Here is a 115,343-nt window from a genome sequence, read left to right as displayed (position 1 = left end):
CCCGGTACTGGCTCAGGCTGCGCAGATCGTCTTCGCGCTCGACCAGCCGCGGCAGACGCAGCACCACTCCACTGAGGCGGTGATACAGTTCCTGGCGGAAGTCGGTGTTGTCGCGCAGGTCCTGGTTGGTGGCGGCGATCACGCGAATGCTGGCGCGTTCTTCGTTGGCCGAACCCAGCGGGTAGAAGATGCCGTTGTCGAGGAAACGGAACAGGTTGGCCTGTGTTTCCGGCGGCAGCTCGCCGATCTCGTCCAGGAACAGCGTGCCGCCATTGGCCTTCTGCACGAATCCCGGTGTGTCCGCCGTGGCCCCCGAGAACGCGCCCTTGCGGTAGCCGAACAACTTGGCCTCGGCCAGGTTGCTGCCCAGATGGAAACAGTTGACCGCCACGAAGGGGCCGCTGGCCCGGTTGCTGGCCGCATGCAGGGCACGGGCCACCAACTCCTTGCCCGTCCCCGATTCCCCCAGTACCAGCACGTTCAGTTCGGTCGGCGCGTATTTGTCGATGGAGCGCCGCAGGCTGAAGATCGGCAGCGAGTCGCCCACGATGCCGTGACGGCGTGAGACGAGCATGGTCGGTGCCGTGCCCAGGGCCATCACGATGGAGTTGCAGAAGGCGGGAATCTGCTGCATGTACTCGGGGCAGCTGTCGCCCACAAGGTCCTGCAGTTCACGTGCCTGGTGCAGGATCTCGGGACCCCGGTCTCCACGGTTCCAGGCCATCTGCAGAGCGAAGTAATTGCGGGCGAGGGTGATTTCAGGACTGGAGCTGAGCTCCCCCAGACGGTCCAGGCAGGCCTGGGCTCGCTCGAGGTGCGAGGCCTGGAAATGGTAGAACAGGGCGATCAGCAGGTATTCGGAGCGACAGTCACTCACGCCCGGATCGTCGCCATAGAGTTCGGCCGCCATCGAGGCCCGGTTTGCTTTCAGACAGCACAGACCCGCGATCTGGCTGACGGCCAGTTCGCATTCCGCCATGGATCTGGCGGCCTGCAGGTCCTGCCAGCCACCCGGATCGCCGGTCATCACGCGCACCACACCCTGCCAGGCTCTTGCGATGGCCGCTTCGTGATCCGCTTCCAGCCGGTACTGGGCCAGGCAGTGATCGCTGAGTTCCGGGTCATCCAGCAGCAGCGAAATCAGGCCATAGTTGAGCAGGGCGTTCAGGCGATAGGGAGTGGCCAGCCCTTCAAGACCCAGCAGCGTGCGATAGACCTGGATCGCTTCGGCGTGCCGCGCCAGGTGATACAGGGCGTTGGCCTTGAAGAACAGCAGGGCCTGACGATCTTCCGCCTGGCTGCGCCGCAGGTCCTCGTCGATCGAGAGCAGGCAGCCGGAGAAATCCCCGTTCTTGTAGGCCCGCAGCGAGGCATAATGTGCCGTGAGGCCGGCCACGCTCGCGCCCTACTCCCAGCGACCCAGTTCGGCCACGACCCGCACGAACAACCGCGCCCCAGCCGTCTGGTTGGGGAAGGTGTACACCGGAGTGGTGGTGATGGCAGTGGGTTCCGAAGGGAAGACGTAAGGATGTTCCGAGAGGTAGATCAGGTAGCGGCTCTCCCGGCAGGGAATCATGTCCACCGAGGTCACGCCCACCGGCAGGATGGTCAGGGGCAGTTCACCCACGACCACGGTGCCCGGAATCAGCAGCGGCCCCTGGGCTTCGTAGACCGTGTGGCGCGGTGCCTGCGGCATGGAGCTGGAGAGCACCGCGCCCTGGACCTTGCTCAGGTCGCCCGTGCTGAGGTACACATCCTCCAGGTTGACGGGCTGGCCACTGATGTGATTGATCAGGTCCCAGTGCCGGCTGTCCACGATGTCCACGTTGATCAGCAGGGGGATCTGGTCGCCGTCGATTTCAATGGCCACATCGTTGGCCTGGAACAGGCAGTCACGAATGACCACCTGCGCCTCGGCGCTGGCCACCAGCGCGCGATCGTTGGTCAGGAAGACGCAGTTTTCCATGTCCAGCTCGCCGCAGCTGGTTTCCAGCGCGGTACCGCTGGCCCCGAAGCGCGTATCACTGAGGTTGAGTACGGTGGCCGGGCCGATGGTCTCGAACACCGTGCCCATGCTGCTCAGGGTGCTGTGTGTGCTTTCGACCTGGGCGCCATCCACCACGAACATGCTGCTGGTGCAATCGATGCGCGTATTGTCCAGCAGCAGTTCCTGATTCTCGCCGAGCACGATCGGGAAGGTGCTGGCACGCGAGCCACTGTCGCGGATGACCAGATCGCGCAGGACCAGGCGACCGCCGCGCGACCAGTCGATCATGTCCAGATCCACGTCGGTGATGCGATCATCCCCCTGCACGACAAGGGTATCGCCTGCGGGCAGCCGGAAGGTCGCGGTGCCCACGAAATCGCTGGCATCGCGTTGCCAGCTGTCGGCGAGAGCCGACCCCGCCAACAGCGCCCAGAGAGGTGCGCAAAGAACAAGCTTCAGTGTGTGTGTCATCTCGGATTCTCCCAGCGAAATGCTTTCGAGCCAGGGGGGCGGCTCGGCGTTGCCAGTTGGCGACGCGCCAGAGAAGGGCGGGCAGAAGGTGGATCATGGACTGATTCGATCCACCGCAAGTCCGCGATGGCACAACATAATGGAGGCGATGCGGGCAATCCAGCGCAAATCCACCCCCGCCAAAATTGCCTGCGGCTCCATCTCCCTGATTCCAAAGCAATTGCGAAGTGTCTGACCACAGACTCCCCAGCTTTGGCAAGTTGACCTTGTCGGACCTGATTGATATGTTGGCCGCTCGCTTCCCGGAGAGGTGACCGAGTGGCTGAAGGTGCACGCCTGGAACGCGTGTGTAGGGCAACCTACCGTGGGTTCGAATCCCACTCTCTCCGTTTCAATCGCGGAATCTCTTGAAAATCAAGGGGTTCCGCTTTTGCTCTCCTGAGGGGCACGTTCGGCGCCCCGTATGTGGTATCGCACCTGACCGGCTCTGCCTGTCCGACCGACATGCGGTACCCATGGACCGGGTACATGGAATCCTGCCTGTCCCGTTTTCCGCTGAGTCCACTGCGTGCACGCAGGCTGCCAGCCGGCAGTGGCCCTCGTGCAGATGGGGAGGGTCCTGGTGGCACATTCCGCCATTGGCGTCCTCTCCCGCCCGAGTCCGGAATGCCTTCTTTCGGGGCGGTCCTGAAATCGTTCTTGACAAGTCGGAACGGGAGTGGTTCCTTGGTTCGGCAATCGAACTAAGTCTCAATCCCGGTTCCCCCATGAGCGTCAAATCGATCCACCGCATGCGCTTTCCTGCATTTCTGATGGGACTGGGACTGTTCCTGGTCTGCAGCACTTCCAGCAAGGCTTTGACGACAGTGGAGACTCCCATGGCCACGGAGACGATCGCACAGCGCCTGGAGCAGGGGCCCATCTGGCCACGGGAAGAGCCGTTTATACGGCGGGGTTTTCCGCAGGAAGACCGCCAGCACTGGCATCAGCTGGCGATTGCCTACAGCCCCTTCCGTTCGGGACAGGCTCCCTGGGGACCTGTCCCTTCACGCTCCGAGCTGCTGGAAGACCTGCAGTTGCTTCAGGGGCATTTTCGTCTGCTGCGGGTCTACGGTGCGGATGCCCTCACCGAGACAATGCTGCAGGTGATCCGTGAGGAGAAGCTGCCGCTGCAGGTCTTTCTGGGCATCTGGCTGGAACACGAGCTGGGCGATCCGGAGACTCGTGCGGCCAATCGCAAGGCCACCCTCGAGGGAATCGAGCTGGCCAATCGCTACCCGGAGATCGTGGCCGCGATCAGCGTGGGCAACGAGACCCAGGTCTACTGGGCGGCACACCGGATGCAGGAGCAGGCTCTGCTGCCCTACCTGCGCTGCGTGCGTGCGAACTGCAGCCAACCCGTCACGACGGCCGACGACTACAATTATTGGAACAAACCTGAAAGCCAGGCAATCGCCGCGGAGATCGACTTCCTCTTCCTGCATGCCCACCCGCTGCTGAACGGTCAGAGCCTGGACCAGGCCTGGACATGGCTGGATGCCCAGCTGGCGGACATCGAAGCCCGGCATCCGGACCGTGAGGTCGTGCTGGGCGAGATCGGCTGGGCCACCCGTCACAATCCCCGTCTGATCGGCGACGGCCTGCAGGGTACCTTGATCAAGGGCGAGACCAGTCCCGAGGCCCAGGAGCGCTATCTGCGTGACATGGGTCTCTGGCTGCGGACCCATGAGCGATTGGTGTTTCTCTTCGAAGCGTTCGATGAAACCTGGAAAGGTGGCGGCGCGGTCACCGGACCGGAGGATGTGGAAAAGAACTGGGGTCTGTACGACGAACGTCGGCAGCCCAAGCCCGGTGTCACGGCTCTTCCCGGATACCCAGCGGGCACGACGACACACAACAGCAATCCTGAAGGGACCAAGCAATGAGACTCACGACTGTTCTATGGCTGGCGATCGCCCTGGTGGGGTTGACACAGCGGGGTGTGCTGGCACAGAGTGCGCCCATTGATTTCGAGAGCGGCGGACACGGGGCGGACTGGACCTGGGCCGTCTTCGAGAACAGCACCAACCCTCCGGTGACGATCCTGGACAATCCCGACCCCAGCGGTGCCAACACCTCGGCCACCGTGGCCGCCTTCACGGCCCTGCAGGCCGGACAGCCCTGGGCGGGCTGCGAGAGCCAGCATGGCAACGACATCGGCACCTTCAGCCTCAACTCGTCCAACTGCACCGTCAGCATCATGGTCTACAAGACCGAGATCAGCAATGTGGGCATCAAATTCGCCACCCCCGCGGGAGCCGCGGATGTGGAACTGCTGGTGGCCAACACCCTGGTCAACCAGTGGGAAGAACTGGTGTTCGACTTTTCCGGGCGACTGGACAGCCCCAACTCCGTCAACATCGACCAGATCATCGTCTTTCCGGACTACAATCTGAGCGGACGCCAGCAGGACAATGTGGTCTACTTCGACAACATCACCTTTTCGGCCCAGCTGATCGTGCCCGGCCCCCAGACACCCGCCCCGGCACCGACGTTTTCCGCCGCCGACGTGATCTCCCTCTTCAGTGATGAATACACGAATGGGACCGTGGACACCTGGTCGGCCGTCTGGGACCTGGCCGACGTGACCACGGTCCAGATCGATGGAGACAATGTCAAGAAGTATACCAGCATGGTCTATGCCGGCATCGAATTCACCTCCTCGACCATCGACGCCACCGAGATGACCCATTTCCACATGGACTTCTGGACGGCGGATCCGGTGGCGGGCGCGACCTTCAACATCAAGCTGGTGGACTTTGGCGCCAACGGTGTCTGGGATGGCGGCGGCGATGATGTGGAATACGAACTGTCCTTCACGTCCAGCACCACCCCGGCCCTGGTCAGCGGAGAGTGGATCAGCTTCGACCTGCCGCTCGATCTCTTCACCGGCCTGGTGACACGCGGACATCTGGCGCAGATCGTGATCGGTGGCGATCCCAACACCGTCTACATCGACAACGTGCTCTTCCATGCGGGAACGGTGGCCGTGGAGCCGCAGCCCGAGCGTCCCGCGGCCTTCACGCTGGCGCAGAACCATCCCAATCCCTTCAATCCGGGCACCTCGATCGCCTTCGAACTCAACCGTGCCGGGTCGGTCTCGCTGACGATCCATGACATCACGGGCCGCTTCGTGACCTCGCTGGCGGACGGAGCGCTCGCGGCGGGTACCCACCGGCGCGAGTGGAATGGTCTGGATGCCCGTGGCGAGGCCGTCGCCTCCGGCGTGTACATCTGCACCCTCTCCGTCGCGGGCCAGGGACAGCAGAGCCGCCGCATGCTGCTGCTGAAGTAGCCCGGACTCAAACCCGACAAGCCGGTGGTCCAGCGGACCACCGGCTTCTTCATCTCCGGCGCGGACCTCGCGCGTACGTCCTCTGTTCCGGGAGAACTTCCTTGACCACATCAGCCACCTACAGCCTGCAGGACAACGGGGATTTCGTCGTGGAGCGCTATCACGCGGCACGCCCTTTCTCCAGCTTTCTGCCGGGCATCGCCGGCCGGATGGGAATTCCCATGTGGGTCTTCTATGTCAACCGGGGGCAGGGCGTGGCCAGCATGGGCATCCGCAACAAGCAGCAGTCGATCCTCGAGTTTCTGCCCGCCAACCGGGCCTGGCAGCTGGTCGGCAGCCAGGGCTTCCGCACCTTCCTGAAACTGGAGCGAGGCGGCGTGTCACGCTACTTCGAACCTTTCCAGGATGCGCTGTCGGACCGGGAGCTGGACCGTGACCAGCGCATGCGGATCCGGCCCTGGGGACTGGGCATCGAGGAGGTGAACCGCAGCCTGGGGCTGGAGCTGGCGGTCGAGTACACCACGGTGGCCGATGAGCCCTTTGCCGGTCTGCTGCGCCGCCTGCGGATCCGCAACACGGGCGACACCCCGCTCCGGCTGGAAGCGCTGGATGGCCTGCCGCTGGTCGTGCCCTGCGGAGTCGACAACCATGTGATGCAGCACATGCGCCGCACCATCGAAGCCTTCGTCGAAGCGGGGCAGGTGCTCGAGCGAGTCCCGTTCTTCCGCGCCAAGGTCGAGCCGGCCGATCGGCCCGATGTAAGGCTGATCCAGGGAGGGCACTTCTACCTGAGCCGGCTGAACGCCACGCCCCATGCCGTGCAGGGCCCGGCGATCGTCGACCCTGAGCGGGTCTTCGGCAACCGGGAGGACTTCGCCTATCCGGAGCGCTTTCTGGAATTGCCCTGCATGGAGCTGAGCAGGGGCCAGATCTTCGGCAACCGGCTGCCCTGCGCGCTGACACCTCTCAGCGGCCACCTGGACCCGGGGGAGGAACTGGAACTCGATTCGCTGATCGGCCATGCCCACAGCATGCAGGAGCTCGCGGCTCTGTTGCCGCGTCTGGAGGCACCCGGCTATCTGGACGGACAGCTGGAACGCAACCGCGCGCTGATCGGAGAACTCTGCCAGTCCGGACTGCTGGTCAGCGGGCAGCCCCTGCTCGATCGTTACGCGGCGCAGAACTACCTGGACAATGTGATGCGGGGAGGGCATGTCCACAGCGTCGCGCCCGGACAGGCTGGCGGGACCCTGCACCTGTACTCGCGCAAGCACGGCGATCCGGAACGGGACTACAACGACTTCCAGCTGCTGCCCACACCCTATTCGCAGGGCAACGGAAACTACCGGGACGTGAACCAGAACCGGCGCAGCGATCTCTTCTTCAATCCCGATCTGGGCAGCGGCAACGTGGAACACTTCTACCAGCTGCTCCAGCTCGATGGCTTCAACCCGCTGGTGATCGGTGAGACACGCCTGCGCCTGCGGCCCGACCTTCCGCTGCCCGCCACCGTGCGTGAGCGCCTGCCCGAGGCTCTCTGGTCCAGGGCCACGGAGCTCTTGCGGGCGGGAGTCAGCCCGGGCGACTGGGTGCTGGCCCTGCAGCAGGCGGGCGCCGTGTCCGACGACTGGGATGCCCTGCTGGCGGCGCTGCTGCCCAGCTGTGATGCGCTGCATGTGTCCGAGCATGGCGAAGGCTACTGGATCGACCACTGGACCTACAATCTGGACCTGCTCGAGAACTTCCAGGCGGTCTTTCCCGAACAGCTCCCCGAGCTGCTCTTCGAACGCAGGACCTTCAGCTTTCACCAGAGTCGCCACCGGGTACTGCCACGCGCCCAGAAGGTCGTGCTGTACAATGGCCAGCCGCGGCAGCTGGATCCGGTGCTGTGTGACGACGCCTCGGCGGAAGGCGAGGCGCAGCACGGGGATCCGGCCGAGCGTGTGCTCACGGCCTCGGGCGAGGTCTACCTGACGACGCTCTTCGCCTCGATGCTTTGCCTGATCACGAACAAGCTGGCCTCGCTGGATCCCGCAGGCGTGGGCGTCGAGATGGAAGCCGGCAAGCCGGGCTGGTATGACGCGCTCAACGGACTGCCCGGGCTGTTCGGCTCCAGTCTGTCCGAGGCTCTGGAAATCCGCCGTCACATCCAGTTCCTGCAGCCGATGATCGCGCAGAAAGGCCGACGCACCGGCTCAGTGCGCCTCTTCGTGGAACTGGCCGATTTCCTCCAGGATCTGGCCGGCCTGCTGAAGGACTCACTGGCCCCGGAGGCCTTCTGGGACCGCGCCACCAGCCTGAAGGAGAGCTACCGCGACCGTGTGCGGAATGGCCTGAGCGGACACGAGCGCGAGCTTGGGATGAGCGAGCTGCAGGCCTTCTTCCAGTCCGCCCTGCACAAGCTCGAAACAGGACTTGAGAATGCGCTGGACGAGAACGGCATTCCCCGAACCTATTTCGTGCACGAGGCCCTGGGCCATGACCCACGGCTGGACGACGCGGGCCGGCCTTGCCTGAACCGGGCCGGGCTGCCCTGCGTGCGCGTGACACGGTTCAAGCCGCGGGCCCTGCCGCTGTTCCTGGAAGGCCCGGTCCACCTGCTGCGTTGCCGCCCTGGCCGGGAAACCGCCGCGCGCCTGCTGGCGGCCATCGAGCACAGCGATCTCTTCGACGGGGCGCTGGGCATGTTCAAGGTCAATGCCAGCCTTGAGGGCGAATCGATGGAGATCGGCCGCTGCCGGGTCTTCAGTCGTGGCTGGCTCGAGAACGAATCGATCTGGTTGCACATGGAGTACAAGTTCATGCTGGAACTCCTGCGCAACGAGCTTCATCAGGACTTCTACCGCCACTTTCCCAAGGTCTTCGTGCCATTCTTCGACCCCGCCGTCTACGGACGCAGCGTGCTCGAGAATTCATCCTTTCTGGTCAGCAGCGTCCATCCCGACACGTCCCTGCATGGCGCGGGCTTCGTCGCACGGTTGAGCGGAGCCACGGCCGAGTTCATCCAGATCTGCAGCTGGCTGACGATGGGGGCACAGCCCTTCCGGCTGGACCCAGAGGACGAGCTGCAGCTGGTGTTCGAACCGGTGCTGCAGGCGGGGCTGTTCACGCGCGAGGAACGAGTGATCACAGTAGCCGGGAGACGGGGCCCGGACGAATGGACGCTGCCGGTGGACAGCTGCAGCTTCATGTTTCTGGGGACCGTGCTGGTGACCTATCACAACCCGCGCCGCCGTGATACCTTCGGCGTGAACGCGGTTCGCCCGTGTCGCTGGACGCTGCATCATGCGGATGGCCGCGTGCAGGTGGTCGCTGCCGAGCGCCTGTCCGGCACCGAGGCGCGGGCCGTGCGCGCACGGGATGTGCGCCGGGTCGAGATCCTGCTGGACTGAGAAACGGGCCCTCCGCCGCGCCCTGCCGACCCATTGCCTGAGACCGGCCCCAGTCCCGCCTCTTGCGGCGATCTTCGCGGCGCTTTCCCGACATGGGCACACCTTTCACGACAGCGAAAGAGTTTCTTGACAAAATGGGCGCCCAGTGTTATCGTTGGCTTAGTTCGGCAGGCGTACAAAGTCTGCTTTCGACCCGGAGCCGCTGCTGTGGCCGGAAGCCATGGGCCGGACGAAGACATCCACAGCTGTCAGTTGACGAGTCAATCCACACATCGCTTCAAGGAGACATCATGAGACCCAGACTGCTTGCACTTGGACTGGCACTGTCGGTGGGCAGCGCTCTCGCGCTGGACGCCCCGGTCCTGCAGATCGACTACACTCCCGCGGGAGGCATTCTGACCCTGTCCTGGGATGCGATCGCCGGCGCGGAAGGCTATCAGGTCTTCGGCATGCACGATCCCTACGGGAGCGGATCCCTGCTGGCCACCCTGGGGCCTGAAGCCACCAGCATGACTGTGGCCGGCGTCAACTCCTTCTTCTATGTGGTGGCCCTTGGACAGGACCTGCCCGAACCCGCGCCGGTCCCGACGGGGCACCTGCCGGAGGACGTGACCTCGGTGTTCAGCAATTCATTTCCCAATCTGGCCGGCACGGATTTCAATCCCTGGTGGGGCCAGATGACGCTCGTCACGACCGTCAGCCTCTCGGGCAACGATGCCCTGCAGTACGCCAACTTCAACTATCAGGGCACCCAGCTGGCCGGTCCCCAGGACCTGAGCCTGATGGAATTCATGCACGTCGATGTCTACACGGCAGACGAGACCGCGGTCAACGTGTACCCGATCAGCATCAGCACGGGCGAGCGGCCCTTCAACATGGCGCTGACGGCCAACAGCTGGAACAGCTTCGACATTGACCTGGACCACTTCAGGGATCTGGGCATGACCATGGGTGACATCCATCAGCTCAAGTTCGATGGGGGCACCAACGGAACGATCTATCTGGACAACATCTACTTCTGGAAGAATCCGACGGCCGCCGGCACTGACGCCACCCTGAGCGATCTGACCGTGGACGGGACGACGATCGCGGGCTTCCTGCCCAGCACCTTCAGCTACAACGTCGTGCTGCCCTACGGAACGACCATCGTCCCCACGGTGGTGGGCACTCCCACCGACGCCGTCAATGGCGCCACTGCCCTCACCACGCCGGCGGGCGCATTGCCCGGGACCTCCTCCGTGCTGGTCACGGCGGCCGACATGAGCACCCAGCTGGTCTACAATGTCAACTTCAGCCTCGAGCTGCTCACGCCCAGCACGGGCCCCGACGCGCCGACGGTCTCGGCCGATTCGGTGTTCTCGATCTACAGCGATGTCTACGATGACCTGGCAGGCACCAACTTCAGCCCGTACTGGGGTCAGCCCAGCCCGGTGGTGGTGACCGTGGATCTGCCCGTGGGCGGTGAGAACGTGCTGCGCTACCAGAACCTGAGCTATCAGGGCACCAACCTTGGTTCCACGGACGGCGGAGTGGGCCACGACGTCAGCGCCTACGGTTACCTGCACATGGATGTCTGGTCGGCCAACGCCTCCTCGATCGACGTCTACATGATCAGTCTGTCCTCGGGCGAGCGGGTCGTCAACGTGCCTGTGGTCCTGGAAGAGTGGAACAGCGTGAACATTCCGCTGAGCCAGTACACATCGCAGGGGCTGCTGCTGGAAGACATCCACCAGTTCAAGATCGTATACCCCGCCGGCGGCGGCGTGGTCTACTTCGACAACTGGTACTTCGCCGGTGTGGCCGATGTGGTCGTCACGCCCGTCCCGGAGACCCCGGCACCCGCCCCCGGCTTCAGCTCGACCAACGTGATCTCACTGTTCAGCGATGATATCTACGATCCCCAGCACCCGGTGGACACCTGGTCCGCGGTCTGGGACCAGGCCAACCTGAGCGAGATCCAGATCGCCGGCAACGATACCAAGCTCTACGAGAACCTCGTCTTTGCCGGGATCGAATTCACCAGCAATCCGGTGGACGCCAGCGCGATGACTCACTTCCACCTGGACTTCTGGACGCCCGACGACGTCTCCCTGCCCGCGGTCTTCCGGATCAAGCTGGTCGACTTCGGTGCCAACGGCGTCTTCGGTGGCGGGGATGATACGGAGCACGAACTGACTTTCGACGCCAACTCGACTCCGGCGCTGGCCAGCCAGGGCTGGGTGAGCTTCGACATTGATCTGGACGACTTCGCCGGCATGATCAACCGCGGACACATTGCCCAGCTGATCATCTCCGGCAGCCCGGACACGATCTACATCGACAACGTCCTGTTCCACAACTAGCATCGACGATCAACACGGGAACCAGCGGAGGGCGACCTCCGCTGGTTCCGCTTTCACAGCCCCTCGGCAATCCAAAGGCAGGGAGTCCGGATGACCATCGCATGCACCACGCTTTCGGCACCTCGTTCGCTGCTGATGCTTGTCGGCACCCTGTGCGCGTGCCTGACCGCGTCCGCCCAGGTCGGTGAGCTGCTCTGGGAAGAGTCCTTTGACGACCTGGACAACTGGATCATCGAAACGGGCAACGGCAACTGGGGCTGGGGCAACGGAGAGCTGGAGTACTACAGTCCCGACAACGTGGAGATCGTGCCGATCCCCGGTGAGCCCGGCAACAACGGACTGCGGATCACGGCGCGCGCCGAGAGCGGCCCCGGCATCGTGGACCAGTGGGGCAATCCGCTGTCATTCACCTCGGGACGGATCAGCAGCAAGTCCTTCGTGTCCATTCAATACGGCATGGTGGAGGTCCGGGTCCGGGTTCCGGATCTGGACATGGGCGGCTGGCCGGCGATCTGGATGCTGGGCACCTCCAACCTGGGCTGGCCCGCCAATGGCGAGATCGATCTGATGGAGATGGGCTGGCGCGAGGAGTTCCGCGATCTGCATGACTCACACAACGGGGGCAATGGTCTGGGGAACTCGACCGTCAACCAGGTCACGGGCGGCAACGCGCTCTGGGAGGTCGATGGCCAGGCCGCCAATCTGGCCTGGGACCCCGATGACGAGTACTGCCGCCCCTACTACCGCTACGATCCGCCCCTGACCGGCGAGTTCATGCGCTACCGGCTGTACTGGGATGACAGCAGCCTGCGCTTCGTGGTGGTGGACGGCGAGAACGAGATCGATCTGTATACGGAACCCTTCCAGTTCGATGCCGATGCCGAGGAGTTCCTGCAGCCCTTCTACATGATCCTGAACATGGCCATCGGGGGCCAGTTCACCGATGCGGCGACCGCGCAGGAGGTCAGCATGCCGCTGCCCGCGGAACTGCTGGTGGACTACATCCATGTGTATTCATGGAATGGCATGGGCCGTGTCTCGCTGGGGCCGCCCACGCCCGAGAGCGGCCGGCTGGGGCTGTACACGGAAACGACTCCCGTGACGCGCACGCTGGTTCCCGGAGAAGACTCCGAGATCTACGTCTGGGAAGGCACCCTTGCCGATGGCAGCGACGAGCCCTGGGAAGGCGAGAATGTGCTCAGCTGGCAGACGACGGGTGCTGGCTGGTTCGGAGCGGGCATCATGTCCGTGCAGCCGCTGAATCTTTTTGATTTCGGCGACGGCTGGCTGAACTTCCGGATCCGCATTCCGGCCAATGTGAGCTTCCGGATCGGCATCATCGACGGCTGGGGCAACCAGAACTATGTGGATTTTCCCGGCAACCAGACCACCTGGGGACTGGTCCGCGATGGCAACTGGGGCCGGGCGCAGATTCCCACCTCGGCCTTGCGGGGCCAGCTGATCGATCTGCGCATGCTCAGTTATGGATTCGTGATCCTCGAGGTCAACGGGGCGGCGTGCAACTTTGCCCTGGACGACATCTACTGGGATGCCGGAGAAACGGCCGTGCAGGACCCCACACCCGGGCAGCCCATCGACTTCGGCCTGACCGGGATCCAGCCCAACCCCTTCAACCCCTCGACGCGCATCGATTTCCAGTTGCCGGCAGCGGGCCGGATCCAGCTGACGGTGCATGATCTGCAGGGACGCCGGCTCGCGGTGCTGGCCGACCGGGTGATGCCCGCGGGTGCGCATCGGGTGAAATGGACCCCATCCACCGAGGCCAGCGGGATGTACTTCATTCGGCTGGAATCGGAATCCGGTCGGGTGGACCTGCGCAAATGCCTGTACGTCAAGTGATGCACAGAGTTTCGAGCCACGCGGCCCTGCGTTCCGTCTGTGCCCTCTCGCTGGTCCTGTGTCTGGTCCATCCGCTGCGGGCGCTCGAGGCTCCGCATCTCTCCATCGGGCTCGCCGGAGAGGGGCTGAGGCAGGGAGTTCTGCTGAGCTGGAGCGCGGTGCCCGGGACGGACGAGTATCGTGTCTACCGCAAGTTCAGCCCGCAGGGAGCCTCGGAGCTGCTTGCCACGCTGCCCGATACCAGTCTGGTGCTGACTCCCGGCAGCCAGTCGATGACCTTCTACTGGGTTCTGGCCAGCGGTGCCACATCCTGGCCGGACACCCCGGCCCCCGTACCCGTTCATGATCCCCAGCGCGTGATCTCACTGTTCAGCGAGAGCTATTTCCCGTGGGTCGTGGATACCTGGTCCGCCCCCTGGGATCAGGCCGAGCTGACCCTGCTGGATCTGGAAGGCAATGCCACCCTGCTGTATACGCAGCTGAACTATGCCGGCATCGAGTTCATTTCCGCGCCCCTTGACGCGCGCCTGCTGACACATCTGCATCTGGATGTCTGGACACCCGGCCCCACGGCCGCTCCGGCGGAGTTCCGGATCAAGCTGGTGGACTTCGGGGCCAATGGCGTCTGGAACGGCGGCGGAGACGATGTCGAGGACGAGCTGACCTTCAACGAGCTCTCCTCACCGGCCCTGGGCAGCCATGGCTGGTATGGCCTGGACATTCCCCTGCAGGACTTCTCGGGCCTGGTGACACGCGAGCATCTGGCCCAGCTGCTGTTCTCCGGCGATCCGGACTCGGTCTTCGTGGACAATCTCTACTTCTGGAGCGAGAACGACCTCCAGCCTCCCGACCAACCGCCGCCTGCGCCGATTCCCCAGCTCGCGGTCCAGAATGTGCTCTCGCTCTTCAGCGACAGCTACCCGGCCTGGCCGGTGGACACCTGGTCCGCAGGCTGGGACCAGGCCGATCTGGAAACCGTCGTCCTGCAGGGCAATCCGGCCCTGCACTACACCAATCTGTCCTGGGCCGGCATCGAGTTCATCGGCCATCCCATCGACGCCTGGGGACTGAGCCATCTCCATCTGGACCTCTGGACCTCGCAGGAGGTCCAGCCCGACACCGAGTTCGTGGTGCGATTGGTGGACTTCGGCGGCAACGGGGTCTACGGCGGAGGAGACGACTCGGAACACGACGTGGCCTGGAACTCCTCGTCCCAGCCGCCCCTGCAGGCCTTCAGCTGGGTCGGCATCGACATTCCGCTGGCCCAGTTCAGCGGGCTGGCCGCAACGGAACACCTGGCCCAGCTGCTGCTGCTGGGAGACCTGTCGGACTGCTGGGTGGACAATCTGTACCTGTACGACGACGGCAGCTTCCAGCCGCCCGCCAGCCCGCTGGCACCGGCGCCGGTTCCGGGCCTGCCGGCGATGCACGTGATCAGTCTCTTCAGCGATTCCTATCCCGATGTTCCCGTGGATGCCTGGTCGTCCGATCTGTGGCCGGACATGGCGGATGTCAGCGAGGTGGTGCTGCAAGGCAACGCGATGAAGCTGTACACCAATCTGGAGTTCGCCGTCATCGACTTCGCCTCACAGCCCATCTCCGCATCCGGCATGACTCACATCCATCTGGATCTGTGGATCCCCGACGCGCTCGACTCGCAGTCGGTGGTCAGTCTGACCCTGATCGACTTCGGGGCCAACGGTGTCTGGGACGGCGGAGGAGACGATGTGGAGGGGCAGCTGAGTCTGACACCCCAGAGTGTACCGCCCCTGCGTCGTGGACGCTGGCTGAGTCTGGAGCTGCCGCTGGCCGACTTCGAGGGGCTGCAGACCACGGACCACCTGGCCCGGATCGTGATCACGTCCGGGCCGGATTCCCTGTATCTTGACAACCTCTACTTCTACGATGGCTGCGCCGCCCGCTCGGCGACGCCCCTGGTCTATTTCCGCTGAAAGGCCCCAGAGTGTATCTTGAGTCGCACATGAGTCATCAATCATCGACGGAGTCCACGCGTATGGACGAGCAGAAGCTCGGTCCGCTTGACAGGGCAGGAGCCGTGACCATCGAGATCAAGCGCAATCAGCCGCTCTCGGACGGAATCCTCAATCTGATCTGGCATGAACAGGTCATCTCACGGGCCGACATCGCCCGGCAGACCGGTCTGGCCAAGTCGACGGTGTCCGAGAACATCAGTTTTCTGCTGAAATCCGGGCTGGTGCAGGAAAGCGGCATCGGCGTCTCCGGCGGCGGTCGGCAACCGATCCTGCTCAGTTTCCAGGACGAGGCCTGCTGCGTGCTGGGTGTGGAAATCGGTGCGCGTCATGTGGCCGTCACCCTGACCGATCTGCGGGGCAAGGTGCTGGTCTGGTCCGAGCGCAGTTTTCCGGCGCGCACGGATCCCGATGGCACACGGCGTCTTGTGCTCGAGCTGTGTGCCGACTGTGTGCGCAACCGGCCTTCCGCGCGGACCCAGCTGGTGGGCATCGGCGTGGCCGTGCCCAGTCCCGTGAATCCCGAGAGTCCCCAGCGTCTCTCGGAGATCGTCATGCCGGCCTGGCAGGGCCGGCTGGGGCTGGAAGAGCTGACCCGCGAATACGATGTGCCGCTCTTCGTGGACAACGACGCCAATCTGGGTGCGCTGGCCGAGTTCTGGTGGGGCGCCGGCCGCGGGAATCGCGACTTCATCTACATCAAGTCGGCCACGGGCATCGGCGCAGGTTACATTCTGGATGGCCGGATCTACAAAGGGGGATCGGGCTTCGCGGGCGAGATCGGCCATCTCTCCATCGATCCGGAAGGACTGGACTGCATCTGTGGCCTGAAGGGCTGCCTTGTGACACGCGTCGGTCTGGATGCGGTCCTCGCCCGGGCGCGGGAACTTCTGGCCCACGATCGCGAGAGCACGCTCAACGGAAGCGAGGTGAGCGTGGACGCACTGGCCGCGGCCGCCCACAATGGTGACCGGCTGGCCCGGCAGGTGATCGAGGAGACCGCCGACTCCTTCTCGGTGGCCATCGCCGGCCTGCTGAACGCTCTCAATCCCCGGGCGGTGATCATCGGCGGCAGTCTGGCCAGTCTGGGAGTCCTGCTGCTCGAGCCCTTGGGTCAGGCGATCCGCAACCGGATGAACATCAGCACCAACCAGCTCACGGAAATCAAGGTCAGCGAACTGGGGACACGCTCGGTGGCCATCGGTGCCGCCACCCAGGTGATCAAGGAAGCCCTGGCCAACCCGCGACTCTTTCCCACCCTCAACAAGGCCGAGGCCTGATGTACAAGGCCCTCCTCAATGTGCTGGCGCTCGTGGTACTTGTGTCACGACTGAACGCCCAGCCCGGACCGGCGGAGCGGACCTGGGTGCTTGTCTGGCAGGATGAGTTCGACGGGCCGGCAGGTCAACTGCCCGATCCCTCTTCCTGGGGGTACGACATCGGAACCGACTGGGGCAATGGCCAGCTCGAGTGGACCACGGACCGCGCCGAGAATGTCTCGCTGGATGGCAACGGCAACCTGCGGCTCACGGCCAGGCAGGAGAATTGGCAGGGCTGCCAGTACACCTCGGCGCGCATCGTGACCCGAGGTCTCTTCGAACCCGTGCACGGACGCGTCGAAGCGCGCATGCAGCTTCCCGTGGGGCAGGGCCTCTGGCCCGCCTTCTGGTTGCTGGGTGCCGACATCACCGAGGTCGGCTGGCCCCAATGTGGCGAGATCGACATCATGGAGTACCGTGGACAGCAGCCCTCGATCAACTGGGGCACCGTGCACGGTCCGGGCTACTCGGGGGGCGGCGGGTTCAGCCAGATCTTCGATCTGGGCGACGCGGGCTTTCACCAGGGCTTTCACACCTTCCGCGTGGACTGGAGTCCCGGGGCCATCGAGTGGCGCGTGGATGACATCCTGTATCACACCGTCAGCCCGCAGGATGTCCCGGGGCAGTGGGTGTTCGACCATCCCTTCTACATCATCCTCAACATCGCGGTGGGCGGCACCTTCGTCGGTGCCCCCGACGAGTGCACACGCTTTCCCCAGACCCTGCTCGTCGACTGGGTCCGGGTCTACCAGGACGACGGGACCCGCTGAGGAATGGCCGGGTGCGCGGTCGTCCGGAACTTGACAAGCCTTGCTTGATGCTCTACTTTGTTCGGAAGTCGAACTAAGTCAGACCCCATGGTCCACCATCCGGGAGAACCCATGCTGTTCCCGTACTCCATCCGCACAGGCGGGTTGCTTGCACTGGCATGCCTGCTGCTGTCCGCTCACACGATCCTGGCCGGTTCCGATGTCCGGATGGTCAAGGATGCCGACGGCATGCGCCTTGTCGTCGATGGCGAAGACTTTCTGGTCAAGGGAGTGAACTGGTCCTATGTGCCCATCGGGCAGAACTACAGCTACAGTCTGTGGAACCAGCCGGAGCCGTTCATCCGCGAGGCCCTGGACGAGGAAATGCCTCTGCTGAAGGCGATGGGAGTCAACACGATCCGCCAGTATGTCGGAATCCCGCCCCGCTGGATCGAGTACATCTACCGCGAGTACGGCATCCACACGGTGCTGAATCACGCCCTGGGCCGCTATGGCATGACCATCGACGGGGTCTGGACCAGCCCCACCGACTACGGGGATCCTCGGACGCGCGAGGTGATCCTGGCCGAGATCCGTGAGATGATCGAAACCTATCAGGGCACACCCGGCCTGCTGATCTGGCTGCTGGGCAACGAGAACAACTATGGCCTCTACTGGAGTTCGGCGGAGACCGAGGACCTGCCCGAGGAGGAGCTGCATCACCAGCGCGCCGTGGAGATGTACTCCCTGTTCGAGGAGGCCATCGGCCTGATCAAGCAGCGGGACACCCGCACACCCGTGTCCATGGCCAACGGGGATCTGCAGTATCTGGACATCATCGTGCAGCAGGTACCCAGTCTGGACATCTACGGCACGAACATGTATCGCGGCATCTCCTTCGGGGATGCCTTCTCCCGGGTGATGGAGGAGGCGGGCTGGCCGATTCTGTTCACCGAGTTCGGCTGCGACGCCTTTCATGCGGTGGACGTGCGGGAGGACCAGTACCACCAGGCGGCCTATCTGCTGGGCCAGTGGCAGGAGATTTACCAGAACACACAGGGCAAGGGACTGGCCGGCAACTCTCTGGGCGGTCTGACCTTCCAGTGGAGCGATGGCTGGTGGAAGTACCTGCAGGAAGAGAACCTGGACGTCCACGACATCAATGCCTCCTGGGCCAACGGAGGCTACCCTTACGATCTGGCACCCGGCGAGAACAACATGAACGAGGAATGGTGGGGCGTGTGCGCCAAGGGGCCGACTCTGGCCAGTGGCCATTTCCAGCTCTATCCGCGGGCCGCCTACTATGCCCTGCAGGAGGTCAATCGGCTGGATCCCTATGCCGGAAGCAGTGATCGTGCCACCATCGACCGTCACTTCGCCGGCATCTCGCCGATGGCCATGCTCTCGCGCGCCCGCGGAGACAAGGCCGATCTGGCGGCGGAGGACACGCGACGCTTCCGGGTCAGCGGTCTGCGCATGAAGCTGGAAACCATCAGCACGGGGGGCAAGCGCATCCAGACCCCGTCCAGCCCCGACGAGGATTACACCAGCTATCCCCGCTTCCGGGGCTTCGACCGTCTGGAGTCCTTCTTTGTGGACTTCGAGGCCCAGCCCGCGGGCAACATGACCGGCCAGCTCTCGCTGAACATCCTGGGCAATGTGCCGGAGAACCCGATTGACGAGACCTTCTACGAGAACCGGGAACGCCCGGTGAAGGTGCTGGGCCAGAACGGCTGGGAGACGATCAGCGGCACCGAGCGTGTCAGCGTCTACCGGGCCAGTGTGTCCTGGAAGCACCGCGATTTCGATCTGGAAGGCTTCTACCGCGGGCAGCATTATCACTGGGGTTACGAGGGCGACTTCTTCGGGCTGTATCGCGAGGCCAACTATGGCCCCAACATCGACATGTACAACGGCAACGCTCCCATCGGCATGGAACTGACCGCGCGCAGGAGTCTCAAGGGTCTGGTGATCGCCATGGGGCCCGAACTGTGGTGGGGCGCCAACCCGACCATTCTGGCCAAGTACCGGCGCGAACTGGGATCCTTCGGGCCCTTCCGTGATCTGTCCGCGGCCGTGGTCGTGCAGAAGGACCTGGCCGATCAGAAGAATGTGGTCTCATCCAGTGCCCTGCCCACTCCCCAGACCCGCAAGGCCACCCTGCACCTGCAGTCATCGATCAGGGATTTCGGCCTCGAGCTGGGCGCGATCTGGGCGGGCCAGGAGAAGGTCGGCCGGACATTCACCTATGTGGACGACAGTGGCCAGCCCACCCTGGACGAGATCCGGCCGCTGGACACCTTCGGTGGCAAGTTCAAGCTCACCTGGGGCAAGGGGCGCGTCCTCTGGTACGCCCAGGGAGCGCTGATGGGACTGGTCGCCGATGGCGGTCCCACCGCGGTGCAGACCTATACCGGCTGGCTGCTCAAGGACAGCGGGATGGGCAACCAGGTCAATGCGCTGACGGGCCTGACCTGGTCGCTGGGCAATCTGCAGGTCGCCCCCAATGTGCTCTGGCAGAAGCCGATCGAGGGGCCCAACCCGTCCCCCTGGCTGCGCAATGTGGTGGTGGCCAACGATCCCTTCGCCGTGGGCGCCAACCGTGAGACAGTGGCCGCCGAGCTGCTGCTGAGCTGGGATCCGACACCCGCGACCTGGATGTACGCCTGGAACAATGACATGGTCGAGGACGCACGCCTGGCCTGGAATCTGGGTCTGGTGGTACGACGTCACGAGACGGGCACCGATGCCGGCCAGTATTTCGCCGAGGACGGTGAGACGATCTATGCCTACGATGCCTCGACTCCGGCCCGCGACCTCTGGGAGATCCATTCCCGCATCGTGGCCAAGCGGACGCCCGGACATGGTGTGATCGCCAATCTCTACGCGGGCCTCGGCGAGGCCAACGGCGACTTCGCCGGTGAGGCGAGCATCGACCGCGAGATCAGGCGCTGGGGTGGTGATGCGCGCCTGATCTGGAACAGCGTCAAGACGGTGTTGAGTGCCAGGGTCAATGATTGGGGCCCCTACGATTATCACCGGGATTTCAACTATACCTATCCCCTGCAGCTGGGCGCCGATCTCTCGACCAGTCTGGGCCAGCCGCAGTGGTGGGACGAGATGCAATCCCGGCTCGGGGTGCGCGTGCTCTGGCGCTCGCTGGACAGGCATTCCAACCGCTACTGCCCGGCCATGGTGCTGGAGAACAACGAGCTGGTCTGCGACCCGGACGCTCCGGGCCATCGCGACGGACGCGAGTGGGAGATTCGCACCTATCTGCACCTGGGCATCTAGCGGGGGACAGTCACGATGAGCACGCAGACCCAGGCAGCCGGCGCCCTCTCCGACCGTGTGACGGCCCTGCTGGCCCGGATGACGCGCGCGGAGAAGATCGGCCAGCTGGTGCTGGTCAACGGCTCCGAGGGCACGCTTCCCGACAGCCTGCGCGACGAGGTGCTGGCCGGCCGGGTCGGCGGAGTTCTCAACGAGGTGGATCCGGACACCGTCCAACGGCTGCAGCGACTGGCCCGCGAGCAGAGCCGTCTCGGCATTCCCCTGCTGATCGGGCGGGACGTGATCCACGGCTTCCATCACATCGCTCCGATTCCGCTGGGGCTGGCCGCGACCTGGAATCCGGCGCTCGTCGAAGCCTGCTCGCGGATCTCGGCCCTCGAGGCCAGTGCCTGCGGTGTCAACTGGGCGCTGGCGCCCATGCTGGACATCGGGCGTGATCCACGCTGGGGGCGCGTCGCCGAGTCCTTCGGCGAGGATCCGCTGCTGGTGGGCGCGATGGGTGCCGCCATGGTGCGCGGCCTGCAGGGTGCCGACCTGACCCGGGCCGACAGCCTGCTGGCCTGTCTGAAGCACTTCGCCGGCTACGGTGCCTCCGAGGGCGGGCGTGACTACAACTCGACCCAGATTCCCGAGATCACGCTGCGGCAGGTCCATCTGCCCCCCTTCAAGGCCTGCATCGATGCGGGCGCCCTCTCGCTGATGGCCTCGTTCAGCGAGCTCAACGGAGTTCCCGCGACGGCCAATGCCTTCCTGCTGAAGCAGATCCTGCGTGAGGAATGGGGCTTCCGGGGCTTCGTGGTCAGCGACTGGGAGGCGGTCGGCCAGCTGGTCGACCACGGGCTGTGTGCCGACACGCGCGAGGCCGCTCGCGAGGCCGCCCTGGCCGGCATCGAGATGGAGATGTACGGGCGCTGCTTCGCGGAGCATCTGGATGCCCTGGTGACGGCCGGCAGTGTCTCCGAGGCGCAGCTGGACACCATGGCCGGACACATGCTGGAGGTCAAGCTGCGGATGGGGCTGCTGGACGGCCGTCCGGAGCGTGCCAGCGTGTCACTGTCCGCCGCCGAGCTGGCCGGACCGCTGCACCGGGCCGCTCTGGAAAGTGCGGTCCTGCTGGTCAATCGCCAGCAGGCCCTGCCCCTGCGCAGCGAAGAACTCCACACCCTGGCCGTGATCGGTCCCCTGGCGGACGAGCCCGCCGAGCAACTGGGCACATGGGTCTTCGACGGTCGCCCAGAGCTGACGCGCACCCCGCTCCGTGACTTGCGCGACTACGCGGGCGATCGATTCCTTGTGCGCCATGAACCCGGACTGGCCTTCAGCCGGGACCGCGACGACGCGGGATTAGAGGCCGCCGTGACACTGGCGACCGAAGCCGATGCGGTGGTGCTCTTTCTGGGGGAAGAGGCGATCCTGAGTGGCGAAGCCCACTGTCGCGCCGACATCCGCCTGCCCGGCCGTCAGGAGGAACTTCTGCGGCGGGTCTGCGAGGCGGGGCGGCGGGTGATTCTGGTGCTGATGGCCGGCAGGCCGCTGGCGCTGGAAGCGGTGGTCGAGCTGCCCGACGCGATCCTCTTCGCCTGGCATCCCGGCACTCTGGGCGGACCCGCCCTGCGCGAGCTGCTCTTCGGTGAGGCCGTGCCCTCCGGCAAACTGCCGATGACCTTTCCGCGCGTCGCGGGGCAGATCCCGATCTACTGTGCCCACACCAACACGGGACGCCCGGCGCGCCCGGACCTGTATACGCCCATGGACCAGATTCCCCGCGGGGCCGTACAGCACTCCACGGGCAACACCTCGCACTATCTGGACGCGGGGTACACTCCACTGTTTCCCTTCGGGCACGGCCTGTCCTACACCCGCTTCGACTACAGCGATCTGCGGCTCGAGCAGTCGCGGCTGAGCATGGAGCAGACGCTGCGCTTCAGCGTGACCTTGCGGAACGTGGGGGACGTGGCCGCCGAGGAGGTGGTGCAGGTCTACGTCAGGGATCTGGTCGCCTCGGTGACCCGTCCGGTGCGCGAGCTGAAGGCCTTCCGGCGGGTGGCGCTGGAGCCTGGCCAGAGCACGTCGGTCCGCTTCGAGATTCCGATTGCCGAGCTGGCCTTCGTGGGGCGGGACCACTCCTGGTGCCTGGAGCCCGGAACTCATCGTCTCTGGGTCGGCGGCTCGTCCACGGCCGAGCTTGAGGCGAGCTTCGAGATCCTGCCCTGACACCCACCCGACACCTGAGAGCAAACCGGGGGGCATGTGCCCCCCGATGTGTTTCACAAGATGATTGCCGACCCCTCAGCTGGCCACTCCCTTGCCACGACGCCGTTCCAGTTCCATGCGCACCTCGTGCGCCCGCTCCTCCGTGATCGGAAAGCGCATGATGGCCCAGATGGCCAGCGCCGAGGCCACCATTGGAATCGCGGTATCGAAGACGCGCATCAGGAAGATCGCCCGTTCGCTCTGATTGCCACCCAGTCCCACATCGAAGCCCGTGGCGTTCAGCAGATAGCCGCTGCCGGCCAGCGCCGCCGCCAGACCCAGCTTGACCGTCCACCAGAAAATCGAGCCGTACATGCCTTCGCGGCGCTCGTGGGTCGCCAGCTCGTCCAGGTCGACCACATCGGCCACCATCGAGGGCACCAGGGTGAAGAGTCCGCCCAGCCCGAAGGCCATCAGGGGTGTGGGGACGAGCACCAGCCAGGGATGGGCCGGATTGTAGCACACCCATTTCAGACCGTAACCGATGATCGAGATGCCGATGGCGGCGAAGAAGGCCCGGCGCTTGCCGATCCGGGTGGCCAGCCAGGTGACCAGCACCACCACGGCGAAGGTGCACACGGCGCCCAGAGTCCCGGCCCAGCCGACGTAGCGCGCGCCCAGTTCCTGGTCTCCGCCGCTCACATAGTAGATGATCACGTAGGAGGCGAAAGCGGAAATCAGAATGAAGCCGTTGAACACCAGGAAGGTCGCGGCACAGAGCTTGAGAAAGGGGCCCGACTTCAGGGTGATCGCGAAGCCCTTGAAAAACTCGACCAGATTGGCCTTCAGACCCTTGACCAGACTGGCGTCACTGAGGTTCTGCAGGCGCTCGCGCAGGAAGATCGCCGGCAGCACTCCCAGGGCAATGGTCACCAGGGCGATCACGATGGCCAGCCCGGCCGCGCCGGCCACCTGGTCCGGTTCACCGGCCTCGTTGCGGAAGAAGGTGCCCGAGTTCATGATCCAGAGGAACCAGGGCGAGACCACGTAGGCCAGCTGGCCGATGAAATTCTGCGTGCCCATCAGCCGGGTGCGCTCATGGTAGTCGGGCGTCAGTTCGTAGCCCAGCGCGACCCATGGCGTGACCCACCAGGTGTAGCCGGCATAGAACAGGATCGAGCCGATCAGGAACCACCAGAAGTAGAAGAGCTCGCTGTGTCCAGCGGGCAGTTGCCAGAGCAGGGCGAAGAGGATCGCCGCGACGAAGACTCCGGTGAAGATGAAGGGGCGGCGACGGCCCCAGCGAGTCCGCGTGTTGTCGGAGATGTATCCCATCAGGGGATCGGTGAACGCGTCGGTGAGCCTTGGGATCGCGCCCAGCAGCCCGACCAGCGCCGGATTCATGCCCAGGCCCAGATTGAGCACGATCATCATGCCCCCGCTGGCGGCGGCCAGCAGGTTGTTGACGAATGCGCCCGCCCCGTAGGCGAGCCGTTGCCCCATGGGAATCCGGTCCTCGGGGGCGGTCTGGTAGTGTGTCACGCCCGTGTTGGCGTCCTGAACGTGCTCGGTGCTCATCAGCGCTCCTGGTAGACTCGTACCCAGTCGACCGTCATGGTCTGCGGGAACTCGGTGGTGGCGTTGGGGGGGCCGATGAAGTTGCCTCCCACGGCGACGTTCAGAATGATCTGGAAAGGTTGGTCGAAGACCCAGGGCCCGGGCACCTGGTCCCGGTTGACCCGGTGGTAGAGCTCACCGTCCAGGGTCCAGCGGATCCCGCCGCTGTCCCACTCGACGCCGAAGACATGGAAGTCTTCGTGGAATCCCGCCGGGCTGATGCTGCGATGCTGGCTGATTCCCTGGCCGCCCGAATACCCCGGCCCGTGCAGCGTGCCAAGGATCACGGAGGGTTGCTGTCCGCGGTACTCCATGATGTCGATCTCGCCGCACTGCGGCCATCCCACCGAGGAGATGTTGCTGCCCAGCATCCAGAAGGCGGGCCAGATGCCCTGGCCCACCGGCAGCAGGATCCGGGCTTCGATGCGGCCATGCATGGGTTCGTACAGGCCGCGCGTCAGGATGCGTGCCGAGGTGTAGTCGAAGCTCTGGAATGCCTGCTGGCGGGCGGTCAGGCGCAGGTTGCCCTCTCCGTCCAGTGAGACATTGGCCGGATCGTTGGTGTCGTACTCCAGCTGGTTGTTGCCCCAGCCCCAGCTGCCGTTGCCGATGTCATAGGTCCAGTTGGCCGGGTCCGGCAGCTGATCCGCGGGGCCGTCGAATTCATCCGCCCAGACCAGCTGGTACTCCCGCTCCCCATCGTCACCGACGGGGCTGTGTTCGCGGCTGCAGGAAAGAGCCAGCAGCAGCGTCAGGCCGGTGCAGATCAGGCGAACGGACATGGAGTCTCCAGGTTGACCACAGAGGCCGTCGTCATGCAGCGCTGGCTAGCGGTGCAGCAGCACATTGTCGATGAAGACCGTGTCGATGAAGGGGCTGCCCTCGATGCCCGACCCGATCAGCAGCTGCGCCAGATGCCCGCGCGCGGTCAGACCGCTGAACTGCGCGAGCGGCAGATCCAGCGAGACCCAGCTGCCGGTGGCCAGCGGCGTCGCGGACGAGGCGTCCACGTGCAGCTGATGTTCGCTGTCATCGCCGCCGCCCCAGACGCCGTTGGCGCCGAAATCCACCAGCTTGATCCAGAAATCGGCGGGAGCGGCCGTGGCATCGGGGGTCCAGAGATCCAGATGGAAGTGCGTCATCGTGGTGGCATCAATGGTCTGGCTCGTGAACTCGATGCCGGCGTAGACCAGACTGGTATACAGCTTGACCGCGTTGCCCTCGATCTCGATCTGGGCCACATCGGCCTCGTCGGGCCAGTTGGCCGACCAGCTGTCCACGGGCACATTGGTGTAGCTGTCGCTGAACAGCGAGATCACGTCGCCGGCGGCCCATGCGGGATCCGGTGCCGGAGTCGCGGGCACGTTCAAGCCCCCGCCGCCCGTGCCATGGAAGTAGACATTGTCGATGTAGACCGTGTGCAGTCCCCCGGAGAGGATCAGCTGGGCCGTGTGCTGGCGGGTGACCAGACCGGTGAAATCCGCCAGCGGCAGATCCAGGCTGACCCAGGATCCGGTCGCCAGCGGAGTCGTGTACGCGGCATTGATCGACAGCTCATGCTCCGTGTCGTCCAGCACCCCGGGGCCTTCCCAGACGCCGTTCGGGCCGAAGTCGACCAGCTTGACCTTGAACGCGGTCGGCATGGCGGTGGGGTCGGGCGTCCAGATGTCCATGTGGAAATGGCTCTTGTCGCTGATGTCCAGGGTCGAGGTGGTGAACTCGATCCCGGCAACGACAAAGTTGGTGTACAGCTTGAGGGAGTCGCCATCGATGTCGGTGTCCACAAGGTCGGCGTTGTCCCATCCGGCGGACCAGGTGTTCACGTGGACATTGCTGTACGCATCGCTGAACAGCGAGATCACTTCCGAGGGGTCCTGGGTTGGTGTCGGTGCGGGAGCCTGGGGACTGGTCTGGTCGTTGGCCTGGTCATGGAAGTAGATGTTGTCTACGAAGATCGTGTTCAACTGATCGCTGCTCAGGATCAGCTGCCCCAGATGGCCCCGCTCCGTGAGACCCGTGAAGTTCTGCAGCAGCAGATCCAGGCGAACCCAGGTGCCACTGACCAGGGCCGGGGTGGTGCTTTCACTGACGCTCAGTTCGTGTTCCGAGTCGTCCCCGGTGCCCACGAGGCCGTCCGCTCCCAGATCGACCAGCTTCACGCGGAAGGTCGCGCCCGCGACCGCATCTCCGGTCCAGAGATCCAGATGGAAGGCGTTCATCGCGGCGGCGTCCACGGGTTGCGAAAGGAACTCGATGCCCGCGACCGTCAGGTTGGTGTAGCGGCGCACAGCGTCCCCTTCGATCTGGAGCTCGTCGGTATCCGCCGAATCCCAGTCGGCGGACCAGCTGTCGACCGGGGTGTTCGTGTAGGCATTGCTGTACAGCGAGATCACGCCCGCCGGATCTTCCTGGGGCAATGGAGCGGCCACCGTGGGTGCGGTGGGCAGAGGATCCTGATGGAAGTAGAGGTTGTCCAGCCACAGGGTGGAGCTGCCTCCGGCGAGGATGATCTGGGACAGGTGGCTCACGGAGGTCAGGCCGCTGAACTGCGCCAGCGGAATGTCCAGCGTGCTCCAGTCACCCTCGACCATCGCGGGAAACGTCGCGGTGGTCAGAATCACTTCGTGCTCGCTGTCGTCACCGCCTTGATAGGCTCCGTCGGCACCGAAGTCCACCAGCTTGATGCGGAAATCGTTGGGCTCCAGGGTGAAGATGTCCAGATGCAGGTAGGTGGCGGCCGAGACATCCAGCAGCGAGGCGGAAAAATCGATGCCCGCGAAGGTCAGGTTGGTGAACAGCTTGATCGCGTTGCCCTGCAGCGTGATATCTTCCACGTCGGCCATGTTCCAGTCGGGGGTCCAGTCGATGGTGGCCGCATCGGGATAGGCGTCGCTGAACAGGGACTGCACTTCGGAGGCGGGCTGCATGGGGAAGGGGGGCGGAGCGGTGGGGCTGCTGTTCGAGGTGGCGACCACGGTGATCACGCCTTCGGCGTCCACCGTGCCCAGTCTGGCGCTGATGGTGGCGTTGCCGTTGGTCAGAATGGAAATGCTGCCATCGGTCTGGGGCAGCGCCACCGCCGGATCCGTGCTGGTGTACGTGAAATAGGCGGGCATGATGCCAATGGTCCGGTCCTGGCCGTCAATGGAAAATGTGACATGCGATCCGCTGGGCACCACGCTGCTGCCGGGAACGGCGTCGTAGGTCCCGCCGGCCAGCACGGGCCGTGGATTGCTGATGCTGTCCAGTGATTCGAACTGGATCTCGTCCAACCAGAGGTTGAATCCATTGCCGTCCTGGGGGGCCACGGCAAAGTGGAACAGCCCCTGTTCCTGGGTCAGCACCGAGGGCAGCGGCAGAGGAATCACGACACGCTGCCAGCCGGTGCCCACCGCGATGTCGGTCATCTCGGCCGTGTGGATGGAGGTGCCCTGATTGTTGTTGCCGATCCCGATCACGCCCATGGTGGTCTGGATGCTGGCCTTCACATAGAAGGTGAGGGCATTGTAGCCGCTGAGATCCCGGCCACTGTTGGTGGTCACGAAGGAGCCACCGGCGTAGCTGCCGTTGACGCCACCCACGGGCGGAACCGTGATCCGGATGGCGGCATCGCCCCGGTAGGTGTCCTGGTACTCGATGCTGAGCGCGTACACATCGGAGTCGCCGAAGGCGGCAAAGTCCAGATTGGGGCCGAACTCATCCAGAAAGACCTCATGGTCCGCGGGATTGGGCAGGGGGCCGTCGGTGGACTGATTGTCCCGTTCGCAGGCTGCACCGAGCAGCAGCAGGGCGGTGCTGACGACGACAAGGCGGGACGTGCGGGAAGTGTTCATGGTTCCGGTCTCCAGGGGGCCAGGCCGCGGTCGGCGGCGATTCAGACTTAGTTCGGAGTTCGAACAAACTATTCCGGCGGGTCTTGATTTGCAAGTAAAAGAAACGGCTTCGTGCATGGAACCAGCCGGATATCCGATCCTTCGAGCGAGATCAACAGCGTGATCGGTATCCATCACGGCAGCTACCGTCTGCCCACCCAAGCCGAATGGGAGCGCGCCGCCCGCTATGATGTTGGCAGAACCTTGCCCTGGGGTGAGGTCGAGGTGTCGTCCGAACGGGCGAACCATCTGGGCAGTGGGTGGTCCATGCCCGTGGGCAGCTACCCCGGCGGACGCAGCGAGCTGGGAATCGATGACATGGCCGGCAATGTCTGGGAGTGGAAGGGCGACCAATTCTGGTGGCTCATCTTCGCACGCTGATCCGTTTCGAGAAGACTCAAAGGAGACGCACAATGAGTAAGCACACCACATCCCATCATCTCGAGCCCACCCAGGACGCCGGGCGTGAGCTATTCAGCCGGGGGATCAGCGGTCCCGTGGTGATGCTGAATCTGCTCCGCTTCCGGGAAGTCGCCGATTACTCGGCATATCCCGACATGGCCCCGGAGCAGGCGATCAGTGGGGAAGAAGCCTATCGTCGTTACATGCGTGAAACATTGCCCTGTCTGGAGCAGTCCGGTGGCGAGGTGCTTTTCTTCGGCCGTGGTGGACCTTTTTTCATTGGCCCGGTGGAAGAACGCTGGGATGCGGTGCTTCTTGTGAAACAGGCCAGTCTGCAATCCTTCCTGGCCTTCGCCTCAAACCCTGACTATTTGCCCGTTCTTGCGCATCGGGTGGCCGCACTGGAGGATTCAAGGCTGCTTCCTCTGGAGCAGGAGAACGCCTGAACCAGGCACTCCTTCCCGTTGAACCATTCCAGGTTGTCTGATTCGGATCAGACATTGGGCCGGATTCTGAACACATTCTGGCTGCAAATTTCCAGAAATCATTGTTTTTCAAGCAATTTGCTATGGCACAATAGTTGCAAAAATTGGCATTTTCAGGGGTCTCCCGGATTCCTGGTCACCCTCGAATCCGCAACCAGCTTGACAAGGAGAACTCCAATGAAAGCCCAGATACTTTGCGCCTTGGCCCTGGCGGGCAGCTTGCAGGCCCTTCCGACCTCCGGGCTGCTGGCCCATTATGAGTTTGAGGGAAACACCCTGGATTCCTCGGGCAATGGCCACCACGGAACGCCGAGTGGCGGCCTTGTCTATGACAACGGCCTGATTGGCCAGGCGGCGGACTTCGACGGGATCGATGACTATGTAAGCGTCAGCATTCCCCTGAGCGGTGGCCCTTGGGCCGTCAGCGGCTGGGTCCGCTTTGATGGCCTGACCTACGGCTACACGGATTGGCATGAGATCATCAGCAATCCCCTGCAGAACTTCGCCTTGGGCTTCGCACCGCTGGACAACTCGATGCAGATCTGGGCGGGCGGAGTGGCCCTGAGCAGTGGGCCCAACGCTGTCGCTGAAGGGCAATCCTATCATTTTCTCTTCCAGCAGTCGGGCGGCGGCCTGCAGGTCTGGCTGGATGGTACTCTGCTGGCCAGCGGGGGCGCCGGTGTATCACCTTCCGAGTTGACGACCATTGGTCAATGGCTGGCCGGTCATCCCCATCCCTGGGAGCGCGAGCCCCTGAATGGACTGCTGGACGAGTTGCGCATCTACGATCGTGAGCTGGATGAGAGCGAGATCCTCGAGCTTGTCAATCAGGGCAACGGCTCCGCCGCGACCACGGATCGTCCCGTGGCCTTCCAGCTGGATGCGAATCATCCCAATCCTTTCAATCCCACGACCACGCTGTCCTTCACGCTGCACGAAACCCTGCAGGCCCGTCTGAGTGTCACGGACCTCCAGGGCCGTCGGGTCGCCGTGCTGCTGGATGGCCTGACCGAGCGCGGCAGCCACCAGCTGTCTTTCGATGCGGCTGGACTGTCCAGCGGTGTCTACTTCTACACTCTGGAAGCCGCCGGTTCTCGTGAGACAAAAAGAATGCTGTTGTTGAAGTAGGGCGACGCTCCTGAAGATGTTGGCTTGACAAATCCTGATAAAGCACAACGGCCGCTTTGCGGCCGTTGTGCTTTCCTGCAGGTAGCTGGAGTCCTGAAGCCCGAAGACCGACCTCTCGTAGAGCTCTTGCAGCCTTGGGCTCTTTGGCCAAGGAACTCAGCCTCTTCCGGTCGCAAGGACCCGCGGCGTCACGGCTGATTGCTCTGTGCGACAGAGTCAACTTCGCGTGAGCTGCCCACAGCCGTGACACTCCCGGAGGTTGGAGGCACTGAAGGAGCTGGACGGGCGAGAACGACCGGGAGGATCGGCCGACCGGAGGGTTGACTGAAGCCATCCGCAGTGACTTGCATCCCCCGCCCGAACGCGCTGACAGCACACACAGGCCAGTATTCCCAAGAGCATCATGGCCCTTGCCCGGCCGATTGGAGATCTCCGGAACAGATTGCCAGGGACCGCGTTCTTGACTCCGATCAATCATGAGCCGTTGCGGAAAGCCCTTCTTGCACTCCATTTGTTTCGTGAGGCCATTGTTGAAGCTGTTGAGTATGTACCGGACTCACCTTCTTCCTTCCGTGAGCGCCATGCTGTTGCAAGCCTGTGCTCCCGGCGACTCCGACTGGGTACCGTCCCCGGCCATGATTGCCGTGCCCGCGGGACAATTCGTCATGGGGCAGGAGGGAGTCACCCGGGCCGAACCCGAGCATCAGGTCAGCCTGAGCCGGTCCTTCCTGCTGGGGCGCTTCGAGGTGACGAACGCCGAGTACCGTGATGCCTTGCAGTGGGCCTGGGACAATGGGCTTTGTGCGGTGGAATTCCATCGGGTTGTTCTGCCCAGTTCCCACCTGACGATCAACCTGATGGACATGGGCGATCCCGCCTGCGAGATCGAATTCCTGAACGGGGTCTTCCTGCTCAGGCAAGCCCCTGATCTGCGTGCCGCGATTGCCTGGCCGGGAGGCTACGATCCTGCCGATCACCCGGTGACCATGGTGACCTGGCTGGGGGCCGCTGTATACTGCGACTGGCTGAGTCTGCGGCTGGGGCTGCCGCCGTATTACGATGGGAACTTCATTCAGGACCGGAATCACGATCCCTACCGGGCAAACGGATATCGCCTGCCCACCGAAGCCGAATGGGAACATGCCGCCCGTTACCCGGATGGTCGCAGCTGGCCCTGGGGCGACGCCGAGGCAACTCCCGAGCTGGCCAACCATCTGGTACGTGGCTGGACTACCCCAGTGGGGGCGTATCCCGAAGGGCGCAGCTCGCTGGGATTCAGCGACTTGTCCGGCAATGTCTGGGAATGGGTCGGAGACAGCTACGAAGCCTACGATTCCATTGAATGGACGGACCCCCTGGGCCCCGCAACCTCCGGCCCCCATGTGATCCGCGGTGGGTACTGGGGCAACGGACCCGAATTGCTGAAATGTGCGGCCAGGGTCAATTTTGGTTCGGATTCTCCCTATCCCGGCATTGGCTTCCGGATCTGTCGTACGGCACCATGAAGTTCTGGATGGTGGAGATCTCCGATTCCCACCGAACAGGAACAGGTGTCCGTGATGCGGGCACCCGCGCACATCGCCTGTGCCTTGCAAGGGTGTGGGCACTGTCCGCTGACCTGTCCGGACCATCCTGAACCCGAGGTGTCGTGGCTTGATGACACTCCAGTGCGGGATGAAATGCAGACAGTGCATGTGCCTGGAGTCGACGCCGGGCGCATCACACACGTCGATCTGCCGACCAGAAGCATGCCGTCACCTACATTCACGGAGGCCCGTCATGAGCAAGTTGAACCTGTGCCTTGGCCACCTTTTTCCTCTCGTGGGTGCCCTGCTGTTGCAGGCCTGTGCTCCCGACGACTCCGACTCGTCATCATCCCCATCCATGATTGCCGTGCCCGCGGGACAGTTCGTCATGGGGCAGGAGGGAGTCGGGCGGGCCGAACCAGAGCATGGGGTCCGCCTGAGCCGGTCCTTCCTGCTGGGGCGCTTCGAGGTGACCAACGCCGAGTATCGGGATGCTCTGCAGTGGGCCTGGGAGAATGGCCATTGCCAGCTGGACTTCAACAGGGTTGTGCTGCCGGGCTCCAACCTGACGATCAACCTGCTGGACATGGGCGATCCTGCCAGCGAGATCGGGTTTCAGGACGGGGTCTTCTTTCTCCGGCAGGCCGCCGACTTGCGTGCCACGACTGCCTGGCCGGGAGGGTATGATCCTGCCGACCATCCGGTGACCATGGTGACCTGGCGCGGGGCCGCCGCGTACTGCGACTGGCTCAGCCTGCAGCAGGGGTTGCCGCCGTACTACGACGGGAACTTCATCCAGGACCGGAACCACGATCCCTACCGGGCCAGTGGCTATCGCCTGCCCACCGAAGCCGAGTGGGAACATGCCGCCCGTTACCCGGATGGTCGCAGCTGGCCCTGGGGCGACGCCGAGGCGACTCCCGAGCTGGCCAATCACCTTGTGCGTGGATGGACCACGCCGGTGGGGGCGTATCCAGGTGGGCGCAGCTCGCTTGGCTTCTCCGACTTGTCCGGCAATGTCTGGGAATGGGTGGGCGACTGCTTCGAGAGCTACGATTCCATCGATCGAATCGACCCACTGGGTCCCGCGACCACCGGCCCCCATGTGATCCGCGGTGGGTACTGGGGCAACGGTGCAGACTTGCTCAGGTGCGCCGCGAGGGTGACCTACGGTGTGGATTATCCGAATCCGGGCATCGGTTTCCGGATCTGTCGCACGGCTCCCTGACGCACCGGCCCAGCACAGGACCCGACCTTCTGATCCGGACCTTCGCTGATTTCCGCCGATGACGATCCGCCTCGCATTCCCGCCATCTCATCCGCACATTGCGGGCTGCACAGACTCCGTTCCCCATGGCCTCAGTTCCAGCATCAAGTGGAGGCCTCATGTTTTTCCTGCCAGGTCTTTTCGTGGCGGCATGGCTTTGCCTTGCCACGGCACTGCACGTGCATGCCACCGAGATCTTCATCTGCGATGCGGGCAACCTCAGCACGCTGCCCGGACAGATCCTGCGGGTGGACGAGAACGGGGAGAATGCCCAGATCTACATCAACTCCAACCTGTCCTGGCCCCAGGACATCCTCTTCCTGGATGAGATGCAGGAAGTGCTGGTCTCCAATTTCAACTCCGGGCGCATCACGCGCTACGACCTTTCGACAGGCAGTTACCTGGGCAATTTCGCCACCGGTCTGGCCAACCCCACCCGCATGAAGATCGGCGCCGACGGTCTGCTGTATGTGCTGCAATGGGGCGGCAACGGCACCGTGCGCCGCTACGAGCTGGATGGCACGTCGCTGGGCGCGTTCACCACGGCGGGTGTGACGTCAGGCATCGGACTGGACTGGGACGCCCAGTTGAATCTGTATGTGTCCTCCTACTACGGTGCGACGGTGCGCCGCTTCGATCCCGAAGGCAATGATCTGGGATTGTTCATCCAGCAGACCCTGGTGGGCCCCACGAATCTGTGGTTCGCAGGCAGTGAACTGCGCGTCCTGGATTACAACAGCGGTGTCGTCAGTCGCTTTGACGAGGACGGTGTCTGGCTGGGCTCCTTCATCACGGGCCTGGGGCAGGCCGAAGGAGTGGATTTCTTCGCGAACGGGCAGATCCTGATCGGCAATGGGCTGACCCATTCGGTCAAGTTGTTCGATGGGACAGGTGCATATGTGCGCGAGTTCGTGGCCAATGGAACGGCCGGCCTGATCACGCCCAACGCGATCGTGATCCGTGAAGCGGATGTGTCCGTCCCGGATCGGGGGCCGACCGGGCTGCTTCCGACCAGTCTTGAACTGCTGGGAAACTGGCCGAACCCATTCAATCCGTCCACGACGATTGAGTACCGGCTGCGGCAGGGGGCGGTCGTGCAGTTGACCGTCCACGATCTCCAGGGCGGACTCGTGGCCCTGCTGGAGGAGGGCTACCAGGCAGCGGGCCTGCGCCGTGTTCCCTTCAATGGCAGTGCTCTTGCCAGTGGTGTCTACCTCATCACGCTGCGCAGCGGAAGCGATCTTCGATCGGAACGAATGCTGTTGCTCAAGTAACGGGTGCGCGGATCCCGAATCTCCCGGACCTGAGATCCCCGGTGCGACCATGTCACACCGGGGACTTTGTGTTCAGTGGAATTCGCCGAACTCCCTGAACAGTGTTGCTTGCTTCTGCAGGACCATCTTGCGGGTCCGGACCTGGCCCCGGGCCTCAGGACGGTAGAAGTGGAGGCCGCTGCCCGGATTGCTGGCGTCGATGCTGACGCTGCGGGCACCGCGCTCGCTCAGCCCATCGACGAGCGTTGTCACCAGCTGACTGGCCAGGTCTGATGTCCCTGGCTGAGCCCTGACCATCTCCCGGATGGGTTTCCAGCAGGCAGGATATGCTTTGATTCCTGTCCTGCTTGTCATAGACTTGCGGCCGACCCAACCGTCAAACACGACATCCAGAAGACTGCGCCCATGTCGAGGCATGGGAGAGCTCTTCCTTTGGACTGATTGAAAGGCCCTTTCATGCGTTCCCTCACCTTGTTCCTGCTCAGCGGACTGCTTGCATCGGGTGCGTCGGCCCTGGCGCCGGATTCCGGACTTCCCCAGCTGCCCGAATGGGCCATTGCCGACTCCGGACTGCCGCCCTGCGTGAGGGACCGACTGGTCGTGCGCGTGCGCGATTCCTTCCTGCCGGCACTGCGCAGCGGCCAGGCCCAGTTGCAGGATCTTCCCGAGTTGGCCCGCTTCGCCTCCGAGCGTGCTGTTCGCTCATCCCGGGCCCTGCTCTGGAATCAGTCCGTGGACGGACCGGCACGCGAAGGTGGACTGGACCGTGATCTGATCGTGGAACTGGCCGCCGGTTCCGATCTGGCCACCGAGATCGCCGCCTGGAGCGCGCGCCCCGAGGTGGAGTGGGCCGAACGCGACTGGATGGTCAGTGCCTGCCTCACCCCGAACGACACCTATTTCACCCAGCAGTGGGCACTGCGCAACACGGGTCAGTCGCCGGGCAACGGCACCGTGGATTGCGACATCGATGCGGACCAGGCCTGGGATCTGAGCACCGGATCCAGCACGGTCACCATCGCCATCGTGGATACGGGCATCGACCTGAATCACCCGGACCTGCAGAGCAAGATCGTGGCGGGGTACGACTTCGTGAACAACGATGCCACCGCCGACGACGACAACATGCATGGAACTGCCTGTGGCTCGCTGGCCGCGGCACTCTCCAACAACGGGACCGGTGTCACGGGCGTGGACTGGCTGGCCCGGCTGATGCCCGTGAAAGTGCTCAATGCATCGGGCAATGGCTCCACCACGGACGTGGTGGCAGGTGTGAACTGGGCCCGCAGCAACGGCGCCGATGTGATCAGCATGAGCCTGGGTGGCGGAGCCTACAGCAGCACCTTCAACTCGGCGATCAACACGGCCTTCAACGCGGGTGTGTTCGTCGTGGCCGCGGCGGGCAACGAGAATGTCAGCACGGTCTCCTATCCCGCGAAGTATGCCAACTGCTTCGCGGTGGGCGCGCTCTCGCCCTGCAACGAGCGCAAGTCGCCCAGCAGCTGCGATGGCGAGACCTGGTGGGGCAGCAACTACGGCACGGGCCTGGATGTGATGGCGCCCGGCGTGAAGCTGCGCAGCGCCACCATCAACGGCTACATCAACAACATGAATGGCACCTCGGGCGCCACGCCCCAGGTGGCGGGCATCGCCGGACTGCTGCGCGGTGCGGATCCCAATGTGACACCTGCCGAGATCCGCGACCTGCTGCGAGCATCGGCCGTGGACATGGGCACGGCCGGCTGGGATTCGCAGACCGGCTATGGCCGGGTGAACGCCTACGAAGCCCTGCTGCTGATGTCGCCGCCGGAGCCCTGTGAGATCGATGCGCTTCCACCCTCCCTGAGCCATGTGCCGCTGGCCGACACCTGGGAGACCGTTCAGGACTATCCTGTGCTGGCGACGGTCACCGACGAGTGCTCGCTGTTCTCCGTGACCCTGCGCCACCAGCTGGATCAGGGCAACTGGTTCGAGATCCCGATGCAGCCTCTGGGTGGCGATGTCTACTCGGCCAGCATTCCGGCGGCTCCCGGGGGCAGCCAGATCACCTACCAGGTGGTGGCCTTGGACAACAGCAGCAACTTCAATGACACGGTCGTCGAACACTCCTTCATGGTGCTGGACGCCTGCGCCTCCGATCTGACCGCGCCCGGGCTGCTTGTCACACTGCCCTTCCTGGATACGGAGGACAGTGTGGGTCCCTACCAGATGCTGCTCGAGATCACGGACCCCTGCGGCATCTCGGAGGTGGTCGCCGGCTATTCGGTCAATGGAGGAGCCGGCGTGTCCGTGCTGGCGACGCCCATGGGCGGCGACAGCTGGCAGATGCTGATCCCGGGGCAGGGCGCGGGCAGTCAGATTTCCTGGTACCTCTATGCCCGGGATGCCAGCCCATCGCTGAATCTGGCGGCCGACAACGGGCTCTTCAACGTGATTCCGCCGGCCGTGCTTGCGGCTCCTGTGATCCAGATCGATCGCGCGGTTCCGGGCTTCCTGCACCTCAGCTGGGCGGCCGTGGAGGGTGCCGGCAGCTACGCTGTGTACAGCGCGGGCCTCGATGGAGTCTTCACCCTGCACACCACCACGACGGACACATCGCTGGACTGGCCCGAGGTGGGAGACGAGCTGCGGCTCTTCCAGGTGCGCGCGACCGACTGACGGACCGCCGATGACAAGAAGAAGGGCCCGCGGAAGAGATTCCGCGGGCCCTTGTCGTTGCTGGAGGTGGGGCGTCTACAGGTCGAAGTGGATGCCCTGGGCCAGGGCCGTGGTCCCCGACCAGTTGAGCGTGTTGGACTGACGACGCATGTAGGTCTTCCAGGCATCGCTGCCCGATTCGCGCCCGCCGCCCGTATCCTTCTCGCCCCCGAAGGCCAGACCGATCTCGGCGCCCGAGGTGCCCAGATTCACGTTGGCGATGCCGCAATCGCTGCCTTCGTGTGACAGGAAGGCTTCGCTCTCGAGGAAGTTGTTGGTGAAGATCGCGCTCGAGAGGCCCTGGGGTACGCCATTCTGCAGTGCCAGCGCCTCGGCCAGATCCGTGTACTCAATGATGTACAGGATGGGCGCGAAGGTCTCTTCCTGCACGATGTCGAAGTCATTCTTCACCCTGGCGATGGCCGGTGTCACGAAACAGCCACTCTCATATCCCGGGCCGCTGAGCACCTCGCCACCACAGAGAATCTCACCTCCCTGGGCCTTCACCTTCTCGATGGCGTTCATCATGTCGCCCACGGCACCCTTGTCGATCAGCGGACCCATCAGGGTGCCGTCGGCCAGCGGATCGCCGATCCGGATCGTACGGTAGGCGGCCTGCAGCTTGTCGGTCAGCGTGCCGGCGATGCTGGAGTGCACGATGATGCGCCGGGTGCTCGTGCAGCGCTGGCCAGCCGTGCCCACCGCGCCGAAGGTGATGCTGGGAATGGCCAGATTCAGGTCCGCGTCCGGTGTCACGATGATCGCGTTGTTGCCGCCCAGCTCGAGGATCGTGCGGCCCAGACGCTGGGCCACGATGCCCGCCAGACGCTGACCCATGGGGGTGCTGCCTGTGGCACTGATCAGGGGGACGCGGGTGTCGTGAGACAGGCGGTCGCCCACGGTGGAACCCTTGCCGATCACCAGGTTGCAGATGCCTTCGGAGTATCCATTGCGCTCGAGCACACGACCGATGATGCGCTGGCAGGCCAGCGCGGTCAGCGGAGTCTTGCTGGAAGGCTTCCAGACCACCACATCGCCGCAGACCAGCGCGATCATGGTGTTCCAGGCCCAGACGGCCACCGGGAAGTTGAAGGCGCTGATCACGCCCACGATGCCCAGGGGATGCCACTGTTCGTACATCCGGTGGCGCGAGCGCTCACTGTGGGTGGTGAGTCCGTAGAGCTGGCGGGACATGCCCACGGCCAGGTCGCAGATGTCGATCATCTCCTGGACCTCGCCCAGACCTTCCTGAAGGATCTTGCCCATTTCCATGGACACCAGCCGACCCAGGTCTTCCTTGTGCAGGCGCAGTTCATGACCCACCTGACGAACCAGTTCGCCACGAACGGGGGCTGGTACCATGCGCCAATCGATGAAGGCCCTGGCGGCACACTCCATGACTTTTTCGTATTCCGGCAGTTCACACTGGGTTACCTTGGCCAGGTCTTTCCCGGTGGAAGGGCTCGTGGAGGTCAGTTCCGACCCCGTGCAGTCCAGCCAGCGGGATCCGGTGGAGGCGCCAGGATTGATGGACTGGATGCCCAGATTGCTCAAGACGGTATTCATGGATGCGTGCTCCCGGTTCTATGGTATGCGATTCAGCGTCGTGCTGAGGCCGGCAATATAGCCATCGGCGAATCGCAAACTCAAAATCGCCGACCAAGCCGCTTCTTCGAGGGCTTGTCGTGTTTTCCTGCCTGAGGCTCTATTGCATTCAAGATTGAGCTGTGTTAAACTTTGGGCTTGCAAATTTTGGAGGAGAAGAGAGTGCCGACGATCAGCCAGTTAGTACGACAGGGCCGCAAGAAGGCCGTCGTCAAGCAGAACAGCCCGGCTTTGAAGCGTTGCCCCCAGCGTCGCGGAGTCTGCACCCAGGTGAAGACCACCACTCCGAAGAAGCCGAATTCCGCCTTGCGCAAGATTGCGCGAGTCCGGTTGACCAGCGGCATCGAAGTGACTGCCTACATCCCGGGTGAAGGTCACAACCTTCAGGAGCACAGCATCGTTCTGGTGCGTGGTGGTCGTGTGAAGGATCTTCCGGGCGTGCGTTATCACATCGTCCGGGGTGCCCTGGATGCCAGTGGTGTGGACGGCCGCAAGCAGGGCCGCTCCAAGTACGGAACCAAACGCCCGAAGTAAGCGACCGGTCGCTGTCGGGTCAAGTCAGAACCAGAACAACAACGGAATCATCCCATGCGCAGACGCCGTCCCCAGAAACGAGAGATCCTGCCTGATCCCATGTACGGATCGGTCCTGGCCACGAAGTTCATGAACAGCATGATGTACTCTGGCAAGAAGTCAGTTGCTGAGCGTCAGTTCTACAAGGCGATCGACATCGCCAAGGAACGGACCGGGGAAGACGGACTGGAAGTGTTCACCACGGCCATCCGCAATGTCGAACCCGTGCTGGAAGTGAAAAGCCGCCGTGTGGGTGGTTCCACCTACCAGGTGCCTGTGGAAATCCGCCCGGCACGCAAGACGGCACTGGCGATTCGCTGGGTCATCAATTTCTCCCGTGCTCGCGGCGACAAGAACTTCTCGATGCGTCTGGCAAACGAGTTGATCGCTGCCTTCAAGAAGGAAGGCGGAGCCTTCCGCAAGCGCGAGGACGTGCATCGTATGGCCGAGGCCAACAAGGCGTTTGCCCATTTCCGCTGGTAGCACCGCGAGGCACCCCGTGCCTCGCGCCCACGAAAGGCTGTTGAACTGACATGAGTTTCCAGGAAGTTCTCAAGAACACGCGCAACATCGGCATCATGGCCCACATCGATGCCGGCAAGACCACGACCAGTGAGCGCATCCTCTATTACACGGGGCGTGTCCACAAGATGGGCGAGGTCCATGAAGGTGGCGCTGTGATGGACTGGATGGAGCAGGAGAAGGCCCGAGGCATCACCATCACCTCCGCCGCCATCAGCACGTCCTGGAAAGACTATCACATCAACATCATCGACACCCCGGGCCACGTGGACTTCACCGCTGAAGTGGAGCGCAGTCTGCGCATCCTCGACGGCGCGGTTGCCCTCTTCTGTGCCGTGGGCGGTGTCGAGCCCCAGTCCGAAACCGTCTGGCGTCAGGCCGACAAGTACAACGTGCCCCGCATCGCCTTCGTCAACAAGATGGACCGAACGGGTGCGGACTTCTACGCCGTGCTGGATGCCATGCGTACCCGCCTGGGTGCCAATCCCGTGGCCATCACCATCCCCATCGGGGCCGGTGACATCTTCACGGGCCTGATTGACCTGATTTCCATGAAGGCCGTGCTCTACAACGAGCAGTCCATGGGCTCCCTGTTCGAGGAAGTGGACATCCCCGGCGACATGCTGGACATCGCGGCCGAGTATCGCGAGAAGATGCTCGAAGCGGTAGCCGACTACGACGACCAGTTGATGGAAAAATTCCTTGCCGGCGAAGCCATTCCCGACGAGGAAGTGCGGGCCGCCCTGCGTGCCGCTACCGTGGACATGAGCATCGTGCCCACCATGTGCGGCAGTGCCTTCAAGAACAAGGGCGTGCAGCGTCTGCTTGATGCGGTGACGTATTACCTGCCCAGCCCTCTGGATGTCCCGCCCGTCAAGGGGCACCATCCCGACACCGATGCCATCGAAGAACGCTCCTGCGAAGAGAACGCACCCTTCGCGGCCCTGGCCTTCAAGATCCAGACCGATCCCTTCGTGGGCAAGCTGACCTACTTCCGGGTCTATTCGGGCAAGATCAAGACCGGTGATACCATTCTGAATGTGGCCACCGGCAAGAAGGAACGCATGGGGCGCCTGCTGCAGATGTCCGCCAACAAGCGTGAAGACATCGAAGAAGTGCACGCGGGTGACATCGCCGCCGCCATCGGGCTCAAGAAGATTCACACGGGCGACAGCCTCTGCGATATCCAGCATCCCATCGTTCTCGAGAAGATCACCTTCCCTGAGCCGGTGATTTCCATCGCCGTCGAGCCGAAATCGAAGGGCGATCAGGAAAAAATGGGCACTGCCCTCGAGAAACTCGCCGAAGAAGATCCTACATTCCAGGTTCGCACGGACGCGGATACGGGTCAGACGACCATTTCCGGAATGGGCGAGCTGCACCTTGAAATCCTGATCGATCGCATGAAGAAGGAGTTCAAGGTCGAGTGCAATGTGGGCACGCCCCAGGTTGCCTACAAGGAGTCGATCACTCGCTCCGTGGAGCAGGATCAGCGCTTCGTGCGCCAGACCGGTGGTCATGGCCAGTTCGCTCACATCAAGATTCGTGTCGAGCCGAACGAGCAGGGCAAGGGGTATGAGTTCGTCAACGAAATCGTTGGCGGCACCATTCCCAAGGAATACATCAATCCGACTTCCCAGGGTATCCAGGATGCCATGAAGAATGGCGTGCTGGCCGGTTACCCGATGGAAGACATCAAGGTCACCCTCTGGGACGGTGGTTTCCACGAAGTGGACTCCAGCGAAATGGCCTTCAAGATCGCCGGTTCCATGGCGCTCAAGGAAGCGGCCCGCAAGGCCAATCCGATCCTGCTGGAACCGATCATGCGCGTGGAAGTGGTCGTCCCCGACGACTACATGGGAGATGTGATGGGCAACCTCAACTCCCGTCGCGGACGCATCAGTGGCATGGAACCCCGCCGCGATGCCCAGGTGATCCGTGCCACCGTACCGCTTTCTGAAATGTTTGGCTATGCCACGACCTTGCGTTCGATCACCCAGGGCCGCGCAGTCTTCACGATGGAATTCTCCCATTACGAAGAAGCGCCCAAGTCGATCGCTGAAAAGGTCCTGAGCAAAGCCAACAGCTGAACAGGAAACACGGCTTCCTCAGGGACGCCGTGCGACCGGGCCCGGTGATCAATCGGGTTCCGACCTGAACACGCATTGTGCCATCAGCGGCACCACTGCGTGGTGTCCCATCACCCGGAAGGGGTTGGCGACGCACCCGTTGACGACAATTTTCGGTTCCCGGGAGCCTGCACTTCGCCAGATCTGGTGAAAGGGTGCGGAATGCTCTCCGGTTGGAGCCTGAGTGACAGGCAGATAACGGAGTATTCGATGGCGAAGCAGAAATTCGAACGCACCAAGCCGCACGTCAATGTGGGTACCATTGGTCACGTGGACCATGGCAAGACCACTCTGACCGCGGCCATCACCCAGGCCCTGTCCGCTTCCGGACTGGCGGAGAAGCGCAGCTTCGACTCCATTGACAACGCCCCGGAAGAGCGTGAACGCGGCATCACCATTGCCACGGCCCACGTGGAGTACCAGACCGCGAACCGGCACTATGCCCACGTGGACTGCCCGGGTCACGCGGACTATGTGAAGAACATGATCACCGGTGCCGCCCAGATGGACGGCGCGATTCTGGTGGTGGCGGCCACGGACGGCCCGATGCCCCAGACCCGTGAGCACATCCTGCTGGCCCGCCAGGTGGGTGTGCCCAGGATGGTCGTGTTCATGAACAAGGTCGACGCGGTGGACGATCCCGAGTTGCTGGACCTGGTCGAGATGGAGCTGCGCGAGCTGCTGACCGAGTACGAGTTCCCCGGCGACGAGATTCCCATCATCCGCGGCAGTGCGCTGCTGGCGCTTTCCAACCCGGACGACGCCAGCAAGCAGGAATGCATCATGGAGCTCATGCAGGCGGTGGATGATTACATCCCCACCCCCGAGCGCGACCGTGACAAGCCCTTCCTGATGCCCGTCGAGGACGTGTTCTCGATCACGGGTCGCGGCACCGTCGCCACCGGCCGTATCGAGCGTGGCGTGGTGAAGGTCGGCGAGGAACTCGAGCTGATCGGCATGAACAGCAAGGTCAAGACGGTCTGCACGGGCGTCGAGATGTTCCGCAAGCTGCTTGACAGCGGCGAAGCCGGTGACAACGTGGGCCTGCTGCTGCGCGGTGTGGACAAGAAGGCGATCATCCGCGGGATGTGCCTTGTCAAGCCGGGCAGCGTGACTCCGCACACCAACTTCAACGGCAAGGTGTACGTGCTGTCGAAGGACGAAGGTGGACGCCACAAGCCCTTCTTCACGGGCTACCGTCCCCAGTTCTACTTCCGCACGACGGACGTGACCGGTGTGGTGACCCTGCCTGCCGATGTGCAGATGGTCAAGCCGGGCGACACGGTCGAGATTTCCGTGGAGCTGATCAGCCCCATCGCCATGGAGCAGGATCTGCGATTCGCCATCCGCGAAGGCGGCCGCACCATCGGCGCCGGCGTGGTGACCTCGATTTCGAAATAGGAAGGAATTGGTTGTGGCCAACCAGAACATCCGTATCCGCCTCAAGGCCTACGATCACAATCTGATCGACATGTCCACGGAGAAGATCATCCGTACGGCCAGGGATTCGGGCGCATTCATCGCCGGTCCCATTCCCCTGCCTACCCGTCGCACCGTGGTGACGGTGAACCGCTCGCCCCACGTGGACAAGAAGTCCCGCGAGCAGTTCGAGACCCGCATTCACAAGCGTCTCATTGACATTCTGAATGCCACGAACAAGACGATCGACGCCCTGATGAAGCTCGAGCTTCCGGCGGGTGTGGACATCGAGATCAAGTCCTGACGAACGGGAGTCTTCGGATGAGTGCAATCCTGGGACGCAAACTGGGCATGACCCAGATCTTTGACGAGGCAGGCAACTGCGTGCCGGTTACAATGATCGAGGCTGGACCCTGTTTCGTAACACAGAAAAAGACGGCTGAAACCGACGGCTATGCTGCGGTGCAGCTTTCCTTCGGCGAGCTGCGAGCCAACCGGGCCAACCGCCCGATGGCCGGCCATTTCAAGAAGTCCGGCGTCAAGCCCGCCCGCCATCTGCGGGAGTTCGATGCCCCGGCCCTGCTGACCCTCGAGGTTGGTGCACAGGTCAACTGTGATTCGTTCCGCGAAGGCGACATGGTGACCGTGTCCGGTACTTCGAAGGGACGTGGGTACACCGGTGTGATGAAGGCTCACAATTTCGCCGGTTTCAAGGCGAGTCATGGTGTGCACGAGTCGTACCGCGGACCCGGTTCCGTGGGCGCGTCTTCGGACCCGTCCAGGACCTACCGTGGCATGAAGATGGCCGGCCGCCATGGCAACGACCGGGTTTCCGTGAAGAACCTCCGGATCGTGAAGATCATCCCCGATCAGAATCTGATTCTGGTCAAGGGGGCGGTCCCCGGAGCGCGCAATGGCCTGCTGGAAATCCGGAAGTAGGAGAGACCGATGGAACTACAGCTCCACAAGGTGGACGGAACGGCCAGCAAGGAAAAAGTGACCCTTCCTGACGGGCTGTTCAATATCGAAACCCCGAACGAGCACGCGATCTACCTGGCTGTCGTGGCCGAGGAGACCAACTGTCGTCAGGGAACCCGCGCCACGAAGAATCGCAGCCGGGTGCGTGGCGGAGGCAAGAAGCCCTTCCGCCAGAAGGGCACGGGCAATGCCCGTCAGGGTACGCGCCGCGCTCCCCAGATGAAGGGTGGCGGAACCGTGTTCGGTCCCATGCCCCAGACCTTCCACAAGGACATCAACCGCAAGGTCAAGCTGCTGGCCCGTCGCAGTGCCTTCACCCTCGCGGCTCGTGAGAACGGCGTCATCGTGGTTGAGGATTTCAGCTGGGATACCCCGCGTACCAGCGGAATGGCCGGGCTGCTGAAGGCTTTCAAGCTCGACGGCAAGCGTGTGCTGATCCTCACCGGTGCACAGGACAACAATCTGTACCTGTCTGCCCGCAACATCTACAAGCTCGAGCTGAAGCCCGCCGACCAGCCCAGCGTGCGTGACATCGTCAACTGCGATGTGGTCGTGCTGCTGAAAAGCGCGGTCGGCAAGCTGCAGGAGGTCTACGGTGACTAGCAACAAACCGGTTCTCGTGCATCCGCTGCTGACCGAGAAGATGATGGTGCTCCAGGATGAGCGCAATCAGTACGGCTTCGTGGTGGCCAAGGGCTGCAACAAGCTGGAAATCAAGAGCGCGGTCGAGAAGCAGTTCGGTGTCAGCGTCGAGGACGTGCGCACCATGAACGTGGCTGGCAAGCTCAAGCGCCAGGGCAAGTTCGTGGGACGACGCAGTTCCTGGAAGAAGGCCATCGTCACCCTCAAGCAGGGTGACCGCATCGAAATCGTCGAAGGCGTCTAGGAGATCCCGATGGCACTGAAGAAACACAAACCCTACACCCCCTCGACCCGTTTCAAGGTCATGGTCACCCGGGAAGAGCTGTCCAAGGACGGCCCGACCCGCAGCCTGATCGCGCCCAAGAAGCGTACGGGCGGCCGCAACAACACGGGGCGTGTCACCTGCCGCCATCAGGGCGGTGGACACAAGCAGAAGCTGCGCATCGTTGACTTCCGTCGGAACAAGGACGGTATTCCCGCCCGCGTCGCGGCCCTGGAATACGATCCCAATCGCAGCGCCAATCTGGCCCTGTTGTTCTACAAGGACGGTGAGAAACGTTACATCATCGCCCCGCAGGGACTGAAGGTCGACGACTGGATCACCAGCGGAGTCGGCTCGGAGATCAAGACCGGCAACTGCTTGCCGCTCAAGAACATTCCCACGGGTGAAACCGTGCACTGCGTGGAGCTGAAGATCGGCAAGGGCGCCCAGATGGGCCGCAGCGCCGGTACGCGCATCCAGGTGATGGCCAAGGACGGCAACTACATCCTGCTGAAGCTGCCTTCCGGGGAAGTGCGCAAGGTGCATGAGAATTGCCGTGCCACACTGGGCCAGGTGGGCAACAGTGATCACATGAACATTTCATCGGGCAAGGCCGGTCGCAGCCGCTGGAAGGGCATCCGCCCCACGGTGCGAGGCGTGGCCATGAACCCGGTGGATCACCCGATGGGTGGTGGCGAGGGACGCACGAGCGGAGGACGCCATCCGTGTTCACCGTGGGGCCAGCTTGCCAAGGGTTACAAGACCCGCAAGAAGAGCAATCCTTCTGACAAGTACATCGTCCGCCGCCGGAGCAAGTAGACCAGGAGCCTCAGAGAATGCCGAGATCCGTAAAGAAAGGCCCCTTCATCGAAGAGCACCTGGAGACCAAGGCGCTGGCGATGAAGGATCAGCTGAACAAGAAGGTGATACAGACCTGGAGCCGGCGCAGCGTGATTTCGCCAGACTTCATCGGACTGACCTTTGCCGTGCACAATGGGAAGAAGTTCATTCCCGTGTACGTCAGCGAAAACATGGTGGGACACAAGCTGGGTGAATTCTCCCCCACGCGCACCTACCATGGGCACAAGGAGAAGAAGGGTGACAAGAAGGGCAAGCGCTAAGGCGCTGGAAAGGATTCGCATGCACGCCAAAGCGATCAGCCGCAATCTGCGGATCTCGCCGCGCAAGATGCGCCTTGTCGCCAATCTTGTGCGGGGAATGAAAGTCAACGAGGCTTTGATTCAGCTTCAGCTGTCTCCCAAGCGCTCGGCAACCCCGGTTTTCAAGGCCGTCAAATCCGCGGTGGCCAATCTGATCAACAATCAGAGTGCCTCCAGCACCGTCGAAGATCTTGTGATCACCCGGATCTGGGTGGACGAAGGTCCTACACAGAAGCGTTTCCTGCCCCGTGCACACGGACGGGCCACGGTGCTGCGCAAGCGCTCCAGTCATCTCACCGTGGTGGTGGGTGACAACGGGTCCGAAAACAGCGACACGGAGGAGTAGATTGGGACAGAAAGTAAACCCGATCGGCTTTCGGCTGGGCATCAACAAGACCTGGAGTTCCAACTGGTTCGACGAGTCCCATTTCGCCGACAAGTTGATGGAAGATGTGGAGATCCGTCGCTACATCCTCAACCGCAAGGCCTACAAGCAGGCCGGCATCGCCAAGGTCGAGATCCAGCGCCATTCCCGGAACGTGGTGCTGACGATTCACACCGCCCGCCCCGGACTGGTCATCGGCCGCAAGGGTCAGGATGTGGAGCGTCTGCGTCAGGAGCTGAACACCAAGTTCAACGCCACCGTCCAGGTCAACATCCTTGAAATCAAGAAGCCCGAGCTGGTGGCCCAGCTCGTCGCCGATTCGGTCGCCCGGCAGCTGGAAGGTCGTGTATCCTTCCGCCGCGCCATGAAGAAGACCTTGCAGGCCACCATGCGCAATGGGGCCGAAGGCATCAAGATCATGTGCAGCGGTCGTCTGGGCGGTGCCGAAATGTCCCGCCGCGAGATGTACAAGGAAGGGCGCATCCCGCTGCACACTCTGCGCGCGGACATCGATTACGCCCTCTCCGAAGCCCACACCACCTATGGCCTGATCGGCGTGAAGGTGTGGATCTGCAAGGGCGAGAAGTTCGGCATTGACTATGGTGTGCCACGCAGCAATCGCGGACCTGCCGCGCGTCCCGGTGGCGCGCCCGCACCCGCCGCGGCTCCCCGTGGCCCCCGGACCAGGAAAGGGTAAGCAGCATGTTGATGCCAAAGCGAGTCAAACGCCGCAAGCAGTTTCGCGGCAGGATGCGTGGTCTGGCCCATCGTGGTTGCAATGTGGATTTCGGCGAATTCGGCCTGAAGGCCCTCGAATGCGGCTGGATCACAGCGCGTCAGATCGAGGCGGCCCGTATCGCGATGACCCGTTCGATCAAGAGGTCCGGAAAAGTCTGGATCCGCGTGTTCCCGGACAAGCCTGTGTCCAAGAAGCCCCTCGAGACCCGTATGGGCAAGGGCAAGGGCGGACCGGAGTTCTGGGTCGCCGTCGTCAGGCCGGGTCTGATCATGTTCGAGATCGAAGGCGTGAAGCCCGAAGTTGCCCGTGAGGCAATGCGCCTGGCCAGCCACAAGCTGCCGATCCACACCAAGTTCGTCACCCGGGAAATCTAGGGCCTCGCGATGAAAGCCAAAGAACTGAACACATTGGGCCGGGCAGAATTGCTGACCCGACTGAGTGAAGCGGAAGCCGCCATGTCTTCCCTTAACTTCAAGCACGGTACCTCACAGCTGGACAATCCACTGGAGATTCGCCGTGTGCGCAAGAACATTGCCCGCCTGCAGACCCTCGTCCGCGAGATGGATCTGGGCATCCGGAAGGAGAGCTAGGAAATGGCCATGGATGAGCGTGGAATTCGCAAGGTCCGGGTGGGACGGGTCGTGTCAAACAAGATGGAAAAGAGCATCACGGTTGCGGTTGTCCGCAAGGTGAAGCATCCGATCTACAAGAAGTACTTCCAGAGCACGAAGAAGTACATGGCCCACGACGAGACCAACGATGCGCAGATCGGCGACCTGGTGAGCATCACCGAATGCCGCCCGTTGAGTCGCAAGAAGCGCTGGCGGTTGACGGAAGTCATCGAACGCCGCAAGTAACCAGGAGGTGGGCAGATGATCCAGGAAGAGACCGTCCTGAACGTCGCCGACAACACGGGCGCCAAGACCATCAAGTGCTTCCGCATTCTGGGAGGCAGCAAGCGTCGTTACGCCCGCATTGGCGACATCATTGTCGCATCCGTGAAGAAAGCCCTTCCCGGTGGCAATGTGAAGAAGGGATCCGTCGTGCGTGCAGTCGTGGTGCGGACCCGCAAGGAAATCCGCCGTGCGGACGGTTCGTATATCCGCTTCGACGACAACGCGGCGGTGATCATTGATGAAAAGCGCGAGCCGAAGGGCACGCGCATCTTCGGGCCGGTGGCCCGCGAACTGCGCGAAAAGGAATACATGAAGATCGTGTCCCTTGCGCCGGAGGTGTTGTGATGAAGTTGAAAAAGGGCGACAAGGTGGTCGTTCTGTCCGGTGACGACAAGGGCAAGCAGGGCAAGGTCCTGATGGCCATGCCGAGCAAGGACAAGCTGATCGTGGAAGGTGTGAACGTGGTCAAGCGTCACACGAAGCCCAACCAGCGCAACCAGACCGGTGGCATCATCGAGAAGGAAGCCCCGATCGCTGCCTGCAAGGTGGCCTTCGTGGAACCGGGGTCCGGCAAGAAAGCCAAGCTGGGCATCAAGGTTCTCGAGAATGGCAAGCGCGCCCGTTACTCCAAAACCAGCAACGAATTGGTGTAGGCCGATGAGCTACGAACCCCGATTGAAGACCAAGTACCGCGATACGGTACGCGAAGCCCTGAAGAAGACCTTCGGCTACGGCAACATCATGCAGGTGCCGCGGCTGAAGAAGATCGTGCTGAACGTGGGCATGGGCGAAGCCAAGGACAATCCCAAGGCGCTCGAGGCCGTGGTGGATGAGTTGCAGCGCATCACGGGCCGCAAGCCGGTGATCAACAATTCCCGCAAGGCGATCTCGAACTTCAAGCTGCGCGAGAACATGCCGGTGGGCACCTCGGTGACTCTGCGTCGTGATGCGATGTGGGAGTTCCTGGATCGTTTCATTTCGATCTCGGCGCCGCGTATCCGCGACTTCCGCGGCTTGTCCAACAAGTCCTTCGACGGCCGCGGGAACTACAACCTCGGCATCCGCGAGCAGATCATCTTCTCCGAAATCGAATACGACAAGGTGGAGCGGGTCCACGGCCTGGACATCGCATTCGTCACCAGTGCGAATACAGACGAAGAGTGCTACCAGCTGCTGAAGCAACTGGGAATGCCCATTGTCACCCGGAAGACGAAGGAAGCATAAGCATGGCCCGCAAAGCGCTGATCAAGAAATCCCAGGCGACCCCGAAGTTTCAGGTAAGGGCGTACAACCGCTGCCGTCGCTGCGGTCGTCCCCGCGCCTTCATCCGCAAGTTCGGCATCTGCCGAATCTGCTTCCGCCAGATGGCTTCAAACGGTGAAATCCCCGGCGTCGTCAAGTCGAGCTGGTAATCAGGAGTGTGACACCATGCCGGTGACCGATCCCATCGCTGATCTGCTGACCCGCATCCGCAACGCCATCATGGCCGGACGGAAAGTGGTCGACTGTCCTCGTTCGCGCATGAAGGAACAGATTGTGGACATCCTTGTGCGTGAGCATTACCTGCGTGCCTACAAGGTGGTCGAGGAAGGTCCCCAGGGGACCATCCGGATTGCCTTGAGCTACACCCAGGAAGGCCGGAACGTGATTTCCGGACTGCGTCGTGTCTCCAAGCCCGGACTGCGCCAGTATCGCGCTGTGGCAAACCTGCCACGCGTCAAGAGCAACCTGGGCATCGCGATTCTCAGCACCCCCGAAGGCATCCTGACCAACAAGGAAGCCAAGACCCGCAATGTGGGTGGGGAAGTGCTCTGTTACATCTGGTAATTCGAAGGAGGCCACGGTGTCTCGTATTGGACGATTGCCCATTCCCCGCCCTGCGGGAGTCGAGGTCAGCCTGGGCGCAAGCCGGATCTCGGTAAAGGGTCCCAAAGGTGAGTTGGAGCTGACTCTCCATCCGGACATGACGGTCGCGGAAGACGAAGGCAACATCGTCGTCAGCCGTCCCACGGATGAACGCCAGCATCGGGCACTGCACGGAATGACCCGTGCCCTGATCGCCAACATGGTGACCGGAGTGACGGTGGGTTACCGCCGTGACCTGGAAATCCAGGGCGTGGGCTTCGTGGCCGAGATGCGCGGCAGGGTGTTGAATCTGAAGCTCGGCTTCACGCACCTGGTCGTGTTCAACTGCCCGCCCGGGATCAACATCACCTGTCCCAAGAACACCCAGATCGTGATCGAAGGCATCGATCGCCAGCTGGTGGGCGAAGTGGCGGCCACCATCCGCAAGCTGCGTCCCCCCGAACCCTACAAGGGCAAGGGTATCCGCTACAAGGGTGAGTACGTCGAGAAGAAGGCCGGCAAGTCCGGCAAGAAATAGGAACGGGGCACGCCATGAGGAAGCTCAACATTGACAGCCGGGCTCGGCGTCACATGCACATCCGCAAGAAGGTCTCGGGCAGTGCCCTGAAGCCGCGTCTTTCCGTGTTCCGCAGCACGGGCCACATCTACGCCCAGCTGATCGACGACGAGACTGGCGTCACCCTGGTCGCGGCCTCCAGTCTGAGTGCGGACCTGAAGGAATCCCTGGGTTCGGTGAAGCCTTCCGAACGCAGCAAGCTGGTGGGCAAGGCCATCGCCGAGCGCGCCCTGGCCAAGGACATCGACACCTGTGTGTTCGACCGTTCCGGTTACGCGTATCTGGGCAGGGTCAAGGCCCTCGCCGATGGTGCGCGTGAAGGTGGACTGAAATTCTAGCGAAGGGGACGCACACCTTGGAACACGTCAACACCTCCGAGATGAGCCTGATCGAGAAAGTGGTCAAGATCAACCGTACGGCCAAGGTCGTCAAGGGTGGTCGCCACTTCGGGTTCAACGCCATCGTGGTCGTCGGCGACGGCAACGGCCGGGTAGGCTGGGGCCTGGGCAAGGCCCGTGAAGTGGTCGATGCCATCAGCAAGGGCACGGAAATGGCCCGACGCAACATGATCAAGATCGAACTCTCGGGCACCACGCTGCCTCACGAGATCATTGGCAAGTTCGGCGCGGGCAAGGTTCTGCTGCGCCCGGCTTCCGCGGGAACGGGCGTCATCGCCGGCGGCAATGTCCGCGCGGTGATGGAGTGCCTGGGTGTGCATGATGTGCTGGCCAAGAATCTGGGCAGCAACAATCCGCACAACGTCGTCAAGGCAACCTTCGTGGCCCTGACACAGATGGATTCTCCCGCCGCCAAGGCCCGCCGCCTGAACGTGACGGTCAAAGAGCTTTACGAATAGGAGGCCGGGATGAAGCTGAAAATCACCTGGAAGCGCAGCACCATCGGCCGGATCCGCAAGCAGGAAGCCACGATCGAAGCGCTGGGACTCAAGCGTCTGCATCACAGCGTGATCCACGAAGCCACCCCCGAAATCCGGGGCATGGTGAACAAGGTCCAGCATCTGGTGCAGGTCGAGGAAATCGAGTAGAAGGAGCTCCCGAATGAATCTCGGCAGTCTGAAATACGCGGACGGTTCCCGCAAGAAGCGCAAGCGCATTGCTCGCGGTACGGGTTCCGGACACGGTGGCACGGCCACCCGTGGCCACAAGGGCCAGATGTCCCGCAGCGGTGCCAAGCATCGCGCCTGGTTCGAAGGTGGGCAGATGCCCATCCAGCGCCGCCTGCCCAAGCGCGGATTCACCAACATTTTCCGCGAGGAGAATCAGGTGGTGAGTCTGGGGCAACTTGACGCCCTGGCCGGTGCGGGTGTATCCATCACCCCCGAGCTGTTGCTGGAGCACGGCGTGATTTCCCACATCAACAAGCCCATCAAGGTGCTGTCGAACGGGGAACTGACCAAGGCGGTCAAGGTGGAGGGCCTGAAGGTCTCCGCGTCCGCCCGTGAACGGATCGAAAGCGCAGGCGGATCCATCGCCTAAGCACGGAAGAACTGATGCTCGAAAAGTTTTCCAACATCTTCCGGATTCCGGAGCTCAGAGACCGGGTGCTGTTCACCCTGTTCATCTTTCTGATCTGCCGCATCGGCGCACACATTCCCACACCGGGAATCAACGCTGCGGCATTGGGTCAGTTCTTCGAGCAGAGCCAGAACACCCTCTTCGGTCTGTACGACATGTTCACCGGTGGCGCTTTCCAGAAGGTGGCCATTTTCGGACTGGGCATCATGCCGTACATCAGCGCCTCCATCATCATTCAGATGATGGGAACCACGGTTCCCTATTTCCAGCGTCTGGTGAAGGAAGGCGAGCAGGGCCGCAAGAAGATCACCCAGCTCACGCGCTACGGCACCGTGCTGATCTCCCTGATGCAGGCTTCCGGTGTGTCGGTGTTCCTTGAGAGCATCACCTCCCCCGGTGGCGACTCGATCGTGCTCAACCCGGGTCTGGGCTTCAAGTTCAGCGTGATCCTGATGCTGACCACGGGCTGCCTGATCCTGATGTGGCTGGGTGAGCAGATCACAGAGCGTGGTCTGGGCAATGGCATCAGCCTGATCATCTTCATCGGTGTGATCGAGACCATTCCCAACGCCTTCTTCGACGAGTTCCAGCAGGTTGCCGCCAAGACGCGTCCCCTGCTGGCCGAGATCTTCCTGCTCGGCCTGATGGTCGCCTCCGTGATGGCCGCGATCATGATGACCCAGGGCGTGCGCAAGATTCCGGTGCAGTACGCGAAGCGCGTGGTGGGCAAGCGCATGATGGGCGGTCAGTCGACCAACATTCCGCTGCGCATCAACATGGCGGGCGTGATGCCCATCATCTTTGCCCAGTCGATCATGTTCGTGCCCCAGACACTGGCCTCGATGCTGCCTGAAAGCGGCGTCAAGGACTGGGTGAATGCGGCCTTCACCTGGACTGCGTTCCCTTACCTGATCCTGTATTGGGTGCTGATCATCTTCTTCACCTACTTCTATACCGCGATGACCTTCAATCCGGTGGAAGTGGCCGAGAACCTGAAACGGTATGGTGGGTTCATCCCCGGGGTACGCCCCGGCAAGAAGACGGCCGAGTTCATCGATCACGTGATCACCCGGATTTCCTTCCCCGGTGCGGTGTTCCTGGGCTTCCTGGCCATCTTCCCGCAGCTGCTGATCCGGTTCTCCGGAGACCTGCTGGGCGGCAACCTGAGTTTCAATTTCGCCAGCATCTTTGGTGGCACGGGACTGCTGATCATGGTGGGCGTCGCGCTCGATACCCTGCAGCAGATAGAATCCCATCTGACCATGCGGCATTACGACGGCCTCATGAAGACGGGCAGGATTCGCGGACGTTCACGAATGTCATCGTAAAGCCTGGGCGGCGAGATGAGGCTGATCCTCTTCGGGGCCCCGGGAGTCGGAAAAGGCACCCAAGCCCGGCTGATCACTGAGAAACGCGGTATCCCCCAGATCAGTACCGGGGATATCCTGCGGGCGCACATCAAACAGGACAGCCCTTTCGGAAGGCGTGTCCGGCAGTTCACCGACAAGGGCAACCTTGTGCCCGATGAACTGATCCTTGACATCATCCGCGAGCGCCTGGGCCAGGCCGATTGCGCCAAGGGTTTCATCCTCGACGGGTTCCCGCGCACCGTGATCCAGGCTGAGGGACTGAGCCAGCTGCTTGGCGAGCTGAAGTCCCAGTTGAATGCGGTCGTGGATCTTCAGGTCAGTGATGACGAGATCGTGCACCGACTGAGCGCGCGTCGCGGTTGCACCAATTGCGGGGAAGTGTACAACACCCTGCTGGAAACGGTGCCCGAAGTCTGCCGCAAGTGTGGCGAGAAGGCCATCGTGCAGCGCGAGGACGACAAGGAAGAAACCATCCGGCACCGTCTGGATGTATTCAATTCACAGACTAGACCCTTGCTTGAGCACTATCGCAAGCAGGGACTTCTGTTGAGCGTGGACGGCACCCAACCGGTGGGTGATGTTCACAAAGCCCTGATGGAATTGCTGTCGTGATCAGGATCTACAGCGAACGTGAGTTCACGCGCATCCGCAAGGCCTGCGCGATCATTCCCCGGGCTTTGGAAATGGTCCGCCCGAGTGTTCAACCCGGCATGACGACCGCCGAACTGAACCAGATCGTTGACAGTTTCATCCGGGCCCAGGGGGCCGTGCCTTCATTCATTGGAGTGCCGGGCCCCGGTGGAGTGCCGCCTTTCCCCAGTTGCTGCTGCATTTCCGTCAACGAAGAGGTCGTGCACGGTGTGCCCGGGGAACGCGTCCTCAAGGACGGCGACATCGTGTCCCTGGACATGGGGACGATCCTGGATGGATACTATGGGGATTCGGCGTTCACCTTTCCCGTGGGCAGGATCAGCCCTGAACGTCAGGCCCTGCTGGACGCGACTCAGGAGGCCCTCAGGCTGGGCATTCAGGCCGCCCGCCCGGGGAATCGGGTATCGGATATCGGTCATGCGATCGAAGAGTACATCCGCCCGCTGGGCTACGGAATCGTCAGGGAAATGGTTGGACACGGGTGTGGCAGTTCACTGCACGAAGCCCCCGAGATTCCCAACTATGGACCTGCGGGCAAGGGACCCAAACTACGGCCGGGCATGTGCCTGTGCATCGAACCGATGATCAACGCCGGTGACTGGCGGATCGACGTGCTGGAAGATGGCTGGACCGTGGTCAGCGCGGACGGCAGCGACAGCGCGCATTTTGAGCATCAGATCCGGATCACATCCGCCGAGGCGGAAATCCTGACGGCGCTTGATTAGAAAGGATTCATGGGCAAACAGGACATCATCAAACTGGATGGCACGATTCTTGAGACTCTGCCCAATGCCAGTTTCAAGGTCAAGCTGGAAAATGATCACGTGGTGCTTGCGCACATTTCAGGCAAAATGCGGATGCACTATATTCGCATTCTCCCCGGCGACAAGGTGACGGTGGAATTATCCCCGTACGACCTGAGCCGTGGGCGCATCACCTTCAGACACAAATAGATCCTGATAGCTGGAGAAGCCGGTCATGAAAGTGAAGGCCTCGGTCAAGAAAATCTGTGAACACTGCAAGATCATCCGCCGCAACGGTGTGGTTCGGGTCATCTGCGCCAAGACTCGCAAACACAAACAGCGTCAGGGATAGAGTGATTCCGCGCGTCCGTCACAGGTGACGGACGAGGCGCACCATTCAGAAAGCCTGTCCAGGAGGGACCTTTGGCACGTATCGCCGGTATCGATCTTCCCAAGGAAAAGCGGGTCGAGATCGGTCTGACCTACATCTTCGGAATCGGTCTGACCACTGCTCGCAACATCCTTTCCCGCGCCAACGTCAATGGCGACACGCGGGTTCATGCCCTCTCCGAAGAGGAAGTGAAGCGGATCCGCAACGTCATCCAGGCCGACTACAAGGTCGAGGGTGCGCTGCGCACCGAAGTTTCCATGAACATCAAGCGTCTGATGGACATCGGTTGTTACCGTGGCCTCAGGCATCGTCGCGGCCTTCCATGCCGCGGGCAGAACACCAAGAACAATGCCCGCACCCGCAAGGGACGCAAGAAGAACAGCGGCATCAAGAAGCACTAGACCCGGTCCCGGCACCCTGATCGGGTGAGCGCGGCCAGCCCGGCACCGGCCCGGTTTCCGCACGGAAACCAACAGCAACGCGGAGGATATCTTGGCCAACACGAGTGCGAAGAAGAAAGTCAAGAAGAGAGAGAAAGTTGACAGCGTGGGCTGCGCCTATGTGTGCGCCACCTTCAACAATACGGTCATCTCGCTCACCGACAATTACGGCAATGTGATCAGCTGGTCCTCGGGTGGCTCCAAGGGGCGCTTCAAGGGCTCCCGCAAGAACACCGCCTTCGCGGCCCAGCTGGCTGCCCAGGATTGCGCGAAGATCGCCATGGACCTTGGCCTGCGGAAGATCTCGGTCTTCGTCAAGGGCCCCGGAGCCGGACGCGAATCTTCGGTGCGTGCGCTGCAGGCCGCTGGTCTGGCGGTGACGTCCATCAAGGACACCACGCCCGTTCCGCACAACGGCTGCCGCCCCCGCAAGAAACGGCGCATCTGAGGACATCCTCCCGGATCGGGCGCCAGGCACGCCCGCGGCACAGGAGTGGAACTCTTCGGGGTTCCCTTTCGATTCTGCAGGCAACAGAGAGGTTTGTTCATGACTGGATTCAGTCCCCAGATGCCCGAAGCCATCGAGCTTGAGGAAAGCAGTTACAGCTCGACCTATGGCAAGTTCATTGTGCAACCGCTGGAGCGCGGCTATGGGGTGACCCTGGGCAATGCGTTCCGCCGGGTGTTGTTGTCGTCCATTCCCGGCGCTGCCATCACCCAGATCAAGGTGGATGGTGTGCTGCAGGAATTCTCCAGCATCACCGGTGTCACCGAAGACATGACCGACATCATTCTGAACCTGAAGCAGGTCCAGATCAAGTTGCTGTCGAAGCGTCCCGAGACCCTGAGCCTGCACATCAAGGGACCGGGCACGCTGAGCGCGGCGGACATCCAGAACGCCAGTCAGGATGTCGAGATCATGAACCCGGGGCTGCACATCGCGACTCTGGGCAAGGATGCCGACATCCGCATGGAGATGGAAATCCGCAAGGGCTACGGCTATGTACCCGCCGAAGAGCACGAGGCGGGCGAAGCCCCCATCGGGACCATTCCCATCGATGCGCTCTATTCCCCCGTGCGCAACGTGACCTTCCGCGTGGAGAACACGCGCGTGGGACACAAGACCGACTACGAGCGGCTGATTCTCGAGATCCACACCAATGGAACGGTGACTCCCGATGATGCGCTGACTTTCGCCGGTCGCACCCTGATCGAGCACATCCAGCTGTTCATCAACTTCGACATGTCTTCCGAGGAAGAGCCGGAAGAGGAAATCAACGAAGAGATCCTCAACATCCGCAAGCTCCTGCAGAAGCCCGTGGAAGAACTGGAACTGACCGTGCGTGCCGCCAACTGCATCAAGGAAGCCCAGATCCGCAGCATTGGTGAACTGGTCGGCCGCAAGGAGAGCGACATGCTGAAGTTCAAGAACTTCGGCAAGAAGTCCCTGAACGAACTGGTGGCCGTGCTGAAGAGCAAGGGCCTCGAGTTCGGCATGGATATCAGCAAGTACGTTGGGGACGGCAAGAGCCAGTCCTGATTTTCAAGGATACATGCAGCCATGAGACACCGTAAATCCAACGTCAAGCTGAATCGCTCGACGGCCCATCGCAAGGCTCTGCTGGCCAACCTGGCGGGCGCCCTGATCCTGCACAAGCGGATCACCACCACCATCGGCAAGGCTCGCGCGCTGCGCAGTTATGCCGAACGCCTGGTGACCTTCGCCAAGAGCGGTTCCCTGGCCGACCGTCGTCAGGTCCTGCGCAAGATCACTCACCGTGAACTGGTGAAGCATCTCTTCGATGAGATCGGACCGCGCTTCGTCGACCGCCCCGGTGGTTACACGCGCATCATCAAGGTCGGGCCCCGTCCCGGCGACAATTCCGAAATGGCCATCGTGGAATTCGTGGGTTACGAAGACCAGTTCGTGATGTCCAGCAACCAGTAGACTCGCAGCGCCCGCCTGGCGGTGCAGGGTCTTTCCCGGAATACACGACCCATCCGCTGCCGCGGATGGGTTTTTTCATGAGGCCCCATGGACCTGTTCGCCTCTCCGGATCCAGAGATGGAACCGCCGGCCCCCGGTGGCTCGGCACCTCTCGCCGAGCGGTTGCGGGCTGCGACTCTGGAGCAGGTGGTCGGCCAACCCGAGCTGACTGCGCCCAGTGGATTGCTCAGCCGTCTGCTGGCCACGGGCAAGGTGGAGTCGATGATTTTCTGGGGGCCGCCCGGCTGTGGCAAGACCACGGTGGCCCGCATGTTGATCCGCCAGGCGGGCGGGCATGCCTTCAGTCTGAACGCCGTCACCTCGGGTGTGGCCGAGGTGCGCAAGGTGATCGCCAGCGCTCGCGACTTCCGGCGGTTGCGTGGCGAGCGCAGCATCCTGTTCATTGATGAAATCCATCGCTTCAACAAATCCCAGCAGGATGCGCTGCTGAATTCGGTGGAAGATGGCACGATCACCCTGATCGGCGCCACCACCGAGAATCCTGGTTTCGAGATCATTCGCGCACTGCTCAGCCGTTGTCACGTCGTGCCTTTCAAGCCATTGGACGACGAGGCGCTGCGCAGTCTGCTGAAGCGTGCCCTGAGCGAGGACGCCTGGTTGCGGGAGCTGGAACTGGAGCTTCTGCCCGATGCGGAGGAACGCCTGCTGACCCTGGCGGGCGGCGACGCACGCAAACTGCTGCAGCTGCTTGAGATGGCCGCCTCGGTGTGTGCCGATCGGGACCGCGAGAACCGGAAACTCGATCTGGCGGCTCTTGAGGCCCTGCAGGCCAATCGGCCCCTGCCCATGGACCGTCAGGGGGACCTGCACTACGATCTGGCCAGCGCATTGATCAAGTCCGTGCGCGGCAGTGATCCCGATGCCGCCGTATACTGGTTGGCACGCTTGCTCGAGGGTGGGGAAGACCCACGCTTCGTGGCGCGCCGGCTGCTGATCCTTGCCAGCGAGGATGTGGGCAACGCGTCCCCCAACGCCCTGGTGCTGGCCCAGGCCTGTTTCGATGCCGTACACGTTCTGGGCATGCCGGAGGCGATGTATCCATTGGCGCAGTGTACGACGTACCTGGCCAGCCAGCCCAAATCCAATCGGGCCGGCATGGCCTACCTGGCGGCCCGCAAGGCCCTCTTCGAGGGAGCCGAGGAACGCGTGCCCGACCACCTGCGCAATGCTCCGACACGCCTGGCCAAGGAGCTGGGGCACGGACGCGAGTACATCTACCCCCATGACCACCCGGGTGCCTTTGTGTCACAACAGTACTTGCCGCCAGAACTGAAGGGACGCATGTTCTACGAGCCGGGCGAGAACGGACAGGAAGCCCGTCTGCGCGACTATCTGCTGCGCTGCTGGCCGGAGCGCAAACGGTGAGCAGGACCAGACATGGGGGTGGGCGTTGAAGGTCCGCATCCACAGGATCGGCCGCTCGCGTGACCGCTGGTGGCTGGAGGCGGAGGAGGAGTACCTGCGCCGCCTTGCGCCCCTGTGCCGGGTGGAGCTGAAGGAGTACCGTGCGGCCGACGTCCTGGACCCCGCCCAGTGTGATGCGGCACGCCAGCTGGAAGGTGAGCGCCTGCTCAAGGGACTGGCACCGCGCTCCCTGGTGATCGCGCTGGACGAGCGGGGCATCCAGCACACCAGCCCGGAGCTGGCCGGCGAACTGGGACGGATCCTGGACGATGGGCAACCCGAGCTCGAGTTTCTGATCGGAGGAGCGTATGGGCTTTCGGAGAGTGTGCGGGCCCGGGCGGACCGCAGCTGGGCCCTGTCGCGCCTGACCTTTCCCCATCAGATGGTGCGAGTCTTTCTGATCGAACAGCTCTACCGGGCCCTGATGATCCGCCAGGGCACCCCGTACCACAAGTAGCTTCCGGGCACGCTGCGCCCGGTATCATCTCAGTCCGAACTGTATTAGTTTCCGCCACTTGTCGAACGAATCAGGAAGCCGCATGTCACTCGACGCCGTACAGCTCTTCGTGGGGATTGAAATCTCCACACGCCTGCAGGAACATCTGGACAGTTGCAAGAAGGCCGAACAGATCTATCTGCAGCCCGGTTCCGGATTTCTGGAGGAGGTCAGTTTCGGCACGTCCCGTTATCTGGGGCGCTGGGTCCACAATCCCCTGCCCGGCCCCGACTTCGACAATGTGTTCCGCAATGTGCTCAGCCTGTTGAAACGCGTGGTGCCCAACTTCCGCCTCCAGCAGGAAATGGTCCAGGTCTTCGGGGTGCCCGCACCCACCGAGACCGGCACATCCCGGGATGCACCGCCGCTGGCATTCTGAGCCTGAGCAATTCCCCTCAGGGTTTGCGGAACAGAGTCCCGTTGCCATCCACTTCCTTCAGACCCACCCACTGGTCCAGCAGGGCTTGCCAGTCCATCAGCTGCGGCGCCAGCAAGCGCTCCAGTTCTTCCTTGCGGTAGAACCGCCCACCTTCCAGTTGCTCGAGAAACCACAGCCCCACCAAGGAACGTTTGCGCGGATGGCGGGGCAGGGTGCGGGGCAGGGGCTGATCCAGAAACTCCTCCAGGACCAGATCACGGAAGCGTTGTGCCACGGTTTCGTTGTCTGGATTCGTGCCCAGTACCAGCAGCCAGTTCCCCAGCTGTCGCAGAGCGGAGGGAAGCAGGCTGTAGTCCTGGAAGCGACCCGCGCGTCGACTGGCCACCAGTTTGCACTCGCGCAGGATGCGCAGATGGTGGGAAACCGCCGGCTGACTGAGACCCAGTTCCGCGCACAGATCTTCCACGTCGCGATCGCGCTGGGCCAGAGCTTCCACGATGCGCAGGCGCCGGGGGTCGGCAAGGGCCCGCAGCACCTGCAGTGTATCGAGTCCCGTCTCAGGCATGCCCATTTCTCCTTCCGCTGCCCCTGATTCTCGACTTCGAAGCTACCCACGATTCCCCACCGTGCAACTTCAATGAAATCAAGAGCCACGTCTCTGGCTTGTGCCATTGATTCCATGGCAACGACCAGTCCCGGTCGAGACCCGTCAACCAAGCTTGACGTGTAAATCGAATCAAATCAGATAGTTGAGATCGGCATTTGAGTCAATTCAAGGGAATCTCAGCGGAACCACTATTCATCTTGCGCGGCTCAAGATTTCCTCCTACTTTGCCGATCCAGTGGGAGAAAGTAGGGAATTGTGGGTGACCGTGGCGAACCGGGGTTGAGCGTGTTCAGAAGCGAATTCATCTATGCTCTGGACGAAAAAGGTCGCGTGAAGCTGCCGCCAGCTTTCCGCGAGCTGCTCTCTCCCAAGGGAAGCGATACCCGGATCTTCCTGCTGCGCGATGTGGAGCCCTGCATCGGCATTTACCCCGAAGCCGAATATGCCCTGCTGGAAGCCAAGGTCAGTCGCCTGGACATGGGCGTGATGGCCAATCGCAAGCTGCGGCGCCGCTTCGTGTCCTCGGTTGCGGAATGCAGTGTGGACGCCCAGGGCCGCATTCTGCTTCCCCCTTCCCTGATGGAATATGCCCAGCTCGTCAAGTCGGGTCCGGCGCTCTTCGCCGGTTTCGGCAACTATGTGCAGCTGTGGAACAAGTCCCTGTACGAAGACGACATCAAGGACGCGCCGGACATGCGTTCGGACGGACCACACCAGTTGGAACTGATCTCATGACCATCCAGCACCGCACCCGCAACGACCGGGACATCTACCATCTCAAGGGCGCGCTGGACGACGCCGGCTGGCGCCAGCTCGATTTCATCGTGCACCAGCTGGGTGCCCGCACCGGGCGCCTGTTGCAACTGGACTTTCACCAGACACGCGGCTCGGACCAGGATGCGCACGCCCGGCATCTCAAACGCCTGACCGAACTGGCCCGTGACGATCGCAGTCTGCGCTTTGCCGGGATCGCTCCCGAGAGTGTGCGTCACGCCCGCAGGCTGGGGCTGCCCCGCAGCCTGTTCGTGTGACGGACTATCACCTGCCGGTGCTGTTCGAGGAGTGCCTCGAGCACTTGGCGATCCGCCCCGGTGGCTGCTATCTGGATGCGACCATGGGTGGAGGAGGACACAGCCGGGGGATCCTGGACCGGCTGGACGAGACGGGACGGTTGCTTTGCCTGGACCAGGATCAGGATGCGATCCGCAGGGCTGAAGATGGCCTGGCCCGCGATCCCCGTGTGACGGTCGTTCAACTGAACTTCGGTGATCTGGATCTGCTGCCCCGCTCCCTGCGCACACTCACATTCGACGGAATACTGATGGACCTCGGCGTGTCATCCCACATGTTCGACCAGAGCCGACGCGGCTTCTCCTTCATGCAGGACGGCCCGCTGGACATGCGCATGGACGCGGACCAGCCGCGCACGGCCGCCACTCTGCTGGCGGATCTGGAACGCGAAGAGCTGATCAGGCTGCTGCGCGGACTGGGCGAGGTCCAGTCCGCCGTCCGGATCACCGATGCACTGCTGCACGCGCGTGTGACAACCCCACTGACCCGTACGCTCCAGGTGCGCCGGATCGTCGAGAGTGTCGTGGGCACGCACAACTCATTCAAGGTGCTCAGTCAGGTGTTCCAGGCGCTGCGCATCGCGGTCAACGGCGAGCTCGAGCGGCTGGAGCAGGGACTGGACGAATCTCTGCAGCGCCTGAAACCCGAAGGCCGACTGGCCGTGATCAGTTATCACAGCCTGGAAGACCGGATCGTGAAACAACGCTACCGCGACTGGGAGCGAGACTGCATCTGCCCGCCCGAGCTGCCATTCTGCGCCTGCCAGCACCGCAGGCGCGTGCGGTTGGTCGCCCGCAACGGCATCGTTCCCGGGAAGCAGGAAATCCAGGCGAACCCGCGTGCCCGCAGTGCGCGCCTGCGGGTGGCCGTGAAAACAACGGAGGTCTGACATGGCTCGTCGACATCAGGAGCCCATGTCCATCGGTCAGCAGTTCCGCTTTCTGGGAGGATTCTCCTGGCTGATCCTCTCCCTTGGAAGCCTGGCGATCTTCATGGTATGGAAGCAGGTGGAGTGCAGCACGCTGCGCACCAGCCTGTTCCAGCTGGAAAGCGAGTGCGCCTCGCTGCTGGCCCAGAACGAGCAGCTCAAGGCCACCCGCCTGAATCTGGGCAGCTTTTCCGTGATCCGTTCCCAGGCCGAACACGAGCTGGGCATGGTGATGCCTGCGGGAGAGCCGGACTGGATCATCGTCTCGGCCAGCCGTGTTGTGCGCGGGGCGATTCCCGCTCTGCCGGCCGGTGAGCGTGATCACGAACCCTATGAGGATCCCGGGGGGACCGTCGCATGCGTCCGCTGAAGCGTTACAGCAGTCCGTATCGATACGGAAACCGGGTGCGCCTGGTGCAGGTGGCGGGCATGTGTGCCTTTGCCGCGATCTGTGTGAAACTGTGCCTGCTGCAGCTTGTCTGGAACGAGAAACTCAACGACCGGGCCGCCAGCCAGTTCGAAGGCCAGCGGCCCATCGCTGCTCAACGAGGCAGCATCGTCGATCGTGAAGGACGCCTGCTGGCGACCGACCTGGAACAGGTCTTCCGCGTGATCTGCAACACGCGCGAAAGTGCCAGCGCGGATTCGGTGGCTCGTGCACTGGCACCCGTGCTGGGCAAGTCCGTGGCCGAGCTGAGGCAGAAGCTGAACACACGCCGGGGCTACATCCGCCTGGTGGATGGCGTGGGCGAAGCCACCCGGCGCCGCGTGGCCGACCTGAAACTGGCGGGAGTGGGCTTCGAGCGCACCGGGCGCCGTTTCTATCCCAACGGCTCGGTGGCCGGCAATCTGCTGGGCGTGATCCGTGAGGACGGCAGCGCGGTGGGCGGAGTGGAAATGGGCTTCGACTCGCTGCTGACGGGCCAGCCAGGCACCGAGTTCCTCTTGCGCAGTGCCAGCGGACGTCCGCTGCTGGCCGATCGTCTGCCCCGTGAGGAACCGGTTCCCGGAGCCGAGTTGATGCTCACCATCGACGAACGCTACCAGGCTGTGATCGAGGAGGAGCTGGACAGCACCGTGCGCGGATTTGACGCGCTGGGCGGCCAGTTCATCCTGATGGATCCCGCCAACGGCGAGCTGCTGGCCCTGGCCTCCTGGCCTCCGCTGGATCCCAACGACCTGCCCGGCTGGCGCCCCGAGGGAGCGGCCACACGCTCGGTCTCCGACCAGTTCGAGCCCGGCTCGACCATGAAGCTGATCACCTTCGCCGCCCTCTTCGAGGAAGGACTGATTCCCGACACCAGCGCGATCGTGCCCTGCCACAACGGCCGCTACCAGGTGGCCAACCGCGTGATCCGTGACAGCAATCGCCATGGTTATGCCAGCCTGAGTGCGGCCGACGTGTTCCACAAGTCCTCGAACATCGGCACCGTGGTGCTGGCCCAGCGGATGGACAAGGAAAAGCTGTACACCATGATCCGGCGCTTCGGGCTGGGACAGGCCACCGGCGTGGATCTGCCGGGGGAGGTCAAGGGTCGGCTGCCCCGGCTTTCCTCCTGGGGGCCGGTTGAGTACTCCAACATCGCCATTGGTCAGGGTGTGGCCGTCAACGGACTGCAGATGGCCGCCGCCTACGGTACACTGGCCAATGGCGGGCGTCTGGTCCGTCCCCATGTGATCCGTCGGGTCCGCCATGAGGGTGGGGAGGTGGCGACCGAGCCCCTCGTGATCCGCCAGGTGCTGCAGGAGTCGACGATCCGCAGTCTGCGCGCGCTGGCTACGGGTGTGGTGGAGCATGGCACCGGCCGCAAGGCCGCGATTCCCGGCCTGCACATCATGGGCAAGACCGGCACCGCCCAGAAACTGGATGCGGAGCACGGTGGCTACAGCAACAAGGACTATCTGGCCAGTTTCGCCGGCATCGTTCCGCTGCACGGGCGCGAGCTGGTCTGCCTGGCCCTGATCGACCGTCCCCGGGGACGCGTGGAGGGAGGTTCCGTGGCTGCACCACTGGTCTCCCGCGCCATGAGCCGGATCCTGGCCCTGGAGAACGAGCACACCAACCGCGAAGAGCCGCTGTATCTCAGCCGCAGCGGGTCCCTGCGTGTGCCCGATCTCTGCGGGCTGCCCCTGCACGATGCCCTGGATCTGCTTCCGGCTTCCCTGGATCACTCCCTGCAGATCCTTGGGGAGGGTGTGGTGATCAGTCAGTCCCTGCCCGCCGGCGAGTATCCCCGGGACGCGGGAGTGCTGCGCCTGGACTGCCGCCCGCCCCTGGACACCATGCCCGACCTGAGCGGGATGAGCGCGCGGGACGCCCTGCGCCTGCTGAGTGGCCTGGGAGCCCGGATCACGGTGGATGGCGAAGGCTCCGTGCGCCGTCAGTTCCCGGCTGCGGGCAGCCCTCTCGATGCACGCTCCTTCATCCGGCTTGGACTGGAGTCCTGATGGAAGACCTGGCCCGGATCCGCAGCCTGCTTGGCAACACAGTCCGCTCCGGCGATGCGGGTGTCGTGCCCACCGGCGTGGTCGTGGACAGCCGTGCGGTCCGTGCGGGCAGCCTGTTCATCGCGCTGCCGGGTGAGCACACGGACGGACAGCACTTCGTGGCCCAGTCCCTGGAAGCGGGTGCCGTGGCCGCGGTGGTGCGTATGCTGCCCGCCCAGCCCGAACTGGCCGCACGCTGCATTCTCGTGGAGGATCCGGCCAGGGCGCTGGAAACACTGGCCGCCCACGCCCGGGAGCGGTTCTCGGGCACCGTGGTGGCCATCACGGGCAGCAACGGCAAGACGACCACCAAGGAACTGCTGAGGCGAATCCTGTCGCTGTCCCGTGTGACCGGAGCGTCCCCGGGAAATCTCAACAGCACGATCGGCGCTCCGCTGGCCTTTCTCAATCACAGTTCCGGCTGTGCCTGCTGGGTCCAGGAAACCGGGGCGTCGGCTCCCGGGGAGATCGCCCGGATCTGTGGCTGGCTGCAGCCGGATGCCGGTGCCGTGACCAACATCGCCGAAGCCCATCTGGAGCGCTTCGGCAGTCTGGAAGGCGTGTTGAGCGCCAAGAGTGAACTGCTGGAAGCCCTGGCGGCCCGCGCGGCCCGCATCGTGCTCAACACGGGTGATCCCCTGCTGGGCAGCCTGGCCGGACGCTGGCCGCGCACCCTGGCCTACAGTCTTGAACAGGGGCTGGCGCTGGATGGCGCCCCGCTCCGGTGGCGCGGCCTGAGCGAGCGGGGCTGCGGGCTGTTCCAGTTCGACGGTGAGACATGGGCTTTGCCCGTGCCCGGCATCGCCTTTGCCGAGTGTGCGTGCTGCGCGGCCGCGCTGGCCCATGTCTGCGGTGCCACAGCGGCTGAGATCCGTGAAGGGCTGAGCGCCTGGGAAGATCCGGGAGGCAGCGGCGGCCGGATGCGCGTGATCCAGAGCGACACCCTGCTGCTGCTGGACGACAGCTACAACGCCAACCCCGCCTCGGTACGGGCCGCCCTGCGCACCTTGCGGGCCATCCCGGTGACGGGTCGGCGCTGGGCCGCTCTGGGGTTCATGGCTGAACTGGGCACCGGAGAACGGGAACTGCATCACGAGACGGGGCGCCGGGCGGCCGAAGCCGGACTGGATGCCCTGCTTGCCGTGGGACCACAACCGGCGCTGGATGCGCTGCTGGACGGGTACCTGAGCAATGGCGGCACCATGGGCGTGCGCTGTCAGGGCATTCCGGGTGCGCTGGAAGCTCTGGCTGGACTGAAGGACGGGGATGCGCTGCTGGTCAAGGGGAGTCGCAGCGCGGGACTGGATACACTGGTGCGGGAGCTGGCATGAGCACACGGGAAGAGGTTCTTCAGAGCGCTCCGGCGGTCCAGGATACGCGCATCGACCGCTGGTTGCTGCTGGCCACGATCTGCATCCTGATCGCGGGGGGCATGACCGTCTACTCGGCCAGCTCGCCCTACGGGATGCGCGCAGGTGCTCCCAGCAGCTATTTCCTCTCGCACCTGAAGAAGATCGTGATGGGCGTGTTTCTCTTTCTGGTGGCGGTCAAGCTGGACTACCACCGCTGGCAGCGCCTGGGGCCCTTGCTGCTGGCCGTCTTCGGCGGAATGATGCTCTTCGTCAACACCGCCATGAACGAGGCGCACCGCTGGATCGAGATCGGCAGTTTCCGCTTTCAGCCCTCCGAGGCGGCCAAGTACGCCGTGGTGATCTTCCTGGCGGGCCAGTTGTCGCGGATCACGGATTTCCGCAAGGACTGGAAACGCCTGCTGCTGGCGTTGGCACCGATCGGAGTGGTCCTGGTGCTGCTGGAACAGCAGCCCAATTATTCCATGCTGATGGTGGTGGCCGCGGTGACCGGCCTGATGCTGTTTCTGGCCGGCCTGCCGTTGACCTGGTTCGCGGCCGCTGGAGTGACCGGCGTGCTGGGCGTGATCGGTCTGCTCTCCCAGGGCGACTTCCACAGCGACCGCATCGACCGCTGGCTGGAATCCTTCGGCAGCATGCATTCCGGCACGGACCAGGTGATGCAAAGCTTCATCGGGTTCGGTCGCGGAGGACTCACCGGCGTGGGTGCCGGCAATTCCATGCAGAAGTACTTCTACCTGCCCGAGCCCTTCAATGATTTCATCTTCTCGATCTGGGGCGAGGAATTCGGCCTGATCGGCTGCGTGCTGCTGATCCTGGCCTACGCGCTGATCTTCTGGCGCGGCTTCCACATCGTGCGCCGGGCCCAGGACGACTTCGGGCGCATGCTGGCGGCGGGCATCACGGGCATTCTGGGGCTGTACACGATCATCAACATGATGGTTTCCACCGGCCTGCTGCCGGTCACCGGGCTGCCCCTGCCGCTCTTCAGCTATGGCGGCACCGCCATGATCACGCTGCTGGGAGCGCTGGGAATTCTGATGAACATCTCCTACCAGTCACGCCGTCTGGATCTGCGCCGATGAGCCGCTTCGCTCGCATCACGGCGGCTCTGCCCGATCGTTGCCGCGCGGAGGCGAGCCTGGCCGGGCTCTGCACCTGGCACATCGGGGGCCCGGCGGCCCTGCTGGTCGAACCGCACACCGTGGCCGAACTGGAAACCCTGCTGGAGCTGCTGCGCGAGGAGCGGCTTCCCTGGTGGCTGATCGGCAATGGCTCGAATCTGCTCTTTCCCGACGCGGGACTGGACGGCGTCGTGATCCATCTGGCCGGAGAGTTTAGCCAGTTCAGCTTCGAAGGCCCTCTGCTCAAGGCTGGCGCGGCCGCTCCCGTGGGCAGTCTGGCGCGTCAGGCCGCCGCCCGGGGACTGTCCGGCCTGGAGTTCATGGTGGGAATCCCCGCCCTGCTGGGAGGCGCCTTGCGGATGAATGCGGGCGCCCATTCCTGCGAACTGAACACGGTGGTGCGCCGCGTGGACGTGCTGGAACATGCCGGCCGGCGCTGGCTGGAACTCGAGGAGCTGAACTTCGGCTATCGCAGTTGCCCGGGGTTGTTGCACCGAGTGGCGGTCCAGGCCGAACTGGAGCTTGTGCCCGCCCCGATGGAAGAAGTGCTCGACCGCACTCGCGGATTCAATCGCTATCGCCAGCAGACCCAGCCGCTGAGTGCCTGGAGTTGTGGCAGCGTCTTCAAGCGCCCGGCACCGGACACATACCCCGGCAAGCTGATTGAGGACGCGGGCATGAAAGGTTTTCGACTCGGGGGTATACAAGTCTCACCCGTACATGCGAACTTCTTCGTGAATCTCGGCGACGGCCGCGCGGATCAGGTCCTTGAACTGGTCGAACGTGTGCGCCAGGCCGTGCTCGATCACAGCGGCATCCGGCTTGAAGAGGAGTTTCATCTCATGGGGGAGGCGCACCATGAGTGACGTTGAAATCCCCCGGGGCAGCAGCACTCCCCGCGGACGCAAGCGCCGCGTGGCCCGGGCGGGGCGCCGTGCACTGAGCGGCTTCTTCGTGCTGCTGGTGCTGCTGCTGCCTGTCGCGCTCTGGCTGGGGGCCGGAAAGTTTCACCGGATTCTGGACGAGCGCAACCTCTTCGCCCTGCACGACCTGAGAATCACGGGCGTCCACTGCGCCGATTCCGCCTCCCTGAGCGAAGCCATGGACAGCCTGCTGGGGCAGCCGCTGGGCAGCCTGGGACCGGAATCTGTCGCACGGGCAGCCGAGCGCGACCCCTGGATCATCAGTATCCAGCTGCGTCGCCTGTGGCCCAACCGTGCCGAGATCCGGGTCGTGGAACGCCGTCCGGCCGCATTGCTGGCCACCTCGGGTGGGTTGAGGTGCCTGAGCGAGGATGGCCGCGTGTTGCCCATGCCCGCCGCACGCAGCCTGGACCTGCCACTGGTCACGGCACCTCACGGTGTGCCGCTGGCCGAAGCCCCGGCCATTGCCAGCACGATCAATCGCCTGCGCCAGGTCTCGCCGGACGTATTCTCCCGGCTGGACCAGATGAGTTGGCGCGACGATCCCCGGCTGATCCTGCGGGATCTGCCGCTGGGCATCGTGATCACCCGGGATCATCTGGAACACGGGCTCTCCCTGCTGGAGAGCGTCATCCGGGAACGGCCTGCGCTGTTGCAGTCCCGGGGAGAAATGGACCTGCGTTTCACGAACCAGGTCATCTTGCGGAGGAACGATGTCTAGGATCAAGATCGGCGCCGTGGATCTGGGCAGCACCAAGGTCAGTGCCCTGCTGGGCGAAATCGACCAGAGCGGTCTGATTCACGTACGGGGCATCGGCATCGCCGAGAGCACGGGCATCCGCCACGGCACCGTCACCGAGCTCCAGGGCGCGACCCAGAGCCTGGTCAAGGCGGTGGAACTGGCCGAGGACATGGCCGGGGAGAGCATGCCCCCGATGGTGGTGGGCATCAGTGGCGATCACATCCAGGGCGTGGCCGGAGACGGGGGCATCAGCTTCACTCCCGACGATCCCACCGTGGGACACGACATCGTGCTCGAGGATGTCGAGCGCGCCCTTGAATCGGCCAAGGCCGTGCAGTTGCCCCTGGACAAGAGCCTGCTTCACGCCATTCCCCAGGACTTTCAGGTTGACGAGCACAGCATGGTGCCCAACCCGGTGGGCATGGTCGGCTTCCGTCTGCGTGTGCAGGCGCATCTTGTGCTGGGAGCGATCACCAGCCAGACCAGTCTGCGCCGCGTGGTCGATCTGGCGGGCAAGAAGCTCTCGGGGCTGGTCTACACGCCTCTGGCCAGCAGTTACGCCGTGCTCAGCAAGGAAGAGAAGGAACTGGGCTGCGTGCTCATCGACATTGGCGGCGGCACCTGCGACACGGCCTTCTTCATCAATGGGGCCATGTGCCACAGCTGGGTCTTCCGCTTTGCCGGGGAAAGCCTGACCCGCGACCTGGCGATCGTGCTCAAGACCTCGATGCAGGAAGCCGAGCGCCTGAAGCTGGACTGGGGCGTCGCCGACCCGCACCTGCTGCGCGACAAGGACGAGCAGCTGGAAGTGCCCGATGTCAACGGGGCCTATGTGCGCCACTACTTCCGCAGTTATGTGGCCAGCATTCTGCACGAGCGCCTGAGCGAAATCCTTCAGCATGTGGCCCGTCAGGCCCGCGCCATGGGCATTCACGAGCAGCTGGCGGCGGGAGCCGTGATCACCGGCGGTGTGGCGGCCACCCCCGGACTGGTGCAATTGGCCCAGCGTGTGCTCGGCATGCCGGTGCGCGTCGGCCATCCCACCAATTTCCTGGGCCTCAAGGACCTGCTGGCCCGTGGCGAGCACGCCGCCGGAGTGGGGCTGCTGCTGCACGCCGCCAGCGGTCACTACAGCTTCGACCGGGCCCAGTATCCCGCGGTCGGGATGTACGACAATCTGGACACCACGACCCATCGCAAGCGTCGCGGCTTCTTCAAACGACTGGCCACCAGCCTGGGAGTGCTCTGATCCATGAGAACCGGAAAACGCACTCGCTGCGCGCTTGATGTGGGCACCACGGCCGCCCGCGCCGTGGTGGTCGAGTCCCTGCCCCACGGTGTGCTGAAGCTGCTGGGCGCCGGCATGGCTCCCTGCAGCGGCATGAACCGCGGCCAACCGGTCAATGTGGACGAGACCATTTCGGCCATCGAAGACGCCATCCAGCAGGCGGAGGAGAACTCGGGCCAGACCGTGGAAACCGTGGATCTGGCTCTCACCACCGAGCACGTGCTCTGCACGGCCAAGCGCGCGGCCATTGACATCACGCGAAACCCACGGGACACCGCGTCCAGCGAGATCACGGCCGAGCACGTGCGCACGGTCGTCCAGCATGCCCGCAAGGAAGAGCCGCTGGCGATCGACCGCCAGTACCTGCACATCCTGCCCCAGGATTTCACCGTGGACGGCATCGGCGGCATCCAGAATCCGGTGGGAATCAACGGGCTGCGCCTCGAGGGGCGTGTCCAGCTGGTCTCGATTCCCGTGACCGCGCGCCAGAACCTGGTGCGCTGCGTCGAGCGCGCCGCGCTGAACGTGGGCTCGGTGTCACTCGAGATCCTCGGCGCCGCCGAGCTGGTCCTGCGCCGCGACGAGAAGGATCTGGGCGTGGCCCTGCTGGACATCGGCGGCGGCACCACGGACCTGGCGATCTGGCAGGATGGCCGCCTGCGCCACCTGGCCGTCTTCGGCATGGGCGGCGAGATCATCACACGCGACATCACCATGGCCCTGCATACGCCCCATCAGGATTCCGAGCGCATCAAGCGCCGCTGGGGCTGCTGCACGCAGAAGCTGATCCGGCGCGAAGAGCGTTTCGACATCGATACCCTGGGGCGTCAGACCTTCCAGGCCAGTCGCAGCCAGCTCTGCCAGGTGATCCAGGCCCGTGTCGATGAGATACTCGACTGGGTTGAGCAGCAACTGCGCGAGTGCGGCATGCTCAAGCTGATGGGAGCGGGCATGGTGCTCACCGGGGGCAGCTCACAGCTTTACGGACTGCCCGAACGCTGTGTCGAGCGCTTTGGTGTACCCGTGCGCACGGCGGTACCCGATCATGTGCTCGGTCTCGAGAAGACCGATCTGCCCTGCGCCTGGACGGGCGCGCTGGGTGCCGCCTGGATGGCCTGGAGCCCCATGGTGCTGCATGACGGAGACTCGCGCGGGCCCTTGAACTGGCTGAGCGGCTCCTGGCGCTCGGTCGTGCGTTCGGTGACCGGCACCCGACCCTTCAAAAAAGTAACACGACCCCCGCGGGAGACTTGTAGCACCGAACTTTGATTCTCATATTGCGACGGACACATTTTCAAGGGGAGACACACGAAAATGTCCGAGCTGCTGTTTCATTTCGACGAAGGCCAGGCCGATGGAGCGCGCATTCGCGTGATCGGCGTGGGTGGAGCTGGCGGAAACGCCGTTGACCGCATGATCAGTTCCCGCCTCAAGGGTGTGGAATTCGCGGTGGTCAATACGGACCTGCAGGCCCTGAATGTGAATTCGGCGCCCCTCAAGGTCCAGATCGGCAAGAAGGAGACCCGCGGCCTGGGTGCCGGGGCCGATCCGGAACGCGCTCGCCGTGCCGTGATCGAAGATGAGGACGAGATCCGTCCCCTGGTCCAGGGGGCAGACATGGTCTTCGTCACCGCCGGCATGGGAGGAGGCACCGGCACCGGTGCTGCCCCCGAAGTGGCCACCCTGGCCCGGGAAGCAGGTGCCCTGACCGTGGGCATCGTGACCCGACCCTTCGTGTTCGAAGGCCGTCCCCGCATGCGCCGTGCCGACGAGGGGCTGTCCCGCCTGAAAGAGTGCGTGGACACCCTGATCGTCGTACCCAACCAGCGCCTGCAATCCATCGTGGACAATTCCTGTGCCCTGACCGATGCCTTCAAGATCGCCGACGAAGTTCTGCTTCAGGCGGTCAAGGGCATTTCCGACCTGATCACGGTCACCGGTCTGATCAACCTTGACTTCGCCGACGTGCGCGCCGTGATGAGCGAGCCGGGCGAGGCCCTGATGGGTGTCGGCAGTTCCAGTGGCGAGTACGCGGCGGTGGAAGCGGCCCAGAAGGCCATCTCCAGTCCCCTGCTCGACGAGTGCTCCATTCAGGGGGCCCGCGCACTGCTGATCAACATCACCGGTGGATCCCAGATGACCCTGTATGATGTCAGCGAGGCCAGCAAGGTCATCTACGACGAGGCCGGTCCCGATTGCGACATCTTCTTCGGCGCCGTGATGGATCCATCCATGGAAGGCCAGATCCGTGTCACGGTCATCGCCACGGGGCTTGGCAGAGTCGACGAGGCCCTGGGTGATCCGGCCCTTGGAACTCGCATGGTGAGTCCTGCTCAGACCTATGTGTTGCCCGAGCCCGCTTCGGCCCCGGTCCAGGAAAAGCGCGTCATCCAGGAGGCTCCGTTGGTCGTGGACTATCGTCCCGATCCCCGTGAGACACCTGCGCGTGATCCTCGGGTGGCGGAATCGCGATTCGCCGACTCCCGCACAGCGGATTCCCGTCCGTCCGACAACCGTCCTGCGGAGTCCCGACCCAATGGCTCCGGCGACAGTCATCCTTTCGCTCCACGCAGCGATCGCCAGATCACCGAGCGCATCCAGAGCATCACGGCCAATGCGCGCGACGATGAAAACCTTGATGTGCCCGCGTTCCTGCGCAGGTCCATGGACTGAGTTCCCCGTCCGGCGGATTTCTTCCCCTTGATTCGCCGGGCATCCTTCGCCGCGCGAAGGAGTCTGTTTCTCCCCTTCTTTCCTGACTGCGCTGATGGCGTGTGACAGGAGCTTCGGCCGGGACCCAGTCCTGGCCGATTTCCTTTTTGTGCCATGACAATGACTGCTGGCCGGGCGGCTGGCATGAGGCCAGCATCCTCGGGTGGCCTGGCGGCTGGCATGAGGCCAGCATCCTTGGGTGGCTCAGCGGCTGGCATGAGGCCAGCGTCCTCGGGTGGCTCTGCGGCTGGCATGAGGCCAGCATCCTCGGGTGGCTCTACGGGTGGCATAAGGCCAGCATCCTCGGGTGGCTCGGCGGGTGGCATAAGGCCAGCATCCTCGGGTGGCATGGCGGCTGGCATGAGGCCAGCAACTTTGGCGTTGCAGGCGTGGACTTTTGTCTCCCGCCTTGCACATTCAGACGCACTTGTTTATCATCTGCACCTCGCACCGATGCGAAGAAACGGTGCCCAGCCAGAGTTCATGGAGGATTCGATACATGGCCAAGACGCAGAAGTTCGTTGCCAAGAGCGGAGCCCACGATCGGCCCGTGATGGTGATTTCCATGGAGAAGAAGGAAAGCGGTGCCTACTCCGTGAAGAAGAAGATCGTCTACCTCACGGCGGACAACGAGAAGGAAATTCTCGGCTAGGCTTCGGGCGCCGGATTTCCGCGCGCCACAGACCTTCGGGATTTGCAAAGGCCTGTTCGCGGGCCTTTTTCTATTGGGTCAGTCCTCGGGAGAACACATGCAGTCAGGTCGATTCATCATGGTCGTGCTCGACGGCGTGGGTGTGGGAGACGCACCCGATGCCACGCTGTTCGGAGACGAGGGCGCCAATACCCTGGGCAACATCGCCCAACGCATGCACGGCCTGACGCTGCCCTCGCTGGGAGACCTTGGGCTGGGCAATCTGGTCCGGCTGGAGGGCGTGCCACCCGTCGAGCACCCTCAGGCAAGCTGGGGCCGGATGACGGAACGCTCCATGGGCAAGGATTCCACCCTCGGGCACTGGGAACTTGCCGGTCTGATCACACCAACCGCCCTGCCGACCTATCCAAGTGGTTTTCCAGCGGATCTTGTCAAGACCTTCATCACCAGGGCGGGCATCGAAGGCATTCTGGGCAATCTGCCGGCCTCGGGCACCGAGATCCTCAAGGATCTGGGCCAGCGCCATGTGGACAGCGGCTGGCCGATCGTCTACACCTCGGCTGACAGCGTGTTCCAGATCGCCGCCCACGAAAGCGTGATCCCGCTGCCAAGGCTTTACGAACTGTGCGAGATCGCGCGCGAGTTGCTGGTGGGCGAGCACGCCGTGGCCCGGGTGATCGCCCGGCCCTTCGTCGGTGAGGCGGGCGACTGGCGCCGGACCACCAATCGCCGGGATTTCAGCCTGCGACCGGCGGCCACGATCGTGCTCGAGGAAGTGCAGCAGGCCGGTCATGGAGTGCTGGCCATTGGCAAGATCCGTGATCTGTACGCGGGCGTGGGCATCGATCAGGCGGTGAAGAGCCACAACAACGCCGAAGGCATGGAGCTGCTGCAGGCGGAACTGGAGCGGCACGACAGCCCGCATCACCTGATCCTGCTGAACCTGGTGGATTTTGACGCCCTCTGGGGCCACCGGCTGGATACGGAGGGGTTCGCGGCCGGGCTGGAAGAGTTCGATCGCCGTCTGCCCGGCATCCTGGCAGCGCTCAGACCGGGTGATACGCTCTGCCTCTGCGCCGATCACGGCAACGATCCGACGGGCACGAACACCGATCATACCCGCGAGCAGGTGCCCCTGTTGGTGGTGCGCCCCGGAACGCCCGGAACGGCGCTGGGCACGCGCAGCAGCTTCTGCGACATGGCGGCCTCGATGCGCGCGCATTTCGGTTTGCCAGCCCGCGAACCGGGAATCAGTTTCCTCTGAATTCCGGGCCGCTGCCCATCGCGCAGGCTCCACGGTTCCGGCCCACGCTTGCCAGTTCTATATTGCCGCGCGAACACCGCTTGCGATCGCGATCCGTCGTGAATCCGGGGCCCCATTCATTCCATCCGGCCTTCCAGGGCCATTCGAGGAGACGTCATGCAACTGGGCAAGGTCATCGGCACCCTCTGGGCCACCCGCAAGGATCCCAAACTGACCGGTCTGAAGTTCCTGATCGTGCGCCATCTGGATTTCGACTACAGTGAGAAATCCGGCTTCTCCGTGGCGGTGGACAGCGTGGGGGCGGGAGTGGGGGAAGTGGTGCTCTGCGCCTCGGGATCCAGCGCGCGGCTTACTCAAGCCACCGAGGGGCGTCCCGTGGATACCGTGATCATGGCCATCGTCGACCGGGTGGACCTGAACTCCGGCGGAGATGCCCGATGAACCTCGCCCGCGTGGTCGGAACCGTCTGGGCCACCCGCAAGAATCCGGCGCTGGAGCACGCGACTCTGCTGGTGATCCAGCCCGTGGACCTGCACGACAGGCCCTGCGGCGAGCGTCTGGCGGCCGTGGACACGCGCGCGGCCCTGCTGGGGCAGCTGGTGTTCTATGTCAGTTCAAAGGAAGCGGCCCTGCCTCTGCCCGGGGAGCTGGTACCCGTGGACGCCACCATCGTGGGCATCGTGGACCGGCTGGACGAGGCGTGATTCCGGATCAGCCGGAAGCTACCGGGGCATCGGGCTGATCAGACGGATATGGCTGCGGCTGCTGTACTGGGCGCTGCTGCCCTCGATTTCCTGATCGAGCAGCCCGAACCCTTTGAGCCAGGTATTGCGATAGGTCATCCCGGCCGTACCCTGTTCACGCAGGGTCTGCACCAGCACGTCCCTCGGTGCGCCATTGATTTCCAGTGTATCCTTGCGATTGAACACATCCAGCCCCACCTCGATGCGGTGATAGGGCTCGGCATCCTCGCCGTGCGCCAGCAGAACCAGACAGATGAAGGAACTGGAATCGGCGCGCGTGTCGGCCAGCATGGGATAGTACGGGTCGTAGCGGATCACCTCGTCGGCGGAAAGGTGATCCAGCCGGTGGATGCGCAGCTCGTCGCCCGTGTCTTCCACCCAGAGCCTGGACAGTGGTTCCCCGTTGCTCAGAATGTCCACGGTGCGGCAGCGGATCGTGCGGCCGTCCGCGGTGGTCAGCTGGGCGTCCTTTCCCAGGCGTTCGATGCGCTCTCGCACCATGGAATTGCCGTTGGTGAATGAACTGTCCTGGTAGGTCCACTGATCGCCCGCCTTGCCCGGCCGGTAGCTTTCCGGATCGCGTGCGCAGGACAAGCAGAGCAGCAGCAGGGTCGGCAGCAGCAGTGATTTGAAGGTCATTTCAGCCCAGTCGCTTGATCAGGATGGCAGTCTGCCCGGCAGGACCCTGCTCGAAGCGAACTTCATCCATCAGGTGCTGGATGATCAGCAGTCCGCGCCCCGATTCGTCCAGCAGGTGTGTCGGAGAGGTGGGGTCCGGTCGGGAGTCCAGGTCAAACCCCTTGCCTTCGTCATCCACGCGGATCTCCACAAGGCCCGGGCTGTGGCGCACCAGAATGTGCACCTTCAGTTCGGGCTGGCTGCGGTTGCCGTGGAGGATGGCATTGTTCACCACCTCGGTGCCGGCGATCAGGATGTCGCCAGTGGGGTCTTCTTCAATACCGGCATCCGCGGCGAAGGTGCTCAGAAACAACTCCACCGCGGTAATTTCCGCGGGATCCGATGGAATGCTGAGGCGTCGTTCCAGAATCTTGGGCATGGCCGTTCCGGGCTGATGAATGGTTGCGCCAGGTCTGGAACCGGAAACCCGACGGTGCCGCGACAGCCCGGAAACGCAGATCCGCGGGATCTGGGGGTATTCCGGTACCCGCGAGAAGTTCGGCGCAAGTGTAGGGTTTTGCAGTTTGGGAACCAATCCTCTCAAGCTGGCACCAAAAACAGTCCGCATCACTTCAGATCCGGTCCGGGGAATCTGATAAGGCCGGACAGCGGGTTTTGCGGACGCTCGAAAAGTCTCGGAAACCAGCCCAGTTTTGTCATTATTGGCGCAATTGAGATGAGTCCGACAGTCCGGGGAGCCCTGCGTGAAGAGTCCACTAGCCGCCCTGCTGCTGATCTGCCTGCCCTTTCTGGCCCTGGCCCAAAGCCCGGCCCCGGAGGACAGCCTGCTGGAGGGCTGGTACAAGAACCATCTGGCGGGGGCCCAGAGCCGTTTCGTGCAACTGGACGGCGGGGAGCGCAGCGATCCGTCCATTGATGTACGCTATGCCCATCTCGCGCTGAGCCCCAGCATGAGCACGGGCAACCTGATCGGTCGCGCCGAGCTGCTGTGCGAAAGCCGAATGCAGGGATTGTCCAGTCTGGAACTTGATCTGGCCCAGCCGATGCTGGTGGATTCGGTGGGAGCCGACGCCAGCAGCTGGAACCGCATGGGTGACATCCTGCATCTGCTGCTGACCCAGCCCGCGGATTCCGGCGAGCAAATCACCGTGATGATCGCCTACTCGGGCATGCCCGCTTCCTCGGGATTCGGCTCCTGGTCACTGACCAACCACGCGGGCACTCCCATTCTGAGCACACTCAGTGAACCGTATGGCGCCCGCTCCTGGTGGCCCTGCAAGGACGACCCCACCGACAAGCTGGACAGCCTGCGTCTGGAGGTGACCGTGCCGTCGGCCTACACGGCCACCAGCAACGGAGTGCTGGAGGGGGTGGACAACCTGGGCATCAACACGCGCTGGCGCTGGGTCGAACGCTATCCGATCGCGAGTTATCTGGTCTGCCTGAGCGTGACCAATTACGTCAGTTTCGAGGACAGCTACATCAGCATGGCGGGTGATACAATGCCCGTGGTGCATTATGTCTATCCCGAGGATCTGGCCGACGCCCAGATCGATTTTGACGTGACCGTGCCCATGCTGGAGTTCTTCAGCCAGCTCTGGGGCGAGTACCCCTTCGTGCAGGAGAAGTACGGGCACAGCGCCTTCGCCTGGAGCGGCGGCATGGAGCACCAGTGCAACACCAGCTACGGCGCCAATCTGATCCGCGGCGATCATGTCTACGACCGGATCGTGGCCCACGAGCTGGCACACCAGTGGTGGGGCGACCTGATCACCTGCGCGACCTTTGACGACATCTGGCTCAACGAAGGCTTCGCCACCTACTCCGAGGCGCTCTGGACCGAGCACACGGGGGGCTTTGCCGCCCTGCAGAACTTCATGGTCACCCGGGCCTGGGTCACCGACCCCAGCGGACCGGTCTACGCGCCCACCAGCACCTTCGGGTCCAACACGGTCTACCGCAAGGGGGCCTGGCTGCTGCACATGCTGCGCGGGATCATTGGCGACACGGCCTTCACCGAGCTGATGCGCGGCTGGTACCAGAGCGACCACGCCTACGGCAGCGCCACCGTGGCCGATTTCGTGGCCCACGCCCAGACCTTCACCGACAAGGACCTGTCAGGATTCTGGCAGGGCTATCTCTACGGAATGAACCGACCGACCTACCGCTGGGACGTGATCCCGCGCACCCACCAGGGCTTCGATCTGGCCCAGATCTGGATCTCGCAGATCCAGAGTGATCCGGACTTCGAGATGTACCTGCCGCTGCGCGTCAACAGTGGTGCGGGCAGTGTGGCCTTGAGCGTGCGCGACAGCCTGAGGAACCAGGGCTTTGCGGTGCTGACCCCGGCCGCGCCCACCACCCTGGAGTTCGATCCGGACAACTGGGTGCTGGAGTTCAATACCGAAGGCACTCTGGAGAATCAGCTGAGCCAGATCGTGTTCTCGGGGCGTTTCGCCGACGGCAGTCTGCCCGGCGCTGGTGACCTGCGGGCCACCCTGCGCCGCCCGGGCGACCGCCATGTGATCCTGGACGCCACCTGCATGGATCACGGCATCTTCGTCTTCGAGCTGCAGCACGAACTGGAGGCCTGGGTGCCTTCCGAGACCCTGACCCTGGACCTGTATTCACTGTCCGGCCTGCACGCGGGTGAACGGCTGCACCTGAGCATTGCCCCCGACAGCGGCCTCTGGCAGGATCTGGGGCTGCACACCCTGCAGCACGCGCCGCCACCCCTGCTGAGCATCGAGCTGCAGGACGAGGTCGCCCACCTGCAGTGGACCAGTGTGCCCGGCGCCCAGTCCTACCGGATCTATCGTTACTCGGATCTCAACCGCCAGGACGAGATCCTGCTGGGCGAAACCCCTCTGCTGCACTGGGACGACCCCATCGACCGCGAGATGGCCGTGTATCAGGTGCGCGTGGTCTGGGCCCACTGAGCGGCTCTTCCAACCTTGCCCCCTTGGGGCCTGCGTCGTGTCGGCGTGGGCCCTTTCCTTGTGGCTTGTCCGGGCAAGACTGTCCGGACTTGCCAATGCTGTTCCTGAAGCCACACCTCGATCCTTCGTGAAAGCTGGCCAGTTCCCATATTGGGCCATCAATTCACGAGGTCCACCCTGCTCCGACTGCAACACATCCACATCGCCTTTCCCGACAAGGTGCTCTACGACGATCTGGACTGGCACATTCGCCCCGGCCAGAGCATTGGCCTGGTGGGCGACAACGGGGCGGGCAAGACCACCCTGCTGCGGCTGCTGATGGGTACCCGCGAGCCCGACCGGGGCGAGATCATCCGCGCCCCGCGCCTGCGCGTGGGGTATCTGGAACAGGACTTCAGCTTTTCCACCGACCGTCCGCTGGTGGACGTGGTGGTCGAGGCCGTGGCCGACCTGAGCCAGATCGAAGCGGAAATGACCGCGCTGCGCGAAGAACTGGCGACCCTCGAGCAGGACAGCGAGGAACAGCAGGCCGTGCTCAAGCGCCTGGGCCACCTGCACGAGCACTTCGACAACGCCGACGGTTACCGCCTGCGCAGCGACGCGGGCCGCATCCTGGCCGGACTGGGTTTCCGTGACGAGGATCTGGAGCGGCCGCTGGATTCCTTCTCCGGCGGTTGGCAGATGCGCGCCGCACTGGCCCGCCTGCTGCTCTCGGCCCCCGACCTGCTGCTGCTGGACGAACCTACCAACCATCTGGACACGGAAACCATGGAGTGGCTCGAGCGCTACCTGCGCCACTACTCGGGCACCGTGATCTGCGTGTCGCACGACCGTTTTTTCCTGGACCGCACGGTCTCGCTGATCGCCGAGCTGGAGCGGGGCGAGCTGAAGCTGTGGACGGGCAATTACACGCGCTTTCTGGAACAGAAGGAAGCCGAGAAGGAGCGCATCGCCTCGGAGTACCTGCGCCAGCGCGAGCGCATCGCCGAACTGGAACGCTTCATCGATCGCTTCCGTTACAAGGCCAGCAAGGCCAGCCAGGTCCAGAGCCGTGTCCGGATGCTGGAGAAGATCCAGCGCATCGAGATCGAGAGCGAAACCCGCGGGATCCGCTTCCACTTTCCCGCCTGCGAGCGCAGCGGCGACCAGGTGCTGATCCTTGAGGGCCTGCAGCACAGTTATGGTGACACACCGGTCTTCGAGCCGCTGGACCTGCACATCGGGCGCGGCGAGCGTGTGGCACTGGTGGGCCCCAACGGCGCCGGCAAGACCACCCTCTCGCGCATCATCTGCCGGCTGCTGGAGCCCACAGCGGGTGTCTGCCGCCTGGGTCACAAGGTGGAACTGGACTTCTACACCCAGGAAGCCGAAGAGGGCATGATCCGCGAGAACACGGTGCTCGAGGAGCTCTCGCGCCACAGCACGGGCCTGGGTCAGGGCCAGCTGCGCAGCCTGCTGGGCAGTTTTCTCTTCAGCGGTGACGCGGTGTTCAAGAAGGTCGAGGTGCTCTCGGGCGGCGAGAAGAGTCGCCTCTCGGTGGCCAGCCTGCTGCTGAACAAGTCCAACTTCCTGGTGCTGGACGAACCCACCAACCATCTGGACATCAAGGCCAAGGACGTGCTCCAGCAGGGACTGGCCGCCTACACGGGCACCGTGCTGGTGGTGAGCCACGACCGCTGGTTCCTCGACCGCGTGGTGACCCGCGTGCTGGAGCTGCGCGAGGGCCGATTGCGCGACTACCCCGGCAACTATTCCGACTTCCTCGCCCTGCGCGAAGCCGAACTGGGCGCGGAGGAAGCGGCCCGCAATGGGGCGCGTGTCAGCGAGGAAGGCAGCGCAACTCCCGCGCGCTCCCGCAGCAAGGAAGACCGGCGCAAGGCCACCGAGGAGAAGATCCGCAAGCGCCGCGTGCTGCGCGAACACGAGCAGGCGGCCGAGAAACTGGAACGCACCATCGAAACGCGCGAGAACCGGATGTCCAATCTCGAGACCGAACTCAGTCGTCCCGAGATTCTGGCCGACGGCACCCGGATGAGTACCCTGACCACCGAGTACAACACCCTGCGCAAGCAACTGCCCGAGCTCTACGCCCAATGGGAAGTGGCCCAGGCAAAGGTTGACACCTGTCGTCAGGAGCTGGGGCTGGAGGAGGACGGTCAGGACTGAGCCCCGGTGACACAAAGGAGAACTCATGGAACTGCTGCAGATCCGCACGGGCGGCGACCGCAACTTCGGCTACCTGCTGCTCGACGGTGGCGAGGCCGCCATCCTGGATCCGGGCGAAGACCCCACCCAGCTGCTGCGTGCGCTGGATGCCAGCGGCTGCCGCCTGCGCACCGTGATCGCCACCCACACTCACGCCGATCACATTGCCAGCCTGTCCCGGATCCCCCACGGCCAGTGGGAGTTGATCGCCTCACCTTTCGGCAGTCTGGTGCCCACGCGGGCCGTGACCGATCCCGGCCTGGAGCTGGAACTGGGCCAGGCCCGCCTGCGCCTGCTGCCCACGCCGGGTCACACGCCCTGCAGCCTGTGCGCGCTGGTGCTGGATTCCTCGGGCCGTCCAACCGATGTGATCACGGGCGATACTCTCTTCGTGGGCAAGGTCGGTGGCACCGGCAGCTCCGAACAGGCCCGCGCCGAGTATCACAGCCTCCACCGGGTCCTGCTGTCCCTGCCCGACGAGGTGCGCGTCTGGCCCGGCCACGACTACGGCGTCTGTCCCTCCAGCACCATCGGCCACGAACGCCGCAGCAACCCCTTCCTGCTCCAGCCCGACCTTGCCGCCTTCGAACACCTCAAGGCCACCTGGGCCGACTACAAGAAGCTGCATGGCATCATGTGATCCCCCCCGACCCCCGAGGGGGGCTTGTTCCATGACCGGTTTCATGCACCAACTCGTCTCGTACTCCTGCTCGTGCTCCTTCTCGTGATCACGCCAGGGTGATGAACCCCTGCGCGGGGGGCGCTCTCTACCTTTTCTTCGCGAAGAAAAGGGTGGCCAAAAGAAGGCTCAGCAGGCCTTGCGCGGCGCAAACTTGGCCCGCGATGCGGTCCTTCGGGCCATGCGCGGCGGCCCACGCTCCCTGCTCGACCGTTCCGTCTCGATGGTTCCGCCACCGGCGTCACCGCTGCGGAAGAGGATTGTTCTGTAGGAAGTAAGACTGTACTACTCGCCCATTCCCGTCACCCCCGTGGAAGCGGGTCGCCCACGAATGCAGATGGTTACACCGGCGAACGACGATCCCTCACCACGAAACGTTCCGGCGTAATCCGGGGACATGCCCTGATTGCTCGTGACACTCGAACCCCGTGACACGACTGCCTGCCGTGATGCTCCTCCCCGACCTCCCGTGGGGACGTTTTCTTTTTGGACGGGTCCAAAGCAAGGTGGAGCCAAAGAAAGACCCTCTTCGCAGACCTCGCGCCGCGCAAACTTGGCCCGCGATGCGGTCCTTCGGACCAAGCGCGGCGGCCCACGTGAATGCTCGACCGTTCCGTCTCGATGGTTCCGCCACCGGCGTCACCACTGTGGAAGGGATTGAACTTTGGCGATTCCGGAATGTTCTCTGTTCCTGTCACCCCGCGGAAGGCGGGCCCCGAAAGTTACACCGCGATTTTCGTTGTGTCAATCCCCGCTACACGTATTCCCCTTCCACCGGCATCCTGTCACAGACTCGATTCCGTGAGGCCATCCTCGGCCCGGGACGGCCTCCCGTGACGCATTGTTTTCCACCTTTCTTTGGACGGGTCCAAAGCAAGGTGGAGCCAAAGAAAGACCCTCTTCGCAGGCCTCGCGCCGCGCAAACTTGGCCCGCGATGCGGTCCTTCGGGCCATGCGCGGCGGCCAACGCTCATGCTCGACCGTTCCGTCTCGATGGTTCCGCCACCGGCGTCACCGCTGCGGAAGGGGATTGAATCTTGGGGAAATCGACGGTGTCTCGGGGTAGATGGTTATGCGGCCAGCTCATCGCGCCAGCCCGTGGATTCCCCACGGGCCATGGATGTGTGATGCCCCGTTCGGGGCTTGGCAGTAGACCATTGCCTGACGAGGCGAAGCCGTCATCCCTTCCCTCGCGCAGCGGGGGAAGGCACGCCGAAGGCGTGGTGGGATGGGGGCAATGCGTGACATGGCAGGCGATGGTGTGTGGATTGACGGGGGCGACACAACCCAAAGCGTCGCTTTGGGCTGAGGAAACAATGCCCCTGCGGGGCGTCCTATTTCAGCAGCAGGATCTTCCGCGTCCGCGATTCCCCGCCTGCGGCAAGCTCCACGATGTACACCCCGCTGGCCAATTCACTGGCATCCCATCGCACATGGTGCTCGCCCGCGCTCTCCAGTCCGGAAACGAGTGTCCGCACCTTCTGCCCAAGCACGTTGTACACGGACAGTTCAACCTGCAGCGGGCGGTTGAGGACATAGCCCAGAGTGGTCACGGGATTGAAGGGATTGGGAAAGGCCGGGTGCAGCACGAAGGTCTCCGGTTGCGCCAAGGGTTCCGTGCGCGGTGCACGCACGGCCACCAGATGCTCCAGAGTGCCCGCACTCGGCCCGCCCGTGTACCCAATGTCGTTGCGCAGGGTGCCTTGGCTGGGCCAGAGGGCGAAGCCAGGGTTGTCGGGGTCTTCTATATCGTTGTATGCCGTGTCCGGATTCCCAGCGTCGATGGCTGGGGAGATGGAGGAGAGCAAAGGGGCGCCCAACTCTTCATCGAACAGGGGGGCTATGCCGACCTGATTGCCGATGCCAGCAATTTCTTCTTCCAGCAGATTGTACTCCAAAGACTGAGAGATGGGAAAGCCCCCTCGCGCAGATGGTGTACGTATTGTTCCAGAAAACGCAGTTCCGCACGTGCAGGTCCACCGGTTGCCAGAAGTTGAACAGGTGACGCATGTCATCGTTGTTGATGGCGGTCACGTTCTCGAAATCGACTACAGGAACGTGGCCTTGGTAAGCAGTACGCACTCCGGTCCACAGCAGAGCCTGGCTGCTGAGCCGTCGATACTCTGAAGGCAAGTAGCTTGGGGTCGCATCAATGTTGTCCAGCAGCATGTTGCTGAATCGAAGCCCATGGAGGTGCTTGTGGGAAGACGTTGTCCCCCATACCCAGGGCCATTCTGCCTACATCCCGGATCTCGACATTGCTGACCCACATGGAGTCGGATCCGATGTAAACGCCACCATCATCCGCATCCCAGACCAGTATGCTGTCTGCGTGCAAACACGTGATCCGAACCGAGTGTCAGCACGGAACCAGGACGACTCATGTCGATGTCCGGGACCGAGTAGATGTCCGGAGCGTGATTGGGCTGGCGGCTGTGCAGGACTCGGATGTTGTGCGCCCATAAGCCCGTCCAAGCCGGTGCCCATCAATTCTCTGCCATAGTTTCCATAGTAGGCATTCACCGGGCTGTGATCGCTGTAATCATCCAGATCATCCAGACGGTTATTCTCGAAGAGCATGTTGCTCAGGTGCAGGCGGCTGCCGACGGCGTAGACCTGGGCGCCCAGAATGTAGTTGCCGCCGCTGGTGGACGGATCCGGATCCGCGGGCACGATGGTCCGGTTGTCGTGGAAGTGCAGGTTGTCGATGTCCATGTAGCGAGTGTTCAACATCGGCAGCGGTTCCAGACTGACGCTGTCCCCGCTGACATTGTCGTGGAAGTGCACATTGCGCAGCCAGCCTCGGGTACTGGATTGTATGTTGACCATGGCTTGGTAGGAATTGCCGCGGCAGTTGCTCACTGTCAGGCTGTCGATGTCCAGTTGCGCGAGTCCCGAGTTGATGTACAGTGCCCTCTGTCCGCTCACTCCTGAAACCTGAATGTTCCGCATCACAACAATTGAGGAGTCCGGGCCTCGTGGCTGGATGCCAAGTCCGCACACGGGAATTCCATTGCCTCCCAGCAGCCGGATGTTCGAGTAGTGTTGCCCGTTCAACCCTACGACATCTGTGTTCAGCCCAGTGGTTGAAGGAGGGCTCGTCGAATTCGTGATCGTCAGGTTGTTGACGATGACCGAATCACCTTCGGAGTTGCCCATCACGAGCGGGATCGTGTTGTTCCCGTCGCCGTCATAATACAACCCATCGATCTTCAGCAGATGTGCTTGGTATGCCCAGATGAAAACGGCTGCCGAGGGACCGCCAGTCGGATTCGTTACCTCATTCTCGAAGCATGCAACACTCTCGATGATCAGATCGCCCCATGTCGAGATGCCAGAGCCGACTGTTCCCCAGTAGATTACAGGCGCACTTCTTGGGGCCCGGTTCTGACGGAACACGCAGTCTCGGATCCACCCATGCACATGGCCATTCTTCTGGATTCCTCCTGCCCGGTGGTTGTACGCACTGGGACTGATGTCTTGCCCCTGCCCATGCTGCACGGTGAACCCACAGAGCACGAACCACGTGTCCTCGCCGTACAGATCCAGGATCGTGCCCTCGTACTCTCCGTCCAGAATGGTCTCGTTGATGTCGGTGGAGTCCTGGGTGAACAGGTAGTCCGAACAGAGCGTCATCCCGTGCATTGGACTGGTGTACAGGCCGGTCCAGATGCCGCATGCGACGTGCACCGTATCACCCGGGGTCGTGGCATCCATGGCGGCCTGGATGTCGGCAAAGTCGGCGGGGACACGCAGAATGGCCGCGCGGCAGAGCGAAGTCATGATGAACAGCAGCAGGATCCAGAGTCGCATGGAGTCCTCGGGTCAGGCGAATGAGACAGGGAACGACCCGCCCAGTTTAACGAATGCGACACCCGGGCGCTGGATCTGGATCATGTGCAGGAAATTCATGCAGCCGGACCGAGCTTCTTGCAGGATGGGCAAAGGCCGCAGGACGTGCCCATCAATCCATCGGGGACATCATCAAAGGGGTGGCGGTCCTTTCGACCGTCGCCCTGTTCAAGAGCATGACGGTCCCATCGACCGCCACCACGACCGCCATTCGTCGATTGTCCCGGACATCCGTGGCGGTGGTGGACGAGATGGCGGACGAGATGGTGGACGAGATGGCGGACGAGATGGCGGACGAGATGGTGGACGAGATGGCGGACGAGATGGTGGACGAGATGGCGGACGAATGTGTGCCGGGCGAACGGAAAGCGGACGAGATGGTGGACGAGATGGCGGACGAGATGGTGGACGAGATGGTGGACGAGGATGGACGATGGGGCCTTTCGTGACGAGGATGGACGAGAAGTGTCGGACGCGATGGTGGACGAGATCCCCGGACGAGATGGTGGACGAGATGGCTGGACGGATGGTGGACGGCTTCGCCCGCGAGATGGTGGACGAATGGTGGCGGGATGGTGGACGAGAGGACGAGATGGTGGACGCGATGGCGATTCGAGGTGGAATCAGATCCCCTTCCGCAGCGGTGGACGCCGGTGGTGGAACGGTCGGGTGCTGCCCCGGTCAGGCGGCGACGGTCCTTTCGACCGTCGCTTGCTCGCCGGACCGCATGGTTCCGATTGCCTGGCATCCACGCCCGGCGTGGATTCTCCAGAGGCTATGGATTTGGATCCACCGTTCGGGGACCCGTCCAAAGAAAGGTGGAAAAACGATGCATGTTGGTGGGCATGCTGCGCCGGGCCGAAGAAGGCAACACGGAATCGCGTCAGTGACAGGGTGTCGGTGGAAGGGGATGGAAGATTGAGGGTTCGACGACTCCGGTGCGGGCGGCGACTCATGGCCCCCGGATTTCGCCGGAAAATCAGAAGACATGATCACGTGTGTGGGGCTGCATCGGGCCCGGCTGGAAGCTACGGCCTCTGATCCATCTGCTTCCACAGCGGTGACGCCGGTGGCGGAACCATCGAGACGGAATGGTCGGGCAGGGAGCGTGGTCCGCCGCGCTTGCTCGCCGGACCGCGAAGCGGACCAAGTTTGCGCGGCGCGAGGCCTGCGAAGAGGATCTTTCTTTGGCTCCACCTTTCTTTGGACCCGCTCCAAAGAAAGGTGGAAAACGCTCCCCCGCAAAGGGGGCCCTCGCCCGGCCGAGCACGAGATGAGCAGACCATTCGCCCAGAATCATTCCCATGGCGCAACCCCAGGACTGAAGGGGAGGAGGAGCGACGTCCCGCCCTGCCCGGATCTTGCGCCAACCTGACAACCCGCTCATGCGGAGCCCCGATGTTGGCCCGGCACGGCGAATCCGCGAGGCGCAAAGCCGGGAGTGCGCCAGGCCACAGCCAGCCGTGTCGTGGCTCATTCAGGGAGGTGCCACGGGGCACCCCCGGCTGCCGGAAATGGGGCCATCTTGAGCGCGAGCCAAGGGGAAGAGCCCTGGCGGGACCGGCGGCGACCGTCGGGAACGGAAACGATGGACGACCGCGGGCGGGAAACAAGGGGTGCGAGATGGAGAGCAGAGTCTGGACTTCAGGGATCCACCGGAGGGGCCGGCAAACGGGGGGCGCACAGGCGCTGCCGGAGACCCGCCACCAGATGCAGGCGCGCCTGCTGGCTTGGTGCGACCAGATGGAAGCCGAGCTGGACCTGGTCCGGATCCAGCTCAGCCTGATGCAGGATCACCTGGATGCGAACCCGGAGGACCTGGCCAGCTGAGCCGTGCCGGGGCGGGTACCTGGGGGGGCATTCGTTCCGGACAATCAGCGTGCCAGCGGTCTTCCGGCTGCACACACTGCGCCCCATGGCTGCTGACCCTGCCATGGGGCGCGGGCTCTCTTTTTCCCGTGGCTTGCAAGGTTTCCCGGCAGGCGGTTCCGGGGGCCATGAAATCCCCTATATTTGCCGGCTTCGACGGGGTCTCGCGTCCACCGAATGCCGAATCGGGCGGGAACGAACGCGGCCCCCAACCGCTAGGAGTCTGTCGGACCAGCCGCAATGGCGGTTCAGGCTGCTGACGACCCACAGCCGCATTGCCCGGGAGCCCCGCTTCATCCATTCGCACGGGCGGGCCCCTGCCGCACTGCGCACCATCTTGGAACTGCCCATGACCGACCGATCGCGGCATTCGCTGGCTGGACCAGCCTGCTGCCTGCTACTGTTGATGCTGCTGTTTTCCGCCTGCGACGAAGAAGTGGGCTCGGTGGGAGGGCTGCCCGGCGGCAATCCCGACGGACAGTGGGACAGCCTGCTGGTGACCCGCGCCGCGGTGTTCCAGGCCGATCAGCAGATGAAGTTCTCCGACCTGCAGTTCGTGGGGCGGCTCGAAGCCCAGGGCTGGAATCCCGGATGGTGGTGCACATCGAGTACCAGCTCCCCGAATCCATCGCCCTGATTCCCGACACGGTCAGCATCGACAGCGTCTACCTGTCATTGCGCATGGACCGGGACAGCAGCCGCGTGATCTTCGGCCCTCCTGGGAAGACGGAGTCGTCCAGGAACTGGCGCTGGACCTGTTGCTGATCCAGGATCCTCCCGATGGCACGGAGGTCCAGGACTCGCTCTACTGGGACGTGCTCTATGGCAATGGAGCCTCACCCACGGTGCTGGACAGCCTGCGCACCACCTTCCATCAGAACGAGATGTTCTGGGGCGACCTCAACGGCAGTCTGAATTCCGACCCCGCCGAAGGCATCCGCAGTTTCCGCAGCCTCGAAGGACACGAGTGGTGGTTCACCAGCGACAGCCTGGCCAGCCCCGTGCCCAACAGCAATCCCCAGCGCTGGCGTCGCACGCTGCTGCTGAGCATGCCCGACGATGAGCAGGGCATGCTGGCGTTTCTGGGATACGGCTGGGACAGCATCCTCAAACCCGGCTATCGCCTGTACTACCAGCACTATTATGTGGACGACCCGGAACTGGGCGTCCAGGATTCCACCACCTGGGCCTTCCAGGTCAGTGCCTGGCAGAACACCGTGTTCCAGGATGCGGGCAGCACCACGGGTCTCAGCATTTCCTCGGGCCCCTCGCTGCAGGTCCTGCTGCGGCTGCCGCCCTTCAGACCGATGGACGGCGATGTGGTGCTCGATCCCACCACGACCTCGCTGCTGAAGGCCTATCTGCGGCTGCCGATTCTCGAGCAGAGCTTCAACGCCGACGGGGGCACGGTCTACCTCTACGGCATGTCGGACTTTCCCGCGGATGGAGTCGATCTCAATTCCGCCGCCTTCCAGTACAACCGTTACTCGGCCGAGACCGTCGATGCCGACAGCAGCCAGCTCGAATTCAGCGTGGTCAACATGCTGGTGCACTTCTGGACCGGGCGCAACGACTTCTCGCCGGACGACAGCATGACCGTGGCCCTGCGCTTCTATCCCGGAGATCTGGAACTGCGCAAGCTGCTGCTGGTCGATCCCGCCCTGGCGGACTCGCTGAAACCGCGTCTGGTCTACAAATGGACCGAGTCGCCCGAGCCCTGGGGGCAGCAATGATCCCGTATACCCTGCGCGGCGGCCTGCTGGCGGTCCTGCTGCTGTCCCTGTCCGCGTCTGCCGGGCCCCTCAGCCGTGGTGGCTGGGGCCAGCTTGAGTGGACGGCAAATGCCGCCGACGCCGGTCGCGGAGGCACCGGTCTGGCCATCAGCGACAGCCTGCGCATTCCCCTGCGCAATCCCGCCGCCGTCAGCGGTGGACGTCTCACGCGCATCCAGCTGGGACTTGGCGCGCGCGGGCTGACCGCAATCGACAACACGACCAGCACCAGTGATGTTACCGGCAGTTTCGACCAGTTCTATCTGTCCTTCCCGCTCACCTGGAATCGCGTCTCCGCGTCGCTGGGGTTGCGCCCCTGGAGCCGGATGGACTTCAGCCTGCGCAACCACGACAGCAACAGCGAAGGCGAGGAGTATTACGAATTCCTCAAGGGCAGTGGCGGCTTCTCGCTGGCCACGGTGACCTTCGCGCGGGACTGGCCCGCACAGAATCTCAAGGTGGGACTGGAAACCGGCCTGATCTTCGGCAGCCTGCGCCAGGAGTATTCGCTGTATCACGTGCAGGTGGCGCCGCCCTTCGATGTGCGCACCAACTATCGTCTGGGCATGGTCGGGCCCAGTCTGCGTCTGGGCGCTCTCTGGCAGCCCACTCCCGAGCTGGGTCTGGGCCTTGCCGGAAATCTGCCCACCCGCGCCCGCCTGAGCCTGGACCGCGAGAGCGCCTCCAACAACGACGACAGCCGTCAGGCTCTGGGCCATGTGGACGTGCCACTGACCATCGATCTGGGTGCCGCCCTGCGCCAGAACACGATACGCTGGCTGGCCGACCTGAGCTGGAGCGACTGGAGCTCCACGCAACTTGCGGGCAACAGCGCCGCCGATCTCAGTCTGGCCCGCCGTCAGGACAGCGCCCTGAGCCTGGCCTTGGGCGTGGAACGTCTGCACGAGGATGATTTCACCCTCGCCTGGTATCGCAAGTGGGACTGGCGTACGGGCCTGCGTTTCGAGCAGGGCTATCTGGCGTACAACAAGGCGGCCCTGCTGGGCGGAGCCGACGAGTACAAGGACGTCAACCTGCTGTCCCTCAGTGCGGGCTGCAGCATCCCGACCCGCGACCGGCTGGGTTGGATGGACCTGGGATTCGAATACACTCTCAGCGGCGACAAGGCCGGGCTGGGGCTGGAAGAACAGGGCTGGCGCCTGCACGCGAGTTTCGCGGGCAGCGACCTGTGGTTCCGGCGTCCCGTCTACAACCGCTGATCCGGTGATCAAGCTTCTCATCTGTCAATTGAAGGTGCTTTTCCAATGAACAAGGTTTTTCTGTCACTTGCGCTGGCCTTTCTGCTGGCCGCCTGCAATTCCGCCTACCAGACTCCGGTGGACACCGAGCCCACCAAGAAGGAACTCAACGCCGCGGAAAAGGCCGCCCGGGAGCAGGAGCGCGACATGGCGCTGAGCTTCGCCACCGAGTACAAGAAACAAGGCGCCTACCGTGATGCGGCCAACAACTATACCAAGGTCTTCAGTCTGGACCAGGACCTGGAAAAGGCGGCCCACCTCAAGTACTGGTCGCTGTGTTACAGTCAGCTGTCCATGCCCGACTCGGCCCTGCTGGTGATGGAACTGGCCGTTTCCAAGCGCCCTGAGGAACATTACGAGCGCGTGTCGTTGGCCAGGCTTTACGAGAACGCCAACATGGATGCCAAGGCTCTGGCCGAGTACCGCGAAGCCGTGAAGCTGAAGCCCGACGACGAGAACTCGTGGAAGTCGATCAAGACCATGCTCGCGGCCAAGGCCTCGGACAGCGGAGAGGCCGAGGACTGGAAGGCCGTGCTGGACGTGCTGACACCCTGATCGCGCTCAATCCCGACGAGACATCCTATCTGGAAGAGAAGACCCGGATCACCAAGCGCAACTTCAGCACGGGTGACATCATCGTCTCACTCGAGGAGCAGGTCGCCGCAGACCCCACCAATACTCGCGCCCGGCTGGAACTGGCCCGGGCCTATGTGGATTTCGCCAGCACCGAGACCTACCAGAAGGCACGCGTCCTGCTGGAAGGCCTCAGCCAGGAGCAGCCCGAGAACGAGCAGGTCTTCAAGAGTCTGGCCGACTGCCTGATCGAACTGGATGACATCAACGGCGCCATCTCCGCGCTCAAGACCCTGGACACGCTCAAGGGAGGCGACGAGGACACGATGGTCCGCATCGGCAATCTGTATCTCGAACTGCGCCAGCTCAAGGTCGCGCGCAGCTGGGGCAGCAAGGCCCGGGCCAAGGCTCCCGGCGGCAAGGGCCTGATCCTGCTGGCCCAGGTGGCCGAAGCCAGCGTGGACGAGTGCTCCGACGGACCGCTCAAGTTCTATGACAAGCTGGCCTACGAACTGGCCGCCAACTACTACAGCCAGGTCACCGACCCCGGGGCCAAGGCTCAGGCCCGCAACCGGCGTGATGCACTCGAGCCGGTGCTGCCCACCAAGGGCGACCGTTTCCTCAACCAGGGCAAGACTCTGGACGGGCACCCTTGCTACGGCTGGTTGCTGGAATGAGCCTCGACTCCCTGACTCCCGTGATCGGAGTGGCCGCCGACCACGCCGCCCACGAAGCCCGACTGGCGGTGATCCAGGCCCTGATGGATCGTGGATTCCAGGTCCGTGATTTCGGGGCCCACGAACCCGTGGCCATGGATTACCCCGACAGCATCGTGCCCTGCGCGCGGGCGCTGTCGCATGGCGAAGTCCACTTGGCCGTCGTGCTCTGCGGTTCCGGCATTGGCGCCTCGATCTGTGCCAACAAGCTCAAGGGTGTGCGCTGTGCCCTGTGTCTTGAAGTGGAATCGGCCCGGCTGAGCCGTCTGCACAACGACTCCAACTGCCTGGCTCTCGCGGGACGCATGCGCAGCGTGGAAGAGAACCTGCGCATTCTGGCGACCTGGCTGGACACATCCTTCGAGGGCGGCCGTCACACCCGCCGACTGGAAAAACTGCACGGACTCACCGGCTGCTGAGCGGCCCGGAGACCAGGAAAGGCCCCATGGACGAACTGACCCGGCGCGATCCCGATGTGGCGCGCATCATCAATCAGGAGCTGGCCCGCCAGGAAGAACGCCTGGAAATGATCGCCAGCGAGAACTTCACTTCCCGGGCCGTGATGCAGGCCCAGGGCGGTGTGATGACCAACAAGTATGCCGAAGGCTATCCGGGCAAACGTTATTACGGCGGTTGCGAACATGTGGACGAGGTCGAGAACCTGGCCCGCGAGCGCGCCTGCCAGCTCTTCCAGTGCGAGTACGCCAACGTGCAGCCGCACTCGGGCAGCCAGGCGAACATGGCGGTCTACATGAGCTACATCCAGCCCGGTGATACCGTGCTGGGCATGAATCTGGCCCACGGCGGTCACCTGACCCACGGCAGCCCGGTCAACTTCTCGGGCAAGCTCTACAACTTCGTCTCCTATGGCGTGAACGCCGGGACCGGGCGCATCGATTTCGATACGGTGGAAGCCGCCGCGAAGGAACACCGACCGAAACTGATCGTGGCGGGTGCTTCGGCCTACCCGCGCGAGATCGATTTCGCGCGCTTCCGGGCCATTGCCGACGAGATCGGTGCCTGGTTGTTCGTGGACATGGCGCACATCGCGGGCCTGGTGGCCGCCGACGAGCATCCCAGTCCGCTGCCCCATGCCCACGTGGTGGCCACCACGACTCACAAGACCCTGCGCGGCCCCCGTGGCGGCATGATTCTGATGGGCAAGGATGGCGACAACGTGCACGGCAAGGTGGCCGCCAAGAGTGGCCGGATGATGCAGCAGAGCGAAATCATCGATGGAGTGGTCATGCCCGGCATCCAGGGCGGACCGCTGATGCACGTGATCGCGGCCAAGGCCGTGGCGCTGGGCGAATGTCTGCAACCCGAGTTCAAGGTCTACATCCGTCGGGTCAAGGAAAATGCCCGCGTGCTGGGCCAGAGCCTGGTCGAGAAAGGCTACCGCCTGGTCAGTGGGGGCACCGACAACCACCTGCTGCTGGTGGATCTGGGCAGCGACGGGCTCAGCGGCAAGGCCGCCGAGAACGCGCTCGAGGCGGCAGGTATCACGGTCAACAAGAACATGGTGCCCTTCGACAGCCGCAGCCCGATGATCACCAGCGGCATCCGCATCGGTACCGCGGCCCTCTCGACCCGTGGCATGGATGCCGACGCCATGCGCACCATCGCCGGTTTCATCGACCGGGCGCTGAAAGGCGCGAAGGACCCCGGGACCCTGGCCGCCGTGCTCGCTGACGTGCGCGAACTGGCCCGGGCCTTTCCCTGTATCGCGAAAACTGAGGTCGCGCCGAAGCGTCGGCGCGGAGGTGAGTGAATGAAATGCCCATCCTGCGGCCAGAACAAGGACACCGTGATCGACAGCCGACCGCTGGGCGATCACAGCGCCATCCGGCGTCGGCGCGAGTGCAGTGTCTGCCAGGCCCGCTTCACCACCTACGAATATGTGGAGGGTGCGCAGCTCACGGTCATCAAGTCGGATGGACGCCGCGAAGTCTACAGCCGGGCCAAGTTGCGGCGCGGCATTCTGCAGGCGCTGCACAAGCGCGGCTATGGCGAGGCCCAGGTGGACGAGCTGATCGATTCGGTCGAGCGGGTGGTGCAGGCCGGCGCCGCGGCCAGCGGCGAGATCGAGAGCCAGCGCCTGGGGCGCATCGTGCTGGATCGCCTGCTGGCCTTCGATGAGGTGGCCTACATCCGCTTCGCCAGTGTCTACCGGCGTTTCCAGGATGCCGAAGGATTCCTGAACGAATTGCACACTCTGCGGGAAAGTTTGCCCCAGGGTGGTGCCTGAACCTCTCCAGGGACACCCGGTTTCGCTGACCGGGTGTTTCAAGCACCCAGCCAATCGGATTCCAGACTCCACGTGTCCCGCCGGACAGACGAAAGTGTGCCGTGATGGATTCAATGCAAACTCTCCGGCGTGATCCGAGATGTCCCAGCGGACTCAGTGTGTGCTCTCCCGCCATCTGCCCTCTTCCTCCTGAGTCCCCTTTCCCGAAGGCTGGGCACTGATGCGCCGTTTCCACCTCAAGGAAGGCATTCTGCCACCCGACTGGTGCCCCAGGGCGGTTCCGCCCCGGCGCGAGCTGCAGGGTACCGGTGTGCGAGTCCTGCCTCTGCGCGGCTACCGCTACGATGAGGCTCGGCCATTGGTGGTGGCCGGCCAACGGGTGAGTGCCGGCGAGCCGCTGAGCGAACCCTGTGGACTGCTGTCCCGCGTGCGACTGGCACCGGCGTCCGGGCGGATCCTGGCCGTCGAGAACCGCAGAGTGGGCGATGGTTGCCTGCTGCCCTGCGCCGTGCTTCAGGTCGAGCAGGAAGATGAGCAGCCGCTCTCGGCCGGGTTGGCCCTGTCGGCCCAGGGACTCGAGAATCTGGACGGGATTCCTCTGGATCACGAGCTGGCAATCCTGCCTGCCGGTGCGATCCTGATTCTCAACGCCGCCGAGACCGAACTGGGGCACTGGACCCTGATGGCCCGACTGGAAGAACTGGCCCGCGGAAAGGCACTCTCGTGCGCGCTGGACCTGGTGCTGGAACGTGCTCGTTTCCAGCATCTGCATCTGGCGCACCGTGCTCCCCAGCGCAAGGCGGCCGAAGCTCTGGTGGCCGCGCTCAAGCCCGGTATCAGCCTGACCCGGATCCAGCTGGACAACAGCCATCCCGGTGCCCATCCCCGCCTGCTGGCCGAGCGTGCCACACGGCTGGTCAATCCGTCCCGCACACTGGATCCCACGCGCCTGCTGGCCGGTCAGGGAGTGCTCGTGCTCGATCTGGACCGCCTGCTGCTGCTGGAACGGCGGCTCACGGTGGGCCCCGCCGATCATTTTCTGCTGTCCGTCTCGGACCTGGCCGGAAACGGCGAGCTGGTCGAACTGCCCAGCGGTCTGCCCTGGCAGGAGCTCTTTCCCGAGGGGCCACCGAGCGCGGCATTCGCGGGTGGAGCTCTGGACGGCAAGTTGCTGCGTGACACGGACTCGCCCCTCTGTCCGCCCCTGCGGGCGCTGGTGACCGCCAACCCGGAGGAATTGCCGCGCCTGCGTGAGGACGCCTGCAACACCTGCGGGCGCTGTCTGGAAGCCTGTCCGCGCAGCCTGGCCCCGCCCCGCCTGGTGCATCTGATCGAAGAGCAGCGCCTGCACGAGGCCCGCGGGATGGGGCTGGAGCACTGCCTGCTCTGCGGTGTGTGCAGTTATGTCTGCCCCAGCCACATCCATCTGGGACACAGTCTGCGCAAAGGACTGCAGCAGCTGCGCGAGGTGCGCCATGTCTGAGGCACGCCCCGTGTTCCGTCTGGCCCCGATGCCTCTGCTGCGCACACGGTCCCGCCTTTCGGCCCTGCACGGCCAGTCCATGCTGGCGCTGGCGCCCCTGCTGCTGGTAGCCTTCGGGCTCTACGGCCTGCCCGCCCTGCGCACCGCGGGAGTGGCGGCGGCGTCCTTCCTGCTGGCGGAGGCCTTCACCAAGGCCGTGGCCGGCAATCGCCAGCGCACCCTGGACGGACACGCCCTGCTGGGCGGGTTGGTCTTTGCGCTGTTGTTGCCGCCAGACCTGCACTGGAGCCAGGTCATGCTGGCCGGTGGCCTGGGCGCCTTTCTGGCCGAGCAGCTCTTTGGGGGGTATGGGCGCGCCGCCATGCATCCGGCGCTCTTCGCGCGCCTTCTGCTGGATCTGGTGGCCCAACCGGGGGGCGGACTGCTGACACCGCTCTGGTGGCTTGAGAAGGGCTGGTTCAGTCTGCCCGCCTCGGTGCCGGTCACCCTGAAGACACAATTGCAGCAAGCCTGGCAGGCCCTGGCCGAGCTGGAAGCGAGCACCGAGCACGGGCTGGTCAACCCACCCGTGGACGTGCCCCTGACCCTCAGCCGCCTGGCGCAGCTCCAGGAACGGCTGAGCAGTGGTGGGGTGCTGGATTTCGTCTGGAACCTGCACCCGGGCACACTGGGTGCGGCCAGCCTGCTGGCCCTGCTGCCGGGGGGAGTGCTGCTGGTGACACGCCGTGTGATCGACTGGAAAGTCCCGGTCACGGCCCTGGCCGTCTTCGGCACTGGAGTCCTGCTGGTGAACGCGTCGGGTCTGGCGCACTGGCCCGCCTTCAGTCTCTGGTGCAGCGGCAGTTTTCTGCTTCCCCTGCTGGTGTTTGGAGCCGCCGAGAGCGTGCATACACCTCTGACCGCCCGGGGACGCCTGTCACACGGCCTGCTGCTGGGCAGCCTGCTGCTGGCCGTACCGGCCTTGCATCTGGGCGAAGCGGGGCTTGTGCTGGCCACTCTGGCCGCCAGTGCTCTGGTGCCCTGGCTGAACCAGTCGACTCTGCCGCGAGGGCCCCGCCGATGAGACGCTCTTTCAGCGCTCCCGTGGAACAACCGCACGCATTGCAATGGGAACCGGGCCAGAATCCACTGACCCGGAGCGCCCCTTTGCCGCCCGCACGATCACGCCCTTCGAAGCGGCCCTGTATACGGCCTGCCTGGGGCCCGCGATCTGCCTGGGGGCCGATGGTGTGATCTGGTTGCTGCTGCTGGTGCTGCTGCCGCTCAATTGCCTGGTGCTGGCGGCGCCCGCCTGGCCCTATCGCTTCTCACAGGCGCGAGGCACCTGGCTCAGCCTGCTGCTGCTGGCCGGTGTGCCCTTTCAGGCAGCCGGCGTGGCCTGGTTGCTGAGGGTGACAGGCATCCGTGCCGGACTTCCGGTACTGGAACTCAGTCTGCTGCTGGCCGTGCACACGGGCGCATTCCTCTACCTGCAGCAGGTCTGCACTCTGCGTGACGAGGAGCGTCGCAGCTGGAGCGTGCGCGCCACTTTCCTGCTGCCTGTGCCTCTGATCGGACTCTGGGCTCTGGGCGCGCTCGAGCGTCTGCCGGGAGCTCTGCCGCCCGGGCTGGCCGGCCTGCCCCGCACGGTGGGATTGCTGGTGCTGCTGGGTGTGATCCAGCTCTGGCTGCGCCGGCGGGCTCGCCGGGTGGCCCGGGAGGTGGAATGAGCACCCTCTTTGACACGGGCACCCCGCTGGTCGTGCTCTTTGGTCTGCTGGCGGCACCGCTGCTGGTGCGCCAGCATCACTTCAGCGCCTTCCAGCGCAGCTGGGCGATCCTGCCCGCCTGTGCCCTGGCCATGTTGCCGGCCGTGTTCTTTCCTCTGGAGCACACGGGCGACCTGCTGCTGGCCCTGAGGCTGTCCTGTGCCCTGCTGGCGACCCTGCCCGGGCTGCTGCTGCTCAAGCTGCTGCTGGGCGGTGCCGACCGGGAACAACTGGAACTGTTCGTGGCGCTGCCGGGCTTGCTCTGGCTGCCCCTGCTGGCACGCCCGCTGCTGGCTCCCGTGATCGATCTGCCGGCCGGGCCACTGGGACGAGCCATCGCCCTGGGTCTCATGCTGCTGCTCGTGCTGGCTCTGGTGTTCGTGCTCACCGGAGCACAGGAACGCTTCAGACTCAACCGCGCCCCGGGATCCATCGAAGGCCTGCCCTTTCGCCTGGGCAGTCTGTTGTTGCTGCTGGTCCTGCTGATGACCCTGAATCATCTGCGCAGCGGAGGAGGACTGGGATGAGCCTGGAACTGCTGCTGTTGCTCTGTCTGGCGGGAGTCACCCTGCTGCTGTCGCGTTTCCTGCGTCACACGGGCCATGTGGAGCTCTCGGGCCGTCAGCCTCTGGCGCATCCCGAATGGCGCATTCGCGGCCGGGTGGCCTGGAGCGGAGAGCGCGACGAGACACACGGCTATGGCAGTGAGCTGAGTGCGGTGGTCAACTGCCGTTCGCGCGAGGACCAGAACCTGCGGACCTTTGAATCGGTGCGCCGCGAGAGTTGTCTGGACCTGCAGCTGCAGTACGGGGGCGAGCGCGACTGCAACTGGGCCTGTCTGGGAGCCGGCGATTGCGTGGACGCCTGTCCGGAGAACGCGATCCGGGTCGTGAACGGGCTGCCCGTGATCCAGGCCAGCCGCTGCACGGGCTGCGGCGACTGCCTGCCCGCCTGCCCGCGCCAGATCCTCTCGCTGATTCCCGCGGACGCCCAGGTGGCCGTGACCTGCGCCAGCGATGAACCGGTCGAGCGCCGCCGGGAACACTGCCACAGTGGCTGTGCCTCCAGCGGCCGCTGCGTCGAGAACGCCTTCGTCGAGCCGGGCCTGCTGCTCGTGGATGGCCAGCGGCGCGTGCTGGATTACAGCCGCAGCGCCAATCTGGTGCCCCTGGTGGGGCTCTGTCCCAGCAGCGTCTTCAGCGACCGGATCGCCCACCGCCCCTGGTTCACGGTCAACGAAGCCTGCACCGGCTGTGGCGACTGCCTGCCGGCCTGCCCGGTGACCGACTGCATCCGGGCCGAAGGAGCCGCGGGCGCACACGGAGCCCGGGCCAGGATTCACGCCGAGCTTTGCGTGGGCTGCGGCCTCTGCGTGCCGGTCTGCCCGGTGGGCGCGATCCGCGTGGTGGGGGCCGTGGGATTTGGACTGAGCGACTGACACACACGCATGCTGCAGCGCCGGGAGACGATCATGCCGCCGAGCGACTCCTTCGGAGTCTACATCCATGTGCCCTGGTGCAGTCGGCGCTGCGGTTACTGCGATTTCTACGCCGGGGTCACCCGCGATCCCGAGGTGTTGCGCCTGGGTGGAGAGCGACTGCGCGCGGATCTGGCGCGTCAGCTTGCCAGCCCGGCATGGAGTGAGGGGGCGATCCACAGTGTGTACCTGGGCGGGGGAACCCCCAGCCTGCTGCCGCCGGAGTTCTTTCGCCAGCTGCTGGGACCTGGTCCGCTGACCGAGCGCCTGCTGCCCGGGGCCGAGATCACGGTGGAGCTGAATCCCGAGCACATCACGGACAAGCTGGCCGGAAGCCTGGTGGCCGCCGGTATCACGCGCGCCAGTCTGGGCGCCCAGAGCGCCGACCCGGGCGCCCTGGCTTTTCTGGACCGGGAACACGACCTGGGCGATCTGCAGCGCGGACTGCAGCGGTTGCGGGCGGCCGGACTGACGAACCTGAGTCTGGACCTGATCTACCAACTGCCGGGTCAGACCGCGACCGCCCTGCGGCGCGAGATCGCGGCGCTGCGGGCGCTGGATCCGCCGCACATCAGCGCCTACGGACTGGGCTACGAGGCGGGCACCCGACTGGATCTGCGTCGCCGTCAGGGACGGGTCACACCTCTGGACGGCGATCACAGCGCGCGCCTCTTCCGTCTGTTGTCAAAGGAGTTGCGCACGGCCGGTTACCAGCACTACGAAGTGTCGAGCTTCTGCCGCGCGGGGCAGGAAAGTCGTCACAACCGGGGCTACTGGGAGCTGCGCGACTGTCTGGCCGTGGGCCCCGGGGGCGAGCGCCTGGCTGAATCCGCAACGGGCGACGATTCTCACGGGGCAGGCCGAGCCCCTGGGGGCTGCGTCTGAACCGGCTGCCCAACCTGCGACTCTTCAATGATGCGGTGGACGCGGGCCAGCCCACCCCGCCGAAGCGGATCGTCCGGATCGTGACGCGGCACTGCTGGAGGCGGTCTACCTGGGGCTGCGCTGGCGCCAGGGGCTGGAACGCCGGGTTCTGGTTGGCCGCTTTGGCGCGCTGACCGCGGACGGCATCTGGGCCCGGGCCCGCCTGCACCGGAGACGCTTCCAGCACTGCAACGGGGAGCGTCTGGTACTGCGACCGGAGAACTGGGTGCTGCTGGACGAACTGGTGCTGAGCCTGCTGGGCTGAGCCCAATGTCCCACCCGTGCGCGACCTTGCGGCCTTTGGGGCCCGAACGCCGAGCAGAGGCCCCTGACTTCCCTCCGCGGAAGGCCACTCAAGACGAACAGGAAGACTCATGGAACCCAGTCATATTCACATCCGCGGCGCGCGGGAACACAATCTCAAGGACCTGGACCTGCGTATCCCGCGCAACAGGCTGGTGGTGATCACGGGCCCCGGCAGCGGCAAGTCCAGTCTGGCCTTCGACACGCTCTACGCCGAAGGCCAGCGGCGCTATGTGGAAAGTCTCTCGGCCTATGCGCGCCAGTTCCTGGGCCTGATGGAGAAGCCCGATGTGGATTCCATCGAAGGTCTCAGCCCGGCGATTTCCATCGAGCAGAAGACGCGCCACAACAATCCGCGTTCCACGGTGGGCACGGTCACCGAGATCTACGATTACCTGCGCCTGCTCTACGGCAACATCGGCCGCCCCCACTGTACTGAGTGTGGACGCCCCATCGAGAAGTCCAGCCCCGAGGAGATCGTCAGCCAGATCCTGAACGAGCCCGCGGGCAGCAAGCTGCAGGTGCTGGCACCCATGGTGCGCGGGCGCAAGGGCGAGTTCAAGGACCTCTTCGCCCACATCCGCAAGGCCGGATTCGTGCGCCTGCGAGTGGACGGCGAGATGAAGGAGCTGGACGAGGTCGCCGAAGGTCTGCGCAAGACCTACAAGCACGACATCGATGTGGTGGTGGACCGTCTGATCCTCAAGCCGGAGATTCGTGGTCGGCTCTTCGAGTCGGTGGAAACCGCGCTGGGACTGGCCGCCGGGCTTTGCCGGGTGATCCTGGACAGCCCCGGGGCCGAGACACGCGAACTGCTCTTCAGCCAGCATTTCGCCTGCCCCGAACACGGAGTGGGCATCGAGGAGCTGGCCCCGCGCGTGTTCAGTTTCAACAGCCCTTTCGGGGCCTGCCCGGACTGCACGGGACTGGGGCACAACCGTGTGATCGATCCGGAACTGGTGGTGGTGGCCCCCGAGCTGAGCCTGGAGAGCGGCGCGATCGGCACCATGGGCGACGGCACCAACCACGGCGAGACCTGGCCCCTGCGCGCCATCGAGACCGTGGGCCGCAAGGTGGGCTTCAAGCTGAACACACCCTGGAAGAAGCTCAAGCCGGCCCATCAGCAGGTGATCCTCTACGGCAGCAAGGACGAACTCAAGTTCAGCGGCAGCCATTCGGGCGGCAAGGGCAATTGGGAATACTTCAGTCGCTGGGAAGGCATCATTCCCAACCTGGAACGCCGCTACCGTCAGACCCAGAGTCCGGGCATCCGCGAATGGATCGAACGCTTCATGAGTTCGCGCCCCTGTGCCACCTGTGGCGGGAGACGGCTCAAGCCCAGCGCGCTGGCCGTGACCGTGGGCGGACGCAACATCATCGAACTGTGTGAGCTGTCCATCCGTGACGCGGAACAGTTCTTCCAGAACCTGGAACTGACCGGCAATGACCTGACCATCGCCGCACCCATTCTGAAGGAAGTGCAGGGGCGGCTGGGCTTTCTGGTGAATGTGGGCCTGGACTACCTGAGCATGGGCCGCAACGCGGGCACGCTCTCCGGCGGCGAGGCCCAGCGCATCCGGCTGGCGACCCAGATCGGCAGCCAGCTGATGGGAGTGATGTACGTGCTGGACGAGCCCTCCATCGGCCTGCACCAGCGCGACAACGAGAAGCTGATCGAAACCCTCGAGCACCTGCGCGACCTGGGCAACACGGTGATCGTGGTGGAACACGATCGCGACACCATCCTGCGTGCCGACCAGGTGATCGACCTGGGCCCCGGCGCGGGCATCCACGGCGGCGAACTGGTGTTCCAGGGCACGCCCAAGCAGTTGATGAAAGCCCGCAGCAGTGTCACGGGCGACTACCTGCGCGACGAGAATCTGATTGCCGTGCCCGCCATACGCCGCCCGGGCAACGGCCAGAAGCTGGTGGTGGAAGGGCTGAAGGGCAACAATCTCAAGGACATCAGGCTGGAGATCCTCTGGCACCTTCACCTGTGTCACGGGCGTCTCCGGCAGCGGCAAGAGCACGGCCATCAACGCCACGCTCAACATGCTGCTGGCCCGCGAACTGAACGGCGCCCGCGTGCTGCCCGCCCCTCACGGCCGTGTGCGCGGGCTGGAACACCTGGACAAGGTGATCACCATTGACCAGAGCCCCATCGGGCGCACCCCGCGCAGCAACCCGGCAACCTACACGGGCGTGTTCACCATGATCCGCGACCTCTTCGCCGCCCTGCCCGGAGCAAGGTGCGTGGTTACGCCCCGGGCCGTTTCAGCTTCAATGTCAAGGGCGGACGCTGCGAGGCCTGCAGCGGCGACGGCATCATCAAGATCGAGATGCACTTCCTGGCCGATGTCTACGTGCCCTGCGAACTCTGCAAGGGCCGGCGCTACAACAGCGAAACCCTGGAAGTGCACTACAAGGGCCGCAGCATCGCCGAAGCCCTGGAAATGACGGTGGAGGAGGCCTGCGAGTTCTTCGGTCCCATTCCGCGCATTCACCGCAAGCTCAACACGCTGATGGAAGTGGGGTTGAGCTACATCCATCTGGGGCAGCAGGCAACGACTCTTTCCGGTGGCGAAGCCCAGCGAGTCAAACTCTCGACCGAACTCAGCAAGCGGCCCACGGGGCGCACGATCTACATTCTGGACGAGCCGACCACGGGCCTGCATTTCGCGGACATCCAGCTGCTGCTGAAGGTGCTCAATGCGCTGGTGGAGGCGGGCAACACTGTCGTTGTGATCGAGCACAATCTCGATGTGATCAAGACGGCGGACTGGATCATCGATCTGGGGCCCGAGGGCGGCGAACGCGGCGGGACGATCATCGCCCAGGGTACTCCCGAGACGGTGGCCGCCACCAAGGGCAGTGAGACCGGCCGTTTCCTCAAGGAGATCTTCCGTAACCTTCCTCGGCCCGGGACGGCCTCCCGTGATGCATCATTTTCCACCTTTCTTTGGACGGGTCCAAAGCAAGGTGGAGCCAAAGAAAGACCCTCTTCGCAGGCCTCGCGCCGCGCAAACTTGGCCCGCTGCGCGGTCCGGCGAGCAAGCGCGGCGGCCCACGTGAATGCCCGACCGTTCCGTCTCGATGGTTCCGCCACCGGCGTCACCGCTGTGGAAGGGGATTGATCAGAGGCGTGTGGCATCGGTCCCAATCCGTCTTCCATGCGAAGCAGGTCACCCAGAGTGGCGCCCCCCAAGCATGTCATTCCCGCGCAAGCGGGAATCCCGAACGGTTACACCGGCCACCCCATGCCCCCATCCCATCCCGCCTGTCGGCGGGCCTTCCCCCGCTGCGCGAGGGAAGGGATCATGGCGTCGCCTCGGCACACAGGCGCTGCCTGCCAAGCCCCGAATGGGGCATCACACATCATAGCCCGTGGGGAATCCACGGGCGGATGCGTGGGTGCGCCGCCACATCACCCACCGCGAGACGTCGTAGCCCGATGCAGCCCCACACACGTGATCTTGTTATCTGACTATCCGGCGAAATCCGGGGAATGTGAGGTGGAAAACGATGCGTCACGGGAGGTCGATCACGGGGCCGAGGAGCATCACGGTACCCCTGACAGTCACAGGCTGACGGCGAAAGGACAAGACCGGTGGAGGGTTCTAGAAGTCCGGTGAGAGCGGCGACCACTATCCCCGGATTGCGCCGAACACATGTTGTTCAGGAACGAGAATGTGGCTTCATCCGGGCTACGGCGAGAGAGTTTCATATGTGGTGTCTCCACTCAGTGTCGCGATGCCGGCCGCCCAGCTTCATGGGGAGTGACGGACCTCGTGGGGGAACGAGGATTGTTCGGCCAAAGCAAAAGTCCAATCCTGACGATATGAAGCCCAGAGGCCAGCGGACAAGGCGCAGCTGGCAAGCCAGGCCAGGGGGGCAAGAACTGGGGGGAAGGATTCCCCCGTGGCTATTTTTGGCGCGCAGACCTACATTGCCCGCCTGTTTCCACAGCTTGTTCGCCATGGGCCACCAGCGAAAGCACTCCGGTTGAAAACCTGTCTCGACATCCTTTGCCCCTTTCCCGCGGAAACTCTGGCCGGTCGACTTGCTCCCTGGGAGTGCGAACTCCGCCGTTTCGAGGACCCGCTGGACCTGCTTCCCGTACCCGAAGCCCCCACCGTGCTGCTTTGCGACAAGCGCCTGCTGGCCAATGCTGAAGTGGCCCGCGGGGTGCTCGCACGCTTCAATCCGCTGCATCTCAAGGTGGTCTACCTGGGCAATTACGAGGACTGGGGCACTGCGGGCCTGATGGATTTCGTGGTGAATGCCGCCCTGCGCGAGGATGCCCAGGCCGGCGAAGTCTTCATTGCCGTGCGCAGTGCTCTCAACAGTCTGGAACGTGGACGCACCCTCTCGCTGCTGGAGAGCAAGCTTTACCAGTTCAACGACGACTTCGAGAAGATCAACGCCATCGGCAAGGCCCTGACGGCCGAGCGTGACCTCAACAAGCTGCTGCGCCTGATGCTCGAGCAGAGCATGGCCCTCACCGACGCCGACGCGGGCTCGATCTATCTGGTGGAAGAGGCCGACGGCGCCAAGCAGCTGCGCTTCAAGATCACCGAGAACAAGAGCATCAGCGCCAACTACGGCGAATTCGTGATGCCCATGACCACCAAGAGCATCGCCGGATATGTGGCCTGCACGGGCATTCCGCTGCTCTTGAACGATGTGTATGCGCTCTCACCTGACCTGGAATACTCCTTCACCCGCACCTTCGACGAGAAGACCGGCTACCGCACCGGCAGCATGCTGGTGGTGCCCATGGTGGACCACAAGGACCGCATTCTGGGTGTGATCCAGCTGATCAACCGCAAGTCCATCGGCGACGCGTTGATAGGTGGACCGGCTGACTTCGAGCGCCTGGTGATTCCCTTCATGGAGAATCACAAGGACTTCATCATGGCCATCGCGGGCGAGGCGGCCGTGGCCATCGAGAACAGCCATCTCTACGACAGCATCAATCGGCTGCTGGAGGGGCTGGTCGAGGCCAGTGTCACCGCGATCGAATCCCGCGACCCGACCACCAGCGGACACAGCTTCCGCGTGGCGGCAATGACGGTGCGTCTGGCCGAAACCGTGGACACGGCCAGCGAAGGCCCCTATGCAGGCCAGCGCTTCGAGAGCGAGCATCTGCGCGAGATCCGCTATGCCAGTCTGTTGCACGACTTCGGCAAGGTGGGCGTGCGCGAGGAAGTGCTGGTGAAGGCCCGCAAGCTCTACGATCGCCAGTTCATCTCGATCCAGACCCGCTTCCATTGGCTGCGTCGTGATACCGAAGCCCGTTTCGCCGAGCGCAAGCTGCAATTGATTCGCGAAGAAGGCGAGAAGGCCATCACGCGATTCGCCGAACTGGACCGCGAGCTGGCTCACACCCTCGAGAAACTGGATGGCTGGTACGAGATGGTCTGCAAGGCCAACGAGCCCAGCGTGCTGGCCGAGGATGCGCCCTCGACGCTGGAGGCGATCCACCATTACACCTATCTGGACCCCGATGGCAACACACGGCCGCTGCTGGACAGCGAAGAGCTTCAGGTCCTGAAGATTCCGCGGGGCACCCTGACCGTCGAGGATCGCAAGGACATCGAAAGCCACGTGCTGCACACCTGGGAGTTCCTGCGCCGCATTCCCTGGACCCAGGAGCTGGCCCGGGTGCCCGAGATCGCCGCCGCCCACCACGAGTATCTCAACGGCAGAGGCTACCCGCGTGGTCTGGCCGCCGCCGACATTCCCGTGGGCAGCCGGATGATGACCATCTCCGACATCTACGACGCGCTCACCGCCAACGACCGCCCCTACAAGCGTGCCGTGCCTCATCAGAAAGCCCTGGACATCCTGGGCTTCGAGATCAAGGATGGCAAGGTGGATGCGGACCTCTTTGACATTTTCGTCTCACGCAAAGTCTGGACGGTGCTGGAAGCCCATTCCGCCTGAACCTCCCCGTCCGGCCCCCATTCCGGAGTCCCCCATGAGCATCACGCGCGAGGAAGCCCTCGAGTATCACTCGCGGCCACGGGTCGGCAAATTGTCTACCGTGCCCCACAAGCCCTGTGCCACCCAGTATGATCTGTCGCTGGCCTATTCCCCGGGTGTCGCCGAGCCCTGCCGCGAGATCTTCAAGGATCCCGACGCGGTGTACACCTACACCAACAAGAGCAATCTGGTGGCCGTGGTCTCCAACGGCACGGCCGTGCTGGGCCTGGGCGATCTGGGCGCGCTGGCCTCCAAGCCGGTCATGGAAGGCAAGGCCGTGCTCTTCAAGCGCTTCGCCGACGTGGATGTCTACGACATCGAGCTGGACAGCACCGACACCGAGGAGATCATCCGTGCGGTGAAGATGATCGCGCCTTCCTTCGGCGGAATCAATCTGGAAGACATCAAGGCGCCCGAGTGTTTCGAGATCGAAACCCGGCTGCGGGCCATGCTCGACATTCCCGTGTTCCACGACGACCAGCACGGCACCGCGATCATCTCGACGGCCGCGCTGCTGAACGCCCTGACCCTCACCGGCAAGACGATGTCCGAGATGAAGGTGGTGGTGAATGGCGCGGGCGCCGCGGGGGTGGCCTGTTCCAAGCTCTACCTGGAAGTGGGAATCCTGCCAGAAAACCTGATCATGTGCGACAGCAAGGGCGTGATCCACAGTGGCCGCGAGAAGCTTCCCCCGCACAAGGCCGAATTCGCGCGCGACACTCCCTGCCGCACTCTTGAAGAGGCGATCGTGGGGGCCGACATGTTCCTCGGCCTGTCGGTCAAGGGGGCGGTGACTCCCGAGATGCTGCGCAGCATGAACCGCGACCCGATCGTGTTCGCACTGGCCAATCCCGACCCCGAGATCAGCTATCCCGAAGCCGTGGCCAGCCGCGACGATGTGATCATGGCCACGGGACGCAGCGACTATCCCAACCAGGTCAACAATGTGCTCGGCTTTCCCTTCATCTTCCGCGGGGCGCTGGATGTGCGGGCGCGCGAGATCAACGAAGCGATGAAGGTCGCCGCGGCGCGCGCGATCGCCAATCTGGCTCGCGAGGATGTGCCCGAATCCGTGCTGAAGGCCTATGGCGACGAAGCACTCTCCTTCGGGCGTACCTACATCATTCCCAAGCCCTTTGACCCGCGCGTGATGCTGACCGTGGCCTCGGCCGTGGCACGCGCCGCGATCGAGAGCGGCGTGTCCCGGATTCAGGTCGACGATGTGGACGCCTGGGAAGCCCAGTATGTGCTCGAGCTTGAGCGCAGGCTGGGGCATCACATGGAACTGCTGCGCATGGTGCACCAGCGCGCCAGTGTCCAGCCCGCCAAGCTGGTCTACGCCGAAGGCGAGAACCTGCGCGTGCTGCGCGCGGTGAAGACCGTGATCGCCCAGGGCCTGGCCATTCCGATGCTGATCGGCGACCCGGAACTCATTCGCGAACGTGCCGCCAGCATCGATCTGGACCTGAGTGGCATCGAGCTGGTGGACCCGCATCGCAATCGCTGGAACAAGGAACTGCAGGGCACGTTGCACGAGCTGCGCAATCGCAAGGGCATGACCCTGGAAAACGCGCTCTCCGAACTGAATCACAACGAGGTGCTGCTGGGCAGCATGCTGGTGCGCTCGGGGGTGGCCGATGGCCTGGTCTGTGGCGCCGACAAGCATTACCCGAAAAGCCTCAAACCCGTGATGGAGCTGCTGTACGAGCCGGGTAGCGCCACGGAACCTCCGCTGGCGGCGGGCATCTACCTGCTGATCTTCAAGGACCGTGTGCTGTTCCTGGCGGACTGCACGGTCAACGCCGATCCCAGTGCGGCCGAACTGGCGGCCATCGCGCGGGGCACGGCGCGCATCGCCCGGTTGTTCAACATCGAACCCCGGGTGGCGCTGCTGGGCTTCTCGAACTTCGGCAGCGTGCGCCACAACCGGGCGGTGGAGAAGGCGCGCGAGGCCGTGCGCCTGCTGCACGAACAGGGCACCGATTTTCCCGTGGATGGCGAAATGCAGGCCGACACGGCCCTGGACCGTGAGGTGCTGAACGGCACCTTCGCCTTCAACCGGCTGAATGACGAGGCCAATGTGCTGGTGATGCCCGACCTGTCGTCGGCCAACATTGCCTACAAGCTGCTGCTGAAACTGACCGACGCGGTGGCCGTGGGACCGATCCTGCTCAACAACCAGCATCCAGTGACCATCGTGCAGCGCAATGCCAGCGTGGAAGACATCGTGAACCTGACGGCGGTGACCGTGATCGATGCCCAGGAGCACAACCGCCGAAGGGCACAGTCCGACGATCTGCGCCTGCCGGTGTGAAGGCGACGGGCCGCCATGGTCGCGGGAGGGATTCAGACACACGCCTGGAAGCCGTTGGCAATTGAGTGAAATGCTCTATATTCGCCTTGCCGCTCCGGGGTTGAACCTCCTTCCGGTCGTGGCTGTGCCGCCCAGCTCCTCCTGCATCCACAGTGAACCGGAGTTCCCCATTGTCCATACCTGTCCCGGAGAGGGCATTCGCTCATGATGAGCTCGTGCTGCATTCCCTGAGTCTGGGTGCGTTCGAGACCAACTGCTGGCTGCTGGCCCTCAGGGCAAGCGGCAAGTGCGTCGTGGTGGACCCGGGTCTGGATCCGGAACCTCTGCTGGAGCTGATCGGCGAAGAAGGCCTGCAGCCGGAGATGATCCTGCTGACTCACGCCCATCTGGATCACATCGGAGGCTGTGGTGCGCTGGTGCAACGATTTGGTGTGCCGATTTTCCTGCATCCCGCGGAGCAGGATCTCTACGAGCACCTTGTTCCCATCGCGGCCATGTACGGGCTGAAGGTCGACCCAGCACCGCCCCTGTCCGGAGAGCTGGTTGAAGGACAATGGATTCCCTTCGGCAGTGCGGGATTGCGGGTGTTTGAAACTCCCGGCCATTCTCCCGGCGGGATCTGCCTGAGCTGGCGCGAAGGCGAGCGCCTGTCCGTCTTCTGTGGCGACCTGATCTTCCGTGGCAGTTTCGGACGCACGGATCTGCCCGGAGGCGATTCAGGGGTGTTGAAGCGATCGATCCTCGAGCGCCTTTTCACCCTTCCAGACGACACCATGCTTCTTCCCGGCCATGGCGAGCTGACCACCATCGGCGAGGAACGGGCAGACAACCCCATCAACGACTGGGACTTTCGATGAAAGCACCGAAGACCCTCGAAGGCTTCAAGCAGATGAGCATGCTCTGGTTCTATGTCAAGGACCTGCGTGAAAGCGTGCAGTTCTATCAGGAAAAGGTCCGGCTGAAACTGGTCTTTCTCGACGAGAAGGCCGGCTGGGCCGGTTTCGATACGGGGGCTCCCGGAGTGGATCTGGGCCTGACCGTCTGGAAACTGGGTGGCGAGGTCCCGCGCGGAGGCGGAGCCTGCCCGGTGCTCGAGGTGGATGACATCCTGCAGACCCGGGCCGCGCTCGAGTCACGCGGGGTGCGCTTCGAAGGCGAGATCGTCGGAGAAGTGGGCAGCCGCCGGCATTGCACGTTTCACGACCTGGATGGCAATCCCGTCCAGATCACCCAGGTCTGGGTCTGATCGTCTCCCGGGCCTGAGGGCCATCGATCAACCTGCATCCGGGTGACCGGGGCACACACATCAGACTGGCTGCTGTTCTCAGCGATCATCCACGGCAGGGCGCCGTGGTGCACATGGAATTCGGAGAGCGAGATGGACGAACAGAAACCCGGCGCCCCGGGAAATCCCAAGCGCCCCGCCCGCCGGTTGGTCGGCACTTCCCGCGCCGTTGCCGGCAAGGCTTCCGGTGAACGCCGCCCGCCCAGGCCCCAGCGTGCCGAGAGCAACGGCATGCCCGAAGGCATTCCCTTCGATATCCAGGACGAACTGGAGCAGGCCGCGCTGAATCTGGTGATTCCCGAGGGAGTGGGAGGCGGATCGGGCGAAGGCGCCCCGATGCCCCAGAGTCCCGCCGGTCCCGAGATGAACATCTCCGAACTTGAGAAGAAGCCGATCCGCGAGCTCTTCGAGCTGGCCAAGGGGCTGGAGATCGACAATCCTTCCGGCTTGTCGAAGTCGGACCTGATCTTCAAGATCCTCGAAGCCCAGGCCCAGCGCGAGGGCAACATCTTCGCCAAGGGCGTGCTCGAGATCCTGCCCGACGGATATGGGTTCCTGCGCAGCGATGCCTCCAACTACCTGCCCGGTCCCGAAGACATCTATGTGTCTCCTTCCCAGATCAAGCGCTTCGGGTTGCGCAAGGGCCATGTGGTCAGCGGCCAGATCCGCCCTCCCAAGGAGAACGAGCGCTTCTTCGCCCTGCTCAAGGTGCAGGCGGTGAATTACTGCGACCCGGACGAAGCCCGGGACAAGATGCTCTTCGACAACCTGACCCCGCTGTACCCCGAGCGCAAGATCAAGCTTGAGCGTGAGCCCAAGGAAATCAGCATGCGCATCCTGGATCTGTTCACGCCCATCGGCATGGGCCAGCGCGGGCTGATCGTGGCGCCGCCGCGTACGGGCAAGACGATCCTGCTGCAGAAGATCGCCAACTCGATCACGACCAATCATCCCGAGATCGCCCTGATCGTGCTGCTGATCGACGAGCGTCCCGAAGAAGTGACGGACATGCAGCGCAACATCGACGCCGAAGTGATCAGCTCCACCTTCGACGAAAAGCCCGACCGCCACATCCAGGTGGCCAGCATGGTCATCGAGAAGGCCAAGCGTCTGGTCGAATTCGGCACCGACGTGGTGATCCTGCTGGACTCGATCACGCGTCTGGCGCGCGCCTACAACGCCGTGGTGCCCCACTCCGGGCGCATCCTGTCCGGTGGTGTCGACGCCGTGGCGCTCTACGAACCCAAGAAATTCTTCGGCGCGGCGCGGAACATCGAAGGCGGGGGCAGCCTGACGATTCTGGCCACCGCGCTGATCGAGACCGGATCCCGCATGGACGAGGTGATCTTCGAGGAATTCAAGGGCACGGGCAACATGGAGCTGGTGCTGGATCGCAACCTGTCCAACAGCCGCATCTACCCGGCGATCGACATCAACAAGTCCGGTACGCGCAAGGAAGACCTGCTGCTGGACGAGAAGACCATGAACAAGATCTGGATCCTGCGCAACCTGCAGGCCGAGAAGAGTTCCACCGAAGTGATGAAGTTCCTGCTGGAAAAGATGCGCCTGACGCGCAACAACCTCGAGTTCTTCGAAATCATGATGAAGAACTGAACGAGGTCCCCTGAAGGCCATCTTGACACTGTGAAAGAGGAACCGTTTATTGGGCGGTTCGAAACATCAGGAGAGAACCATGCCGAAGGCAGCCATCCATCCGAAATACGACGTGGCCAAGATCCATTGCGCCTGTGGGAACAACTGGGAATCCAAGACCACCCAGGGCGACATGAATGTGGAGATGTGCGACCAGTGCCATCCCTTCTACACCGGCAAGCAGAAGCAGGTGTACACCACCGGCCGTGTCGACCGCTTCTTCAAGAAGTACAAGAAGGACTAGCTCCCTTTCCCGCGCGGTCTCGCCGGGGCAGGTGGTCCGCCCACTGGTCTGAACCATCCAAAGGGCCTTCGCTTCATGCGCAGGGCCCTTTTTGCTTGGCCGACATCACCGCTTCGACTCCGTACTCGAAGCAAAGCCCAATGCCCGCGCAATCCGTGCGTGGTGCGTGAAGGACACTCCCATGCTGGACAAGATCAAGCAGGTCGAGAGACGCTTCAACGAGCTGTCCGAGCTGCTCGGCTCCCCCGAGGTGCTGGCGGACCCGGTCAGGACCATGGAGCACAGTCGCGAACACAAGCGGCTGGGGCACATCGTCGAGGCGGGCAAGCGCTACCGGGAAGCATCGGGCTCGCTCGAAGAGGCGCGCCAGGTGCTGGAGAGCGAACGGGACCAGGACCTGCTGGACATGGCCGTGATGCAGAAGGAAGAAGCCGAAGAGGCACTGGAGACGGCGACACAGGAACTGAAGCTGCTGCTGCTGCCCCGTGATCCGGCCGACTCGCGCAATTGTCTGCTCGAAATCCGCGCCGGCGCCGGAGGCGATGAGGCCGCGCTTTTCGCCGGGGATCTTTGCCGGATGTACCAGCGTTACGCCGAGTTGATGCGCTGGAAACTGGAGGTGCTCACCACCAGCGAGGGCGTGATGGGTGGTTACAAGGAAATCACCATCGCGGTCAAGGGCGAGGAAGCCTTCGGCACCCTGAAGTACGAGGGCGGCGTGCATCGCGTTCAGCGCGTGCCGTCCACCGAAAGCCAGGGGCGTGTGCACACATCGGCGGCCAGCGTGGCCGTGCTGCCCGAGGCCGAAGAGGTTGACATGCACATCGATGCACGCGAGGTGCGCGTGGATGTCTACCGTTCCAGCGGACCCGGCGGCCAGAGCGTGAACACCACCGATTCGGCCGTGCGTCTCACGCATCTGCCCACAGGCATGATCGTGACCTGCCAGGACGAGAAGAGCCAGATCAAGAACAAGGAAAAGGCGATGAAGGTGCTGCGCAGTCGGCTGCTGGACCTCAAGCTCCGCGAGGAGAAGGAGAAGCAGGACAGCGTGCGGCGCAGCCAGGTGGGGTCCGGAGATCGCAGTGCCAAGATCCGCACCTACAATTTTCCCCAGAACCGGGTGACCGATCATCGCATCAATCTGACCCTGCATCGCCTCGACTCGGTCATGGAAGGTGGAATCCAGCCCCTGCTGGAAGCCCTGCGCCTGGCCGATGTGAGCGAGCGGATGGAGCAGGCCGGCCTGGAACATGAGTGATGTGAATCCGGTCCAGGATCCAAGCTGGACTCTTCTGTCAGTACTGCAGGCGGCCCAGCCCTGGCTCGAACGGCGGGGTGTGCCATCCCCGCGCCGTGATGCCGAGGAATTGCTGGCCCACTGCCTGTCCTGCAGCCGGCTGGACCTGTATCTGGATCACGACCGCCCGCTCAACCCCGAAGAGCGCGCCAGCTTTCGCGAGCTGCTCCGCCGTCGCGGAATGCGCGAGCCGCTCCAGTACCTGCTGGGCACCCAACCCTTTCGCATGCTCGACCTGAAGGTTGACTCCCGCGCACTGATTCCACGCACCGAGACCGAGGAAGTGGTGGAGTACCTGCTGCAGGCGGAACGCGCACTGGGACCACTCCCGGGAAGGCGCATGCTGGACATCGGTACCGGTTCGGGCAGCATTGCCCTCAGCCTGCTCAAGGAATTGCCCGGATCCCGGGTGACGGCCCTGGACCGGAGCGCCGACGCTCTTGCGCTGTGTCACGAGAACGCGCAGCGACTGGGACTGCTGGAAGGACTGGAACTGCTGAAGCTGGACATTCTTGAGGATGTTCCCGAAGGATCCTGGCAGGTGGTTGTAGCAAATCCGCCGTACGTCTCTTCCCTCGAGCGTGGGCGTCTGCAGCCCGAACTGTCCCATGAACCTGAGATGGCGCTGTATGCCGAAGACCCCGCCGGTCTTCAATTCTATCGGCGCATTGCCGAACTGCTCCCGCGACTGCTGGTTCCCGGGGGGCGCTGCTGTCTGGAAATCGGCCACGGGCAGGGAGCGGCGATTCTGGGGCTGTTCAAGGAAGTACTGGTGGAATCCATGATCATCAATGACCTGGCGGGGCGCGAGCGGATATTCTTCGGGAGGCGCTCATGAGCCGCCGTTTCACAGGGCCCGAGAAGAACCGGCGCCGGGGCGGACGTCTGGTGGGCAAGTCCCCGGGCAGGCCCGGCGGCACAGCGGCGCCCACCGCGGAAGATCCAGCCACCCGGGCACGTCGCCTGGCACGCGAGGCGATCTTCGACCTGTTGAAACAGTCACGGCGGGGCTTCAAGTCCCGCTCGCTCTACAATCTGGTGGGACGGCCCCTGCCCTATCCTGAGTTCCGCACCATGCTGGGCGAACTGCTGGATGCAGGCACCCTGCGCCGGGACGAGCTGCGGCGCTGGTGCTGGTCGCGTGGGCTGGCGCGCAACACGGGCACGCTCACGATTTCACCCTCAGGCTTCGGACATGTGCATCCAGATGACGGCAGCCCGCGGGTCTTCATTCCCCGCAATGGGTTGGGGCGTTACCTGCAGGACGACCGCGTGGAAATCGAGATTCATCCCTCGAGGCGCGGGCCGGGCCCCGAAGGGCGCATCGTCAAGCTGCTTGAACGGCGGATGACTCACGTCATCGGCACCTTGGTGCGGTACAGCCGCAACTGGTTGCTGATTCCCGAGAGTGCCCGATTCGGAGGCAACATCACCGTGACCGGCGAGGTTCCACCCGAAGCGGAAGACGGCAAGGTGGTGCGCGCCGAACTGCTGCCCGGAACCGACGGACGCTCCGGTGCCCTGATTGCGCGAATCACGCGCGTCCTGGGCGACCCGGGCACACCTCATGTGATGCAGGAGTCGGTCAAGGCCGGATTCAACCTGCGCACCTCCTT

General features: G+C 63.7%; 110 protein-coding genes, 1 tRNA gene and 1 pseudogene (2 of these 112 only partly in view). 100 read left to right on the top strand and 12 right to left on the bottom strand.

All coding sequences use genetic code 11. The annotated features are described in order from the left end of the window. Both H6678_00750 and H6678_00745 read right to left on the bottom strand, forming a co-directional pair. Positions 1-1,396 carry the 5' portion of a sigma-54-dependent Fis family transcriptional regulator gene (locus H6678_00750; protein ID MCB9472320.1) on the bottom strand. The gene continues 413 nt to the left of window position 1, outside the view, so only the first 1,396 of its 1,809 coding nucleotides appear in the window; it begins with the start codon at positions 1,394-1,396; its stop codon lies beyond the left edge, outside the window. Positions 1,397-1,405: 9 nt separating this feature from the next. Beyond that, entirely contained in the window at positions 1,406-2,458 is a 1,053-nt protein-coding gene (locus H6678_00745; GenBank protein MCB9472319.1) for a hypothetical protein, read from the bottom strand. 304 nt (positions 2,459-2,762) lie between these two features. Between H6678_00745 and H6678_00740 the strand changes: the two genes are divergently transcribed. From H6678_00740 to H6678_00690, 11 genes are all read left to right on the top strand, one after another. After that, positions 2,763-2,847: transfer RNA gene (locus tag H6678_00740), tRNA-Ser, on the top strand. 489 nt (positions 2,848-3,336) lie between these two features. After that, on the top strand, positions 3,337-4,383 hold the full coding sequence (locus tag H6678_00735; GenBank protein MCB9472318.1) for a hypothetical protein: 1,047 nt from the start codon (positions 3,337-3,339) through the stop codon (positions 4,381-4,383). Further along, positions 4,380-5,792: a T9SS type A sorting domain-containing protein gene (locus tag H6678_00730; GenBank protein ID MCB9472317.1), complete on the top strand. Its 1,413-nt coding sequence runs from the start codon at positions 4,380-4,382 to the stop codon at positions 5,790-5,792. Before H6678_00735 ends, H6678_00730 begins: the two co-directional genes overlap by 4 nt. 101 nt (positions 5,793-5,893) lie before the next feature. After that, positions 5,894-9,184 (top strand): hypothetical protein, encoded by a 3,291-nt coding sequence (locus H6678_00725; GenBank protein ID MCB9472316.1) that lies wholly within the window; start codon positions 5,894-5,896, stop codon positions 9,182-9,184. Positions 9,185-9,474: 290 nt separating this feature from the next. Further along, entirely contained in the window at positions 9,475-11,526 is a 2,052-nt protein-coding gene (locus H6678_00720) for a hypothetical protein (protein ID MCB9472315.1), read from the top strand. Between the two features lie 90 nt (positions 11,527-11,616). Next, positions 11,617-13,386, top strand: a complete 1,770-nt coding sequence (locus H6678_00715) for a family 16 glycosylhydrolase (GenBank protein ID MCB9472314.1) — start codon at positions 11,617-11,619, stop codon at positions 13,384-13,386. Further along, complete coding sequence (locus H6678_00710; GenBank protein ID MCB9472313.1) at positions 13,386-15,338, top strand: hypothetical protein; 1,953 nt, start codon at positions 13,386-13,388, stop codon at positions 15,336-15,338. The genes H6678_00715 and H6678_00710 overlap by 1 nt, the downstream gene beginning before the upstream one ends. A 62-nt stretch (positions 15,339-15,400) precedes the next feature. Beyond that, positions 15,401-16,657: an ROK family transcriptional regulator gene (locus tag H6678_00705; GenBank protein ID MCB9472312.1), complete on the top strand. Its 1,257-nt coding sequence runs from the start codon at positions 15,401-15,403 to the stop codon at positions 16,655-16,657. Continuing rightward, positions 16,657-17,466 carry a glycoside hydrolase family 16 protein gene (locus H6678_00700; GenBank protein MCB9472311.1) on the top strand — a complete coding sequence of 270 codons (810 nt, stop codon included), beginning with the start codon at positions 16,657-16,659 and terminating at the stop codon, positions 17,464-17,466. The genes H6678_00705 and H6678_00700 overlap by 1 nt, the downstream gene beginning before the upstream one ends. A 111-nt stretch (positions 17,467-17,577) precedes the next feature. Further along, positions 17,578-20,739 carry a glycosidase gene (locus tag H6678_00695; GenBank protein MCB9472310.1) on the top strand — a complete coding sequence of 1,054 codons (3,162 nt, stop codon included), beginning with the start codon at positions 17,578-17,580 and terminating at the stop codon, positions 20,737-20,739. 15 nt (positions 20,740-20,754) lie between these two features. Then, positions 20,755-22,953 carry a glycoside hydrolase family 3 C-terminal domain-containing protein gene (locus H6678_00690; GenBank protein ID MCB9472309.1) on the top strand — a complete coding sequence of 733 codons (2,199 nt, stop codon included), beginning with the start codon at positions 20,755-20,757 and terminating at the stop codon, positions 22,951-22,953. A 75-nt stretch (positions 22,954-23,028) separates the two neighbouring features. Here H6678_00690 and H6678_00685 read toward each other — a convergent pair whose 3' ends face one another. Genes H6678_00685 through H6678_00675 form a run of 3 tightly spaced genes read right to left on the bottom strand, consistent with a single transcriptional unit; the run spans position 23,029 to position 28,382 of the window. After that, a complete protein-coding gene (locus tag H6678_00685) occupies positions 23,029-24,510 on the bottom strand; it encodes an MFS transporter (protein ID MCB9472308.1) in 1,482 nt (493 codons plus the stop codon). After that, complete coding sequence (locus H6678_00680) at positions 24,510-25,331, bottom strand: glycoside hydrolase family 16 protein (protein ID MCB9472307.1); 822 nt, start codon at positions 25,329-25,331, stop codon at positions 24,510-24,512. Before H6678_00680 ends, H6678_00685 begins: the two co-directional genes overlap by 1 nt. A gap of 45 nt (positions 25,332-25,376) precedes the next feature. Then, positions 25,377-28,382, bottom strand: coding sequence for a hypothetical protein (locus H6678_00675; protein ID MCB9472306.1), 3,006 nt, complete (start codon positions 28,380-28,382; stop codon positions 25,377-25,379). 111 nt (positions 28,383-28,493) lie between these two features. Here H6678_00675 and H6678_00670 point away from each other — a divergent pair, with 111 nt between their 5' ends. The 6 genes from H6678_00670 (at position 28,494) to H6678_00645 (ending at position 34,503) form a co-directional block, all read left to right on the top strand. Continuing rightward, positions 28,494-28,802: an SUMF1/EgtB/PvdO family nonheme iron enzyme gene (locus tag H6678_00670; GenBank protein MCB9472305.1), complete on the top strand. Its 309-nt coding sequence runs from the start codon at positions 28,494-28,496 to the stop codon at positions 28,800-28,802. A 32-nt stretch (positions 28,803-28,834) separates the two neighbouring features. Next, positions 28,835-29,269, top strand: coding sequence for a DUF1330 domain-containing protein (locus H6678_00665; GenBank protein ID MCB9472304.1), 435 nt, complete (start codon positions 28,835-28,837; stop codon positions 29,267-29,269). Positions 29,270-29,485: 216 nt separating this feature from the next. Continuing rightward, positions 29,486-30,436, top strand: coding sequence for a T9SS type A sorting domain-containing protein (locus H6678_00660; protein MCB9472303.1), 951 nt, complete (start codon positions 29,486-29,488; stop codon positions 30,434-30,436). Between the two features lie 581 nt (positions 30,437-31,017). After that, the gene (locus H6678_00655) at positions 31,018-31,941 is read left to right on the top strand and encodes an SUMF1/EgtB/PvdO family nonheme iron enzyme (GenBank protein MCB9472302.1); all 924 of its coding nucleotides are present in this window, start codon (positions 31,018-31,020) and stop codon (positions 31,939-31,941) included. A gap of 274 nt (positions 31,942-32,215) precedes the next feature. After that, positions 32,216-33,190, top strand: a complete 975-nt coding sequence (locus H6678_00650; protein MCB9472301.1) for an SUMF1/EgtB/PvdO family nonheme iron enzyme — start codon at positions 32,216-32,218, stop codon at positions 33,188-33,190. A 158-nt stretch (positions 33,191-33,348) separates the two neighbouring features. Then, complete coding sequence (locus H6678_00645; protein MCB9472300.1) at positions 33,349-34,503, top strand: T9SS type A sorting domain-containing protein; 1,155 nt, start codon at positions 33,349-33,351, stop codon at positions 34,501-34,503. 72 nt (positions 34,504-34,575) lie between these two features. On the opposite strand, the gene H6678_00640 is transcribed toward H6678_00645, so the two are convergent. Then, positions 34,576-34,755, bottom strand: a complete 180-nt coding sequence (locus tag H6678_00640; protein MCB9472299.1) for a hypothetical protein — start codon at positions 34,753-34,755, stop codon at positions 34,576-34,578. A gap of 204 nt (positions 34,756-34,959) precedes the next feature. Between H6678_00640 and H6678_00635 the strand changes: the two genes are divergently transcribed. Beyond that, positions 34,960-37,161, top strand: a complete 2,202-nt coding sequence (locus H6678_00635) for a peptidase S8 (protein ID MCB9472298.1) — start codon at positions 34,960-34,962, stop codon at positions 37,159-37,161. 75 nt (positions 37,162-37,236) lie between these two features. Here H6678_00635 and H6678_00630 read toward each other — a convergent pair whose 3' ends face one another. After that, positions 37,237-38,766: an aldehyde dehydrogenase family protein gene (locus tag H6678_00630; protein MCB9472297.1), complete on the bottom strand. Its 1,530-nt coding sequence runs from the start codon at positions 38,764-38,766 to the stop codon at positions 37,237-37,239. A gap of 201 nt (positions 38,767-38,967) precedes the next feature. Here H6678_00630 and H6678_00625 point away from each other — a divergent pair, with 201 nt between their 5' ends. The 37 genes from H6678_00625 (at position 38,968) to H6678_00445 (ending at position 60,349) form a co-directional block, all read left to right on the top strand. Continuing rightward, a complete protein-coding gene (locus H6678_00625) occupies positions 38,968-39,339 on the top strand; it encodes a 30S ribosomal protein S12 (protein MCB9472296.1) in 372 nt (123 codons plus the stop codon). A gap of 54 nt (positions 39,340-39,393) precedes the next feature. Then, positions 39,394-39,861 carry a 30S ribosomal protein S7 gene (gene rpsG / locus H6678_00620; GenBank protein ID MCB9472295.1) on the top strand — a complete coding sequence of 156 codons (468 nt, stop codon included), beginning with the start codon at positions 39,394-39,396 and terminating at the stop codon, positions 39,859-39,861. Positions 39,862-39,911: 50 nt separating this feature from the next. Continuing rightward, the gene (gene fusA, locus H6678_00615) at positions 39,912-41,990 is read left to right on the top strand and encodes an elongation factor G (GenBank protein MCB9472294.1); all 2,079 of its coding nucleotides are present in this window, start codon (positions 39,912-39,914) and stop codon (positions 41,988-41,990) included. Positions 41,991-42,239: 249 nt separating this feature from the next. After that, complete coding sequence (gene tuf, locus H6678_00610) at positions 42,240-43,430, top strand: elongation factor Tu (GenBank protein MCB9472293.1); 1,191 nt, start codon at positions 42,240-42,242, stop codon at positions 43,428-43,430. Positions 43,431-43,443: 13 nt separating this feature from the next. Beyond that, positions 43,444-43,752 carry a 30S ribosomal protein S10 gene (rpsJ, locus tag H6678_00605; protein ID MCB9472292.1) on the top strand — a complete coding sequence of 103 codons (309 nt, stop codon included), beginning with the start codon at positions 43,444-43,446 and terminating at the stop codon, positions 43,750-43,752. Positions 43,753-43,769: 17 nt separating this feature from the next. Next, positions 43,770-44,387 (top strand): 50S ribosomal protein L3, encoded by a 618-nt coding sequence (rplC, locus tag H6678_00600; GenBank protein ID MCB9472291.1) that lies wholly within the window; start codon positions 43,770-43,772, stop codon positions 44,385-44,387. A gap of 9 nt (positions 44,388-44,396) precedes the next feature. After that, entirely contained in the window at positions 44,397-45,029 is a 633-nt protein-coding gene (gene rplD, locus H6678_00595) for a 50S ribosomal protein L4 (protein MCB9472290.1), read from the top strand. Then, positions 45,022-45,312, top strand: a complete 291-nt coding sequence (rplW, locus tag H6678_00590; protein MCB9472289.1) for a 50S ribosomal protein L23 — start codon at positions 45,022-45,024, stop codon at positions 45,310-45,312. Before rplD ends, rplW begins: the two co-directional genes overlap by 8 nt. A 9-nt stretch (positions 45,313-45,321) precedes the next feature. Beyond that, the gene (rplB, locus tag H6678_00585) at positions 45,322-46,149 is read left to right on the top strand and encodes a 50S ribosomal protein L2 (GenBank protein MCB9472288.1); all 828 of its coding nucleotides are present in this window, start codon (positions 45,322-45,324) and stop codon (positions 46,147-46,149) included. A gap of 17 nt (positions 46,150-46,166) precedes the next feature. After that, complete coding sequence (rpsS, locus tag H6678_00580) at positions 46,167-46,451, top strand: 30S ribosomal protein S19 (GenBank protein ID MCB9472287.1); 285 nt, start codon at positions 46,167-46,169, stop codon at positions 46,449-46,451. A gap of 19 nt (positions 46,452-46,470) precedes the next feature. Next, complete coding sequence (gene rplV / locus H6678_00575; GenBank protein MCB9472286.1) at positions 46,471-46,836, top strand: 50S ribosomal protein L22; 366 nt, start codon at positions 46,471-46,473, stop codon at positions 46,834-46,836. A 1-nt stretch (position 46,837) separates the two neighbouring features. Beyond that, positions 46,838-47,572, top strand: a complete 735-nt coding sequence (rpsC, locus tag H6678_00570; GenBank protein MCB9472285.1) for a 30S ribosomal protein S3 — start codon at positions 46,838-46,840, stop codon at positions 47,570-47,572. Positions 47,573-47,577: 5 nt separating this feature from the next. Next, positions 47,578-47,988 carry a 50S ribosomal protein L16 gene (gene rplP, locus H6678_00565; protein ID MCB9472284.1) on the top strand — a complete coding sequence of 137 codons (411 nt, stop codon included), beginning with the start codon at positions 47,578-47,580 and terminating at the stop codon, positions 47,986-47,988. 9 nt (positions 47,989-47,997) lie between these two features. Further along, a complete protein-coding gene (rpmC, locus tag H6678_00560; GenBank protein MCB9472283.1) occupies positions 47,998-48,204 on the top strand; it encodes a 50S ribosomal protein L29 in 207 nt (68 codons plus the stop codon). A 9-nt stretch (positions 48,205-48,213) separates the two neighbouring features. Further along, positions 48,214-48,471: a 30S ribosomal protein S17 gene (gene rpsQ, locus H6678_00555; GenBank protein MCB9472282.1), complete on the top strand. Its 258-nt coding sequence runs from the start codon at positions 48,214-48,216 to the stop codon at positions 48,469-48,471. A 15-nt stretch (positions 48,472-48,486) separates the two neighbouring features. Then, a complete protein-coding gene (rplN, locus tag H6678_00550) occupies positions 48,487-48,855 on the top strand; it encodes a 50S ribosomal protein L14 (GenBank protein MCB9472281.1) in 369 nt (122 codons plus the stop codon). Next, on the top strand, positions 48,855-49,163 hold the full coding sequence (gene rplX, locus H6678_00545) for a 50S ribosomal protein L24 (GenBank protein ID MCB9472280.1): 309 nt from the start codon (positions 48,855-48,857) through the stop codon (positions 49,161-49,163). Before rplN ends, rplX begins: the two co-directional genes overlap by 1 nt. A 4-nt stretch (positions 49,164-49,167) precedes the next feature. Next, positions 49,168-49,734 carry a 50S ribosomal protein L5 gene (rplE, locus tag H6678_00540; protein MCB9472279.1) on the top strand — a complete coding sequence of 189 codons (567 nt, stop codon included), beginning with the start codon at positions 49,168-49,170 and terminating at the stop codon, positions 49,732-49,734. 2 nt (positions 49,735-49,736) lie between these two features. Beyond that, positions 49,737-49,922 carry a type Z 30S ribosomal protein S14 gene (locus H6678_00535; GenBank protein ID MCB9472278.1) on the top strand — a complete coding sequence of 62 codons (186 nt, stop codon included), beginning with the start codon at positions 49,737-49,739 and terminating at the stop codon, positions 49,920-49,922. 16 nt (positions 49,923-49,938) lie between these two features. Further along, the gene (rpsH, locus tag H6678_00530) at positions 49,939-50,337 is read left to right on the top strand and encodes a 30S ribosomal protein S8 (protein ID MCB9472277.1); all 399 of its coding nucleotides are present in this window, start codon (positions 49,939-49,941) and stop codon (positions 50,335-50,337) included. Between the two features lie 16 nt (positions 50,338-50,353). Continuing rightward, positions 50,354-50,893, top strand: coding sequence for a 50S ribosomal protein L6 (rplF, locus tag H6678_00525; GenBank protein ID MCB9472276.1), 540 nt, complete (start codon positions 50,354-50,356; stop codon positions 50,891-50,893). Between the two features lie 14 nt (positions 50,894-50,907). Continuing rightward, positions 50,908-51,270, top strand: coding sequence for a 50S ribosomal protein L18 (locus H6678_00520; protein MCB9472275.1), 363 nt, complete (start codon positions 50,908-50,910; stop codon positions 51,268-51,270). Positions 51,271-51,311: 41 nt separating this feature from the next. Continuing rightward, positions 51,312-51,788, top strand: coding sequence for a 30S ribosomal protein S5 (gene rpsE, locus H6678_00515; GenBank protein MCB9472274.1), 477 nt, complete (start codon positions 51,312-51,314; stop codon positions 51,786-51,788). A gap of 9 nt (positions 51,789-51,797) precedes the next feature. Continuing rightward, on the top strand, positions 51,798-51,977 hold the full coding sequence (gene rpmD, locus H6678_00510) for a 50S ribosomal protein L30 (GenBank protein ID MCB9472273.1): 180 nt from the start codon (positions 51,798-51,800) through the stop codon (positions 51,975-51,977). Between the two features lie 13 nt (positions 51,978-51,990). After that, on the top strand, positions 51,991-52,428 hold the full coding sequence (gene rplO, locus H6678_00505) for a 50S ribosomal protein L15 (protein ID MCB9472272.1): 438 nt from the start codon (positions 51,991-51,993) through the stop codon (positions 52,426-52,428). 14 nt (positions 52,429-52,442) lie between these two features. Further along, positions 52,443-53,795 carry a preprotein translocase subunit SecY gene (secY, locus tag H6678_00500; protein ID MCB9472271.1) on the top strand — a complete coding sequence of 451 codons (1,353 nt, stop codon included), beginning with the start codon at positions 52,443-52,445 and terminating at the stop codon, positions 53,793-53,795. Positions 53,796-53,810: 15 nt separating this feature from the next. Beyond that, complete coding sequence (locus H6678_00495; GenBank protein MCB9472270.1) at positions 53,811-54,449, top strand: adenylate kinase; 639 nt, start codon at positions 53,811-53,813, stop codon at positions 54,447-54,449. After that, positions 54,446-55,213 (top strand): type I methionyl aminopeptidase, encoded by a 768-nt coding sequence (gene map / locus H6678_00490; protein MCB9472269.1) that lies wholly within the window; start codon positions 54,446-54,448, stop codon positions 55,211-55,213. Before H6678_00495 ends, map begins: the two co-directional genes overlap by 4 nt. 9 nt (positions 55,214-55,222) lie before the next feature. After that, positions 55,223-55,441 carry a translation initiation factor IF-1 gene (infA, locus tag H6678_00485; GenBank protein MCB9472268.1) on the top strand — a complete coding sequence of 73 codons (219 nt, stop codon included), beginning with the start codon at positions 55,223-55,225 and terminating at the stop codon, positions 55,439-55,441. Positions 55,442-55,466: 25 nt separating this feature from the next. Next, the gene (rpmJ, locus tag H6678_00480; GenBank protein ID MCB9472267.1) at positions 55,467-55,583 is read left to right on the top strand and encodes a 50S ribosomal protein L36; all 117 of its coding nucleotides are present in this window, start codon (positions 55,467-55,469) and stop codon (positions 55,581-55,583) included. Positions 55,584-55,654: 71 nt separating this feature from the next. Then, complete coding sequence (gene rpsM / locus H6678_00475; GenBank protein ID MCB9472266.1) at positions 55,655-56,023, top strand: 30S ribosomal protein S13; 369 nt, start codon at positions 55,655-55,657, stop codon at positions 56,021-56,023. A 91-nt stretch (positions 56,024-56,114) separates the two neighbouring features. Then, positions 56,115-56,510 (top strand): 30S ribosomal protein S11, encoded by a 396-nt coding sequence (gene rpsK / locus H6678_00470; GenBank protein ID MCB9472265.1) that lies wholly within the window; start codon positions 56,115-56,117, stop codon positions 56,508-56,510. A 99-nt stretch (positions 56,511-56,609) separates the two neighbouring features. Next, the gene (locus tag H6678_00465) at positions 56,610-57,602 is read left to right on the top strand and encodes a DNA-directed RNA polymerase subunit alpha (protein MCB9472264.1); all 993 of its coding nucleotides are present in this window, start codon (positions 56,610-56,612) and stop codon (positions 57,600-57,602) included. A 21-nt stretch (positions 57,603-57,623) separates the two neighbouring features. Next, positions 57,624-58,010: a 50S ribosomal protein L17 gene (gene rplQ, locus H6678_00460; GenBank protein MCB9472263.1), complete on the top strand. Its 387-nt coding sequence runs from the start codon at positions 57,624-57,626 to the stop codon at positions 58,008-58,010. 117 nt (positions 58,011-58,127) lie between these two features. Further along, positions 58,128-59,435 (top strand): replication-associated recombination protein A, encoded by a 1,308-nt coding sequence (locus H6678_00455; protein ID MCB9472262.1) that lies wholly within the window; start codon positions 58,128-58,130, stop codon positions 59,433-59,435. Positions 59,436-59,460: 25 nt separating this feature from the next. Then, positions 59,461-59,931 carry a 23S rRNA (pseudouridine(1915)-N(3))-methyltransferase RlmH gene (locus H6678_00450; GenBank protein ID MCB9472261.1) on the top strand — a complete coding sequence of 157 codons (471 nt, stop codon included), beginning with the start codon at positions 59,461-59,463 and terminating at the stop codon, positions 59,929-59,931. A gap of 82 nt (positions 59,932-60,013) precedes the next feature. Then, positions 60,014-60,349 (top strand): hypothetical protein, encoded by a 336-nt coding sequence (locus H6678_00445; protein MCB9472260.1) that lies wholly within the window; start codon positions 60,014-60,016, stop codon positions 60,347-60,349. A 16-nt stretch (positions 60,350-60,365) separates the two neighbouring features. Here the strand turns inward: H6678_00445 and H6678_00440 are convergent, their stop codons facing one another. After that, positions 60,366-60,914: a winged helix-turn-helix transcriptional regulator gene (locus tag H6678_00440; GenBank protein MCB9472259.1), complete on the bottom strand. Its 549-nt coding sequence runs from the start codon at positions 60,912-60,914 to the stop codon at positions 60,366-60,368. Between the two features lie 327 nt (positions 60,915-61,241). Here H6678_00440 and H6678_00435 point away from each other — a divergent pair, with 327 nt between their 5' ends. The 16 genes from H6678_00435 to H6678_00360 all read left to right on the top strand — a co-directional run bounded on the left by H6678_00435 (position 61,242) and on the right by H6678_00360 (position 76,221). Beyond that, entirely contained in the window at positions 61,242-61,691 is a 450-nt protein-coding gene (locus tag H6678_00435; GenBank protein MCB9472258.1) for a division/cell wall cluster transcriptional repressor MraZ, read from the top strand. Next, the gene (locus H6678_00430) at positions 61,688-61,987 is read left to right on the top strand and encodes a hypothetical protein (protein MCB9472257.1); all 300 of its coding nucleotides are present in this window, start codon (positions 61,688-61,690) and stop codon (positions 61,985-61,987) included. The genes H6678_00435 and H6678_00430 overlap by 4 nt, the downstream gene beginning before the upstream one ends. Beyond that, complete coding sequence (gene rsmH / locus H6678_00425) at positions 61,984-62,916, top strand: 16S rRNA (cytosine(1402)-N(4))-methyltransferase RsmH (protein MCB9472256.1); 933 nt, start codon at positions 61,984-61,986, stop codon at positions 62,914-62,916. Before H6678_00430 ends, rsmH begins: the two co-directional genes overlap by 4 nt. 1 nt (position 62,917) lies before the next feature. Beyond that, complete coding sequence (locus H6678_00420; protein ID MCB9472255.1) at positions 62,918-63,325, top strand: hypothetical protein; 408 nt, start codon at positions 62,918-62,920, stop codon at positions 63,323-63,325. Continuing rightward, positions 63,313-65,403 carry a PASTA domain-containing protein gene (locus tag H6678_00415; GenBank protein MCB9472254.1) on the top strand — a complete coding sequence of 697 codons (2,091 nt, stop codon included), beginning with the start codon at positions 63,313-63,315 and terminating at the stop codon, positions 65,401-65,403. Before H6678_00420 ends, H6678_00415 begins: the two co-directional genes overlap by 13 nt. Further along, complete coding sequence (gene murF, locus H6678_00410; GenBank protein MCB9472253.1) at positions 65,403-66,773, top strand: UDP-N-acetylmuramoyl-tripeptide--D-alanyl-D-alanine ligase; 1,371 nt, start codon at positions 65,403-65,405, stop codon at positions 66,771-66,773. Before H6678_00415 ends, murF begins: the two co-directional genes overlap by 1 nt. Then, on the top strand, positions 66,770-67,897 hold the full coding sequence (locus H6678_00405; protein ID MCB9472252.1) for a cell division protein FtsW: 1,128 nt from the start codon (positions 66,770-66,772) through the stop codon (positions 67,895-67,897). Before murF ends, H6678_00405 begins: the two co-directional genes overlap by 4 nt. Beyond that, positions 67,894-68,802 (top strand): UDP-N-acetylmuramate dehydrogenase, encoded by a 909-nt coding sequence (murB, locus tag H6678_00400; GenBank protein MCB9472251.1) that lies wholly within the window; start codon positions 67,894-67,896, stop codon positions 68,800-68,802. The genes H6678_00405 and murB overlap by 4 nt, the downstream gene beginning before the upstream one ends. After that, entirely contained in the window at positions 68,795-69,580 is a 786-nt protein-coding gene (locus tag H6678_00395; protein ID MCB9472250.1) for an FtsQ-type POTRA domain-containing protein, read from the top strand. The genes murB and H6678_00395 overlap by 8 nt, the downstream gene beginning before the upstream one ends. Further along, the gene (gene ftsA / locus H6678_00390) at positions 69,573-70,850 is read left to right on the top strand and encodes a cell division protein FtsA (protein ID MCB9472249.1); all 1,278 of its coding nucleotides are present in this window, start codon (positions 69,573-69,575) and stop codon (positions 70,848-70,850) included. Before H6678_00395 ends, ftsA (H6678_00390) begins: the two co-directional genes overlap by 8 nt. Positions 70,851-70,853: 3 nt before the next feature. Further along, the gene (gene ftsA, locus H6678_00385; protein MCB9472248.1) at positions 70,854-72,158 is read left to right on the top strand and encodes a cell division protein FtsA; all 1,305 of its coding nucleotides are present in this window, start codon (positions 70,854-70,856) and stop codon (positions 72,156-72,158) included. A 45-nt stretch (positions 72,159-72,203) separates the two neighbouring features. After that, the gene (gene ftsZ, locus H6678_00380; protein ID MCB9472247.1) at positions 72,204-73,562 is read left to right on the top strand and encodes a cell division protein FtsZ; all 1,359 of its coding nucleotides are present in this window, start codon (positions 72,204-72,206) and stop codon (positions 73,560-73,562) included. Positions 73,563-74,100: 538 nt separating this feature from the next. Beyond that, positions 74,101-74,253: a hypothetical protein gene (locus H6678_00375; GenBank protein ID MCB9472246.1), complete on the top strand. Its 153-nt coding sequence runs from the start codon at positions 74,101-74,103 to the stop codon at positions 74,251-74,253. Between the two features lie 97 nt (positions 74,254-74,350). Further along, a complete protein-coding gene (locus H6678_00370; protein ID MCB9472245.1) occupies positions 74,351-75,517 on the top strand; it encodes a phosphopentomutase in 1,167 nt (388 codons plus the stop codon). Between the two features lie 156 nt (positions 75,518-75,673). Beyond that, positions 75,674-75,958, top strand: coding sequence for a EutN/CcmL family microcompartment protein (locus H6678_00365; protein ID MCB9472244.1), 285 nt, complete (start codon positions 75,674-75,676; stop codon positions 75,956-75,958). Beyond that, the gene (locus tag H6678_00360) at positions 75,955-76,221 is read left to right on the top strand and encodes a EutN/CcmL family microcompartment protein (GenBank protein MCB9472243.1); all 267 of its coding nucleotides are present in this window, start codon (positions 75,955-75,957) and stop codon (positions 76,219-76,221) included. Before H6678_00365 ends, H6678_00360 begins: the two co-directional genes overlap by 4 nt. An 18-nt stretch (positions 76,222-76,239) precedes the next feature. On the opposite strand, the gene H6678_00355 is transcribed toward H6678_00360, so the two are convergent. Further along, positions 76,240-76,899, bottom strand: a complete 660-nt coding sequence (locus tag H6678_00355; GenBank protein MCB9472242.1) for a hypothetical protein — start codon at positions 76,897-76,899, stop codon at positions 76,240-76,242. Between the two features lies 1 nt (position 76,900). After that, a complete protein-coding gene (locus H6678_00350) occupies positions 76,901-77,317 on the bottom strand; it encodes an ATP-binding protein (GenBank protein ID MCB9472241.1) in 417 nt (138 codons plus the stop codon). A gap of 325 nt (positions 77,318-77,642) precedes the next feature. Between H6678_00350 and H6678_00345 the strand changes: the two genes are divergently transcribed. The 3 genes from H6678_00345 (at position 77,643) to H6678_00335 (ending at position 82,683) form a co-directional block, all read left to right on the top strand. After that, entirely contained in the window at positions 77,643-79,838 is a 2,196-nt protein-coding gene (locus H6678_00345) for a M1 family metallopeptidase (protein ID MCB9472240.1), read from the top strand. A 150-nt stretch (positions 79,839-79,988) separates the two neighbouring features. Then, positions 79,989-82,004, top strand: coding sequence for an ABC-F family ATP-binding cassette domain-containing protein (locus H6678_00340; protein ID MCB9472239.1), 2,016 nt, complete (start codon positions 79,989-79,991; stop codon positions 82,002-82,004). A gap of 25 nt (positions 82,005-82,029) precedes the next feature. Further along, entirely contained in the window at positions 82,030-82,683 is a 654-nt protein-coding gene (locus H6678_00335; GenBank protein ID MCB9472238.1) for an MBL fold metallo-hydrolase, read from the top strand. Between the two features lie 1,373 nt (positions 82,684-84,056). On the opposite strand, the gene H6678_00330 is transcribed toward H6678_00335, so the two are convergent. Together H6678_00330 and H6678_00325 are read right to left on the bottom strand one after the other, a co-directional pair. Further along, positions 84,057-84,542 carry a T9SS type A sorting domain-containing protein gene (locus tag H6678_00330; GenBank protein ID MCB9472237.1) on the bottom strand — a complete coding sequence of 162 codons (486 nt, stop codon included), beginning with the start codon at positions 84,540-84,542 and terminating at the stop codon, positions 84,057-84,059. A gap of 418 nt (positions 84,543-84,960) precedes the next feature. Then, entirely contained in the window at positions 84,961-86,535 is a 1,575-nt protein-coding gene (locus H6678_00325) for a hypothetical protein (GenBank protein MCB9472236.1), read from the bottom strand. Between the two features lie 179 nt (positions 86,536-86,714). Between H6678_00325 and H6678_00320 the strand changes: the two genes are divergently transcribed. The 26 genes and pseudogenes from H6678_00320 to rnr all read left to right on the top strand — a co-directional run. Continuing rightward, on the top strand, positions 86,715-87,023 hold the full coding sequence (locus H6678_00320; GenBank protein ID MCB9472235.1) for a hypothetical protein: 309 nt from the start codon (positions 86,715-86,717) through the stop codon (positions 87,021-87,023). A 1,769-nt stretch (positions 87,024-88,792) separates the two neighbouring features. After that, positions 88,793-89,080: a hypothetical protein gene (locus H6678_00315; protein MCB9472234.1), complete on the top strand. Its 288-nt coding sequence runs from the start codon at positions 88,793-88,795 to the stop codon at positions 89,078-89,080. Then, positions 89,035-89,208 (top strand): hypothetical protein, encoded by a 174-nt coding sequence (locus H6678_00310; GenBank protein MCB9472233.1) that lies wholly within the window; start codon positions 89,035-89,037, stop codon positions 89,206-89,208. The genes H6678_00315 and H6678_00310 overlap by 46 nt, the downstream gene beginning before the upstream one ends. After that, entirely contained in the window at positions 89,202-90,176 is a 975-nt protein-coding gene (locus tag H6678_00305; GenBank protein ID MCB9472232.1) for a hypothetical protein, read from the top strand. The genes H6678_00310 and H6678_00305 overlap by 7 nt, the downstream gene beginning before the upstream one ends. Next, a complete protein-coding gene (locus H6678_00300; protein ID MCB9472231.1) occupies positions 90,173-91,435 on the top strand; it encodes a hypothetical protein in 1,263 nt (420 codons plus the stop codon). Before H6678_00305 ends, H6678_00300 begins: the two co-directional genes overlap by 4 nt. Positions 91,436-91,480: 45 nt before the next feature. After that, positions 91,481-92,029, top strand: a complete 549-nt coding sequence (locus tag H6678_00295) for a hypothetical protein (GenBank protein MCB9472230.1) — start codon at positions 91,481-91,483, stop codon at positions 92,027-92,029. Further along, positions 91,936-92,724: a tetratricopeptide repeat protein gene (locus tag H6678_00290; GenBank protein ID MCB9472229.1), complete on the top strand. Its 789-nt coding sequence runs from the start codon at positions 91,936-91,938 to the stop codon at positions 92,722-92,724. Before H6678_00295 ends, H6678_00290 begins: the two co-directional genes overlap by 94 nt. Beyond that, entirely contained in the window at positions 92,721-93,182 is a 462-nt protein-coding gene (locus H6678_00285; GenBank protein ID MCB9472228.1) for an RpiB/LacA/LacB family sugar-phosphate isomerase, read from the top strand. The genes H6678_00290 and H6678_00285 overlap by 4 nt, the downstream gene beginning before the upstream one ends. A gap of 26 nt (positions 93,183-93,208) precedes the next feature. Continuing rightward, positions 93,209-94,534: a serine hydroxymethyltransferase gene (locus tag H6678_00280; protein MCB9472227.1), complete on the top strand. Its 1,326-nt coding sequence runs from the start codon at positions 93,209-93,211 to the stop codon at positions 94,532-94,534. After that, positions 94,535-95,011: a transcriptional repressor NrdR gene (gene nrdR / locus H6678_00275; GenBank protein MCB9472226.1), complete on the top strand. Its 477-nt coding sequence runs from the start codon at positions 94,535-94,537 to the stop codon at positions 95,009-95,011. It begins immediately after the preceding gene. Between the two features lie 220 nt (positions 95,012-95,231). After that, a complete protein-coding gene (locus H6678_00270; GenBank protein MCB9472225.1) occupies positions 95,232-96,494 on the top strand; it encodes a 4Fe-4S dicluster domain-containing protein in 1,263 nt (420 codons plus the stop codon). Continuing rightward, positions 96,487-97,557 (top strand): RnfABCDGE type electron transport complex subunit D, encoded by a 1,071-nt coding sequence (locus H6678_00265; GenBank protein MCB9472224.1) that lies wholly within the window; start codon positions 96,487-96,489, stop codon positions 97,555-97,557. The genes H6678_00270 and H6678_00265 overlap by 8 nt, the downstream gene beginning before the upstream one ends. Before the next feature lie 43 nt (positions 97,558-97,600). After that, the gene (locus H6678_00260; protein ID MCB9472223.1) at positions 97,601-98,203 is read left to right on the top strand and encodes a hypothetical protein; all 603 of its coding nucleotides are present in this window, start codon (positions 97,601-97,603) and stop codon (positions 98,201-98,203) included. Next, positions 98,200-98,769: a hypothetical protein gene (locus H6678_00255; GenBank protein MCB9472222.1), complete on the top strand. Its 570-nt coding sequence runs from the start codon at positions 98,200-98,202 to the stop codon at positions 98,767-98,769. The genes H6678_00260 and H6678_00255 overlap by 4 nt, the downstream gene beginning before the upstream one ends. Continuing rightward, entirely contained in the window at positions 98,766-99,680 is a 915-nt protein-coding gene (locus H6678_00250) for a 4Fe-4S binding protein (protein ID MCB9472221.1), read from the top strand. Before H6678_00255 ends, H6678_00250 begins: the two co-directional genes overlap by 4 nt. 33 nt (positions 99,681-99,713) lie before the next feature. After that, the gene (locus H6678_00245) at positions 99,714-100,604 is read left to right on the top strand and encodes a coproporphyrinogen III oxidase family protein (protein MCB9472220.1); all 891 of its coding nucleotides are present in this window, start codon (positions 99,714-99,716) and stop codon (positions 100,602-100,604) included. A gap of 413 nt (positions 100,605-101,017) precedes the next feature. Continuing rightward, positions 101,018-104,080 (top strand): annotated as a pseudogene (gene uvrA / locus H6678_00240) (excinuclease ABC subunit UvrA). Positions 104,081-104,948: 868 nt separating this feature from the next. Next, positions 104,949-106,892 carry a GAF domain-containing protein gene (locus H6678_00235; GenBank protein ID MCB9472219.1) on the top strand — a complete coding sequence of 648 codons (1,944 nt, stop codon included), beginning with the start codon at positions 104,949-104,951 and terminating at the stop codon, positions 106,890-106,892. A 34-nt stretch (positions 106,893-106,926) separates the two neighbouring features. Beyond that, the gene (locus H6678_00230; protein ID MCB9472218.1) at positions 106,927-109,245 is read left to right on the top strand and encodes an NADP-dependent malic enzyme; all 2,319 of its coding nucleotides are present in this window, start codon (positions 106,927-106,929) and stop codon (positions 109,243-109,245) included. Positions 109,246-109,460: 215 nt separating this feature from the next. Beyond that, positions 109,461-110,102, top strand: coding sequence for an MBL fold metallo-hydrolase (locus H6678_00225; GenBank protein ID MCB9472217.1), 642 nt, complete (start codon positions 109,461-109,463; stop codon positions 110,100-110,102). Beyond that, positions 110,099-110,491 (top strand): VOC family protein, encoded by a 393-nt coding sequence (locus H6678_00220; GenBank protein ID MCB9472216.1) that lies wholly within the window; start codon positions 110,099-110,101, stop codon positions 110,489-110,491. Before H6678_00225 ends, H6678_00220 begins: the two co-directional genes overlap by 4 nt. Before the next feature lie 402 nt (positions 110,492-110,893). Next, on the top strand, positions 110,894-112,144 hold the full coding sequence (gene rho / locus H6678_00215; protein ID MCB9472215.1) for a transcription termination factor Rho: 1,251 nt from the start codon (positions 110,894-110,896) through the stop codon (positions 112,142-112,144). Between the two features lie 79 nt (positions 112,145-112,223). After that, positions 112,224-112,427 (top strand): 50S ribosomal protein L31, encoded by a 204-nt coding sequence (rpmE, locus tag H6678_00210; protein ID MCB9472214.1) that lies wholly within the window; start codon positions 112,224-112,226, stop codon positions 112,425-112,427. A 181-nt stretch (positions 112,428-112,608) separates the two neighbouring features. Further along, entirely contained in the window at positions 112,609-113,688 is a 1,080-nt protein-coding gene (gene prfA, locus H6678_00205) for a peptide chain release factor 1 (GenBank protein MCB9472213.1), read from the top strand. Next, positions 113,681-114,565, top strand: a complete 885-nt coding sequence (gene prmC / locus H6678_00200) for a peptide chain release factor N(5)-glutamine methyltransferase (GenBank protein ID MCB9472212.1) — start codon at positions 113,681-113,683, stop codon at positions 114,563-114,565. The genes prfA and prmC overlap by 8 nt, the downstream gene beginning before the upstream one ends. Next, positions 114,562-115,343 carry the start of a ribonuclease R gene (gene rnr / locus H6678_00195; protein MCB9472211.1) on the top strand. It continues 1,468 nt past the right edge of the window, so 782 of the gene's 2,250 nt are visible here — the first part of the coding sequence; the start codon lies at positions 114,562-114,564; its stop codon lies beyond the right edge, outside the window. Before prmC ends, rnr begins: the two co-directional genes overlap by 4 nt.

The organism is Candidatus Delongbacteria bacterium, assembly GCA_020634015.1.
GTDB lineage: Bacteria > CAIWAD01 > CAIWAD01 > CAIWAD01 > CAIWAD01 > JACKCN01.
This window is presented reverse-complemented; position numbering and strand designations above follow the sequence as displayed.

Bases quoted from the DNA above. Each gene is read 5' to 3' on its own strand.
- murF (MCB9472253.1), top strand. From the start codon at position 65,403: ATGGAAGACCTGGCCCGGATCCGCAGCCTGCTTGGCAACACAGTCCGC.
- H6678_00695 (MCB9472310.1), top strand. From the start codon at position 17,578: ATGCTGTTCCCGTACTCCATCCGCACAGGCGGGTTGCTTGCACTGGCA.
- H6678_00415 (MCB9472254.1), top strand. From the start codon at position 63,313: ATGCGTCCGCTGAAGCGTTACAGCAGTCCGTATCGATACGGAAACCGG.
- H6678_00395 (MCB9472250.1), top strand. From the start codon at position 68,795: ATGAGTGACGTTGAAATCCCCCGGGGCAGCAGCACTCCCCGCGGACGC.
- rplQ (MCB9472263.1), top strand. From the start codon at position 57,624: ATGAGACACCGTAAATCCAACGTCAAGCTGAATCGCTCGACGGCCCAT.
- rpsH (MCB9472277.1), top strand. From the start codon at position 49,939: ATGCCGGTGACCGATCCCATCGCTGATCTGCTGACCCGCATCCGCAAC.
- rplN (MCB9472281.1), top strand. From the start codon at position 48,487: ATGATCCAGGAAGAGACCGTCCTGAACGTCGCCGACAACACGGGCGCC.
- H6678_00280 (MCB9472227.1), top strand. From the start codon at position 93,209: ATGGACGAACTGACCCGGCGCGATCCCGATGTGGCGCGCATCATCAAT.
- tuf (MCB9472293.1), top strand. From the start codon at position 42,240: ATGGCGAAGCAGAAATTCGAACGCACCAAGCCGCACGTCAATGTGGGT.
- H6678_00735 (MCB9472318.1), top strand. From the start codon at position 3,337: ATGGCCACGGAGACGATCGCACAGCGCCTGGAGCAGGGGCCCATCTGG.
- H6678_00730 (MCB9472317.1), top strand. From the start codon at position 4,380: ATGAGACTCACGACTGTTCTATGGCTGGCGATCGCCCTGGTGGGGTTG.
- H6678_00325 (MCB9472236.1), bottom strand. From the start codon at position 86,535: ATGCGACTCTGGATCCTGCTGCTGTTCATCATGACTTCGCTCTGCCGC.
- H6678_00710 (MCB9472313.1), top strand. From the start codon at position 13,386: ATGCACAGAGTTTCGAGCCACGCGGCCCTGCGTTCCGTCTGTGCCCTC.
- H6678_00335 (MCB9472238.1), top strand. From the start codon at position 82,030: ATGGAACTGCTGCAGATCCGCACGGGCGGCGACCGCAACTTCGGCTAC.
- fusA (MCB9472294.1), top strand. From the start codon at position 39,912: ATGAGTTTCCAGGAAGTTCTCAAGAACACGCGCAACATCGGCATCATG.
- secY (MCB9472271.1), top strand. From the start codon at position 52,443: ATGCTCGAAAAGTTTTCCAACATCTTCCGGATTCCGGAGCTCAGAGAC.
- H6678_00250 (MCB9472221.1), top strand. From the start codon at position 98,766: ATGAGCCTGGAACTGCTGCTGTTGCTCTGTCTGGCGGGAGTCACCCTG.
- H6678_00220 (MCB9472216.1), top strand. From the start codon at position 110,099: ATGAAAGCACCGAAGACCCTCGAAGGCTTCAAGCAGATGAGCATGCTC.
- H6678_00310 (MCB9472233.1), top strand. From the start codon at position 89,035: ATGGTGGTGCACATCGAGTACCAGCTCCCCGAATCCATCGCCCTGATT.
- H6678_00715 (MCB9472314.1), top strand. From the start codon at position 11,617: ATGACCATCGCATGCACCACGCTTTCGGCACCTCGTTCGCTGCTGATG.
- H6678_00665 (MCB9472304.1), top strand. From the start codon at position 28,835: ATGAGTAAGCACACCACATCCCATCATCTCGAGCCCACCCAGGACGCC.
- H6678_00270 (MCB9472225.1), top strand. From the start codon at position 95,232: ATGCGCCGTTTCCACCTCAAGGAAGGCATTCTGCCACCCGACTGGTGC.
- H6678_00285 (MCB9472228.1), top strand. From the start codon at position 92,721: ATGAGCCTCGACTCCCTGACTCCCGTGATCGGAGTGGCCGCCGACCAC.
- H6678_00635 (MCB9472298.1), top strand. From the start codon at position 34,960: ATGCGTTCCCTCACCTTGTTCCTGCTCAGCGGACTGCTTGCATCGGGT.
- H6678_00355 (MCB9472242.1), bottom strand. From the start codon at position 76,899: ATGACCTTCAAATCACTGCTGCTGCCGACCCTGCTGCTGCTCTGCTTG.
- prmC (MCB9472212.1), top strand. From the start codon at position 113,681: ATGAGTGATGTGAATCCGGTCCAGGATCCAAGCTGGACTCTTCTGTCA.
- ftsA (MCB9472249.1), top strand. From the start codon at position 69,573: ATGTCTAGGATCAAGATCGGCGCCGTGGATCTGGGCAGCACCAAGGTC.
- rpmE (MCB9472214.1), top strand. From the start codon at position 112,224: ATGCCGAAGGCAGCCATCCATCCGAAATACGACGTGGCCAAGATCCAT.
- rplB (MCB9472288.1), top strand. From the start codon at position 45,322: ATGGCACTGAAGAAACACAAACCCTACACCCCCTCGACCCGTTTCAAG.
- rho (MCB9472215.1), top strand. From the start codon at position 110,894: ATGAACATCTCCGAACTTGAGAAGAAGCCGATCCGCGAGCTCTTCGAG.
- rplO (MCB9472272.1), top strand. From the start codon at position 51,991: ATGAATCTCGGCAGTCTGAAATACGCGGACGGTTCCCGCAAGAAGCGC.
- H6678_00350 (MCB9472241.1), bottom strand. From the start codon at position 77,317: ATGCCCAAGATTCTGGAACGACGCCTCAGCATTCCATCGGATCCCGCG.
- H6678_00720 (MCB9472315.1), top strand. From the start codon at position 9,475: ATGAGACCCAGACTGCTTGCACTTGGACTGGCACTGTCGGTGGGCAGC.
- H6678_00405 (MCB9472252.1), top strand. From the start codon at position 66,770: ATGAGCACACGGGAAGAGGTTCTTCAGAGCGCTCCGGCGGTCCAGGAT.
- H6678_00420 (MCB9472255.1), top strand. From the start codon at position 62,918: ATGGCTCGTCGACATCAGGAGCCCATGTCCATCGGTCAGCAGTTCCGC.
- H6678_00255 (MCB9472222.1), top strand. From the start codon at position 98,200: ATGAGCACCCTCTTTGACACGGGCACCCCGCTGGTCGTGCTCTTTGGT.
- rplD (MCB9472290.1), top strand. From the start codon at position 44,397: ATGGAACTACAGCTCCACAAGGTGGACGGAACGGCCAGCAAGGAAAAA.
- H6678_00440 (MCB9472259.1), bottom strand. From the start codon at position 60,914: ATGCCTGAGACGGGACTCGATACACTGCAGGTGCTGCGGGCCCTTGCC.
- H6678_00690 (MCB9472309.1), top strand. From the start codon at position 20,755: ATGAGCACGCAGACCCAGGCAGCCGGCGCCCTCTCCGACCGTGTGACG.
- H6678_00260 (MCB9472223.1), top strand. From the start codon at position 97,601: ATGGGAACCGGGCCAGAATCCACTGACCCGGAGCGCCCCTTTGCCGCC.
- ftsZ (MCB9472247.1), top strand. From the start codon at position 72,204: ATGTCCGAGCTGCTGTTTCATTTCGACGAAGGCCAGGCCGATGGAGCG.
- H6678_00375 (MCB9472246.1), top strand. From the start codon at position 74,101: ATGGCCAAGACGCAGAAGTTCGTTGCCAAGAGCGGAGCCCACGATCGG.
- H6678_00455 (MCB9472262.1), top strand. From the start codon at position 58,128: ATGGAACCGCCGGCCCCCGGTGGCTCGGCACCTCTCGCCGAGCGGTTG.
- H6678_00360 (MCB9472243.1), top strand. From the start codon at position 75,955: ATGAACCTCGCCCGCGTGGTCGGAACCGTCTGGGCCACCCGCAAGAAT.
- H6678_00300 (MCB9472231.1), top strand. From the start codon at position 90,173: ATGATCCCGTATACCCTGCGCGGCGGCCTGCTGGCGGTCCTGCTGCTG.
- H6678_00430 (MCB9472257.1), top strand. From the start codon at position 61,688: ATGACCATCCAGCACCGCACCCGCAACGACCGGGACATCTACCATCTC.
- rplX (MCB9472280.1), top strand. From the start codon at position 48,855: ATGAAGTTGAAAAAGGGCGACAAGGTGGTCGTTCTGTCCGGTGACGAC.
- H6678_00370 (MCB9472245.1), top strand. From the start codon at position 74,351: ATGCAGTCAGGTCGATTCATCATGGTCGTGCTCGACGGCGTGGGTGTG.
- H6678_00655 (MCB9472302.1), top strand. From the start codon at position 31,018: ATGCTGTTGCAAGCCTGTGCTCCCGGCGACTCCGACTGGGTACCGTCC.
- ftsA (MCB9472248.1), top strand. From the start codon at position 70,854: ATGAGAACCGGAAAACGCACTCGCTGCGCGCTTGATGTGGGCACCACG.
- infA (MCB9472268.1), top strand. From the start codon at position 55,223: ATGGGCAAACAGGACATCATCAAACTGGATGGCACGATTCTTGAGACT.
- rpsS (MCB9472287.1), top strand. From the start codon at position 46,167: ATGCCGAGATCCGTAAAGAAAGGCCCCTTCATCGAAGAGCACCTGGAG.
- murB (MCB9472251.1), top strand. From the start codon at position 67,894: ATGAGCCGCTTCGCTCGCATCACGGCGGCTCTGCCCGATCGTTGCCGC.
- rplC (MCB9472291.1), top strand. From the start codon at position 43,770: ATGAGTGCAATCCTGGGACGCAAACTGGGCATGACCCAGATCTTTGAC.
- rplV (MCB9472286.1), top strand. From the start codon at position 46,471: ATGCACGCCAAAGCGATCAGCCGCAATCTGCGGATCTCGCCGCGCAAG.
- H6678_00660 (MCB9472303.1), top strand. From the start codon at position 29,486: ATGAAAGCCCAGATACTTTGCGCCTTGGCCCTGGCGGGCAGCTTGCAG.
- H6678_00675 (MCB9472306.1), bottom strand. From the start codon at position 28,382: ATGAACACTTCCCGCACGTCCCGCCTTGTCGTCGTCAGCACCGCCCTG.
- rpmJ (MCB9472267.1), top strand. From the start codon at position 55,467: ATGAAAGTGAAGGCCTCGGTCAAGAAAATCTGTGAACACTGCAAGATC.
- nrdR (MCB9472226.1), top strand. From the start codon at position 94,535: ATGAAATGCCCATCCTGCGGCCAGAACAAGGACACCGTGATCGACAGC.
- prfA (MCB9472213.1), top strand. From the start codon at position 112,609: ATGCTGGACAAGATCAAGCAGGTCGAGAGACGCTTCAACGAGCTGTCC.
- H6678_00680 (MCB9472307.1), bottom strand. From the start codon at position 25,331: ATGTCCGTTCGCCTGATCTGCACCGGCCTGACGCTGCTGCTGGCTCTT.
- H6678_00365 (MCB9472244.1), top strand. From the start codon at position 75,674: ATGCAACTGGGCAAGGTCATCGGCACCCTCTGGGCCACCCGCAAGGAT.
- H6678_00745 (MCB9472319.1), bottom strand. From the start codon at position 2,458: ATGACACACACACTGAAGCTTGTTCTTTGCGCACCTCTCTGGGCGCTG.
- H6678_00630 (MCB9472297.1), bottom strand. From the start codon at position 38,766: ATGAATACCGTCTTGAGCAATCTGGGCATCCAGTCCATCAATCCTGGC.
- H6678_00465 (MCB9472264.1), top strand. From the start codon at position 56,610: ATGACTGGATTCAGTCCCCAGATGCCCGAAGCCATCGAGCTTGAGGAA.
- H6678_00700 (MCB9472311.1), top strand. From the start codon at position 16,657: ATGTACAAGGCCCTCCTCAATGTGCTGGCGCTCGTGGTACTTGTGTCA.
- H6678_00295 (MCB9472230.1), top strand. From the start codon at position 91,481: ATGAACAAGGTTTTTCTGTCACTTGCGCTGGCCTTTCTGCTGGCCGCC.
- H6678_00650 (MCB9472301.1), top strand. From the start codon at position 32,216: ATGAGCAAGTTGAACCTGTGCCTTGGCCACCTTTTTCCTCTCGTGGGT.
- rpsQ (MCB9472282.1), top strand. From the start codon at position 48,214: ATGGATGAGCGTGGAATTCGCAAGGTCCGGGTGGGACGGGTCGTGTCA.
- H6678_00230 (MCB9472218.1), top strand. From the start codon at position 106,927: ATGAGCATCACGCGCGAGGAAGCCCTCGAGTATCACTCGCGGCCACGG.
- H6678_00705 (MCB9472312.1), top strand. From the start codon at position 15,401: ATGGACGAGCAGAAGCTCGGTCCGCTTGACAGGGCAGGAGCCGTGACC.
- H6678_00535 (MCB9472278.1), top strand. From the start codon at position 49,737: ATGGCCCGCAAAGCGCTGATCAAGAAATCCCAGGCGACCCCGAAGTTT.
- rpmD (MCB9472273.1), top strand. From the start codon at position 51,798: ATGAAGCTGAAAATCACCTGGAAGCGCAGCACCATCGGCCGGATCCGC.
- H6678_00265 (MCB9472224.1), top strand. From the start codon at position 96,487: ATGTCTGAGGCACGCCCCGTGTTCCGTCTGGCCCCGATGCCTCTGCTG.
- H6678_00645 (MCB9472300.1), top strand. From the start codon at position 33,349: ATGTTTTTCCTGCCAGGTCTTTTCGTGGCGGCATGGCTTTGCCTTGCC.
- H6678_00685 (MCB9472308.1), bottom strand. From the start codon at position 24,510: ATGAGCACCGAGCACGTTCAGGACGCCAACACGGGCGTGACACACTAC.
- H6678_00445 (MCB9472260.1), top strand. From the start codon at position 60,014: ATGTCACTCGACGCCGTACAGCTCTTCGTGGGGATTGAAATCTCCACA.
- rpmC (MCB9472283.1), top strand. From the start codon at position 47,998: ATGAAAGCCAAAGAACTGAACACATTGGGCCGGGCAGAATTGCTGACC.
- rplE (MCB9472279.1), top strand. From the start codon at position 49,168: ATGAGCTACGAACCCCGATTGAAGACCAAGTACCGCGATACGGTACGC.
- H6678_00495 (MCB9472270.1), top strand. From the start codon at position 53,811: ATGAGGCTGATCCTCTTCGGGGCCCCGGGAGTCGGAAAAGGCACCCAA.
- H6678_00245 (MCB9472220.1), top strand. From the start codon at position 99,714: ATGCCGCCGAGCGACTCCTTCGGAGTCTACATCCATGTGCCCTGGTGC.
- H6678_00520 (MCB9472275.1), top strand. From the start codon at position 50,908: ATGAGGAAGCTCAACATTGACAGCCGGGCTCGGCGTCACATGCACATC.
- rplP (MCB9472284.1), top strand. From the start codon at position 47,578: ATGTTGATGCCAAAGCGAGTCAAACGCCGCAAGCAGTTTCGCGGCAGG.
- rpsE (MCB9472274.1), top strand. From the start codon at position 51,312: ATGAGCCTGATCGAGAAAGTGGTCAAGATCAACCGTACGGCCAAGGTC.
- H6678_00315 (MCB9472234.1), top strand. From the start codon at position 88,793: ATGACCGACCGATCGCGGCATTCGCTGGCTGGACCAGCCTGCTGCCTG.
- rpsG (MCB9472295.1), top strand. From the start codon at position 39,394: ATGCGCAGACGCCGTCCCCAGAAACGAGAGATCCTGCCTGATCCCATG.